The following is a 115,343-nucleotide window of genomic DNA, read 5'->3' as shown; positions in this document are numbered from 1 at the left end:
ACCCACAGGCTTGGGCGCTTGCTGTACCAGTCAACGGTGTCCTGGTAGCTGGCGAATTCATGGTCGGTTTGCACCAGGCCGAAGCCTTTGGGGTCGGTGTCGGCAAACGCGTTGAATTGCAGCTTGGCCGGGTTGTTCAGTGGGCGGCAGACCCACTCGCCGTTGCCGCGCCACATGGCCAGGCGGTCCGAGTCGTGGATTTGCGGGTGGATGGTGTCGCACATGCGCCGCTCATGGGTGCCGCAGCTGAACATGCTGGTCATTGGGGCGATGCCCAATTGTTCGATGGCGGTGCGTGCATTGATGTGGGCGTCGATTGCCATCACCACCTGGTTGGCCTGGCAGTCGATATCGAAGCGGTAGGCGCCGGTTGCGCTTGGCGAGTCGAGCAGGGCGTAGACCACAAACCGGGTGGCATTCTTGTCGGGAGTCTCGAACCAGAACTGCGTAAAGTCTGGGAACTCCTCGCGTTTTTTCGCGTAGGTATCAATCGCCAGGCCACGGGCCGACAGGCCATATTGGCCGGTGGAATCCACCGCGCGAAAGTAGCTGGCGCCGAGAAACGACAGCACGTCATGGCGGTCCAGCTCCGGCGCCTTGAACAGCTTGAAACCGGAAAAACCCAGGTCACCGGTCAGTTGCTGGGTGTCCACCGTGGTTTTTTCGTAGTTGAACAGCGAAGGGCGGAAGTGCACTTCGCGGGCCTCCCGGGTCTTGGGATCGACACTGTGCATGCGCACCGGCGTCTTGAAGCCCATGCCGACATGGAAGAACTGCACGTCCAGTTGGCCGTTCAGCTCCTTCCACAACGAATGGTTGGCGTCATAACCAATGGCATTGAAATTCTGCGGGGTCATGTTGGCCAGGGTGGGCGGCAGCACCTGCTTAGTGTCCTGATAGCCACGGGTGGCCAGTTGCTTGGCTTGCGCCTTGAGCGATTCGAAATCGAACGCCACGGCCTTGCCATCGGCGGCACGGTTCCCGGCCCAAGCCTGCGCGGCCAGCAGGCCACTGGCCGACAACCCTGTGTAAGCCGCAATGGCCATGGATGCTTTGAGCAAATTCCTGCGGTGCATAGAGACAACCTGTCGTGAGCAAATCCCGCGCCGTTCCTGGCACGTAACGGATCAGAAATAACGGTTCGGACATGCCTTCGGCCAAACGCAACGGACATTAAACAGACGCCGGATAGCTTAAGCGGTTCGATGAACAAGGCAAATTGATTGATGGCGGGATGATGGCTCTGCATGTGCAACAAGACATTTCCCGCTTGGCAGGTCAGCGTTACATCTGGAAGCACTCTAGATCACGGCTTTTTGGCACTTAGTCTTACGCTTGGGGCCTATTGGTCCTATGAACCCAAGTGTCTGGAGGCTACGAATGAATACCCGCGGATTGCTCGATCAGTTGCTCAAGTCTGGCCAGGATATGTTGCAAAACAAGGCAGGCGGCCAACGCAAATCCAACGACAAAAGCGCCCTTGGCGGTTTGCTCGGCGGCAGCGGGCTGGGCAGCATGCTCGGCGGTGCCGGCGGTGGTGCCCTGGCGGCAGGAGCCATGGGCTTGCTGCTGGGCAACAAAAAAGCGCGCAAATTCGGCGGCAAGGCCCTGACCTACGGCGGCCTGGCTGCATTAGGCGTGATTGCCTACAAAGCCTACGGCAACTGGCAAGCCCAGCAAGCCAGAGCCCCGCAAGCCGAGCCACAAACCATCGACCGCCTGCCACCGGCCCAGGTCGAACAACACAGCCAGGGCATCCTCAAGGCACTCGTTGCAGCGGCCAAGGCAGACGGCCATGTGGATGAGCGCGAGCGCGGGTTGATCGAAGGCGAATTCACCAAGCTGGACAACGACCAGGAGCTGCAACACTGGCTGCACGCCGAACTCAACAAACCCCTGGACCCCACCGATGTTGCCCGCGCCGCCAGCACTCCGGAAATGGCCGCCGAAATGTACATCGCCAGCGTAATGCTGGTGGATGAGGAAAACTTCATGGAAAAAGCCTACCTGGACGAACTGGCGCGCCAACTGAAACTTGAACCCGGTTTAAAGCTGGAGCTGGAAAAGCAAGTGCGGCTCAACGCATAAGTAAGGCTATCGACGCAGCTCTACCCGCTAACAACGATGCGAAGCGAGCCGCTCTTGCTCTTGCTCTTGATCTGCTTTTGATCTTGATCTCAGGCGCCCCGTTAAACCACGCTGGCCGGAATTCGACAGGGATTTGGGGGGTAAACCGGCAGGGACGCCGGTTTAGCCGCCCCGCGCCATGGATGGCGCGTGGCGGCGGCCCCCCAAATTCATGGCGAATTACGGGCACACCGAGCCCAGGCGAGGTGCCGAGTGGTGGGGCAAGAGCCCTTTTGGTTACTTTTGGGGCTCTTTTCCAAAAGTGACCCGCTGTAAAAGCGGAACCCATAGCAGCCGTTACCCAAATAACGGATATGTACTCGGTCTCATCGGGAGCAAGCCCCCTCCCACATCTGCTCCACGCCCCCTCAGTTAGATCCCTATAGCTGCAGATGCCCCCATCCCACTTATGCATTCTGTGGCCCCTCCCTCAAAAGCGTTGATAAACCCGAGCATCCGCTCAGCTATACTCCCCTCCATTTGAATGCCCCTGCGAGGAATTACTGTGAAGAACTGGACCCTGCGCCAAAGGATTTTGGCGAGCTTTGCGGTAATCATCGCCATCATGCTGCTGATGGTAGTGCTCTCTTATTCACGCCTGCTGAAGATCGAAGCCAGCGAAAACTCCGTGCGCGACGACGCTGTTCCCGGCGTGTTTTTCAGCTCGATGATCCGCAGCGCCTGGGTCGACAGCTACCTGCAAACCCAGGAACTGGTAGGGATCCACGAAAACCAGGGCATTTCCGACGAAGACAGGCAGGACTACAAGGCATTCGAAGCGCGGCTTGAGCAGCACATGGCCAGTTACGCGAGCACGATCAATATCACCCAGGATCGCACCGAGTTCGATGCCTTCGAAAAACTGCACCAGAACTACAACGCTATTCTTGCCCAAGTCCTGGCGGCTCATCAGAGTAACAACCCGACCGAGGCACTGAGGCTGTTCAACGAGCAACTGACCCCCGCCTGGACCGCAGGCCGCATGAAGCTCAACGACATCATCAATGAGAACAAACAGGTCGCCGACAACGCCACCGCAGCCATCGATGATGCTGTAGCGGCGGCGAAGGTCAGCATGGGTGTCTCGCTGCTGCTGGCGATTCTCGCCGCAGCGCTGTGCGGCCTATTGCTGATGCGCGCGATCATGGCGCCGATGCAACGTATCGTGCAGATCCTGGAAGTCATGCGCACCGGCGACCTGAGCAAGCGCCTGAACCTGGAGCGCAAGGACGAATTCAACGCGGTCGAAACCGGCTTCAATGACATGATGACCGAGCTGACTGCCCTGGTGTCCCAGGCGCAGCGTTCGTCGGTGCAGGTTACCACCTCGGTCACCGAGATTGCCGCGACCTCCAAGCAGCAGCAGGCCACCGCCACTGAAACAGCAGCTACCACCACCGAAATCGGCGCCACCTCCCGTGAAATTGCGGCCACGTCCAAAGACCTGGTGCGCACCATGACCGAAGTGTCCACCGCCGCCGATCAGGCTTCGGTGGCCGCCGGTTCCGGCCAGCAGGGCCTGGCACGCATGGAAGAGACCATGCACTCGGTGATGGGCGCCGCCGACCTGGTCAACGCCAAGCTGGCGATCCTCAATGAGAAGGCCGGCAACATCAATCAGGTGGTGGTCACCATCGTCAAGGTGGCCGACCAGACCAACCTGTTGTCGCTCAACGCCGCCATCGAAGCGGAGAAAGCCGGTGAATACGGACGCGGATTTGCCGTGGTGGCCACCGAAGTGCGCCGCCTGGCCGACCAGACTGCCGTGGCGACCTACGACATCGAGCAAATGGTGCGTGAGATTCAGTCAGCAGTGTCGGCGGGCGTAATGGGCATGGACAAGTTCTCCGAGGAAGTCCGCCGGGGCATGTCCGAAGTGCAGCAAGTGGGCGAGCAACTGTCGCAGATCATCCATCAGGTTCAGGCCTTGGCGCCGCGGGTGTTGATGGTCAACGAAGGGATGCAGGCTCAGGCCACCGGCGCTGAACAGATCAACCACGCGCTGGTGCAATTGGGCGATGCCAGCAGCCAGACCGTCGAATCCCTGCGCCAGGCCAGCTTTGCCATTGATGAACTGAGCCAGGTCGCAGTGGGTCTGCGCAGCGGCGTGTCGCGTTTCAAAGTCTGATGAGCGACCTCGCGGCTAAACGCGTCGCCGTCCCGGCAGCGAAAAAAGCATTGTTCCTGGTGTTCTGCATCGGTACCGAACGCTTTGCTCTCAAGGCCACCGAAGTGGCGGAGGTGTTGCCGCGTCTGCCGCTCAAACCCATCGCCCATGCGCCCCTGTGGGTGGCGGGGATCTTTGCCCATCGCGGCGCACTGGTGCCGGTAATCGATGTGAGTGCCCTGACGTTCGGCACCTCGGCCCAGGCCCGCACCAGCACGCGGCTGGTGTTGGTCAACTACCAGCCGCAGCCCTGGAGTGAAGCGCGTTGGCTGGGGCTGATCCTGGAGCAGGCCACCGACACCCTGCGTTGCGACCCCGCCGAGTTCCAGCCTTATGGCGTGGACAACCAGCAGGCCCCCTACCTGGGGCCGGTACGCGAGGATGCCCAGGGCTTGATGCAATGGATTGGCGTCGCCGAGTTGCTGACCGCTGAAGTACGTGCCTTGCTGTTTTCCGCCGAGTTGAGCCTATGAGCAGTGACCCGCGTTTTTCGGCGTTCTTGAAAGAACGCATCGGCCTGGACGTTGCCTCGGTGGGCGAGGCGATCATCGAGCGTGCGGTGCGCCAGCGCTGCCAGTCCTCCCAGGCGCAGTCGACGCAGGATTACTGGCAGCTGTTGCAACATTCCCACGACGAGCAGCAGGCGCTGATCGAAGCGGTGATCGTTCCCGAGACCTGGTTTTTTCGCTACCCCGAGTCCTTCGCAACCTTGGCCCGCCTGGCCCAACTGCGCCTGGCCGAGATCAAGCAGATGCGCGCGCTGCGCATTCTCAGCCTGCCGTGTTCGACGGGTGAAGAACCCTATTCGATTGCCATGGCCTTGTTGGATGCAGGCCTGGCGCCTCATCAGTTCAAGGTGCAGGGGATGGACGTCAGCCCGCTGTCGGTGGAACGTGCCCAGCGCGGCGTGTACGGCAAGAACTCGTTTCGCGGTGCCGATCTTGAGTTTCGCGACCGCCACTTCACTGAAGAAACCGGCGGTTACCGCATCGCCGACCGCGTGCGCGAGCAAGTGCGTCTGCAAGTGGGCAACTTGCTGGACCCGACACTGCTGGCCAACGAGCCAACCTACGATTTTGTGTTCTGCCGCAACCTGTTGATCTACTTTGACCAGCCAACCCAGAAGCAAGTTTTCGATGTACTCAAGGAGCTGACGCACGTAGACGGTGTGCTGTTTATCGGCCCGGCCGAGGGCAGCCTGCTGGGGCGTCATGGCATGCGTTCGATTGGCGTGCCGCAATCCTTTGCCTTCAGTCGGCACGTTGAGCAGGCGGCGCCGGTGTTCGTGCCGACGCCGGCGCCAATACCGCAGCGCAGCACGGCACCGATACCCCGCAAGCCGCGTCCGTTCAGCACGGTCAGTACGGTCAGCACTCAAGTGGCGCCGGTCAAGGTGCCCCACAGCGACGCGGCGGATTTGCTCGGTCAGATCGCCACCCTGGCCAATGAAGGCAAAAGTGCCGAAGCCCGGGCCGCCTGTGAGCGTTATTTAAGCAGCCACCCGCCGGTTGCCCAGGTGTTTTACTGGTTGGGTCTGCTCAGCGATGTGGCCGGCAGCGCCCTGGAGGCCCAGGGGTACTACCGAAAAGCCTTGTACCTGGAACCGCAGCATGCGCAGGCCTTGATGCACCTGGCCGCGTTACTCGAGTCTCAGGGCGACAGTGCGGGGGCGCGCCGGCTACAGGCTCGCGCCGCCCGTAGCGAGCGAGCACACAGTGAGTCCGAACGATGAACAGCCCTGACGCGCTCGACACCGCAGGCCTGGACCTGACGCTGACCGATACCCAAGCCATCGACGACTGTTGGAACCGTATCGGCATTCATGGCGACAGGTCCTGCCCATTGCTGGTCGAGCACATCCATTGCCGCAACTGCTCGGTGTATTCCGCCTCCGCTACGCGCCTGCTCGACCGCTATGCCCTGCAGCAGGATGATCAGCGCCCGCAGGCCGCCGCCGAAGCGGATAGCGAGGTGGTCACCCGTTCGCTGTTGATGTTCCGCCTCGGTGAAGAATGGCTTGGTATTGCCACCCGCTGCCTGGTGGAAGTGGCGCCATTGCAACCGATCCACTCCTTGCCGCACCAGCGTTCCCGTGCGCTTCTGGGGGTTGCCAACGTGCGGGGCGCGCTGGTGGCGTGCCTGTCGCTGGTGGAATTGCTGGGCCTGGACAGCACCAGCAGCGCGCCCTCAGGCGGGCGCATCATGCCGCGTATGTTGATCATCGCCGCCCAGGACGGCCCAGTGGTCGTGCCGGTGGATGAAGTGGATGGTATCCACGCCATCGATGAGCGCACCTTGAACGCGGCGTCGGCTTCCGGTACCCAGGCCAGCGCACGCTATACCCAAGGTGTGTTGCAGTTCAAAGGCCGCAGCCTGCGCTGGTTGGACGAAGCGCAATTGTTGTCCGCCGTGACCCGGAGCCTCGCATGACCCCCGACCAGATGCGTGATGCCTCGCTGTTGGAACTGTTCAGCCTGGAGGCCGATGCGCAAACCCAGGTATTGAGCACGGGCCTGCTGGCGCTGGAGCGTAACCCGACCCAGGCGGATCAACTCGAAGCCTGTATGCGTGCCGCACATTCGCTCAAGGGCGCGGCGCGGATTGTTGGGGTGGATGCCGGGGTCAGCGTGGCCCATGTCATGGAGGATTGCCTGGTCAGCGCCCAGGAAGGCCGCCTGTACCTGCAACCCGAACATATCGATGCGTTGCTGCAAGGCACTGACCTGCTGATGCGTATCGCCACGCCAGGCAACAGTGTGGGGCCGGTGGATATCCAGGCGTACGTGGCGTTGATGGAGCGTTTGCTCGACCCGGCGCAGGCTCCCGCCATACCCGCGCCCAAACTTGAGCCCGAGCCTGCCCCGGCGCCTTTCGTTGAGGAGTTGCCGCAAGAGCCAGAACTTGTACCGCCTGTCAGCAGTGAACCGCCGCGCCAGAACAAGCGCATGACCGAGGGGGGCTAGCGTGTGCTGCGGGTCACCGCCGAGCGCTTGAACAGCCTGTTGGACCTGTCGAGCAAATCCCTGGTGGAAACCCAGCGGCTCAAACCTCACCTGGCCAGTATGCAACGCCTCAAGCGCATTCAAAGTAACAGCCTGCGCGCCCTCGACGCTCTGGACGGTCACCTCAAGCACCTGGATTTGAATCTTGAGACTCAGGAAGCCCTGGCCGATACACGCCGCTTGTTGAGCGAAGCCCAGACGCTGCTGGCGGATAAAAACGCCGAACTGGACGAGTACGCCTGGCAGGCCGGCCAGCGCGCCCAGGTGCTCTACGACACCGCGCTGGCCTGCCGCATGCGACCGTTTGCCGACGTACTGGCGGGGCAGGTGCGCATGGTGCGTGACCTCGGTCGCAGCCTGGGCAAGCAAGTGCGCCTGGAAATCGAGGGCGAAAAAACCCAGGTCGATCGAGACGTATTGGAAAAGCTCGAAGCACCGCTCACGCATTTACTGCGCAATGCCGTCGACCACGGCATCGAAATGCCCGAGCAGCGTGTACTGGCAGGCAAACCGGCGGAAGGCCTGATCCGCCTGCGCGCATCCCATCAGGCCGGGTTGCTGGTGCTGGAGTTGAGCGACGACGGCAACGGTGTCGACCTGGAGCGCCTGCGCGGCACCATTGTCGATCGGAATTTGTCGCCGGTGGAAACGGCCCTGCGCCTGAGCGAAGAGGAGCTGCTGACCTTCCTGTTCCTGCCGGGGTTCAGTCTGCGCGACAAGGTCACCGAGGTGTCCGGCCGTGGTGTTGGCCTGGATGCGGTGCAGCATATGGTCCGCCAATTGCGTGGCGCGGTGGTGCTGGAGCAGACGGCGGGGCAGGGTAGTCGCTTCCATCTGGAAGTGCCGTTGACCTTGTCGGTGGTGCGCAGCCTGGTGGTGGCAGTCGGCGAAGAAGCCTATGCCTTTCCCTTGGCGCATATCGAACGCATGTGCGACCTGGCCCCCGACGACATCGTGCAGTTGGAAGGCCGCCAGCACTTCTGGCATGAGGGTCGGCATGTTGGCCTGGTTGCCGCCAGCCAGTTGCTGCAGCGCCCGCCGGGGCAGACCCCGTCAGATACCTTGAAAGTGGTGGTGATCCGCGAGCGCGATGCCGTGTACGGGATTGCCGTAGAGCGTTTTATCGGCGAGCGCACCCTGGTGGTGTTGCCGCTGGATGATCGCCTGGGCAAGGTCCAGGACATTTCTGCTGGGGCCTTGCTCGATGATGGCTCGGTGGTATTGATTGTCGATGTCGAAGACATGCTGCGTTCGGTGGACAAATTGCTCAACACCGGCCGCCTGGAACGTATCGCCCGGCGCAGCCAGCAGGCCACCGAAGCGCCGCGCAAGCGCGTGCTGGTGGTGGACGACTCGCTGACGGTACGCGAGCTGCAACGCAAACTATTACTCAATCGCGGTTATGAAGTCGCTGTTGCGGTCGATGGCATGGATGGCTGGAACGCATTGCGCTCCGAGGACTTCGACCTGCTTATCACTGATATTGATATGCCTCGCATGGACGGTATTGAATTGGTCACACTTTTGCGCCGTGACAGTCGCCTGCAATCGTTGCCGGTGATGGTGGTTTCCTACAAGGATCGTGAAGAAGACCGCCGCCGTGGCCTCGACGCCGGAGCCGACTATTATCTAGCCAAAGCCAGTTTCCATGACGACGCCTTGCTCGACGCCGTGGTTGAGCTGATTGGAGGCGCCCGGGCATGAGGATTGCGATCGTCAATGACATGCCCCTGGCGGTAGAAGCCTTGCGCCGCGCCGTGAGCTTTGAGCCCGCCCACGAGGTGGTTTGGGTGGCCAGCAATGGCCTGGAAGCGGTGCGGCGCTGTGCCGAACTGACTCCGGACCTGATCCTGATGGACCTGATCATGCCGGTGATGGACGGTGTGGAGGCCACCCGGCAGATCATGGCCGACACGCCTTGCCCGATTGTGATCGTCACTGTCGACCGCCAGGCCAACGTCAGCCGCGTATTTGAAGCCATGGGGCACGGAGCGCTGGATGTGGTGGATACCCCGGCGCTGGGCGTGGGCAACCCCAAGGATGCAGCGGCACCGCTGCTGCGCAAGATCCTCAATATCGGCTGGTTGATCGGCCAGCGCGGCACGCGGGTGCGTGCCGAAACCCCGCCGCAGCGGGTCACCGGCAAGCGTCAACGGCTGGTGGCCATTGGTTCTTCGGCTGGTGGGCCGGCGGCCCTGGAGGTTCTGCTCAAGGGCTTGCCACGGGATTTTCCCGCAGCCATCGTGCTGGTGCAGCATGTGGACCAGGTGTTCGCCGCCGGCATGGCCGAATGGCTGAGCAGCGCCTCAGGCTTGCCGGTGCGCCTGGCTTGTGAGGGCGAGCCGCCTCAGGCCGGGGTAGTATTGCTGGCTGGCACCAACCACCATATTCGCTTGTTGAAAAATGGCACGCTAGCCTATACCGCAGAGCCGGTGAACGAGATTTACCGACCCTCCATCGACGTGTTTTTCGAAAGCGTCGCCAGTTACTGGAACGGTGACGCCGTCGGCGTACTACTGACCGGCATGGGACGCGACGGGGCCCAGGGCCTCAAGTTAATGCGCGAACAAGGATATTTGACCATCGCCCAGGATCAGCAGAGCTCGGCGGTGTACGGCATGCCCAAAGCGGCGGCGGCGATTGATGCTGCTGTTGAAATTCGCCCACTGGATAGAATTGCGCCCCGATTGCTGGAGGTCTTTGCAAAATGATCAAAAATCTCCCGCCGTGCTGGCTTGCAGGTAGTAATTCAGGTGACTGCACATGAATGATTTACAGCTCGACGACTTCAAGACCGATGAGAACGCCGCTATGGTGCTGCTGGTCGACGATCAGGCCATGATCGGCGAAGCCGTGCGGCGCGGCTTGGCCCATGAAGAAAACATCGACTTCCACTTTTGCGCCGACCCGCACCAGGCGATTGCCCAGGCGATCCGCATCAAGCCGACGGTGATTCTGCAGGACCTGGTGATGCCCGGGCTTGATGGCCTGACCCTGGTGCGTGAATACCGCAATCACCCGGCGACCGCGAATATCCCGATCATCGTGCTGTCCACCAAGGAAGACCCGCTGATCAAGAGCGCGGCCTTTGCGGCCGGGGCCAACGATTACCTGGTCAAACTGCCGGACAACATCGAACTGGTGGCACGTATCCGCTATCACTCGCGCTCCTACATGACCCTGTTGCAGCGCGACGCGGCCTACCGTGCACTGCGCGTCAGCCAGCAACAGCTGCTCGATACCAACCTGGTGCTACAACGCCTGATGAACTCCGACGGCCTGACCGGGCTGTCCAACCGCCGCCACTTCGACGAATACCTGGAGCTGGAATGGCGCCGCGCCATGCGTGACCAGACCCAACTGTCGCTGTTGATGATCGATGTGGATTTCTTCAAGACCTACAACGACAGCTTCGGCCACGTCGAGGGCGACGAAGCCTTGCGCAAAGTCGCCGCCACCATTCGCGATGCCAGCAGTCGCCCTTCGGACTTGCCGGCGCGCTATGGTGGTGAAGAGTTTGCGCTGGTCCTGCCCAACACCTCGCCGGGCGGTGCGCGCCTGGTGGCAGAAAAACTGCGCATGGCGGTGGCGGCGTTGAAAATCCCGCACATAGCCCCGGCTGAAGGTGCCAGCCTGACCATCAGTATTGGGCTGTCGACATTGACGCCGGTCCAAGGTACGGACTGCCGGCAGTTGATCATGGCGGCGGACAAGGGCTTGTACACGGCCAAGCATAATGGGCGTAATCAGGTTGGTATCGAGTAATTAGAGGCCAATTCTAATGTGAGAGGGGGGCTTCCCCCTTGCACTCCTGAGTTTCGTACTCATCCAAATTGATTACATATGAAAGTTTTTGAGCTAAGAAATCTGCCATCGTTGTAGAGCCGATGGCAGGGGGCAGGGCGGCGTTATTCTATTCTGAATCCAGACTTGCCATTATTCGCCCGCCACTCTTTGACCTCTTTTACAATGCCTTCTGGGCTGTCCTCTCTGTCATCTCTTGGGTAGTAGATTAGATCTGCTCCGTCCGGGTGCTCCGTCAGGCGTTCAAACTCGAAAACCATTTCAATGTCTTCTTCTTCGGTGCGAACGCTGCTGTCACAAAGAGAGATTACAAAGCTTAAAAACTCGCTTTCTGTGTACTCGGAAATTGATATTTTCATCTTAATTACCTTTGCCGTGAATACGCTTGTTAAGTTTTGGAGCATCAGCCCCGGCTGAAGGTGCCAGCCTGACCATCAGTATTGGGCTGTCGACGTTGACGCTGGTCCAGGGTACGGACTGCCGGCAATTGATCATGGCGGCGGACGAGGGACTGTACACGGCCAAGCATAATGGGCGTAATCAGGTTGGTATCGAATGATCTGAGGGCTGTATACCAATTCAAATGTGGGAGGGTGGCCCCTCACATATTTAAACTTCAGAGTTTTTCATGGTTTAGTAAAAAACTTAGGCGCGTTGAGTAAAAACGCCGCTCTTAATATCAGTTTAATGGCCGTATTTATTATGGTTCAACCTTAAATCCAGGCTTGTTATTGGTGGCGCGCCAGGTTTCAATTTTTTCAGTTATAGCTTCAATTGTACTTTCTGCGTCAGATGCGGCGTAATAAATAAGATCTGTTCCTGCCGGGTGTTCAGTGATTAACTCGAAGTGTTGTAAAAGCTCATCTAGTCGCTCATCGGTTGGAGCGGTGTTTTCCTTGAGTATTTCTTGCATGAGTAGTAGGAACTCATCTTTTGTATACTCGGAAAAGCTTTGTTTGAGTTTCATTGTTCGGCTCCTTTATTGTGAAGTTCCATGTGACGTTTAGGGGTTAGTAGGTGTAGATTTTCAGCATTATGATTCTGACCGCCCATCGGCAGCCGTCTTCGAACTCATTCGAATCGGCAGGTCGATTGTGCTGTTGACTGCCGAGGTTACCGTTGACTTGTTGAGTGAAATAAGAAGTCTGCCATCGTTGTGGAAACGATGGCAGGTGATAGGACGGCGTTATTCAATTCTGAAACCAGGCTTGCCATTATTCGCGCGCCACTCTTTAACTTCTTTTACTACAAATTCAGGTCCATCTTTTTCAGGCTCCGGATAAAATATTAGATCTGAACCAGAAGGGTGTTCGGTTAACGCTTCAAATTTTAAAATTGCATCGGTGTGCTCTTTTTCTGTGGCGTAGTCGTCGTTATAGATTTTCACAACCAAGTTTAAAAACTCACGCTCCGTCATCTCGCTCATTAATGTGCCCATTTTTAGGAACCTCTGTGAATGTCGATATGCTTTTTTGGCGTTAGAATCACGATATTGTCGATGCCGTATACTTCACCGTCAGTAGACACATATTTTTTATGATGAAGCTCAAACCGTATCCGTTTACCCACTGCTTCACTTTTTTTAACAATCGGCGAACGTCCATTTTTCATGGTGGCTAACTCACTAGGTGCAAAATGCTGAGCCAACTCTGAATCTGTAGACACTGCTTTCCAGAAAGCCTCACGAAATGCCTTGAAATTTTTAAACTGCTGGCCTCTCAACTGATCAGCGATTTGCGATGGAATGGGGGCGCCGTCGTCTGTGGTCGCTGTTCCAAGCCAGTTGCCAAACACAGGTTGGCCCATCCCGGTAGCAACTCCCGGATCCTCCCGCCTATCCCTGAACATCACATAGATAGGAGGCAACCCGGAATCTATAGGGAATACGGTTATAAAGTCATCAAAACGTGACTCACGGACTCCTGGAAACGAATCAACTCTGCCAGCAACCGGCGTCACCGTAGCTCCAACGTAAACAGGCGGTTCAGGCTGGTCAACGGGCAGAGTTGTTGAGCTATCCCCGGGGGCAACGATAGGTGTCCAGACCAACGTCCTGGGTGGGACGTCACTTGTCGTGACGGTGTACACCTTCCGCGCTGAATCGTAGGTCGCGGCAACCACCTTGACCTTGGAAGGCACGCTTGTACCGTCGGCAATGACCACAAACACTTCGGAGCGTCCATCCTCCGCCGTCTTTGAACTCATTCGCACTGGCAGGTCGATTGTGCCATTGAGTGCGGTGGTGAGCGTTGACTCGTTGACGTCTGGCAAAAACGTTGAAACCGGGGTACCGAGTGCGTAACGCTCCGCCAGTTCTCCGTTTGCAAGCTTGGGTGAATAGACCAGAGCTGAAACACCGACAAGTAAGCCGCCTGCCGTGCTTGCGACCAACTCCGTCAATGCGGCCACTGCTGACCGAATGGCAGCTTGCAGCGTGATGGTAATCCCTTCTGCTGTAGCGATAGTCCCGACTGAGGTCATGACTATCGCTTGAGTCGCAGAAGCAGTGCCCGACAGTCGATAGGTATTGGCTACTCGTACCGCTTCAATACGCGCTTGGGCCGTTGCTACCTGCTGCGCACGTTCTGCGAGGTCGCTGATTGCATTGGAGGCGTTGGCAAGAAACCGCGCGGACTCTGACTTCAGCACATAATCATGGCGGCTGAGCCATCTCACCCCAAGAGCGGTGTTCTGCTGCAGATAAATAAGCTGTTTGAGTCCCTCAAGCTCGGGTTTGCTCAGTGGCGGTGTAACCTGTGGGTTGGCTGCGGGATAGTAAATCATCAACCCGTTCCGGTTTATGGCTAACGGTGGGTCAATAGGTTTGATCGCAGCCATCGTTTCTTCGATCATTTTGTCCAGCGTGTTTTTGTAAAGCATGAGGGTCTGGTCGGGTGTCAATCCAACGACCGAACCGGCAAGAGAGGCGAGTTCCACCTGCAGGTATTCCGGCAGCAACTGCACCTGAATTTCCAACTCATCGGCAATGGCCTTCAGATACTCATTGTGTAAATTTGCCCAGCCAGGATCATGTTCGGCTAAATTGGCCTCCAGTGTTTGCCGAGCCTTTGCCAACCCTGAAAGTTTTTTAGTCAGAATGTCTATGGAGAGCGAGAGAGCCTTGAGTTCTTGTGCGGCCCTCCAGACGTTGTCGTAAAGTGTGTAGGCATCGCCCAGATTGTTTATCGGGTCAGAAGAGGCAAGTGTTTCACGTAGCTTTGTATAAGTTAAGTTTTCCATCAGGTAAAAAGGGCTTTGATCATAGAGCCCATAGATGAGTGGTGCAGTACTGGCGTATTTGGATTTTTTCGCGTCGATGATTTCAAATGCGATTTTTTGATCGAGAATGGCTGAGGCTGTCTCTGTGAGTGCCTGTGAAGCTTTCGCGGCTTGCTGTTTCTCTGCGAGTTCGCCTTCAGTTTCAGTAGTGAGGGTTGCGAACCGTGCGCTGTACTCCGCGTCAATCAAGGATTGATTGTACTTTTGCTCTCCAATGAAATCGGCGGTGGTGCTAGGGAAATCAAACTGCTTGAAGCGGCTACGGTCTCCTTCACCTCGACGTGGCCCTTCTTGAAGGCCCCAGCCATCTCCACTTCCTACGTAGCCTCCGCCTTCACCACCCCAATAAGTGTTTCGTCTCCCGGCGGTAATTATCGTCGGTTTGAGTTCTAAAGGTTGTCCTGGCTGCCACCCTTGTTGTGCCATAGGGCCTCTCCATTTTTGTGAGAGTGATCGTTAGAAGTTTCTGCGTCCTGAAGAAAAAGCTCAGGCGCTTTGATCGAACTTATTTGAGAAGGAGGAAAGAAAAAACTGATGGCGTTTTGATTTGATTTTATGCGTGTAGGAGGCTTTGTAAGATGGTTCTGAAACTGATGTATTTATATTCTTGTATGTTTGTGACTTGAGTCTTGGGATGATTTGGCTAGCAACCTAATTGTTTGTTTTTATTGGAGTGGGTTGGTTTGTGGTCTTTTAGGCAGGCTCTGATTTGGATTTTCAAATTATTTGTATAAACAGATGAGCGGTCTGGTTTTAGCGAGTAGTAGGTCGGGTTTTCTAACGCGCGGCATCGTCAACCTATAGGAAATGCTGTGATGGTCGCGTGTCTGTCACTGAAGCAAGCGTGATGAGAGGGAAGCGCTGTCTTGGCAGAATCGACCAAGCGGGCTGCCGTTTCCAGCCGTTTGCCGTTATACTCGCCGGCTTTCAAAAGTTCGCCAACGAGTGCTGCCCGCCATGGAAATCAACCCGATCCTTAACACCATCAAGGACCTGTCCGAGCGCTCCGAAACTATTCGGGGGTATCTTTGACTACGATCAAAAGCATGAGCGTCTGACCGAGGTCAATCGCGAGCTTGAAGATCCGAGTGTCTGGAACAAACCTGAATACGCCCAGGAACTGGGGCGCGAGCGCGCGGCGCTGGCGCAGATCGTCGACACCCTCGACGAGCTGAACACCGGTCTGGCCGACTGCCGTGACTTGCTGGACATGGCTGTCGAAGAGAATGACGAAGGCGCAGTGGGCGATGTCGTCGCCGAGCTGGCCCGTCTTGAGGAAAACCTCGCCAAGCTTGAATTCCGCCGCATGTTCAGCCATGAAATGGACCCGAACAACGCCTACCTGGATATCCAGGCCGGTTCCGGCGGCACCGAGGCCCAGGACTGGGCCAACATCCTGTTGCGCATGTACCTGCGCTGGGCCGACAAACGCGGTTTCGATGCGACCATCATGGAACTGTCCGCCGGTGAAGTCGCCGGTATCAAGGGCGCGACCGTGCATATCAAGGGCGAATACGCCTTTGGCTGGCTGCGTACCGAGATCGGCGTGCACCGCTTGGTGCGCAAGAGCCCGTTCGACTCCGGCAACCGTCGTCACACCTCGTTCTCGGCCGTGTTCGTCTCGCCAGAGATCGACGACAAGGTGGAAATCGAGATCAACCCGGCTGACCTGCGCATCGACACCTACCGTTCCTCCGGTGCTGGTGGTCAGCACGTAAACACCACCGACTCGGCTGTACGTATCACCCACGTACCGACCAACACCGTGGTCAGCTGCCAGAACGAACGTTCCCAGCACGCCAACAAGGACACCGCCATGAAAATGCTGCGGGCCAAGTTGTACGAGCAGGAAATGCAGAAGCGCAACGCCGCTTCCCAGGCGCTGGAAGACACCAAGTCGGATATCGGCTGGGGTCATCAGATCCGTTCGTATGTACTGGATGCCTCGCGGATCAAGGATCTGCGCACCAACATCGAACGCAGCGACTGCGACAAGGTACTCGACGGTGATATCGACGAATACCTGGAAGCCAGCCTGAAGTCCGGCCTGTAACACCCCTGTAGGAGCGAGCTTGCTCGCGATCCCCAGCCGAAGGCTGGGGAAAACGTACCTGTGATGGAATTTCAAAAGACATGAGCGACCAACAACTCGACCCGCAAGCCCTGCAACAGGAAGAAAACTCCCTGATCGCCCTGCGCAAGGAAAAGCTTGCTGCCGAGCGCGCCAAGGGTAACGCCTTCCCCAACGACTTCCGCCGCGACAACTACTGCGATGCCTTGCAGAAACAGTACGCGGACAAGACCAAGGAAGAGCTGGCAGAAGCGGCGATCCCGGTCAAGGTGGCAGGTCGCATCATGCTCAACCGTGGCTCGTTCATGGTGATTCAGGACATGACCGGGCGTATCCAGGTCTACGTCAACCGTAAAACCCTCTCGGAAGAAACCCTGGCCTCGGTGAAGACCTGGGACATGGGCGACATCATCGCAGCCGAAGGCACCCTGGCTCGTTCCGGCAAGGGCGACCTGTACGTCGAGATGACCAACGTGCGCCTGCTGACCAAGTCCCTGCGCCCGCTGCCGGACAAGCACCACGGCCTGACCGACACCGAGCAGCGCTATCGTCAGCGTTACGTTGACCTGATCGTCAACGAAGACGTACGCCAGACCTTCCGTGTGCGTTCCCAAGTCATCGCCCACATCCGCAGCTTCCTGATGCAGCGTGACTTCCTGGAAGTGGAAACGCCGATGCTGCAAACCATCCCCGGTGGTGCCGCAGCCAAGCCGTTCGAAACCCACCACAACGCGCTGGACATGGAAATGTTCCTGCGTATCGCGCCGGAGCTGTACCTCAAGCGCCTGGTGGTCGGCGGGTTTGAAAAGGTGTTCGAGATCAACCGCAACTTCCGCAACGAAGGCGTCTCGACCCGTCACAACCCTGAATTCACCATGTTGGAGTTCTACCAGGCCTACGCCGACTACGAAGACAACATGGACCTGACTGAAGAACTGTTCCGTGAGCTGGCGCAGCTTGTTCTCGGCACTACCGACGTACCGTACGGCGACAAGGTGTTCCACTTCGGCGAGCCGTTCGTGCGTCTGTCGGTGTTCGACTCGATCCTCAAGTACAACCCTGAGCTGACCGCTGACGACCTGAATGACATCGACAAGGCTCGTGCCATCGCCAAGAAAGCCGGCGCCAAGGTGCTGGGCTTCGAAGGCCTGGGCAAATTGCAGGTGATGATTTTCGAAGAGCTGGTTGAGCACAAGCTGGAACAGCCGCACTTCATTACCCAGTACCCGTTCGAAGTGTCGCCGCTGGCGCGTCGCAACGACGACAACCCGAACGTCACTGACCGTTTCGAGCTGTTCATCGGCGGTCGCGAAATCGCCAACGCCTACTCCGAGCTTAACGACGCGGAAGATCAGGCCGAGCGGTTCATGGCCCAGGTGGCCGACAAGGACGCCGGTGATGACGAAGCCATGCACTACGACGCCGACTTCGTACGTGCCCTGGAATACGGCATGCCGCCGACCGCCGGTGAAGGCATCGGCATCGACCGCCTGGTGATGTTGTTGACCAACTCGCCGTCGATCCGCGATGTGATCCTGTTCCCGCACATGCGGCCACAAGCGTAACCGTTGCGAAATCCGAAGCCGCCTTTTATAAGGCGGCTTTTTTATGTGGCGTATTCCAGTGGCACCTTTAAAGGAAGAAGTGTGGTGAACCGCGTAATGGCTCAAGAAGGTGCCGCCGGCATTGCTGCTGCCGTGGCTGAAAGCGTTCAGTACCAGGGCCGCAAGGCCAGTCGACGGGGCAGCGAGCAACGCCGGCAAGACATTCTCGATGCGGCCATGCGTATTGTCGTGCGCGATGGCGTGCGGGCGGTCCGTCACCGTGCAGTGGCGGCAGAGGCGGGGGTGCCGCTATCAGCCACCACCTATTACTTCAAAGACATCGACGACCTGCTCACCGACACCTTCGCCCAGTACGTGGAACGAAGCGCCGCGTTCATGGGCAAGCTGTGGGTGCGCAACGAAGGCCTGTTGCGCGAGATGGTCGCCTATGGCGACGGCAGCCCGCAGTCGCGCTCGCAACTGGCCGATGACATCGCGCGGCTGACCGCCGATTACGTGCTGCGCCAACTGACCAATCGCCGCGAATACCTGATGGCCGAGCAGGCGTTTCGCCAGGAAGCCCTGCTCAACCCGCGCCTGGCCGAACTGGTACGCTCCCACCAACAGATCCTGTTGCAGGGCACCGGGCAGTTTTTCCAGGTATTGGGCTCCCGTGAGCCGCAGCAGGATGCCAAGGTGTTGACGGCTATCATCAGTCGGATGGAATATCAGGGCCTGTTGGGCGGCGCAGAGCCTCTGACCGGTGAAGAGATGCTTGAAATCCTCAAGCGCTACATGCACCTGGTACTGGCCTCGGTCTGACAGCGTTCGAGCAAAGCCTGAGAGGGTTCAACGTTTAAAGAGGGAAATACCGGGTGGACGATTACCAGCAGACGATACGCAGCTTGTCCGATCGCATTGTGCTGGCGCAGACACCGATCCGGGTTCTCGACGCAGTGAAGTGGGACGAGAACATCCGCCAGGGTTTTCTCAAGGCCAAGGGCAAGGCCATGCCTGCCGTGGACCGCGATTACTACCTGAACCGGCCCCTGTCTTTTGATTCCAGTGCCGTGAAGCTGGAGTTCCAGAACATCGAGCGCGACATCACCCGCCGCCTGGGGCAGTTCAGCCCGGTGGGGCAGATCATGCGGCGCATGTGCCGCGAATACCGCATGGTGGTGCGTATGCTTGAAGCGCGCGGCACCGAGGACTTTGGCCTTATCTCTCAGGAACTGTACGGCGCTGCCTCCGATGCGTTCCACGCCGGCGACCCGACCCTGGCAGACCTGGGGCTGATGCTCTCGGACTACCTGAACAATATCGATGGCCGGGGCGATCTCAAGGACGAAGCCAAGACCCTCACCGCCAAGGACGCCGTAAGCCTGCTGCAAACCCGTCTGAACAAGGTGTTTGGCGAAGCAGAAGAGACCATTCGCGTGTTCGAATCCGACGGTATCGTCGCCGATGCAGCCGCGGGCGCCGACTACATCAAGATCCGCGCCGATGCGATGTTCAATGACCGCGACGTGCGCGCCCTGGAAGTACACGAAGGGCTGGTGCATGTGGGCACCACGCTCAACGGCCAGAACCAGCCGATCTGTACGTTCCTGTCCAAGGGCCCGCCGTCGTCCACCGTGACTCAGGAGGGCCTGGCGATCCTGATGGAAATCATCACGTTTGCCTCCTATCCCAGCCGCTTGCGCAAACTGACCAACCGTACCCGCGCCATCCATATGGTGGAGGAGGGCGCCGACTTCCTGCAGGTGTTCGAGTTCTTCCGTGAGCAAGGCTTTGAAATGGCCGAGAGCTATGGCAACGCCAGCCGGGTGTTCCGTGGTTCGGTGCCGACCGGTCTGCCGTTTACCAAGGATCTGTCCTACCTCAAGGGCTTTATCATGGTCTACAACTACATCCAGCTCGCCGTGCGCAAAGGCAAGCTGGAACAAGTGCCGCTGCTGTTCTGTGGCAAGACCACCCTGGAAGACATGCGCACCCTGCGCCAACTGGTGGATGAGGGGCTGGTGGTACCGCCCAAGTACCTGCCGGAGCAGTTTCGCGATATGAACGCGCTGGCGGCGTGGATGTGTTTCTCCAACTTCCTCAACCATTTGAGCCTGGATCGGATCGAGGCGGATTACTCCAATATCCTGTAACTGACGAAACCGAATCAAAAAATGTGGGAGCTGGCTTGCCTGCGATAGCGCTGGGTCAGCCAGCACTCAGTCACTGATAGACCGCTATCGCAGGCAAGCCATCTCCCACATTTGATCTTTACTGGTCTTCAGAACTTTCGCGAGGTTTCAACGGATGAGAATCCTCGGCATTTTATGCCTGCTACTCACATTGAACGGCTGCAGCTCCTTGCTGTTCTACCCCGAGCCCGGCCTACCCTTCACCCCAGAAAAAGCCCACCTGCAATACCGCGACGTCACGCTCACCACCGCAGATGGCGTGAAACTGCACGCCTGGTGGCTGCCGGCCAAACCCGGCGTGCCTCTCAAGGGAACGGTGCTGCACCTGCATGGTAACGGCGGCAACCTCGCCTGGCACCTGGGGGGCAGTTGGTGGTTGCCGGAGCAGGGTTATCAAGTGCTGTTGCTGGACTATCGCGGCTATGGGCTGTCGGAAGGCAAGCCGTCGTTGCCGGCGATCTACCAGGATATCGACGCCGCATTCGGCTGGATCGACAAGGCGCCTGAAACCCAGGGTCAACCGCTGATTATTCTCGGCCAAAGCCTGGGCGGTGCACTGGCGGTGCATTACCTGGCAGCCCACCCGGAGCGTCAAGCCCAACTAAAAGCCTTGGTACTGGACGGCGTGCCCGCCAGTTATCGTGACGTAGGACAATTCGCCCTGAGCACTTCCTGGTTAACCTGGCCGTTGCAGGTGCCCCTGTCGTGGCTGGTGCCCGACGCCGACAGTGCAATCAATGCCATACCCCAGCTGACCGGCGTGCCAAAACTGCTGTTCCACAGCCTGGATGATCCCATCGTGCCGGTGGCCAATGGCATCCGCCTGTATCAAGCGGCCCCCCCGCCCAGGGTGCTGCAACTGACCCGTGGCGGTCATGTACAGACATTTGCCGACAAGACCTGGCAAACCGTCATGCTGCGTTACCTGGACGACCCGCAGCACTTCAATGGCCTGCGCCGTCTGGGCGAGATTCCGAATTATCCAGTTCCTAAAGTTGATTCATCAGAGAGCCCGCAATGAGCGAAGAACGCAACATGATCCCGCTGATCCTCACCGGCATCGGCACCATCATCGGTACAGTCGGTTGCCTGTGGTACTACGGCTACTTGCACTTTGCCAAACCCGAAGATGCGTTGTTGCTCAGCGACTTCACCATGCTCAAGACCGTGCCCGGTGAGGATTACAAAGTCTCCCTCACGCCCGCCGCACAAGTGGCGCAGTGTGTCGACGGTGTGCTGGTGATGTTTGATACCGATCAGAAAGGCTTGAGCGGCGTGCTGGTGAACAACAAGAAGCAGGCCGTGCGTTGCATGGGGGAGCAAACCCCGCAATTGCAGGAGTAGGCCTGAGGATCACAACGCTTGATCAGCGCCCCGACGAAAATACCGGGAACCGTTTTGTGTAAAAAAGCCACAGAGGGCCATGTAACTTACACAGAAGGGGGCGGGGAAGCAGTGATCGATATTAATGTGATACGCAACATGCTGGCCATGGCCAGGGCGCATCAGGCGTTGGAGCGGCACGATGCCCAAGAGCAGGCGCGTAACAAATTGACTGGCAACCCGCCAGGCAACCCCACAAGCGCGAAGATGATAACGCCGCCGGATGAAGATACCGATCGTCCAATCACATTTTCGTAGCCAAAAAAAACCCACCGCGAGGTGGGTTTTTTTATCACTCAACAATCAATCAGTTAGCAACGGAAGACCGTGGCTTGACCGGCTGGTTGTCGTTGGAGATGGTCACTTCAACGCGACGGTTCATGGCTCGGCCAGAAACGCTGCCGTTGTCGGCAACCGGATATTCCTTGCCGTAGCCCTGGGTCACGATGCGCGAGATATCCACACCTTGTTGAGCCAGTGCACGCTGTACGGAAGCTGCACGACGCTCCGACAGGCTCTGGTTGTACGAGTCCGAACCGGTGCTGTCGGTGTAGCCTTCAACGATGACTTTACGGTCCGGGTTGTCGCGCAGGAACTGCGCCAGCTTGGTGATGTTCACCAGGCCGCTGGATTTCAGGTCGGACTTGTTGGTGGCGAACAGTACGTCACCGAAAGTCACCAGGGTGCCACGGTCGGTTTGCTTGGCGTTCAAGCTGTTTTGCAACTGCTTGATTTGCGCGTCACGGGCGTCCAGCAGGGCGCGGGCACGTTCGTCGCCGGCGTTTTTCAGCTTGGCTTCGGATTCGCGCAGGACGATGGTGTCCTTGGCCACTTCAACGCGCTGGTTGGTCAGGTACGCGAGTTGGTCGACTTTCTTCTCGTCTTCGTTGTCGCGGTACGCCTTGTCAGCCTTGTCCAGCCATTCGCTGGCGTCTTTGGTTTCCAGGGCTGCCAGTTTGGTGGCTTGCGGGTTGGTTTGCAGGGCCGAGAAATTGGTCCGTGCATTTTCCAGGTTCGCGTTCGGCGGGGTGGAGCAGGCCGCCAAGGCAACGCTCATCGCCAGCAGGGCAGGGATCATCAATTGTTTACGCATAGTCGTGTCGTCCTTTCAATTCGATATCAGGTGCGATGCAGTCAAGGGGCAGTGCTTACTTCTGCATGATTGCAGCTGGGCGCATGCCTTCCTTACGCAGTTCTTCAACAGCCTTCTGAGAATCCTTCACAGCCTGTTGAGCCTTGGCAGCCTGGGCTTTACGCTCAGCGACGCGGGCATCCCACTCGGCTTGTTCAGCCAACTGACGAGCTTTCTCGTAGTTTTTGTCGTGCATCGCGATTTCAGCTTCTTTGAGCTTGTCCTGAGCCGACTTCATTTCAACGGCTGCAAACTCGGTACCGCCAGCGCTTACGGCGCTGTTAACGGCCGACTGGGTCACAGCGTACTGCTCGGTTGGAGGGTTGCCGGCGCAGCCTGCCAGAACGAAGCTGGTGCCGATTGCCAGTGCGGCCAATTTGAGCCCGCGCAGGTGGTTAAACGAGGATTTGGCGGTGCTGGTGTTCATCGTCTTCAACTCCATTGGATAACTCCTGAAAAACATCAAAATCCATCGTGGCGTATCGGTTGCGGGCCCGGCGCTAAAGCACATGACACCAGTTCAAACGACCGTTCCACAAGTGATGGCTACTGGCTGTGACCTGAGGCTTTTTTCAAAAGTTCAGCGGATATGGCGATTTGCCTAAAAAAATATCTGACTGAATGGTCAGTGTTCAGGATATGGAACTTTCCCAGCGCGCAGCGGTACTCCGAACCCGTAAAAGGCCCGGAATACCTGGGTTAAATTGACGTCAATAAACTGTTTTTCAGTGCTTCTGTTCGTCAGCGCTTGCGGACAAATCATGCAAGTAGCGGCGCGACAATGTCAGAAACCTGGGAGTGAGACCCACGTCTTCATACAACGGATCCCCCTCTTCATCGGTGGCAATCACCTGGTCGCCCTTGATATAGGGAAAGCTTTCTTCCAGCTCTTCAAGGGCGGCGCCGATCAACTCGCCGAGCAGTTCTTCGACGTGGCGCTTGGGGTACATCTCGGCAATGGCGGCCAGCCTTGCGGCAGATTCCACATCCAGATGAATCGCGTACCCAGTCTTGGTCAGGCGACCCTTGGCGGTTTCTTCCCAATGTTGGGCCAGTTCTCGAATTTTCATGGCTACCTCAATAAGCCCGCGCTGGCAGGCGGTGATGAGTGACCAGCCGCCCGCGTGAACAATGCGACGGCTCATCCTTGAGACTAGCTCCAAGGCGCAAGGTTTAAAGTGGTTTGCGTTCGGCCTTGTCAGAAACCGATGCCGACGGCACTCTGGAACACCTGCGCGTCCCGGATTTCTGGCTGGAGATTGGCTGATGAGTGATATCGATGCACGCTTGCGTGAGGATGTTCACCTGCTGGGTGAACTGTTGGGCAACACCATTCGAGAGCAGTACGGCGATAACTTTCTCGACAAGATCGAGCAAATCCGCAAAGGCGCCAAGGCTGACCGCCGCGGCGCTGTCTCGGACAAGGCGGCCGGTGACGAACTGAGTGCCAGCTTGAATCAGTTGCAGGAGGATGAGTTGCTGCCCGTAGCCCGGGCCTTCAACCAGTTCCTCAACCTGGCCAACATTGCCGAACAATATCAACTGATTCATCGACGCGATGAATCGCAACCGGCGCCTTTTGAATCCCGGGTCTTGCCGGAGTTGCTGGCACGCCTTAAAAGCGAAGGCCACAGCAATGAATCGCTGGCCCGACAGTTGGCGCGGTTGGAGATCGAGCTGGTGCTCACCGCCCACCCCACCGAAGTGGCTCGCCGTACGCTGATCCAGAAATACGATGCCATCGCCGCGCAACTGGCCCTGCAGGACCACCGTGACCTCACCAGCGCCGAACGCGAGCAGATCCGCGAACGCTTGCAACGGCTGATTGCCGAAGCCTGGCACACCGAAGAAATCCGCCGCATCCGGCCCACCCCGGTGGATGAAGCCAAATGGGGCTTTGCGGTGATCGAACATTCGCTGTGGCACGCCATCCCCAATTACCTGCGCAAGGCCGACCAGGCCCTGCACGCTGCCACCGGCTTGCGCCTGCCTCTGGAGGCTGCGCCGATTCGCTTTGCCTCGTGGATGGGCGGCGACCGAGACGGCAACCCGAATGTCACCGCGCCGGTCACCCGCGAAGTGCTGCTGCTGGCGCGTTGGATGGCGGCCGACTTGTACTTGCGCGACATCGATCATTTGGCCTCCGAGCTGTCGATGCAACAGGCCAGCCCGGCGTTGCAAGCCAAGGTCGGCGACAGCGTCGAACCCTATCGCGCCCTGCTCAAGCAACTGCGCGAACGCCTGCGTGCCACACGCCAGTGGGCTCATGCGTCGTTGACTGCCAGCACCCCGGCACCTGCCGATGTGTTGCAAAACAACCGCGACCTGCTGGACCCGCTGGAGTTGTGCTACCAGTCACTGCACGAATGCGGCATGGGCGTGATCGCCGACGGGCCGCTGCTCGATTGCCTTCGCCGTGCAGTGACCTTCGGTTTGTTCCTGGTGCGCCTGGATGTGCGTCAGGACTCCAGCCGTCATTCGGCGGCCATGACTGAAATCACTGACTACCTGGGCCTTGGGCGTTATGAGGATTGGGACGAAGGCGCGCGCATCCGCTTCCTGACCCAGGAACTGGCCAATCGTCGGCCGTTGTTGCCGGGGTATTTCAAAGCGTCGGCAGACACTGCCGAGGTGCTCAATACCTGCAAGGAAATCGCTGCCGCACCGGCTGCGTCGTTGGGCTCGTATGTCATCTCCATGGCGGGTGCCGCCTCGGATGTACTGGCGGTGCAGCTGCTGCTCAAAGAGTCGGGCGTACAACGGCCGATGCGTGTGGTGCCGTTGTTCGAGACCCTGGCCGACCTGGATAATGCCGGGCCGGTCATGGAACGGCTGTTGCAACTGCCGGGTTATCGCTCACGGTTGCAGGGCCCTCAGGAAGTCATGATCGGCTACTCCGACTCGGCCAAGGACGCCGGCACTACCGCCGCCGCCTGGGCGCAATACCGGGCGCAGGAGCGTCTGGTGGATATCTGCCGCGAACAGCAGGTGGAGCTGCTGTTGTTTCACGGTCGCGGTGGCACCGTCGGCCGTGGCGGCGGCCCGGCTCATGCGGCGATCCTGTCGCAGCCACCGGGCTCGGTGGCGGGGCGGTTCCGCACCACGGAACAAGGCGAGATGATCCGCTTCAAATTCGGCCTGCCGGATATCGCCGAGCAGAACCTCAACCTCTATCTGGCCGCCGTGCTGGAGGCAACACTGCTGCCACCGCCACCACCGGAGCCCGCGTGGCGTCACCTGATGGACGAATTGGCGGCAGACGGCGTCAGCGCTTACCGCGCCGTGGTGCGTGAGAATCCGCAGTTCGTCGAGTATTTCCGCCAGTCCACGCCGGAGCAGGAGTTGGGCCGCTTGCCCTTGGGCAGCCGCCCGGCCAAGCGTCGCGCAGGAGGGATTGAAAGCTTGCGCGCGATCCCGTGGATCTTCGGCTGGACCCAAACGCGCCTGATGCTGCCGGCCTGGCTCGGCTGGGAGGCGGCATTGAGCAAGGCGCTGGAGCGCGGTGAAGGTGAGTTGCTGGCGCAGATGCGTGAACAGTGGCCGTTTTTCCGCACGCGCATCGACATGCTGGAAATGGTGCTGGCCAAGGCCGATGCCGATATCGCCCGTCTTTATGATGAGCGCCTGGTGCAGCCAGACCTGCTGCCATTGGGGGCGCATTTACGCGACCTATTGTCGCAGGCCTGCGCTGTGGTGCTTGGCCTGACCGGCCAGTCGCAGCTACTGGCCCATAGTCCCGATACCCTGGAGTTCATCCGCCTGCGCAACACCTACCTCGACCCCTTGCACCTGTTGCAGGCCGAGTTGCTGGCACGTTCCCGCCAACAAGAGGCGGCGCAAGACAGCCCTCTGGAACAGGCGCTGCTGGTGTCCGTGGCCGGTATTGCCGCCGGTTTGCGCAACACCGGTTGAGGTTTCTCGCGTGTTCTCAATGGCTTGCGGATCAACCACAGCGACCGCCCTGAAAAGGGCGGTCGCTGTTTGAGCAGGCGGGTTGCGCTCAGGCACACCCCGTTGCTGACGCATGTCGGGTGCGGGTTTCTCCTACTTTTGGCGGCTTGTATGGTGAGGGCCCGCTGTGTATCTTGATCAGCCTTTGGCCGTTTGATCGGCCTGGAACCATATTTTTACGAGATTGGCCCCACGCGGCGAATCCGAGCGTCATCTCTATAAAAAATTGAGGAGCACATCGATGCGCGTCATTCTGCTGGGAGCTCCCGGGGCCGGTAAAGGTACTCAGGCAAAGTTCATCACTGAAAAATTCGGCATTCCACAAATCTCCACCGGCGACATGCTGCGTGCGGCCGTCAAGGCGGGCACCGAGCTGGGCCTGATCGCCAAGAGCGTGATGGACAGCGGCGGCCTGGTCTCCGATGACCTGATCATCAACCTGGTCAAGGAACGCATCAGCCAGGACGATTGCAAGAACGGTTTCCTGTTCGACGGTTTCCCTCGCACCATTCCCCAGGCTGAAGCCTTGGTGAAGGCCGGTGTTGAATTGGACGCCGTGGTTGAAATCGCCGTAGAAGACGAAGAAATCGTCCAGCGTATTGCCGGTCGTCGCGTTCACGAAGGCTCGGGCCGCGTTTACCACATCGTCTACAACCCGCCGAAAGTTGAAGGCAAGGACGATGTTACCGGTGAAGACCTGGTGCAGCGTAAAGACGACACCGAAGAAACCGTGCGTCATCGCCTGTCGGTCTACCACTCCCAGACCAAGCCGCTGGTGGACTTCTACCAGAAGCTGTCGGCAGCCCAGGGCAAGCCCAAATACAGCCACATCCCTGGCGTGGGCTCGGTTGAAGCCATTACCGCCAAGGTATTGCAAGCACTGAGCTGATCCCGCCATCCGCTTTGCGTACAACGGCCCGCTTGCGGGCCGTTGTTGTTTATACTGGCGCACTTTTTTCCCGATTTGGACACCCACACCGATGAGCACCCTGCTGGCCCTGGACACCGCGACTGAAGCTTGCTCCGTTGCCTTGCTGCACGATGGCAAGGTAACGAGCCACTACGAGGTGATCCCGCGCCTGCACGCGCAGAAGTTACTGCCGATGATCAAGCAGTTGCTCGAAGACGCCGGCACCACACTGGCTGCGGTGGATGCCATCGCCTTTGGCCGTGGCCCCGGTGCCTTTACCGGCGTGCGCATTGCCATTGGTGTGGTGCAGGGCCTGGCGTTTGCCTTGGAGCGTCCGGTATTGCCGGTGTCCAACCTGGCCGTGCTGGCCCAGCGCGCACTGCGTGAACACGGCGCCACGCAAGTGGCCGCGGCGATCGATGCGCGGATGGACGAAGTGTATTGGGGCTGCTATCGCGAAACTGCCGGCGAAATGCGTCTGGTGGGTGTGGAGGCCGTGCAGCCGCCGGAAGCGGCAGGGTTGCCGGCCGATGCCAGCGGTGAGTGGTTCGGTGCCGGCACTGGCTGGGGTTATGGCGAGCGTATCAACGTGCAATTGGCCGGGCAGGATGCTGCGATGTTGCCCCATGCCGAAGACCTGCTGACGTTGGCACGTTTTGCCTTCGAGCGCGGCGAAGCGATTCCGGCGGATCAAGCTGCGCCGGTTTACCTGCGCGATAAAGTGGCGCAGACCAAGGCCGAGCGCGGGATTATTTGACGTCAAAAATAGGCGAATTCGACGGCAAATTTCGCCAATCGTCAGAATTTGCCGCGGTTTTTAAACCTTTTACAAATTATGTGTTCTAGTTATCACCAGAGCATTTGCGCACTACGGAAAGTGCCGCTAAATTGCCATCATTGATACCGAGTCTGCATGTATGCGTATAGACGGCTTCACCTCACAGTCCTACCCTCTCAAGCGTAAGCCGCGCAAGGCAAACGTGACGGTAGATGAGTCCGTAGAAGATTCGCCCGACTTCATTGAAGTTCACGCTGATTCGCCTTCCAGCGCCAAGGGTTCCGGTAGCGCACGCATCAGCGGCGTTCCTGCCCGTCAGCAAGACATGGTCTTCCCCCGTTCCATGAGCAAAAGCGTCGCCACCGCCCTGGCCAGTTACCTGACCACCGCCGGCTTTGTCGAATGGGATATGGAAGTGCTGGGTCTCGACATTCATATCTGATGGGTTTGCCTTACTACATCGGTTGCCCGTCCTGGAGTGAAAACGCCTGGCGCGAGTACCTGTACCCGGTTGACGCGCGTTCCAGCGATTACCTCGGGCTCTATTCCCAAGTCTTCAATGCGGTTGAAGGCAATACCACCTTTTATGCTCGACCCTCGGCCGCCACCGTGCAGCGCTGGGCCGAGATCATGCCCGCTGACTTTCGCTTCACCGCCAAATTCCCGGGCGATATCAGCCACGCGGGTGACTTGCGCGAGCAATTGCCTGCGGCAGAAAGTTTTGTCGGCTTGATGAGCCCTTTGGGTGAGCGCGTTTCACCGCTGTGGCTGCAGCTCTCAAAGGCGTTTACCCCGCAACGCCTGGCTGAGCTGGCCGGATTCCTCGATGGCATTGATCGGCCGTTGGCGGTGGAAGTCCGGCATGAGCAGTTTTTCGCCAAGGGTGACGCCGAACGTATGCTCAACCGCCTGTTGCGCGACCGTGGCGTCGAGCGCATCTGCCTTGACCCTCGCGCCCTGTTCAGTTGCACGTCAACCTCGGCGGCAGTGCTGCACGCCCAATCCAAAAAGCCCAGGGTGCCACCGCGCCCGGCGGCGCTGACCCAGTTTCCGCAGGTGCGCTTCATCGGGCATCCGCAGCTGGAAGCCAATGACCCGTTTCTGATCCCGTGGGTAGAAAAGATCGCCAGCTGGATCGAAGAGGGGCGCACGCCCTACATGTTCCTGCACACCTCGGACAACCGCCTCGCGGCCCAATTGGCGTTGCGCTTTCATGCAAAGCTGATGGCGCGTCTGCCCGGCCTGCCGCCGCTGCCCACCCTGCATCGAGAGCCCGTTGCACAGCAACTGGGGTTACTCTAGGCGTTCGATTTTTCAAGGATTGAGCCGTGGGTTCGATAAAAGTGCTGGGCCTGCTGTTGCTGTTGGCGGGCGCCTTTGTGCTGGGTGTCTGGCGCGACTGGCTGCCGATGCGGGCTGAATGGAACCCCTGGGCACCCCTTGATGTGCGCGCCAGTCCCAACCTGCTCACGCGCTACAAGCTCAGCCGTTTGCAGGATGATCCGGCGCTGTGTGACCAGGTCTTGAAAACCTCTGGCCTGCGGGTGACTCGTCAGGCGGATAGCGCAGCCGATGCGGCGTGCCCGTTGCGCGATGTCCTGCGTGTGCAGGGCGCTGAGGTGGCCTTGAGTAGCAGCTTTCTGGCCAGTTGCCCCCTGGCTGTGGCGTTTGCGTTGTTCGAGCGCCACAGCCTGCAACCGGCCGCCCAGGCTGTGTTTGGCCAGGCGGTGAGTCGGGTCGAGCATTTGGGCAGCTTTGCCTGCCGCACTATCTACAACCGTGCGGACGGGCGCCTGAGTCAACATGCATCAGCCAATGCCCTGGATATCGCCGGTTTTCGCCTGGCCGATGGGCGCAGCATCAGCGTGTTGAAGGATTGGCCGGGGGAGGGCGACAGCGCGCGTTTCCTGCGCCTGGTGCGCGATGGCGCCTGTGACGACTTCAACGTGGTGCTGAGCCCGGACTACAACGTTGCCCACCGCAACCATTTTCACCTCGACATGGGGCGATGGTGGGTGTGTCGCTGAGGCTTAAGCGGCCAGGCGCAGGTTGTGGGTAACCAGCGGGCGCGCCCAGTAGTAGTCGAAGTCCAGCGCCTTCTGTTGCGCGATGATTTCTTCTTCAGGGTATGGCGTGGCCGCTGGTGGCAACAGGTCCAGTTCGAACTCGGCAATCGGCAAATGCAGTGGACGCGGCTGGGGCGCCGGGCCGGGTGCTGGTAGCGGTTGGCCGGCGTTCAGCACAATCGGGCGGACCCAACCGCTGTCGAAATCCTGCTGGCGCTGCTGGGCGACGATTTCTTCTTCCGGGAACGGCGTGGCCGCCGGTGGCAGCAACTCGGTTTCGAATTCGGCAATCGGCAGGAACAGCGGCTCAGGCGGGGCGATCTCGGTGTCTTTTACATCGCACTCACGCTGGGTGAGGATCTGCGAGAGCAGGTCGGCGCCTTCGCTGGGTTCCACCGTCGGGTCGGTCGTTGCAGGCGCCTTGGCCGCCAGTGCCTGCGACGTTTCACCAAGCTGTTCGGCCAGCGCACGGGCGAAGAAGTCCTGCCACACATGACTCACCCCGGCCAGCGCTTGAGTATTGCGCAGGCCGTAGTGGTTGTGGGTCGGCAGTACACCGATGGTTAGGGGAAGAATGTCTGACATTTTTCTCGGTCGACGCTCAGCTCTGGCAAAATACCTGACTGCTTTTTTTATCGGCCGCTGTTTGCCGATCCTTAATATTTTTGAGCGTAGCGATTGATGAACGAACAACCAGCGGCCAGCCGCATCCAGGTCCAGGCGTTGGCCGACAGTTTCCAGGCCCGCGCCGAGCAGTGGGCTTCGCAGCTGGGCTTGCCGCTACAGGTGGCGGATGCGGATTTTTCCCTGCAAGTGGGCGAGCAGGGGCTGCAATTGCAGCAGCTTGGGCCAGATGCGCCGGGACCGGTGCGGGTCGACTTTGTCGAAGGTGGCGCGGCGCACCGGCGTTTATATGGCGGTGGCAGCGGGCAAATGATCGCCAAGGCCGTGGGCATTGCTCAAGGCGTGCGGCCTAGGGTGCTGGACGCCACCGCCGGGTTGGGCAAGGACGCGTTCGTACTGGCCAGCCTTGGGTGCGAGATGAGCCTGATCGAACGCCAGCCGCTGATCGGCGCCTTGCTCGAAGACGGCCTGGCCCGCGCTGCTCAGGATTTTGAGGTAGCGCCGATTGTGGCGCGCATGCAGTTGCTCAAGGGCAATTCCATCGATGTGATGCTCAATTGGGAGGGTGAGCCGCCCCAGGTGATCTATCTGGACCCGATGTTTCCACACCGCGAGAAAACCGCCCTGGTGAAGAAGGAAATGCGCCTGTTTCGACCGCTGGTGGGCGATGATCCGGATGCGCCGGCCTTGCTCGCGGCCGCCCTGGCGTTGGCCAGCCACCGCGTGGTGGTCAAGCGCCCGCGCAAGGCGCCGTGCATTGACGGGCCCAAGCCGAGTCATGCGCTGGATGGCAAATCCAGCCGTTATGATATCTATCCCAAAAAAGCCCTGAAGCCTTGAAGTTGGGCCGTTCCCAGGGTGTCGGGGGCAAGCCGAAGCGTACATTGCCCTCTGTAGGAGCGAGCTTGCTCGCGAAAAACGTCAACGATAACGCGTGCTTGCTGAATCAACGCGGCGCCTGTGAGTTTTTCGCGAGCAAGCTCGCTCCTACAGGCATTAGGGCAAGCTCCCTCGCCACAGGTTCGGCGGCGCACCAAAGTGGTGTCGATACCTATGCTCGTGCGTGGGAACGGTAGTTCAGGTTCTAAACGCCCGCATAAACAACCTCACCACATCCTGCACATGCGCCTCGGCCTCTACCGCGCTCAGTTGCCCGCCGCAGCCGTACAACAAGCGAAAGTTCGCCGTGCCCTTGAGCAGGCAAAAGAAGTGTTCGGCCGCTTTGAAGGGGTTATCGATGCGCAGGGCGCCGCTCTGGTCGATCTTGCCGAGCAGGCGCTCCATGCCTTGCAACATGCGCATTGGGCCGGCGTCGAAGAAGATCTGAGAGAGTTTCACGTCCTGATTGCCGCTGGTCATCATCAGGCGATGCAGGTTGACCGACTCCTCGCTGTTGATCAGCCGATGAAAGCCGCGCGCGATGTTCAGCAAAACCGTCTCTACGGGCATGCCTGCGGGTAGCTCGAAGTACATCACCGGCAATTGCTCTTCACATTTGGCCACCACCGCCGCGGTGAACAACGTCTCTTTATCGGTGAAATGGCTGTAGACGGTGAGCTTCGAGACGCCCGCCGCAAGGGCGACGGCATCCATGCTGGTGTTCGCATAGCCATTGCCCAGGAACAGGGATTTCGCCGCTTCGAGGATTGCCTGGCGTTTTGCCATGTCCTTGGGGCGCCCGGGGCTTGCGGTGTTTACAGGATTGTCGGACATTTTCACCTTTAATACTGGACTGGTGAGTTTGGTATTAATAACATACCGGCCAGTATAATTATTCCAAGCTCCATTTGCGAAAGGTCCTTCAGCATGCGCAGCGCGTTCCTGCCCCTTGCTTTGCCTGTCAGCCTGGTCTTTTTATTGGCCGCCTGCGGCCATGAAGAAGCGACCCAGGCTACCGTCCGTCCAGCCATGGTGGTGCAACCGCAGCCCTCGGCACAGGCAATGGACAGCTACCCCGGCGAAGTACGTGCTCGTTATGAGCCAGACCTGGCCTTTCGCATCGGCGGCAAAGTCAGCAAGCGGCTGGTGGAAGAGGGCGAGCGGGTCAAGGCCAACCAGCCACTGGCTGAACTCGACCCCCAGGATGTGCGCCTGCAACTGGAAGCCAGCCGTGCCCAAGTGGCTGGCGCGCAGGCCAATCTAAGCCTGGTACGGGCTGAACGCGATCGCTACAAGACCCTGATGGATCGTCAGATGGTCAGCCGCTCGCAGTACGACAATTCCGAAAACCTCTACCGAGCAGGTGAAGCGCGCCTCAAGCAGATCAAGGCCGAGTTCGACGTATCGAGCAACCAGGCCGGGTATGCCGTACTGCGCGCGCCCCAGGACGGCGTGGTTGCCAAGCGTGCTGTCGAAGTGGGCCAAGTCGTGTCTGCGGGCCAGACCGTATTCACCCTGGCCACCGATGGTGAACGCGAAGTGCTGATCAGCCTGCCCGAGCAAGGCTTCGGCCGCTTCAAGGTCGGCCAGCCGGTGTCGGTAGAGTTGTGGAGCCAGCCCGAACAGCGCTTTGCCGGACGCATCCGTGAGTTGTCTCCCGCAGCCGACCCGAAATCCCGCACCTTCGCCGCCCGTGTTGCCTTCACCGGCGGTAAGGTGCCTGCCGAACTGGGCCAGAGCGCGCGCGTGTTCATACAAGCCGACGGGGTCATTCCTCTCTCGGTACCGCTGTCGGCCCTGAGCGCAGAGAACGGCGCGTCCTTCGTTTGGCGGGTACAGCCGGACAACACCCTTCAACGCACGCCGGTGCGCATTGGCGCGTTCGGCGAAAAAACCGTGCCGGTGCTCGAAGGCTTGGCGCCCACCGACTGGGTGGTTGCCGCAGGCGTGCATGTGCTGCATGAGGGCCAGCAAGTGCGCCCAGTGGATCGCTCCAACCGTGTTGTGAATCTGGCGGCCAAGGAGTAGTCCCGATGGGTTTCAATCTTTCCGAATGGGCGTTGCGTAATCGCCAGATCGTACTGTTTCTGATGATCCTGCTGGCTGTGGTCGGCACTTTGTCTTACACCAAGCTGGGGCAAAGCGAGGACCCGCCCTTTACCTTCAAGGCGATGGTGATCAAGACCAACTGGCCCGGCGCCACGGCCCAGGAGGTGTCGCGCCAGGTCACCGAGCGCATCGAGAAAAAGTTGATGGAGACCGGTGAGTACGAGCGCATCGTGTCCTTCTCGCGTCCCGGCGAATCCCAGGTCACTTTCATCGCCCGTGACTCGATGCGTTCGGCGCAGATTCCTGAGCTGTGGTACCAGGTGCGCAAGAAAATCAGCGACATCCGCCAAACCTTGCCACCGGATATCCAGGGGCCGTTTTTCAACGACGAGTTCGGCACCACCTTCGGCAATATCTACGCCCTGACCGGCGACGGTTTTGACTACGCCGTGCTCAAGGACTACGCCGACCGCATCCAGATTCAGCTGCAACGGGTGCCGGACGTGGGCAAGGTCGAGCTGCTTGGACTGCAAGACGAGAAGATCTGGATCGAACTGTCCAACCTCAAACTTGCGACCCTGGGTCTGCCGTTGGCCGCGGTACAGCAAGCGTTACAGGAACAAAATGCCGTATCGACGTCCGGCTTTTTTGAAACCCCGAGCGAGCGCGTACAGTTGCGCGTGTCGGGCAACTTCAAAACCGTGGAGCAGATTCGCGACTTCCCGATTCGAGTGGGCGATCGCACCTTCCGTATCGGCGATGTGGCTGAAATCCACCGAGGCTTTAACGACCCACCGGCACCGCGTATGCGTTATATGGGCGCGGACGCCATCGGCCTGGCCGTGGCCATGCGCGACGGTGGGGATATTCTGGTACTGGGCAAAGCCCTTGAGGGCGAATTCGCACGCCTGCAAAAGAACCTTCCTGCGGGCATGGAGCTGCGCAAGGTGTCGGACCAACCGGCAGCGGTGAAGACCAGCGTCGGCGAATTCGTCCAGGTGCTGGCCGAGGCACTGGCGATTGTATTGCTGGTGAGTTTTTTCTCCCTCGGTGTGCGCACTGGCATGGTGGTCGCCCTGGCGATCCCGCTGGTACTGGCGATGACCTTTGCCAGCATGTATTACCTGGGCATCGGCCTGCACAAGATTTCCCTTGGCGCTTTGGTGCTGGCCCTGGGCTTGCTGGTGGATGACGCGATTATCGCCGTGGAAATGATGGCGATCAAAATGGAGCAGGGCTACGACCGGCTCAAGGCCGCGAGTTTTGCCTGGACCAGTACTGCGTTCCCCATGCTCACCGGTACCTTGATCACGGCCGCAGGTTTTTTGCCGATCGCCACCGCGCAATCGAGCACCGGCGAATACACCCGCTCGATCTTCCAGGTGGTGACCATTGCCTTATTGGCCTCCTGGGTGGCTGCCGTGGTGTTTGTACCGTACCTCGGGGAAAAGCTGCTGCCGGACCTGGCGAAAATTCATGCCGCCAAGCACGGCACCGATGGCCCGGATCCGTACGGCACACCTTTCTACCAGCGCGTAAGACGTTGGGTGGAGTGGTGTGTACGTCGGCGCAAGACGGTCATCATTTTGACCCTGCTGTTGTTCATCGGCTCGGTCGCATTGTTCCGCTTTGTACCGCAGCAGTTCTTCCCGGCTTCCGGGCGCCTGGAACTGATGGTCGACCTGAAACTGGCCGAAGGCGCCTCGCTGAGCAACACCGCCGAGCAGGTCAAGCGCCTGGAGGCGCTGCTCAAGGCGCATGCGGGTATCGACAACTATGTGGCCTACGTGGGCACCGGCTCGCCGCGGTTCTACCTGCCGCTGGACCAGCAACTGCCGGCCGCCAGCTTTGCGCAGTTCGTGGTGTTGGCCCACACCATCGAGGAGCGTGAAAGCTTGCGCACCTGGCTGATTGAAACGCTCAACGAACAGTTCCCGGAGCTGCGCTCGCGGGTCACTCGCCTGGAGAATGGCCCGCCCGTGGGCTACCCGGTGCAGTTTCGCGTGACCGGCGAACACATCGAAGAGGTCCGCAACCTGGCCCGCAAAGTGGCGGCCAGGGTGCGCGAAAACGCCCATGTGGTTAACGTGCATCTGGACTGGGAAGAGCCGAGCAAGATCGTGTATCTGAATATCGACCAGGACCGTGCGCGCGCCCTCGGCGTGAGTACCGCCAACCTGTCGAAATTCCTGCAGAGCTCTCTGACCGGTTCCAGCGTCAGCCAGTACCGGGAGGACAATGAATTGATCGAGATTCTCCTGCGCGGCACCGCCCACGAACGCACTGAATTGTCACTGCTGCCCAGCCTTGCCGTGCCCACCGATAACGGTAAAAGCGTAGCGCTGTCGCAGATCGCCACCCTCGAATACGGTTTCGAAGAAGGCATCATCTGGCACCGCAACCGCCTGCCGACCGTGACCGTGCGCGCCGACATCTACGGCAAGGAGCAACCGGCGACCCTGGTGCAGCAGATCCTGCCCACGCTCACAGATGTGCGCGCCGAACTGCCGGACGGTTACCTGCTGGAAGTGGGCGGCACCGTTGAAGACTCCGCTCGCGGGCAAAACTCGGTGAAGGCCGGCGTGCCGCTGTTTATCGTGGTGGTGCTGACCTTGCTGATGCTGCAATTGCGCAGCTTCTCACGCACGGCGATGGTTTTTCTGACTGCTCCCCTGGGCCTGATAGGGGTGACCCTGTTCCTGCTGGTATTCCGCCAACCCTTCGGTTTTGTCGCCATGCTTGGCACCATCGCGCTGTCGGGCATGATCATGCGTAACTCGGTGATTCTGGTGGACCAGATCGAGCAGGACATCAAGGCTGGGCTGGCACCGTGGCAGGCGATTATCGAAGCGACCGTGCGCCGCTTCCGCCCGATTGTGCTGACGGCTCTGGCGGCGGTATTGGCGATGATCCCGCTGTCGCGCAGCGTGTTTTTCGGGCCGATGGCTGTGGCGATCATGGGCGGGTTGATCGTTGCGACCGCGTTGACGCTGCTGTTTTTGCCGGCGTTGTACGCGGCGTGGTTCAGAGTCAGGAAGGATGCACAGTAGTGAGGACTTTGCCGTTTCACGAGCATTTGGTTTTTCAGGGTTCTTTGCCAGGCCAGGCGGCCTTGGTATGCGCTTTCGTTAAACCCCTGACAGGCCTGGCCTGAAACAACTGCGCCAAGGCCCGTAACAAGCGGCCTTGGCGCAGTAGCGTAACAATGCGGGGTTACAGCGCTCCAAACACCTTCTTTGCCAGGCTGGTGGCAGCCGCCGCCGGATTCTTGCGAATCGTCTCTTCCTGCTGCGCAATCATCTTGAACAAACCATCCAGCGCTTGCTCGGTTACGTAGTTTTCGACGTTGGCGCTCTTGGCGTCCACGGCGCCGAAGGCCGCAGCCTTGCCAGCCAGGGCGTTGTACTGCTGAGCCACGCCAACCTTGTCGGTAGCGGCCTTGACGATAGGCAGGAACTTGGCGCGGATTTCCTCTCGGCTGCTTTTGTTCAGGTATTGGGTGGCAGAGTCCTGACCACCGCTGAGGATGCCCTTGGCGTCGGTCACACTCATGTTTTTCACGGCATTGACCAGAATCGGCTGGGCCTGGGTCACGGCGGTTTCAGCCGCTTTGTTCATGCTGGTTTCCAGCTGCGTGACCTGGTCACCCATGCCGAACATTTTCAGTTTGTCGGCGACTTTGCCGAGCTTGCCCGGCAGGCCGATTTTTACTTCCGGGTTGTCGCTGAAGCCACCGGGTTTGCCCAGTTGTTTGACGGCAATCTGCGCACCTTGGGTCAGGGCATCCTTGAGGCCGCCGTTGGCGTCGCCCTGAGACAGGCTGCCAAGGTCCAGGGCCATGGCGTTGGCACCGAACAGCAAGCCGGCACACAGGGCTGTGAGGCGAAGAGATTTGCGGAGCATGGGCGCTTCCTTATGAAGTGGGAATGATCAGTGTGCGGCCGCATCAACCCGCAGGCGCAGCGGTTGTGGGTCCTGGCCGTTGAGTTGCACGGTGTGCCGCTCGGTGGTGATGAACAGTAGTTTGCCGTCCAGCTCGATGCGAGCGCTGACCGAGTATGTGTGGCCTGGCTTAACCTGGGCCGGGTCATAGCTCAGGTGAAACGGCAGCGGCACCTGGCCTTTGACCGGGCCTTTCTGTTCGGCGAGGGTCACGGCTGGGGCGTCCATCAGGGACACATCTTGCAGGCTGACGCTCAAGGTGGCGGCCGGTGGCAAGGCGATGCGCTGCAGGTAGAACACTTCGCCGTCGAGGCTGGCTTTGGGCGTTGGGGTCATTGAGTGGCAGGCTCCGAGCAGGGCGGTCAGGCCCAGGAGGATGATCTTTTTCATGGTGCAGCTCCTTTTCAACGGCGCCGGAATCCGCCCGGCGCCTCAGTCACTCTAACGGCTTTGTTCAGGTGTGACAGTGTCTGCTTGCGCTGGCGCTTCGGCCGCGCCGTCCACGCGATGCAGGGCCACCTGCCGGATCGACAGGCGAATATCGGCTGGCAGCACGCGTTTGGCGGCGCCTTCGGCCAGTTCGCCGAGCAGGTCGTGGTAGCCCAGTTTGCCGGCTTCATCACGACGCAGCACATCTTGCTCCAGCAACGTCTGAATAAAATGTCGGAAAAGACTTTTGTCGAAGAATTCCGGCGCGTTGAGGCCGTGCAGGATCGACAGGCGCTGGGCCATGATTGTGCACAGGTCTTCCAGTTCTTCGGCGCTGATGCTGTTCTGGCCGCTGTTGAGCAACAGCGAGATCGCCATGTAGAACCGTTGCAGGGTCTGGGCGATGCTTTTGGACAACAGCGTCAGCAGAACAAACTGCCGCGAGCTTGGCGCTGGGCGCAGGTACACGGCGTTTTCGAAGCGCAGCAGACCTTGCTCGACAAACGCGTCCAGCCATTGGTCGACCACGGTGTCCAACTCTTCCAGCGACCATCGGATAAACAGCTCCGATTGCAGATACGGATAGAGCGCATGGGTATAACGCAGGATCTGTTCGCGGCTCATGCGCGAGCTGCTCTGGAAGAAGCTCGCCAGCAACGCCGGCAGGGCGAAGATGTGCAGCACGTTGTTGCGGTAATAAGTCATCAGGACGGCGTTCTGCTCGTCGAGGTACACAATCTTGCCCAGGGCGTCGCTTTGCTCCGACAGCAGTTTCATGTCCTTGACGTGCTTGATCAGCGCCAGGCCATCACCTTCCGGCAGGGTGGTGTGGGGCGAGTAGGGCACGCGGCGCAACAGCGCCAGGTACAGGTCCAACTGGCGCGCCATGGCTTGTTCATCCAGAGCCAGGCGCGTGGTCGACAGCAGGGCCAGGGCGACCAGGTTCACCGGGTTGATCGCCGCGGCTTCGTTCAAGTGTCGCGCGACCTTCTCGCCGAGGCGGTTGGTGGTTTCGTTGAGCCAGGCCGGTTTGTAGTTCGGGCCCAGTTCCTGCGCGCGCCAGTCCGGTTGCTCGGCGTCGAGAAACTCCGCCAGCTTGATTGGCTCACCGAAGTTGACGGCGACCTGGCCGAAGCGCTGCTTGAGGGCGCCGACCACTTTGAAAATGTCGAAGATCGATTCTTTCTTCTTGCTCGCGCCCCGCAGTTCGCCGAGGTAAGTGCGGCCTTCGAGTACACGCTCATAGCCGATATACACCGGCACGAACACAATCGGCATACGCGAGGAGCGCAGGAAGCTGCGCAGGGTGATCGCCAGCATTCCGGTTTTTGGTTGCAGCATACGCCCGGTGCGCGAGCGGCCGCCTTCGACGAAGTACTCCACGGGGAACCCTTTGGTGAACAGGGTGTGCAGGTATTCGTTGAACACCGAGGTGTACAGCGGGTTGCCCTTGAACGTGCGGCGCATGAAAAACGCACCGCCACGGCGCAGCAGGCTGCCGATGACCGGCATGTTGAGGTTGATGCCGGCGGCGATATGCGGCGGAGTCAGGCCGTTCTTGAACAACAGGTATGACAGCAGCAGATAGTCGATGTGGCTGCGGTGGCAAGGCACATAAATCACCTCGTAGCCTTGGGCCACCTTCTGCACGCCTTCGATGTTATTGACCTTGATACCGTCGTAGATCTTGTTCCAGAACCAGCTCAGTACCACTTCCAAAAAACGGATCGCGGTATAGGTGTAGTCCGAGGCAATCTCGTTGCCGTAGCGCAGGGCCAGGGCTTTGGCTTTTTCCGCAGAGATTTTTTCTCGTTCGGCTTCATCCGCAATGGCTTGGCGCACCAGCGGCATATTCACCAGGCCCTTCACCAGATTACGGCGGTGGGACAGATCGGGACCAATCACGGCCGTCTTCAGGTTACGAAAGTGCACACGCAAGATGCGCTGGGCCATGCGCACGGTGCGTTCGTGGCCTTTATTGTGCTCGATCAATTCACGCAGGTTGATTGGCGCGGAGAATTGCACGCGGGTCTTGCGCCCCAGGATCAGGATGCTCAACAACCGGCGCAGACGCCCGGTCACCGCCCAGCTGTCGGCAAACAGCAGTTTCCACGGGCTGGACTCGCTTGCAGGGGTCTGGCCCCAGAACACGCTGACGGGAATGATTTGTGCATTCTCCTCGGCGTGCTCGGTCAGGGTATTGACCAGGCGCGTGAGGGTAGGCGGCGCGCCGCGCTTGTCCTGGCGCCCGAGCCAATCCGGATCCGGCGTGAGGTAGAAGAACGCCGCGGGCTCCATCAATGGGCCTACCGAAACCGGCAGCACCGGGCGTGGCAGGCCGGCCTTGGTGCACTCGGCATCGACCACCGCCAGCTCGGTGAGGGAGGGGGATTGCAGGACGTAGAAAACCGGCCGGCTGCGGTCCAGGTTAAGGGTGAGGGACGACTGATTGATCGTCTCCGAGCGAACCCAGAGGTACAACAGTCGGCGCAAGGTGCCAAACACCAGACGGCGGAACGGGGAGCGGGTCATAGGCGAACTGCTTCAAGTGGAAAAAACCGAGCAGATGCTCGGGCAGGTAGTGTGCCGTATTCACCGAAAATCGGCAAAAAAGCAGCGATGTAAACTTGAGTTGATGGTTTTTGAGCCTGTCTTATACTCGGCAGTTCAATACGTGCGACTCAACAATAAAAACCAAGTGGGAGTGAACAGATGGCAACGCGCGAAACCGGCAATGTGAAGTGGTTCAACGATGCAAAGGGCTACGGCTTTATTCAGCGTGAAGACGGCAAGGACGTGTTTGTGCACTACCGCGCCATTCGCGGTGAAGGCCACCGCTCGTTGGCCGAGGGCCAGCAGGTGGAATACGCCGTGGTGACGGGCGAGAAGGGCTTGCAGGCAGAGGATGTGGTGGGCCTGTAACAACTTTGTTTTGCTAACCCATTCAACTGTGGGAGCTGGCTTGCCTGCGATAGCATCACTGTGGTCTGACGGATAGACCAAGGTGTCTGCATCGCAGGCAAGCCAGCTCCCACATTGATTGGATTAGCCCGCTGTCAGGCAGTTTTCCAGGTGATCTGCTCTTCACCATCTGCGCTGATGCGAATCCAGGTATCGGCGCTTTCCTCGCCTTCTTCCTCGACCCACGTCCCCGGTGCGCAGCGCACTTCGACATTCAGCGCGGCAAATGCGGCACGGGCACAGGCGATGTCGTCGTCCCACGGGGTCTGGTCGCTTTCCAGGTACAGGCTGTTCCATTTGCCTACAGCCTTGGGCAGCCAGGTAACCGGCACGCTGCCGGCCTTGCACTTGTAGGTCTGGCCTCTCTGGACCCAGTCGGAGCAAGGGCCCAGGGCGGCGCCCAGCCAGGCGGCGATGGCTTTGTGATCGACGTCGGCGTCTTTCAGGTAAATCTCAATATCGGGTTGGCGCATGGATGTTCCTCGTTGCGGGATTCGAAAATCCATATCGCGAAATTTGTAAAGTGAGCTATTGAAGCACGAAATAATCGTAGCGCATCGACACCGTGACCTGCAGCGGTTCGGCGGCCTCGATCACCTCGCTACGGCGTTCGGCACTGGCCCGCCAGCCATGAGGCGTCATGGCCAGCAGGTTGGCGCGGTCAGTAGGCTCGGCCAGGCTCAGGGTGAATTCAAGGGTTTCACTGTGCGCCAGGCTCATGCCCTCCGGCACCAGGGCCAGGTGTTTATCGTCGGTGTACTCGCGTACCTCGTCGTAAAGGCGCTCGCGCAGTTCCATCAAGTGGCCGCTGGTGGGGCCGACCTTCATCAAGCCGCCGCCGGGACTGAGCAGGCGCTTGGCCTCTTGCCAGTCCAGCGGGCTGAACACGCTGGCGAGGAACTGGCAGCTGGCATCGGCCAATGGCACACGGGCCATGCTGGCGATCAACCAGGTCAGCGCCGGGTTGCGTTTGCACGCGCGCTTGACCGCTTCCCTGGAGATATCCAGGGCATAGCCATCGGCGTCGGGCAGGGCCTGGGCAATTTGCGCGGTGTAATAACCCTCGCCACACCCAATGTCGACCCAGCGCTGCGGTGCACGCTCGGCGGCCAGTTCGGCCAGGCGCTTGGCCACCGGCGCGTAGTGCCCGGCGTTGAGAAAGTCACGGCGCGCCTCGACCATGGCCAGGTTATCGCCCGGGTCGCGGCTGTTCTTGTGCTGCACCGGCAACAGGTTCAGGTAGCCCTGGCGCGCGCGGTCGAAACGGTGCCCGACCGGGCAGGCCACGCCATTGTCCACCGCATTGAGCGGTGCGCTGCAAAGGGGGCAGGCAAGCATCAGGCGAGCAACTTGATCAGGGTTTGGTAATAGATTTCGGTCAGCACATCAAGGTCGCTGGCCAGGATGCGTTCGTTGACCTGGTGGATGGTCGCGTTGACCGGGCCCAACTCGACCACCTGGGTGCCCAGCGTGGCGATAAAGCGACCATCGGAAGTACCGCCGCTGGTGGACGCCTTGGTCTCACGCCCGGTGATCGCCTTGATACTGGCAGATACCGCATCCAGCAGTGCGCCCGGTTCGGTGAGGAACGGCAGGCCCGACAGCGCCCAGTCCACATGCCAGTCCAGGCCATGTTTATCCAGGATCGCCGCGACCCGCTGTTGCAGGCCCTCAACGGTGGACTCGGTCGAGAAGCGGAAGTTGAACACCGCCGTCAGGTCGCCGGGGATCACGTTAGTGGCGCCGGTACCGGAGTTGAGGTTGGAAATCTGGAAACTGGTGGGCGGGAAGAAGGCATTGCCGTCATCCCAATGCTCGGCAGCCAATTCGGCCAGGGCGGCGGCTGCCAGGTGGATCGGGTTCTTCGCCAGATGCGGGTAAGCCACGTGGCCCTGTACGCCGCGTACGGTCAAGGTGGCGCCGAGGGAGCCGCGGCGGCCGTTCTTGACCACATCGCCCACCAGGGTCGTGCTCGACGGTTCGCCGACGATGCACCAGTCCAGGCGTTCCTTGCGCGCGGCCAGACGTTCGATCACCGCCTTGGTGCCATGGTGCGCCGGGCCTTCTTCGTCGCTGGTGATCAGGAAGGCGACCGAACCCTTGTGGTCCGGGTAGTCGGTGACGAAACGTTCCGCTGCCACCAGCATCGCCGCCAGGCTGCCTTTCATGTCTGCCGCGCCACGGCCGCAGAGCATGCCGTTTTCATCGATCAGGGCGTCGAAGGGGTCGTTCTGCCAGGCCTGCACCGGGCCGGTCGGCACTACGTCGGTGTGACCGGCGAAGCACAGCACCGGGCCTTCATGCTTGCCGTGGGTGGCCCAGAAATTGTCTACGTCTTCGATACGCATCGGTTCAAGCGCAAAACCGGCGTCGCCCAGGCGCTGCATCATCAGCTTCTGGCAATCGGCATCGATCGGCGTGACCGAGGGGCGACGGATCAGGTCGATGGCCAGTTGAAGGGTCGGCGAAAGGTCGGCATGGGCCGTCATGGGAAAACTCCGGAAAGCGTGTGATGGGCGCAGGACGAATGTGGAAATATCGAGCCTGGAGCGACGCAATTCCAATGTGGTAGCTGGCTTGCCTGCGATAGCATCACTGCGGTGTGCCTGTCAGACCGCGGCGTCTGCATCGCAGGCAAGCCAGCTCCCACATAGAATTGGGCCAGGCCAAGTCTCACAAAAGGGCCGTTATCTTATAGCAAAACGGCGGCCAGAGGCCGCCGTTTAGTGCATTGCGCAAGTTTTTACACCGCAGTGACAGGCTCAGCCTTCGGTGCCGGTTTGGGCAGCGACGACAGGAACGCCATGATCAGTGCGGCCACGTAGGGCAGCGACTGCACCAGCAACATCACGACCCAGAAGCGAATGTCATTGCTTGGCAGGCCTTGCACCAGGTAGATCCCCAGCGCAGCACCCCACAGCAGCAGCATGATGAACATTTCTTCGCGGGCTTCGGAAATGGCCACCCAGAAGCCGTGGTTATCGGCGTTTTTCGGCGTGCGAAAGAACGGAATGCTGGTGGTGAAGAAACCATACAGCACCGCCTTGGCGATGGTATGGGACAACGCCAAACCGGCCAGGGCCGCGCAGAACGCATCTTTCAAGTTCACGCCTACCGCACGACGGTAGAGGAAGATGATCTTGCCGACCTTGAACACAAACAACGCCAACGGCGGGATTGCGAAAATCAGCAACGGCGGGTCGACCCGTGTCGGCACGATGATCATCGCCGCCGACCACAACAGCGCGCCGACGGTAAAGAAGATGTTCATGCCATCGGCCACCCACGGCAACCAGCCCGCGAGGAAGTGGTAACGCTGGCCGCGGGTCAACTCGGTGTCTTTGCCGCGTATCAGGCTGGCGGTGTGACGCTTGATAATCTGGATCGCCCCGTAGGCCCAGCGGAAACGCTGTTTCTTGAAGTCGATAAAGGTATCCGGCATCAGGCCCTTGCCGTAGCTGTCGTGGTAGTACGCTGCCGACAGGCCTTTTTCGAACACGCGCAGGCCCAGTTCGGCGTCTTCACAGATGCACCAATCGGCCCAGCCCAGTTCCTCAAGCACCGAGCGACGGGTCATGGTCATGGTGCCGTGCTGGATGATCGCGTCACGGTCGTTGCGGGTGACCATGCCGATATGGAAAAAGCCTTTGTATTCGGCGTAGCAGAGCTTCTTGAAGGTGCTTTCGTTCTGGTCGCGGTAATCCTGGGGCGACTGCACCACGGCGATTTTCGGATCGGCGAAGTGCGGCACCATGTGTTTGAGCCAGTTGGGTGACACGCAGTAGTCCGAGTCGATCACCGCGATCACTTCGGCATCCTTGGCGGTGTGCGGGATCAGATAATTCAACGCACCGCCCTTGAAACCGGCCAGGGGCGCGACGTGGAAAAACTTGAAGCGCGGGCCCAGGGTTTCGCAGTAGTCGCGCACCGGCTCCCATACCGCCGGGTCCTTGGTGTTGTTGTCGATGATCAGGACTTCGTAGTCCGGATAATCGAGAGCAGCCAGGGCGTCGAGGGTCTGTTTGACCATCTCCGGTGGCTCGTTGTAGCACGGCACATGGATCGACACTTTCGGGCGGTAGTCCGAATCGCCTTCGACCGGCAGGAATTCGCGCCGGCGCTTGTGGGTCCAAACCGCTTCCGCCAGTTCGTGGGCTTCGGTCAGCAACACGATAAACACGCCGAGGGCACCGAGGGCCAGCAACACGCCGACGATCAGGCTGAACCAGGTGCTGTATTGCTGGCTGTAGTCATAGCCGATCCATACCAGCACCGACCCGCACAGGAACGCAATAAAGGTCAGGAAAGTGCGGCCACGCTGGCGCAGCGCCGAACCGTCGATCATCAACAGGGTCAGCGACAGCAGTGCAAGCACCACCGAGCCGATGGCCAGCACCCGCCATTGCGGGATCGCCACGACCGGGCCTTCAAAATTGAATTTTTGCTGGCGCGCGGCGTTGAACACGCCCCAGTAAGCACCTGCCGAGCCTTCGTCGCTGACTTTCCACGGCTGGTCGAAGGCCTCGATCACAAAGTAGTTGTAGCCCTGGCGGTTGAGCTTGTTGACCAGCGTACGCAGGTAAATGGCCTGGTCTGCCGGCGACGATTCATTACCACCGCGCATACGACCGTTACTCGGCCAGCCAACTTCCGACAGCAGCAGCGGCTTTTTCGGGAAGGTTTTCTTCAGATCCTTGGCACGGTCGAGTACGTACTGACCGGCCTTGTCCATCGGGATGTACTCCCAGAACGGCAGGATGTGCGCGGCGATCAGGTCGACGTGCTTGGCCAGTTGGGGGTTCTTTTCCCAGATGTGCCATTGCTCGGAGGTGGTCACCGGCACTTTTACGGCAGCGCGCACACGGTCCAGCAACACAATCAGCGCTTCAGGGGTGATTTCGTCACGGAACAAGGCTTCGTTGCCGACCACCACACGCACGACACTGCGCGAGTTGTTGGCGATCTCGATGGCACGCTGGATTTCACGCTCGTTGCGTTCAAGGTCCGGGCTGATCCAGATCCCCAGGGTCACGCGCAGGCCGAACTCTTCGGCCAGCTTGGGGATTTCGCCCAGGGAGCCATCGACCGAGTAGGTACGGATGTTGTCCGTCAGCTTGCTCATGATCGCAAGGTCCTGACGCATCTGCTCTTCAGTCGGAAACTGATTCTTCTGCGGGTACTGGCCTTGCTGGAACGGCGAGTAGGAAAACCCGGAGATCTGTTCAGGCCAGTTGGGAGCGGTGACCGGGCGGTTGATCAGCGCCCAGAAACCGGTGAACAGCGCGGCGATGGCCAGCACGATCACCAGGTTGAGTCCAAATTTACGCGATGCCATGGTTATGTCGGGTTCCAAAAGGTGCGGAACGAAAAGAGGTGTCGGCCTACGCCGAACGGCGCGCATCCTACACCGGCCTTTCCCTGAGCGTACAGCAGACAGAGAAAAGCCGGACGTTAGTCTGCGAAAGTCCACCTAAGTTCTTTACTTGTAGCTGGAAGCTTCGAACTTGTCGCGCTGTAGTCCATAATGCGCGCCGGTTTTTGGGGTAATGATCATGAGTACAGAAGATCCGCGGTTCGCAGGCGTCGCCCGCTTGTACGGCATCGAGGGGCTGGAACGCTTGAAAGCGGCCCATGTGGCGATTGTCGGCGTCGGCGGCGTGGGCTCCTGGGCGGCGGAAGCGATCGCCCGTTGCGGGGTGGGCGAGATTTCGCTGTTTGACCTGGACGATGTCTGCGTCAGTAACAGCAACCGCCAGTTGCACGCTCTGGACAGCACCGTGGGCAAGCCCAAGGTCGAGGTGATGGCTGAGCGCCTGCGTGGGATCAACCCGGCGTGCACCGTGCATGCCGTAGCGGACTTCGTCACCCGCGACACCATGGCGGAGTACATCACGCCGGATATTGACTGCGTGATCGACTGCATCGATGCGGTCAACGCCAAGGCGGCGCTGATTGCCTGGTGCAAACGCCGCAAGATCCAGATCATCACCACCGGCGGCGCTGGCGGGCAGATTGACCCCACGCTGATCCAGGTGTGCGACCTGAACCGCACCTTCAATGACCCGCTGGCCTCGAAAGTGCGTTCTACCCTGCGCCGCGACTACGGCTTCTCACGCACCGTGACCCGTCATTACAGCGTGCCGTGTGTGTTTTCCACCGAGCAACTGCGCTATCCCAAGCCCGATGGCAGTATCTGTTTGCAGAAGAGTTTTGTCGGTGATGGCGTGAAGCTGGACTGCGCGGGAGGGTTTGGCGCGGTGATGATGGTCACAGCTACGTTCGGCATGGTCGCGGCGACCAAGGCGGTGGACAAGATTGTGGCGGGAGTGCGCCGTCCCTCAGAGCGCATCAAACCCACCTAGACCTCACCACCCGACAGAGATCTAAACTGTGGGAGCTGGCTTGCCTGCGATGAAGCCCTGCTAGCCGACGGCAATCTACCTGACACCCCGCGATCCCAATGTGGGGGCTTGCTCGCGAAGGCGGCCTGACAGCCGACCGGGATGTGGGATTAGATTGAGTACATATCCGTTATTTAGGTAACGGCCACTTAGGGTTCCGCCCTGACGGCGGCTCACTTTTGAAAAGCGCAAAAGTAAGCAAAACGCTCTTGCCCCACCACTCGGCACCTCGCCTAGGCTCGGTGTGCCCGTAATCCTCCAGTGATTTGGGGGGCCGCCGCCACGCGCCATCCATGGCGCGGGGCGGCTAAACCGGCATCCCTGCCGGTTTACCCCCCAAATCCCTGTCGAATTCCGGCCAGCGTGGTTTAACGGGGCGCCTGAGATCAAGATCACAAGCAGATCAAGAGCAAGATCAAGAGCGGCTCGCTTCGCATCGTGGTTACCGTCGGTTACCTGTGGCCATCGCAGGTAAGCCAGCTTCCACATTATTTCTATGTATGCGTCAGGTCTTGCATGCGTTGCAGTACGGCATTCAAACCATTGCTGCGCGACGGCGATAACTGGCGCGACAAGCCCAGTTGATTGAACCAGTCAGGCAGGTCAACCGCTTGCAGTTCATCAGCCGACAGCCCATTGACCCGCGCCAGCAGCAACGCCACCAACCCACGAATCATCCGCGCCTCGCTGCTCGCCGTAAACTGCCAATGGCCGTCCTGCAAGCGCCCCACCAGCCACACCAGGCTTTCGCAACCTTGCACCAGATTAGCGTCGACCTTTTCGTCATCAGCCAGGGCGGGCAAGCGTTCACCCCATTGCATCAGCATCCGGGCGCGCTGCTCCCAACTGCCAACGGCCTGGAAGGCTTGCAGCGCGGCGTGCGCCTCCAGCGGCAGGCTCATCGCAACATATCCAGCGCCTGGTCCAGCGCTTCAAAGAAGCGCTCCAGGTCATCGGAATCGTTGTACAGCGCAAGGGACACTCGAATGGCGCCGGACAAGTGCATGGCCTTGAGCAGCGGCATTGCACAATGATGCCCGGCGCGCACGGCGATGCCTTGCTCGGTCAGCAGGTGAGCCAGGTCGGCGTTATGCACACCTTCCACCACGAAGCTCACCAGCGCTGCTTGCGGTGATCCCAGTACACGCACGCCATTGCGAGCTTTCAGCCCGCGCAGCAAATAGTCGTGCAGTGCGGCTTCGTGGGCGACTACGGCGTGCTGATCCAGCGAACTCAGGTAATCGAGGGTAGCACCCAGGCCGATCACGCCGGCAATGGGCGGCGTGCCGGCTTCAAACCCCAGTGGGGCAGGGCGGAAGCTGGCGCCTTGATAATCTGCCTGCTGCACCATTTCGCCGCCAAACTGCCAGTGGCGCAGGTGATGCAGGGCTGCGTTGCGGCCGAACAGCACGCCGACGCCGTCCGGGCCGTAGAGTTTGTGGCTGGAGAATACGTAGAAATCGCAGCCCAGGGCCTGTACGTCGTGGCGCCCATGCACGATGCCCTGAGCGCCATCCACAACCGTCAGGGCGCCGTGTGCCTGGGCCAGCGTCAGTAGGGCTTCCAGCGGCTGCCAGGTGCCCAGCACGTTGGACAACTGGCTCAGCGCCAGCAGGCGCGTGCGCGGGCCGATCAAGGATGCGGCGGCTTGCAGGTCGATCACGCCGTCATCGTCCAGGGGCAATACCACCAGCGTCAGCGCACGTCGTTTGGCCAACTGCTGCCACGGCAACAGGTTGGCATGGTGTTCCAGGGCGCTGATGGCTATCTCATCGCCCGCATTGAATAGATGTTCAAGGCCATAGGCCAGGAGGTTCAGCGCAGAGGTTGCGCCGTGGGTGAATACGATCTGCCCGCTGTCGCCTGCATTCAACCACTGCGCGACCTTGCTGCGACTGTCCTCAAAGGCTTGGGTCGCATGGGCCCCCGGCAAATGCTGGGCACGGTGCACATTGGCTGCGCCATTGGCGTAGTAATGGCTGATGGCATCCAGCAGAGCTTGGGGTTTTTGGGTGGTGGCGGCACTGTCCAGATAGGTCTGGTCTTGCCGTTGCAGGGTAGCGATGGCCGGGAAATCGGCGCGCCAGGGGGAGGGCACAAGCATGGTGATCAAGACTCGTATAAGCGAGCCGCACCCGAAGGTGCGGCCGCTAGTGGCATCGAGTGGCTGCTTAGTTGTGAGCGTGCAGCGCTTCGTTCAGTTCGATGGCCGATTTGTGGGTTTTGCACTCCACGGCACCGGTCTCGGAGTTACGGCGGAACAGCAGGTCCGGTTGACCGGCCAGTTCGCGCGCCTTGACCACCTTGACCAGTTGGTTCTTCTCATCGAGCAACGCCACCTTGGTGCCGGCGGTGATGTACAGGCCCGACTCCACGGTGTTGCGGTCGCCCAACGGGATACCGGTACCGGCGTTGGCGCCGATCAGGCAGCCTTCGCCGACCTTGATCACGATATTGCCGCCGCCCGACAGGGTGCCCATGGTGGAGCAGCCGCCGCCCAGGTCCGAACCCTTGCCGACGAACACGCCTGCCGATACACGGCCTTCGATCATGCCCGGGCCTTCGGTGCCCGCGTTGAAGTTGACGAAACCTTCGTGCATCACGGTGGTGCCTTCGCCCACGTAGGCGCCCAGACGGATACGTGCAGCGTCAGCGATACGCACGCCGGCCGGTACGACGTAATCGGTCATTTTCGGGAACTTGTCCACCGAGAACACTTCCAGCAGGTCGCCACGCAGGCGCGCTTCCAGTTGGCGCTCGGCCAGTTCATTGATGTCGATGGCGCCCTGGCTGGTCCAGGCCACGTTCGGCAACTGTGGGAACACACCGGCCAGGCTCAGGCCGTGGGGCTTGACCAGGCGATGGGACAACAGGTGCAGCTTGAGGTAGGCCTCAGGCGTGGAGGTCAGCGCGGCATCTTCGGCCAACAGGGTGGCGACCAGCGGCGTGTGGCTTTCCGCCAGACGGCTCAGCAGGGCGGCCTGGGCGGTGTCGACGCCTTTAAGTGCGTCAGCCAGTTGCAGGGCCTGGCTCACGGTAAAGGTGATGGCCTGGTTGCCTTCGGTGTAACCGAGGATCGGTGCGATGGCGGCAACGATTTCAGCCGACGGGTTGAGCAAGGGTTGTGCGTAAAACACTTCCAGCCAAGCACCTTGGCGGTTCTGAGTGCCGACGCCGAAGCCCAGGCTGAACAGGGAATTGGACATGCTGTTACCTCTACAAAAATGGAAGGCTGGCCTACTTGAGGGCCGCCGAATAACTATCTGGCTTGAAGCCAATCAGGGTTCTGTCACCGAGATCGAGCACCGGGCGCTTGATCATCGAGGGTTGTGCGAGCATCAATTCAATGGCTTTCGACTGATCGAGATCGGCTTTGCGTTCGTCTTCGAGTTTGCGAAAGGTGGTGCCCGCACGGTTCAAAACCACCTGCCAACCGTGCTCGTTGCACCATTGGGTCAAGTGTTCGCGGTCGATACCGGCCGTTTTGTAGTCATGGAACTCATAGCTCACCGCGTGCTCATCGAGCCAAGTGCGCGCCTTTTTCATGGTGTCGCAGGCTTTGATGCCGAAAAGGTGCAAGGTTTTGCTTGAAGCGGTCAAGGAATTGCCCCCTTTGGACGAATGAAAAATGAAAGATCGCGGATTATGCCACGACCAGCCGGTTTCGGCGCCGCTCGTCAACAGCGTGCGACTTTTGTGCAAAAGCCGGTGCGCAGCCTAGGCGAGTAACATAGCGGGGTAATATGGCACTTCAACGGCCAGTTGTTGCCTGATGTGTCGTTGCAAGTCGATTGTCCGGGAAACCCGCGTTATGCAAACCGCCTACACCGTTCTTATCCTGCTGATGCTGGTCAGCCTTTCGCGCCTGGTCGGGCGCATCATCCCACTGCCGTTGCCCCTGGTGCAGATTGCCGCTGGCGCCTTGCTGGCCTGGCCCACGTTGGGGCTGCATGTGGCGCTGGACCCGGAGCTGTTCCTGTTTTTGTTCCTGCCGCCGCTGCTGTTTTCCGATGGTTGGCGCATGCCCAAGCGCGAATTGTGGCGCCTGCGTGGCCCGATTCTGACATTGGCGGTGGGGCTGGTGCTGTTTACTGTGGTCGGCGCCGGCTACTTCATTCATTGGTTGCTGCCCTCGATCCCCTTGCCGGTGGCTTTTGCCCTGGCGGCGGTTCTATCGCCGACGGACGCCGTGGCAGTGTCGGCCATTTCCCAGAATCGTTTGCCCAAGCCATTGATGCATATGCTTCAGGGCGAAGCCTTGATGAATGACGCGTCGGGCCTGGTGACCTTCAAATTTGCCCTGGCAGCGGCGCTGACCGGGGTTTTCTCCCTGGCGGATGCCAGCCTGACCTTTGTACTGGTGGCTGTGGGCGGGCTGGCGATCGGGGTGGCGTTGAGCTGGCTGGTCGGTCGCCTGCGCGCATGGATGATTGCCCGGGGCTGGGATGACCCCGCGACCCATGTGGTGTTCATGTTGCTGCTGCCCTTTGCGGCGTACGTATTGGCTGAACGCCTGGGCGCTTCGGGTATTTTGTCGGCGGTGGCCGCAGGCATGATGCAAAGCTGGCTTGATCTGCTGCCGCGCCAGACCAGTACCCGCTTGCTCAACCGCAGTGTCTGGTCGCTATTGGAGTTTGCCTTCAACGGCCTGATCTTCCTGCTACTGGGCCTGCAACTGCCGGACATCATCAAAGCCGTGGTCAGCCACGAAACCACCCTGTGGCCCATTTTGTTGTACCGCTGCCTGGATGTGGTGGCGATCTTTATGGTGCTGGTGGTATTGCGCTTTATCTGGGTGCAGAGCATCTGGCGACTGTCGGGGTTACTGCGCAGGCTGCGTGGCAAAAGCGCGCTGACCCTGGTGCCGACGGCCCGTTCCTGCTGGTTGCTGACCGTCGGCGGTGTCAGGGGGGCGGTGACCTTGGCGGGTGTCATGTCGGTGCCCTTGCTGCTGGCTCCAGGGCAGGACTTTCCGGAGCGTGACTTGCTGATTTTTATCGCGGCCGGTGTGATCCTGTTATCACTGGTCGCTGCCTGTATCGCGCTACCGCTACTGTTACGCGGCGTCGAGAATAGCCCGGATGAAAAACGCCACAAAGAAGTGCGCGAAGCCTGGAAAAAGACCGCCGTGGCCGCGATTCATGCGCTGGAGGCCGACGAGCCAGCCGAGGCCGAAACGCCGGACGCCGCCCAGGCGGCATTGGCTACCGAACTGAAGGCACGGCTGATGTCGGAATATCGCCATCAATTGGAAGTCTTCAACGATTCGGCTGAAGCCCAGGCGCTGGCGCAGCAAATGGACCTGCTTGAGCGCAAGCTGCGACTCAAGGCTCTGCGCGCGCAACGGCTGGAGTTGTACAGCTTGAGCCGTCACCACCAGATTGGTGATGACGTATTGAGGGAGGTGCTGGCGGAACTGGATATGAGCGAGGCGAATTTGGGTCACATGAAGTGACCCGCCAGCTTTCAGCGGCGGCGCTGGATAAACGCGCGAATCCGCTCTGCCGCTTCCACACATTCGGCCAACGGCGCAACCAACGCCAGGCGTACACGGCCAGCGCCCGGGTTGAAACCGTCCACTTCCCGTGACAGGTACGACCCCGGCACCACGGTTACATGTTCTTCCACGAACAAATCGCGGCAGAAGGCGGCGTCGTCGCCATTCACATTCGGCCACAAATAAAACCCACCGTCCGGGCTTTGTACATCCAGTACCGGCGTGAGAATGGCTAGCACCGCATCGAACTTCTCGCGGTACAGGTCACGGTTGGCCAGTACATGGGCCTCGTCCTGCCAGGCGGCGATGCTGGCCAACTGGGTTTGCACCGGCATCGCGCAGCCATGGTAGGTGCGGTACAGCAAAAACGCTTTGAGGATGTCGGCATCGCCAGCCACGAACCCCGAACGCAGGCCCGGCAGGTTGGAGCGCTTGGACAGGCTGTGGAATACCACGCAGCGCTTGAAATCCTGGCGACCCAGCTCGATGCAGGCGCTGAGCAGGCCCGGAGGCGGGGTTTGTTCGTCGAAGTAGAGTTCGCTGTAGCATTCGTCGGCGGCGATCACGAAGTCGTATTCGTCGGCCAGGGCGATAAGTTTTTTCAGGGTGTCGACCGGGATCAGCGCGCCGGTCGGGTTGCCCGGGGAGCACAGGAACAGGATCTGGCAGCGCTTCCAGACATCCGGCGATACGGCATCGAAGTCCGGGTTGAAGCCATTGGTATCCAGGCACGGCAGGTAATGCGGCTTGGCCCCGGCCAGGAACGCAGCACCTTCGTAGATTTGGTAAAACGGGTTCGGGCTCACCACCAGTGCGTCGTCGCCGCGGTTAACCACGGTCTGGGTGAAGGCGAACAGCGCTTCGCGGGTACCGTTGACCGGCAGGATGTTGCGCGCCGGGTCCAGCCAGCCCTTGGGCACGTTGAAGCGGCGTTCGCACCAGGCGCCGATGGCTTCGCGCAGCGCCGGGGTACCCAGTGTGGTGGGGTACACCGCCATTTGATCGAGGTTATTGCTCAGGGCCTCGGCAACGAAGGCCGGTGAAGTGTGCTTGGGCTCGCCGATGGACAGTGCAATCGGGCGTTTGTCCGGGTTCGGCGTCACGCTGCCGAGCAGGGCGCGCAGTTTCTCGAAGGGGTAGGGCTGCAACTGGTTAAGGGCGTTGTTCATATAAGCCTCTGTCACGGTGAGCGCGGACCCTGTGGGAGCTGGCTTGCCTGCGATGGCCTCACTGCGGTCGAGCTGACGCACCGAGGTATCTGCATGGCAGGCAAGCCAGCTCCCACATGACTCCTGTTCACAAAGTTAAGAATTCAAATAGTCAGGCGTGTCAGTTCGACGCCGGGTTCCTGGGTCACGCTCAATTGCTCCACGATCGCGGCCTGTAAACGCAGGCACAGCTCTGGGTCGGACAGCGGCTGATTGTCGGCATCGGTAATGAAGAACACGTCTTCTACTCGCTCGCCAAGCGTCGCGATCTTGGCGTTCTGCAATGACAGGTCGAACTCCAGGAAAATCCCGCCGATACGCGCCAGCAGCCCCGGGCGATCCGGTGCGCTGAGTTCAAGCACGGTCACGGGTCGCTGGGCGTCGTTGGAAATGGTCACCTGTGGCGCAAAGGCAAAGTGCTTGAGCTGGCGCGGTACCCGGCGCTGAATGATGGTGGGGTAGTCGTCAGGGTTGCGCAGGGCTTCGGTCAGGCCCTCGCGGATTTTTTTCACCCGCGCCGGGTTATCGCCGATCGAGTCGCCGTCGGTGTCGAGCACGATGTAGGTGTCGAGGGTGAACTGGCTGCTGGAAGTGATGACCCGGGCGTCATGGATGTTCAGGTTGAGCTGGTCCATGGCGGCCACGGTCACGGCGAAGAAGTCGTGCTGGTCCGGCGCGTAGATGAAGATCTGCGTGCCGCCTTCGAATTCACGCTGGGTGGTTTCCTTGATCAATACCAGTGGGCCACCATCGGCCGGTTGCTGCAGGATTGCATCGCTGTGCCAGGCCACGTCGCCGGCGGTGTGGCGCAGGAAATAATCGTCGCCCAGTTGCGACCAGAGCTGCTCGACGTCGTCCGGGTCGTTACCCCCGCGTACCAGAATATCCAGGGCCGCGCTTTGGGTGCGACGGATCTGTTCTTCGCGGTCCACCGGGTTCTCCAGGCCGCGGCGCAGGGCGCGCTTGGTCTCGGTGTACAGCTGGCGCAACAGGCTGGCGCGCCAGGAGTTCCACAGTGTGGGGTTGGTGGCATTGATATCGGAGACGGTCAGCACATATAGATAGTCCAGACGGGTCTCATCACCGACGATGCCGGCAAAGTCGTGGATCACCTGCGGGTCTGACAAGTCTTTGCGCTGCGCGGTGGTCGACATCACCAGATGGTTTTGCACCAGCCAGACGATCAGGCGGCTATCCCACAAGGGCAACTGGTGGCGCTGGCAGAAGGCTTCGGCGTCCACTGCACCGATTTCCGAGTGATCGCCATGGCGACCCTTGCCGATGTCGTGATACAGGCCCGCCAGGTAAATCAGCTCGGGCTTGGGCAGCTTGGCCATCAGCTTACTGGCCAGCGGGAATTTCTCTGACACCTGAGTGTATTGCAACTTACGCAAGTGCTTGATCAGGTTCAGGGTGTGGGCATCCACGGTGTAAATGTGGAACAAGTCATGCTGCATTTGCCCGACGATAAAGCCGAACTCCGGCAGGTAGCGTCCGAGAATGCCGTAGCGGTTCATGCGCCGCAGGTTGCGGTGGATGCCGATGCGGCACTTGAACAGTTCGATAAACAGGCTGGTATTGCGGATATCGTTGCGAAAGTCGTCGTCGATCAGGTGACGGTTTTCCCGCAGCAAGCGGATGGTATCGGCGCGCACGCCTTTGATGTCCGGCTGCTGGGCCATCAGCACGAAGATCTCCAGCATGGCGAACGGGGTACGGCGGAACACGTTGTCGTTGCGTGCTTCGATATAACCGTCATGCAGTTGGAAGCGCGCATTGATCGGCTGCGGCGGCGCTTCGTCTTCGGGGGCCAGGATCACCTCTTCGAAGTGCTGGATGATCAGGTCGCTGAGCTGGGCAATGCTCATGACCACCCGATAATACTGTTGCATGAAACTTTCGATGCTGGTCTTCGCGTCTTCGCCCTCAAAGCCCAGCAGGGTTGCGATGGAACGCTGGTGATCGAACAACAGGCGGTCTTCGGAGCGACCGGCGAGCATGTGCAGGGCGTAGCGCACCTTCCACAGGAACTCCTGGGACGACGCCAGCAGAGTGTTTTCGCTCTCCACCAGAAAGCCTTCGCCAGCCAGGGCGCGCAGGTTCAGCGTGCCGTATTGGCGGCGGGCCACCCACAAAATCGTCTGGATATCCCGCAGCCCCCCCGGGGAGCCTTTGACGTTGGGCTCCAGGTTGTATTCGGTATCGTTGTACTTGTGGTGCCGCGCCTTCTGTTCGGCGCGCTTGGCCAGGAAGAAATCCTTGCTCGGCCACATGTGTGCGGTGCTGGTGACTTCGAGCATGCGCTGGCGCAGGCGCTCGGGGCCGCAGATGGTGCGGCTTTCCATCAGGTTGGTGACCACCGTCAAGTCGGCACGGGCCTCTTCGGCGCATTCGTCTACCGAACGCACGCTCTGGCCGACTTCCAGGCCGATGTCCCACAGTAATGTCAGAAAACGCTCGATGGAATCGCGAAAGGTTTCGTGGTCGGCGCTGCCCAGCAGGATCAACAGGTCGATGTCGGAGTAGGGGTGCAGTTCGCCGCGACCGTAGCCGCCGACCGCCACCAGGGCGATATCGGCGTCTGCACTCCAGCTGAACTGTTCCCAGGCTTTTTGCAGGATGTTATCGACGAACCAGGCGCGGTCTTCGATCAGTCGCCTGATGTCCCGACCACTGCGAAAACGCGCGTCGAGCACCTCGCGTGCCTGGCGAATGGCTTTTTTGAAGGCGGCGATGGGGCTCGCCTTCAATGCCAGCTCGGCCTGGAACTGGCCACGGTCGAAGAGTTCGGGATCCACCTGGGGCATTGATCGGCTTTCCTATCTATCTATAGAGTCAGTCACACGGTTGAAGCTGGAAAACCGACGCAACCCTCACGCCGAAACGCGAGGGATCGTGTCGTCTGCGCGCAACGTGAAGATCTCGTAGCCGGTTTCGGTGACCAGCAGCGTGTGTTCCCACTGGGCCGAGAGCTTGCGGTCTTTGGTGATGGCGGTCCAGCCGTCGCCCAGCACTTTGGTATCGGCCTTGCCCTGGTTGATCATCGGCTCGATGGTAAAGGTCATGCCGGCCTTGAGTTCCATGCCGGTGCCGGCGCGGCCGTAGTGCAGGATCTGCGGTTCTTCGTGGAATACGGTGCCGATGCCGTGGCCGCAGAACTCGCGCACCACCGAGAAGCCGTTCTTTTCGGCGTGCTTTTGGATCACTTCACCGATGTCACCCAGGCGGCAGCCGGGTTTGACGATTTCGATGGCCTTGTACATGCACTCCTGGGTCACCTGGGACAGGCGTTCGGCCCAGACCGGCACGTTACCGACGTGGAACATGCGGCTGGTGTCGCCGAAGTAGCGGTCCTTGATCACGGTGACGTCGATGTTCAGAGTGTCGCCGTCCTTCAATGGCTTGTCCCCGGGAATGCCGTGGCACACCACGTGGTTGACCGAGGTGCAGATCGACTTGGGGAAGCCTTTGTAGTTCAGGGGCGCAGGGATAGCCTTTTGCACGTTGACGATATAGTCGTGGCAGATCTGGTTCAGGGTTTCGGTGGTGACGCCCGGCTTTACGTGCTCTGCAATCATTTCCAGCACGTCGGCGGCCAGTTTGCCGGCGATGCGCATGCCGGCGATGTCTTCGGCGGTTTTCAAACTAACGGTCATACAGGCTCTCTCTAGCGCGACGCGCTGAAATCAATACGGTTTACGGGCGTGCGACAAAAGGTTGCTGAGCTCGCACAAGCCACAAAAAACGCGATTCTACCAGACGCGGGCGGTAAATCATGAGCCTCTGACGATCGCTTCTCTCTATAGGGTGGGGGTAAATCCGCTCTATTCAACGGGTTGCGCGCAGGTCGCTGCGGTCAGGTGTGATTGCGGGTTTCGTTTTCGCCCTTGCTGTGGTATAAAATGCGCCGCTTTCCGGGGATACCCCGAAAAGCTTAAATCCACACACGTGTCGACACGATGACCTGGGTGCCGGAGGCCTTGATGCCGCTGGTTGGTCATTGGGATACGTGGAGGCCAAACCCGACTTATTAAGGAACTATCATGTCCCAAGTCAACATGCGCGATATGCTGAAGGCCGGTGTGCACTTCGGTCACCAGACCCGTTACTGGAACCCGAAAATGGGTAAATACATTTTCGGCGCGCGTAACAAGATTCACATTATCAACCTTGAAAAAACCCTGCCAATGTTCAACGAAGCTCTGACTTTCGTAGAGCGTCTGGCCCAGGGCAAAAACAAGATCCTGTTCGTCGGCACCAAGCGTTCCGCTGGCAAGATCGTTGCTGAAGAAGCAGCACGTTGCGGTTCGCCGTACGTCGATCACCGCTGGTTGGGCGGTATGCTGACCAACTTCAAAACCATCCGTGCTTCCATCAAGCGTCTGCGTGACCTTGAAGTGCAAGCCGAAGACGGTACTTTCGCCAAGCTGACCAAGAAAGAAGCGCTGATGCGCTCCCGTGACCTGGAAAAGCTCGATCGTTCCCTGGGTGGTATCAAGGACATGGGCGGTCTGCCTGACGCACTGTTCGTTATCGACGTTGATCACGAGCGCATCGCGATCACCGAAGCCAACAAGCTGGGCATCCCGGTTATCGGCGTAGTCGATACCAACAGCAGCCCGGAAGGCGTTGACTACATCATCCCAGGCAACGATGACGCAATCCGCGCTATCCAGCTGTACATGGGTTCGATGGCTGACGCTGTAATCCGTGGTCGCAACCACGTTGCTGGCGGTACCGAGCAGTTCGTTGAAGAAGCTCCGGTAGCTGCCGCTGAGTAACTGACGCCCTGGCGTTGACTCAGTAAGCAAAAAGGGGGCTTGGCCCCCTTTTTGCCACCTCGAAAACCATTTGTCGGCAGCGCAGCTACATCATTTGTAACGTGCAGCGGCCTACAACTGAAATTCGGGAAGAATTGATCGCCCGTTTGATCGGGTGGAATGGTTGAAAACCTATCCAAGAGGATTTTGAAATGGCAGAGATTACTGCAGCGTTGGTTAAAGAACTGCGTGAGCGTACCGGCGAAGGCATGATGGATTGCAAAAAGGCCTTGACCAAGGCTGGCGGCGACATCGAAAAAGCCATTGATGACATGCGTGCTTCCGGCGCCATCAAGGCTGCCAAGAAAGCAGGCAACGTTGCTGCTGAAGGCGCTATCGCTCTGAAAGAAGACGGCAAATCCGCCGTTCTGCTGGAAGTTAACTCCCAGACCGACTTCCTGGCTCTGCAGGATGACTTCAAGGCATTCGTTGCTGCCAGCGTCGAAAAAGCTTTCGCTGACAAGCTGACCACTGTTGAGCCTCTGATCGAAGCTCAAGAAGCAGCTCGCCTGGTACTGGTCGGCAAGGTTGGCGAAAACGTCAACATCCGTCGCCTGGTTCGCGTTGAAGGTGACGTGGTTGGTGGCTACCTGCACGGCAACAAAATCGGTGTAGCAGTTGTTCTGAAAGGCGGCGACGTTGAGCTGGCCAAAGACATCGCTATGCACGTTGCTGCAAGCAACCCTGAGTTCCTGCTGCCTTCGGAAGTTTCGGCCGAAGCGATCGAGCGTGAAAAAGCTGTGTTCCTGCAGCTGAACGAAGAAAAAATCAAAGGCAAGCCAGAAAACATTGTTGAGAACATGGTCAAAGGCCGTATCAGCAAGTTCCTGGCCGAAGCAAGCCTGGTTGAGCAGGCGTTCGTCAAGAACCCTGAAATCAAGGTTGGCGAACTGGCCAAGAAAGCCGGTGCCGAAATCGTTTCCTTCACTTACTTCAAAGTAGGCGAAGGCATCGAGAAGCCGGTCGACAACTTCGCTGAAGAAGTTGCTGCCCAGCTGGCTGCCGCCAAGCAATAAGACAGTCCCAAACTGTCGCCGAAAGAGGCTGCCCGCTCACGCGCGCAGCCTCTTTTCAAATGGGAAGGCCAATTTTATTTGGATTCCTCTCGGAACTGGCTTACAAAGCCGTGTTCCGATGGCGCTGTGACAGCGTCCAGCTAGAGTGAACGCAAGCCGTAAACGGCTCGCCAAGAATTTTTAAAAAATACGCCGCAGGAGAGATTCGCAATGGCTCAGCAGGGCAGTGGTTATCAGGCTCGCTATAAACGCATTCTACTCAAGCTCAGCGGCGAGGCCCTGATGGGCTCGGAAGAGTTCGGGATCGACCCCAAGGTGCTTGACCGCATGGCGCTGGAAGTCGGCCAATTGGTCGGTATCGGTGTGCAGGTCGGCCTGGTGATTGGCGGCGGCAACCTGTTCCGTGGCGCGGCACTGAGTGCGGCCGGTATGGATCGGGTCACTGGCGACCACATGGGCATGCTGGCCACTGTGATGAACGCCCTGGCCATGCGCGACGCTCTGGAGCGTGCCAATATCTCGGCCATCGTGATGTCGGCTATCTCCATGGTTGGCGTGACCGATCACTACGATCGCCGCAAAGCCATGCGCCACCTGAACTCCAAGGAAGTGGTGATCTTTGCCGCCGGCACAGGCAACCCGTTCTTCACCACCGATTCGGCTGCGTGCCTGCGCGCTATCGAAATCGATGCCGACGTGGTGCTCAAAGCCACCAAGGTAGATGGCGTATACACTGCAGACCCATTCAAAGACCCGCATGCAGAGAAGTTCGATCATCTGACCTACGATGAAGTGCTGGATCGCAAGCTGGGTGTGATGGACCTGACCGCTATCTGCCTGTGCCGCGACCACAAGATGCCGCTGCGCGTATTTAACATGAACAAGCCCGGCGCCCTGCTGAATATCGTACACGGCGGCGCGGAAGGGACTCTGATCGAGGAAGGCCAACAATGATCAATGAAATCAAGAAAGACGCCCAGGCGCGTATGCAGAAATCCCTGGAATCGCTGAGCCATGCATTTGGCCAGATCCGTACCGGCAAGGCGCACCCGAGCATCCTGGGTAGCGTGATGGTGCCTTACTACGGTTCCGACACCCCGCTCAGCGGCGTGGCCAACGTGACCGTAAAGGACTCGCGTACCCTGCAAGTCGTGGCGTTCGAGCGCAACATGCTCGCGGCAGTCGACAAGGCGATCCAGAGCGCTGGCCTGAACCTCAACCCGACCAACCTCGGCGAGTTGTTGTTGATTTCCATGCCTGCACTGACCGAAGAAACCCGCAAGGGCTTCACCAAGCAGGCGCGCAGTGCCGCTGAAGATGCGCGCGTTGCTGTGCGTAACATCCGTCGCGATGCGTTGGGTGACCTGAAGAAACTGGTCAAGGACAAGGAAATCAGCGAAGACGAAGAGCGTCGTGCCGTTGCTGATATCGACAAGTTGACCAAGGATGCCGAAGCCCAGATCACCAAGGCTACCGAAGAAAAAGAAAAGGACCTGATGGCCGTATAAGGGGTCAGGACGCCTTTATGGAAAAGACCAAGCAGACTGTGCCCTCCGTGGTGCCGCGCCATGTCGCGATCATCATGGATGGGAATAATCGCTGGGCGAAAAAACGCTTTATGCCGGGTGTTGCCGGGCATAAAGCGGGTGTTGACGCGGTAAGGGCGGTGATTGAGGTGTGTGCCGAGGCCAAGGTCGAGGTGCTGACCTTGTTCGCCTTTTCCAGTGAAAACTGGCAGCGGCCTGCCGACGAAGTCAGTGCCTTGATGGATCTGTTCTTCAAGGCCCTGCGTCGTGAGGCCAAGCGCCTCAATGACAACAACATCAGTCTGCGCATCATTGGTGATCGCTCGCGGTTCCATCCGGATCTGCAGGTCGCCATGCGCGAAGCCGAGGCCATCACCGCCGGCAGTAATCGTTTTGTGCTGCAGATTGCGGCCAATTACGGTGGCCAGTGGGATATCGCCCAGGCTGCGCAACGGCTTGCCCGCGAAGTGCAGGCCGGTCATCTGCGCCCCGAAGACATTACGCCCGAACTGTTGCAAACCTGCCTGGTAACTGGCGACCTGCCGTTGCCGGACTTGTGTATCCGTACCGGTGGCGAACATCGCATCAGCAATTTCCTGCTGTGGCAGCTAGCCTATACCGAGTTGTATTTCTCCGACCTGTTCTGGCCGGACTTCAAACACGATGCCATGCGCAATGCGCTGGCCGATTTCGCTTCCCGTCAGCGTCGTTTCGGTAAAACGAGCGAGCAGATCGAAGCTGGAGCCCGGGTTTAAATGCTTAAACAACGAATCATCACGGCACTGATTCTGCTGCCGATTGCCCTGTGCGGTTTTTTCCTGCTTGAAGGCTCCGGCTTTGCGCTGTTTATCGGCCTGGTCGTGACCCTGGGCGCCTGGGAGTGGGCGCGCCTGGCGGGTTTCAGCAACCAGTTGCCGCGTGTGGCATACGCCGCAGTCGTCGCGGTGCTGTTGTTCCTGATGTATATCCTGCCGGACATCGCGCCTTGGGTATTGGGGGCAGCGGTGCTGTGGTGGGCGTTGGCAACATTCCTGGTGCTGACCTATCCACGCACCAGTGGTCAATGGTCCAGCGTGGCCTGCAAGCTGGTGATCGGCTTGCTGATCCTGCTGCCGGCCTGGCAAGGGCTGGTGGAAATCAAGCGCTACCCTCTCGGTAATGAACTGATCCTGGCCGTGATGGTGCTGGTGTGGGGTGCCGATATCGGCGCCTACTTCTCGGGTCGCGCGTTCGGCAAGCGCAAGCTGGCTCCGGCCGTCAGCCCGGGCAAGAGCTGGGAAGGCGTGTACGGCGGCCTGGCCTTGACGCTGCTGATCACGCTCGTCGTGGGTGTGATGCGTGACTGGTCGGTGAAGGAGGTTCTCCTGGCCTTGCTGGGCACCGCTATCGTCGTGTTTATCTCGGTGGTGGGTGACCTCACCGAAAGCATGTTCAAGCGCCAGGCCGGGATCAAGGACAGCAGTAACCTGCTGCCGGGTCATGGTGGTGTGCTGGACCGCATCGACAGCCTGACTGCTGCGCTGCCAATCTTTGCCGTGCTGTTGTGGATGATCGCCTCGTGAGCGGCCTGCAACAGGTTACCGTGCTGGGTGCGACCGGCTCGGTTGGGCTGAGCACTCTGGATGTCATCGCTCGTCACCCGGATCGTTACCAGGTTTTTGCGTTGACCGGCTTCACGCGTTTGCGCGAGTTGCTGGCCTTGTGCGTGCGCCACTCACCGCGCTTCGCCGTTGTGCCCGAGGCGGCGCAGGCTCGCGGGCTGCAGGAAGATCTGCGGGCCGCGGGGCTGACCACCCAGGTGTTGGTCGGGGAGGCAGGGTTGTGCCAGGTGGCGGCCGACGCTGATGTGGATACCGTGGTGGCGGCGATTGTCGGTGCGGCGGGTTTGCGTCCGACATTAGCGGCAGTCGATGCCGGCAAGAAAATTCTGCTGGCCAATAAAGAAGCGCTGGTGATGTCCGGTGCGCTCTTTATGCAGGCCGTGCGCAAGAGTGGGGCGGTGCTGCTGCCGCTGGACAGCGAGCACAACGCAATCTTCCAGTGCATGCCCGGGGATTTTGCCCGCGGCTTGAGCCAGGTCGGCGTGCGCCGGATTCTGCTGACGGCATCCGGTGGCCCCTTCCGGCAGACTCCCCTGACTGAGCTTGAACATGTGTCTCCCGACCAGGCGTGCGCGCATCCGAACTGGTCCATGGGGCGCAAGATTTCCGTGGACTCGGCCAGCATGATGAACAAAGGCCTGGAGTTGATCGAGGCGTGCTGGTTGTTCGATGCTCGGCCTGATCAGGTCGAGGTGGTGATTCACCCGCAAAGCGTGATTCATTCCCTGGTCGATTACGTGGATGGTTCGGTGTTGGCGCAGTTGGGCAACCCGGACATGCGCACGCCGATCGCCAACGCCCTGGCCTGGCCGGAGCGGATCGATTCCGGCGTTGCACCCCTGGACCTGTTTGCAATTGCGCGCCTGGACTTCGAAGCTCCGGACGAGCAGCGTTTTCCGTGCCTGCGTCTGGCGCGGCAAGCGGCCGAGGCGGGTAACAGTGCGCCGGCGATGCTCAATGCGGCCAACGAAGTGGCCGTTGCGGCGTTTCTCGAACGGCGCATCCGCTTTCCACAGATCGCGAGTATCATCGAGGACGTCCTGAATCTTGAGCCGGTCGTGGCTGTAAATGACCTGGGAGCGGTATTTGAGGCCGATACCAAGGCCCGAGCCTTGGCCCGGCAATGGCTGGATCGCGACGCGCGTTAGCGGGTAGGCGGGTTTGAGCCATCAGGCATTGGATTGAAATGCGGAGAAATTAGATGAGTGCGCTCTACATGATTGTCGGCACCCTGGTTGCTCTGGGTGTGCTGGTTACCTTCCACGAATTCGGCCACTTCTGGGTGGCGCGTCGTTGCGGCGTCAAGGTATTGCGCTTTTCCGTTGGTTTCGGCATGCCATTGTTGCGCTGGCATGATCGTCGTGGCACCGAGTTCGTGATCGCCGCTATCCCGTTGGGTGGCTACGTCAAGATGCTCGATGAGCGCGAAGGTGAAGTGCCGGCTGATCAATTGGACCAGTCTTTCAATCGCAAGACCGTTCGTCAGCGTATCGCAATTGTCGCAGCGGGCCCGATCGCCAATTTCCTGTTGGCGATGGTGTTCTTCTGGGTTTTGGCCATGATGGGCAGTCAGCAGGTGCGTCCGGTCATCGGTGCAGTCGAGGCGGACAGTATCGCGGCCAGGGCCGGCTTGGTGGCTGGACAGGAAATTGTTTCCATTGATGGCGAACCGACCACCGGTTGGGGCGCGGTCAATTTGCAGTTGGTGCGTCGTCTGGGTGAAAGCGGCACCGTCGATCTGGTGGTGCGTGACCAGGATTCCAGCGCCGAAACCCCGCGTGCGTTGGCTCTGGACCATTGGCTCAAAGGCGCCGATGAGCCTGATCCGATCAAATCCCTGGGGATTCGTCCTTGGCGTCCGGCCTTGCCGCCGGTATTGGCGGAGCTGGATCCAAAAGGTCCGGCCCAGGCCGCTGGCCTGAAAACCGGTGATCGCCTGCTGGCCCTCGATGGCCAGGCGCTGGGTGACTGGCAGCAGGTGGTCGACCTGGTACGTGTGCGGCCTGATACCAAAATTGTGCTGAAAGTTGAGCGCGAGGGTGCTCAAATCGATGTTCCCGTGACCCTGTCGGTTCGTGGGGAGGCCAAGGCGGCCGGGGGTTACCTGGGTGCCGGGGTCAAAGGTGTCGAGTGGCCGCCATCGATGGTTCGAGAGGTCAGCTTCGGGCCTTTGGCCGCGATTGGCGAGGGCGCGAAACGCACTTGGACCATGAGCGTGCTGACCCTCGAATCCCTCAAGAAAATGTTGTTCGGTGAGCTGTCGGTAAAAAACTTGAGTGGACCGATAACCATTGCTAAAGTGGCGGGCGCTTCTGCCCAGTCGGGTGTCGCGGATTTCCTGAATTTCCTGGCTTATCTGAGTATTAGCCTTGGGGTTCTGAATTTGCTGCCCATTCCAGTATTGGATGGGGGGCATCTGCTGTTTTATCTGGTCGAGTGGGTGCGTGGTCGCCCCTTGTCGGATCGGGTGCAGGGTTGGGGGATACAGATCGGTATCAGTTTGGTGGTCGGGGTGATGTTGTTAGCTCTGGTCAACGATCTGGGACGACTGTAACGCTTCGCTGAATTGCGAATCTGCCGCATTTTGCGGCAGTTTGTTTATTGCCAGTTGGAATAAGAAAGGACTTCATGAAACGTCTGCTGCTAACTGCGGTTCTCACCGTATTGATGATCGCCGAAGTTCACGCCGAGTCCTTCACCATCTCCGATATTCGCGTCAACGGCCTCCAGCGGGTTTCCGCGGGTAGCGTCTTTGGTGCCTTGCCGTTGAACGTCGGGGAACAGGCGGATGATCGTCGCCTGGTGGAATCCACTCGTGCGCTGTTCAAAACCGGGTTCTTTCAAGATATCCAACTGGGTCGCGAAGGCAACGTCCTGGTCATCACGGTCGTCGAACGACCTTCCGTCGCGAGTATCGCGATCGAAGGTAACAAGGCCATCTCCACTGAAGACCTGATGAAGGGCCTGAAGCAATCCGGCCTGGCCGAAGGCGAGATCTTCCAGCGCGCCACCCTTGAAGGTGTGCGTAACGAGCTGCAACGCCAGTACGTTGCCCAGGGCCGCTACTCTGCGACCGTGGAAACCGAAGTGATCCCGCAGCCTCGTAACCGTGTGGGCCTGAAGGTCAACATCAACGAAGGTACCGTCGCAGCCATTCAGCACATCAACGTGGTGGGCAACACCAAGTTCGCTGATGACGACCTGATCGACCTGTTCGAACTCAAGACTACCAACTGGTTGTCGTTCTTCAAGAACGATGACAAGTACGCCCGCGAAAAACTTTCCGGTGACCTGGAACGCCTGCGCTCCTACTACCTGGACCGTGGCTACATCAACATGGACATCGCTTCGACCCAGGTGTCCATCACCCCGGACAAGAAGCACGTCTACATCACCGTCAACGTCAACGAAGGCGAGAAGTACAAGGTTCGTGACGTCAAGCTCAGTGGTGACTTGAAAGTCCCTGAAGACCAGGTCAAGTCCCTGCTGCTGGTGCAGAAGGACCAGGTGTTTTCGCGCAAGCTGATGACTACCACGTCCGAACTCATCACCCGTCGTCTGGGTAACGAAGGCTATACCTTCGCCAACGTCAACGGCGTGCCGACCCCGAATGATGAAGACCACACCGTGGACATCACCTTTGTCGTCGACCCCGGCAAGCGTGCTTATGTAAACCGCATCAACTTCCGTGGCAACACCAAGTCAGCAGACGAAGTGCTGCGTCGTGAAATGCGCCAGATGGAAGGTGGCTGGGCTTCGACCTACCTGATCGACCAGTCCAAGACCCGTCTTGAACGTCTGGGCTTCTTCAAGGAAGTCAACGTCGAAACCCCGGCCGTACCGGGTGTGGATGACCAGGTTGACGTGAACTACGCCGTTGAAGAGCAAGCCTCGGGCTCGATCACCGCCAGCGTCGGCTTCGCACAGAGTGCCGGCCTGATCCTGGGTGGCTCGATCACCCAGAACAACTTCCTGGGTACCGGTAACCGTGTGTCCATCGGCCTGACTCGCAGCGAATACCAGAGCCGATACAACTTCGGCTATACCGACCCCTACTGGACTGCGGACGGTGTGAGCCTGGGCTACAACGCCTTCTACCGCACCACCGACTACAAAGACCTCGACGTCGACGTTGCAAGCTATGCGATCGACAGCCTGGGTGTGGGCGCCAACATCGGCTACCCGATCAGCGAAACCTCACGCCTGACCTTCGGCATCACTGCGCAGCAGGACGAGATCAAGACCGGTGTGTACACCGTGGATGAGATCTTCGACTTCACTCGCCGTGAAGGTGACAAGTTCCTGAACTTCAAGGCGTCTGCCGGCTGGTCCGAGTCGACCCTGAACAAAGGGGTACTGGCAACCCGTGGCCATTCCCAAAGCCTGACTGCGGAAGTCACCACGCCGGGCAGCGACCTGTCGTTCTTCAAGCTCGACTACCGCGGCCAGTTGTTCCAGCCGTTGAGCGATAACTACACCATGCGCCTGCACACTGAGCTGGGCTATGGCGATGGTTATGGTTCGACCGATGGTTTGCCGTTCTACGAGAACTACTACGCTGGTGGTTTCAACTCGGTGCGTGGCTTCAAGGACAGCACCCTGGGGCCTCGTGGCACGCCAAGTCGCGGTGTTGAACAAACCGGTAACGTCGGTACTCGCCGCGATGATGACGATGATCCACTGCCGTTCGGTGGTAACGTGTTGATCCAGGGTGGTGCCGAGATCCTGTTCCCGCTGCCGTTCGTCAAGGACCAGCGTTCTCTGCGGACTTCGGTCTTCTGGGACGTGGGTAACGTGTTCGACTCCAAGTGCGAGCAGATCAAGAACCCAAGCGGGCTGAAGTCCAACACCCAGTGCAACGACGTGAGCCTCAGCAACCTGGCGAGCTCCGTGGGTGTGGGTGTGACCTGGGTGACTGCGCTGGGCCCGTTGAGCTTTGCTCTGGCCATGCCGATCAAGAAACCGGATAACGCTGAAACCCAGATTTTCCAATTCTCCCTCGGCCAGACGTTCTAAGCGTCTGACCCAAGATAACGACAACGGATTCTGTAGGAGTACATCGTGCGTAAGTTGACTCAATTGGTCCTGCTGGCCACTGTGCTGGTAACCACCCCGGCCTTCGCCGAAATGAAAATCGCCGTCCTGAACTATCAGATGGCCCTGCTGGAATCCGATGCGGCCAAGCGATACGCCGTGGATGCCGAGAAGAAATTCGGTCCGCAACTGACCAAGCTCAAGACGCTGGAAAGCAGCGCCAAGGGTATCCAGGACCGTCTGGTAGCCGGTGGCGACAAGATGCAGCAAGGCGAGCGCGAGCGTCTGGAGCTTGAATTCAAGCAAAAGGCCCGTGACTACCAGTTCCAATCCAAGGAACTGAACGAAGCCAAGGCTGTGGCCGACCGCGAAATGCTCAAGCAGCTCAAGCCTAAATTGGACAGCGCTGTGGAAGAAGTCATCAAGAAGGGTGCCTTTGACCTGGTGTTCGAGCGTGGCGCCGTGATCGACGTCAAGCCTCAATACGACATCACCCGTCAGGTGATCGAGCGCATGAACCAGCTGAAGTAAACCATGACAGCGACTATCAAACTCGGCGAGTTGGCCGAGTTCCTTGGAGCCACCTTGCGTGGCTCCAAGGAGAAAGAAATCACTGGGCTAGCCACCTTGCAGGAGGCTGGCCCAGCTCAGTTGAGCTTCCTCGCAAATCCCCAATACCGTAAATACCTCGTCGATTGCCAGGCCGCAGCCGTATTGCTGAAGGCCGCTGACGCCGAAGGGTTTATCGGGGATGCGCTGGTGGTGGCCGACCCGTACCTGTCGTACGCCAAGGCCTCGCACCTGTTCGATCCCAAGCCGAAAGCGGCCGGTGGTATTCACCCGTCTGCCGTGATCGCCGAAGATGCCCAGGTTGATCCTGCGGCCAATATCGGTGCGTTTGCCGTGATCGAGAGCGGGGCGCGTATTGGTGCCGGTGTCACCGTGGGTGCCCACAGTTTCATCGGCGCTCGCTGCGAAATCGGTGCCGATGGCTGGCTGGCTCCACGTGTCACCCTCTACCACGATGTGCGTATTGGTCAGCGTGTGGTCATTCAATCCGGCGCCGTTATCGGTGGCGAAGGCTTTGGCTTTGCCAACTCCAAAGGTGTCTGGCACAAGATTGCCCAGGTCGGCGGCGTATTGATCGGCGACGACGTGGAGATCGGTGTAAACACTGCGGTGGATCGCGGGGCCTTGGCCGATACGGTGATCGGTAACGGCGTGAAGCTCGACAACCAGATCCAGATCGCCCACAACGTTCAGATTGGCGATCACACCGCCATGGCGGCCTGCGTGGGCATCTCCGGCAGCACCAGGATCGGCAAGCATTGCATGCTCGCCGGCGGCGTTGGGCTGGTGGGGCATATCGATATTTGCGACAACGTCTTCATCACCGGTATGACCATGGTGACTCACTCGATTACCGAGCCGGGGGCCTATTCTTCCGGTACCGCCATGCAACCTGCGGCAGAATGGCGCAAGAGCGCGGCGCGTTTGAGGAAGATCGACGACATGGCACGACGTATCAAACAGCTGGAAAAGCGTGTTGGGGACGTGACCCCTGGCGGTAATGCTTCATCTGAAGGCTGATACCATTTCCATATCAAGTGTGCACAGCCGCTGGACTGCCCCCTTGATTTGCTAGCGGGGCGTGCGCTTAGTTCGCCCGCCCCCAATCTTTATTACAGGCTTCCCCCCGAAATGATGGACATCAACGAGATTCGCGAATACCTGCCTCACCGTTACCCGTTCCTGCTGGTGGACCGCGTAGTGGACCTCAACGTCGAGGAAAAGCGCATTCGTGCCTACAAGAATGTCAGCATCAACGAACCATTCTTCAACGGTCACTTCCCTGCGCATCCAATCATGCCGGGCGTGTTGATCATCGAAGCGATGGCCCAGGCTGCCGGTATCCTTGGTTTCAAAATGCTCGACCTCAAGCCTGCCGACGGCACGCTTTACTATTTCGTGGGCTCCGACAAGCTGCGTTTTCGCAACCCGGTCACCCCGGGTGACCAGTTGATCCTGGAAGCCAGGTTCATCAGCTGCAAGCGCCAGATCTGGAAGTTCGAATGCCAGGCCTCGGTAGATGGCAAGCCGGTGTGCTCTGCCGAGATCATCTGTGCGGAACGCAAACTATGAGTTTGATTGACCCTCGCGCAATCATCGATCCGTCGGCCGTACTGGCCGCCGACGTTGAGGTCGGCCCTTGGTCGATCGTCGGCGCAGGTGTGGAAATCGGCGAGGGGACTGTCATCGGGCCACACGTGATCCTTAAAGGTCCGACCCGTATTGGCAAACACAATCGTATCTACCAGTTTTCCTCGGTAGGCGAAGACACCCCGGACATGAAGTACAAGGGTGAAGAAACGCGCCTGGTAATCGGTGACCACAACATCATCCGTGAAGGCGTCACCATCCACCGTGGCACCGTGCAGGATCGCGCCGAAACCACGTTGGGGGATCACAACCTGGTTATGGCCTATGCCCACATCGGCCATGACAGCGTGATCGGCAACCATTGCATCCTGGTCAACAACACCGCGTTGGCAGGCCATGTGCACGTTGACGACTGGGCGATCCTGTCCGGTTTCACCCTGGTGCATCAGTATTGCCACATCGGCGCCCACAGCTTTTCCGGCATGGGTACCGCCATTGGCAAGGATGTCCCTGCATTCGTGACGGTGTTCGGCAACCCTGCCGAGGCTCGCAGCATGAATTTCGAGGGCATGCGCCGTCGCGGTTTCAGCGAAGAGGCGATCCACGCTCTGCGCCGTGCCTACAAGACGGTTTACCGCCAGGGGTTGACGGTTGAGCAGGCGCTGACCGAACTGACCGAGCCGGCAACCCTGTTTCCGGAAGTCGCGGTGTTCCGTGACTCGATCCAGGCGTCGACCCGCGGCATCACCCGCTGATCATGGCCAATCTGCGTATTGCGCTTGTGGCGGGTGAAGCTTCCGGCGATATTCTGGGTGCCGGCTTGATGCGAGCCCTCAAGGCCCAGCATCCTGCGGTGGAGTTTATCGGCGTGGGTGGGCCGCTGATGCAGGCCGAAGGGCTTGCTTCCTACTTCCCTATGGAGCGGTTGTCGGTCATGGGGTTGGTGGAAGTGTTGGGGCGCCTGCGTGAGCTGCTCGCTCGCCGCAAGCTGCTGATCAAGACGCTGATCGATGAAAAGCCCGACGTCTTTATCGGCATTGATGCGCCGGATTTCACACTCAATATCGAGCTCAAATTGCGTCAGGCCGGAATCAAGACCGTGCACTATGTCAGCCCATCCGTATGGGCGTGGCGGCAGAAGCGTGTGTTGAAGATCCGCGAAGGCTGCGACCTGATGTTGACCCTGTTGCCGTTCGAAGCCAGGTTCTACGAAGAGAAGGGCGTACCGGTGCGGTTTGTCGGTCATACCCTGGCCGATGCCATTCCATTGCAAGCCGATCGTGCTGCCGCGCGTGCCGAACTGGGCTTGCCCGATGGCCCGTTGGTGGCGTTGATGCCGGGCAGTCGTGGTGGTGAGGTAGGGCGCCTGGGCGCGCTGTTTTTTGATGCCGCCGAACGCCTGCAGGCACAAAAGCCAGGGGTGCGCTTTGTGCTGCCGTGTGCCAGCCCGCAGCGCCGCGCACAGATCGAGACGCTGCTGGAAGGTCGCAACCTGCCGCTGACTCTGCTCGACGGCCAGTCCCACCTGGCCCTGGCAGCCTGCGATGCGGTGTTGATTGCGTCGGGCACGGCCACCCTCGAGGCCTTGCTGTACAAGCGGCCAATGGTTGTAGCCTATCGCCTGGCGCCGCTGACCTTCTGGATTCTCAAACGCATGGTCAAGAGCCCTTACATCTCACTGCCCAATTTGCTGGCCCAGCGCCTGCTGGTGCCGGAGTTGCTGCAGGACGATGCAACGCCCGAAGCGCTTGCGCAAACCCTACTACCCTTGATTGACGGCGGCGAAGAGCAGACCCGTGGTTTCGATGATATTCACCGCACCCTGCGCCGTGATGCCTCGAACCAGGCGGCCGACGCCGTGTTGACCTTGATCGGCCATAAACAGGAAGCCTTATGACCACGCAAATGGGTCTGGATTTCAGCCTGGTTGCCCAAGCCCACGAGCTGGTGGCCGGTGTTGACGAAGTAGGGCGCGGCCCACTGTGTGGCGCAGTGGTGACGGCGGCGGTGATCCTGGACCCGAACCGTCCGATCCTGGGCCTCAATGATTCGAAAAAGCTCACCGAGGCCCGTCGCGAAAAGCTTTATGACGAGATCTGTGAAAAGGCTCTGAGCTGGCATATCGCCCGGGCTGAAGTCGAAGAAATCGACGAGCTCAATATCCTCCATGCGACGATGTTAGCCATGCAGCGTGCCGTTGAAGGGCTGCATATCACCCCGAAAATGGCGATGATCGACGGCAACCGTTGCCCGAAGCTGGCGATGCCGTCGGAAGCGGTGGTCAAGGGCGATAGCAAGGTTCCAGCCATAGCCGCCGCCTCGATCCTGGCCAAGGTCAGCCGTGATCGTGAAATGGCTGCGTTCGAGTTGATCTATCCCGGCTACGGTATTGGCGGCCATAAAGGCTATCCGACGCCCGTTCATCTGGAAGCCCTGGCTCGGCTCGGCCCCACCCCGATCCATCGCCGCTCGTTTGCCCCGGTGCGCCAGGCTTATGAGGCCCGTGAAAGTCTGATCGAGGTTTAGCAGCAAGGCTGATGTTTTTACCCAGGCCCGGTACAATCCGGGCCTTGTTGTTTTCATGTATCAAGACAGGATCACTATGCCGGCTTCATTCGTTCACCTGCGCCTGCACACTGAATATTCCCTGGTCGACGGCCTGGTACGGATCAAACCGCTGGTCAAAACCCTGGTGGGCATGAACATGCCTGCGGTGGCGGTAACCGATCAGAACAACATGTGTTCCCTGGTCAAGTTCTACAAGAACGCCATGGGCGCCGGCATCAAGCCGATCTGCGGCGCCGATCTGTGGCTGTCCAACAAAGACCCGGATAACCCCCTGAGCCGCATCAGCCTGCTGGCGATGAACGGCGTGGGTTATCGCAACCTCACCGAGCTGATTTCCCGTGGCTTTATCGACGGCCAGCGCAACGGCTCGATCATCATCGAGCGCGAGTGGGTGGCCGAAGCCAGCGAGGGCCTGATCATGCTCTCGGCGGCCAAGGAGGGTGAAGTCGGTATCGCGTTGCTGGGGGGCAATCCCCAGGAAGCCGAGGTGCTGGCGCGCGAGTGGATGCAGGTTTTCCCGGATCGCTTCTATCTGGAAGTCCAGCGCACCAATCGCCCCAACGATGAAGAACACTTGCACGCCGCCGTGGCCCTGGCCGACAAGCTGGGCGCGCCGCTGGTGGCGACCAACGATGTGCGCTTTATCAAGAAAGAAGACTTCGAAGCCCACGAAACCCGCGTGTGCATCGGCGAAGGCCGGGCCCTGGATGACCCGCGCCGCTCGAAGAACTACAGCGAAGAGCAGTACCTCAAAAGCGCCGAGGAAATGGCGGAGCTGTTCAGCGACTTGCCCGAGGCCCTGGAAAACTCCGTCGAGATCGCCAAGCGCTGCAACATCGAAGTGAAACTGGGCAAACACTTTTTGCCCAACTTCCCGATTCCCGATGGCATGACCATCGATGAGTATTTCCGCAAAGTGTCGTTCGATGGTCTGGAAGAGCGCCTCAGCGTCCTCTTGCCCAAGGACACCACCGAAGATTACGAAGCCAAGCGCCAGGTCTACGTCGACCGGCTGAATTTCGAGCTGGATATCATCATTCAGATGGGGTTCCCCGGTTACTTCCTGATCGTAATGGACTTTATCCAGTGGGCCAAAAACAACGGCGTGCCGGTAGGTCCGGGCCGGGGGTCAGGTGCTGGTTCGCTGGTGGCCTACGTACAGAAGATTACCGACCTCGACCCGCTGGAATATGACCTTCTGTTCGAACGTTTTCTGAACCCGGAACGGGTATCCATGCCCGACTTCGACGTCGACTTCTGCATGGATGGTCGTGACCGCGTCATTGAGTACGTGGCCGAGAAATACGGTCGCAACGCGGTAAGTCAGATCATCACCTTCGGTTCCATGGCGGCGAAAGCGGTAATCCGCGACGTGGCGCGGGTGCAGGGCAAGTCCTATGGCCTGGCCGACCGCCTGTCGAAGATGATTCCTTTCGAAGTCGGCATGACCCTGGAAAAAGCCTACGAGCAGGAAGAAATCCTGCGCGACTTCATCAAGGTCGATGAAGAAGCCGCCGAAATCTGGGACATGGCGCGCAAGCTCGAAGGCGTGGTGCGTAACGTCGGTAAACACGCCGGTGGTGTGGTTATTGCCCCGACCAAGCTGACCGATTTTTCGCCGATCTATTGCGATGAAGAAGGCGACGGCCTGGTCACGCAGTTCGACAAGGATGACGTGGAGGCGGCCGGCCTGGTGAAGTTCGACTTCCTCGGCCTGCGTACCCTGACGATCATCGATTGGGCGCTGAAAACCATCAACCGCGACCGCGCCAAGGTTGGCGAAGAACCGCTGGATATCGCATTTATCCCGCTGGACGACAAACCGACCTACAGCCTGCTGCAAAAAGCCGAAACCACGGCGGTGTTCCAGCTTGAATCCCGGGGCATGAAAGAGCTGATCAAAAAGCTCAAGCCCGACTGCCTGGAAGACTTGATCGCACTGGTGGCGTTGTTCCGTCCGGGTCCGCTGCAATCGGGCATGGTGGACGACTTCATCAACCGCAAGCACGGCCGCGCCGAGCTGGCCTACCCGCACTCGGATTACCAATACGAGGGCCTCAAGCCTGTATTGGCGCCGACCTACGGCATCATCCTGTATCAGGAACAGGTGATGCAGATCGCCCAGGTCATGGCCGGCTACACCCTCGGCGGTGCGGACATGCTGCGTCGCGCCATGGGTAAAAAGAAACCCGAGGAAATGGCCAAGCAGCGTGGCGGTTTCATTGAAGGTTGCGCCACCAACAACATCGACGCCGACCTGGCCGGTAACATCTTCGACCTGGTAGAAAAGTTTGCCGGTTATGGTTTCAACAAATCCCACTCCGCCGCCTATGGCCTGGTGTCGTACCAGACCGCCTGGCTGAAAGCCCACTACCCGGCGCCGTTCATGGCGGCGGTACTCTCGGCGGATATGCACAACACCGACAAGGTCGTGACCTTGATCGAGGAAGTGCGCACCATGAAGCTGCGCCTCGATGCGCCGGACGTGAACGCCTCTGAGTTCAAGTTCACGGTGAACGATGAGGGCCGCATCATCTATGGTCTCGGCGCGATCAAGGGCGTGGGCGAGGGCCCGGTGGAGGCCATCACCGAAGCGCGTCAGGATGGGCCGTTCAAGGACCTGTTCGACTTCTGCGCACGGGTTGACCTCAAGCGCATCAACAAGCGTACCCTCGATGGCTTGATCCGCAGCGGCGCGCTCGACCGTCTCGGCCCGTATTTCCATGATGAGCCGAAGGCTTACCAGGCCAATATCGACCGTAACCGCGCGGTGCTGCTCACCGCCATGGAAGAGGCGATCAAGGCCGCCGAACAGACTGCCCGCACCCATGACAGCGGCCACGCCGACCTGTTTGGTGGGCTGTTTGTCGAAGAAGACGCGGATGTCTACGCCAACCATCGCAAGGCCAAGGAACTGACCCTCAAGGAGCGCCTCAAGGGTGAGAAAGACACCTTGGGCCTGTACCTCACCGGTCACCCGATTGACGAGTACGAAGGCGAAATTCGCCGTTTTGCACGCCAGCGCATCATCGACCTCAAACCGGCGCGGGATACCCAGACCGTCGCCGGCATGATCATCGCCCTGCGGGTGATGAAAAATAAAAAAGGCGACAAAATGGGCTTCATCACCCTGGATGACCGCTCGGGCCGGATCGAAGCATCGTTGTTTGCCGACGCGTTCCACTCCGCCCAGTCACTTTTGCAGACTGACGCCATGGTGGTGGTAGAAGGGGAGGTCAGCAATGATGACTTCTCCGGCGGCTTGCGCCTGCGTATCAAGCGGGTGATGAGCATGGAAGATGCCCGTACCAACCTGGCTGAAAGCCTGCGCTTGAAGGTCAAGACCGAAGCGCTCAAGGGCGATCAGCTACGCTGGTTGGGTGACTTGCTCAAACGCCACCGTGGCGCGTGCCCGGTGACCATGGAGTACACCGGCAGCGATGCCAAAGCGATGTTGCAGTTTGGTGAGACGTGGCGGATTGATCCGGCTGATGGCTTGATTCAAGCTTTGCGTGACCAGTTCGGGCGAGACAACGTCTTCCTCCAATACCGTTGACGGTCAGCACCCCTGACCTCGGCTGAACATTTAATCTCGACCTAAACGCGCCTCTCCCTTAAGGTAGGGCGCGAATAGACAACCGGCTGGCCAGGCACTCCCTGGCCGTCGACCCAAGACGGACGCTTATGAACCCGAATTTTCTTGATTTCGAACAGCCGATCGCTGACCTGCAAGCCAAGATCGAAGAGCTGCGCCTGGTCGGCAATGACAATTCGCTGAATATCGGCGACGAAATCGCTCGCCTGCAAGACAAAAGCAGCACGCTCACCGAAGACATTTTCGGCAAGCTGACCAGTTGGCAGATCGCGCGCCTGGCTCGCCACCCGCGCCGTCCGTACACTCTGGACTACATCGAACATATCTTCACCGAGTTCGATGAGCTGCACGGCGACCGCCACTTCTCCGACGACGCGGCCATTGTGGGCGGTATCGCTCGCCTGGACGACCAGCCGGTAATGGTGATCGGCCATCAGAAAGGCCGTGAAGTGCGCGAGAAAGTCCGTCGCAACTTCGGTATGCCGCGTCCGGAAGGCTACCGCAAGGCGTGCCGCCTGATGGAAATGGCCGAGCGCTTCAAGATGCCGATCCTGACCTTCATCGACACGCCGGGCGCATACCCGGGTATCGACGCCGAAGAGCGCAACCAGAGTGAAGCGATTGCCTGGAACCTGCGCGTCATGGCTCGCCTGAAAACCCCGATCATCGCCACCGTAATCGGTGAAGGTGGTTCCGGCGGTGCATTGGCCATTGGTGTCTGCGACCAACTGAATATGTTGCAGTACTCGACCTACGCGGTGATCTCGCCGGAAGGTTGTGCCTCGATCCTGTGGAAAACCGCCGAAAAGGCGCCGGACGCTGCCGAAGCCATGGGCATCACCGCCGATCGCCTCAAAGGCCTGGGTATCGTGGACAAGGTCATCGCCGAGCCACTGGGCGGCGCACACCGTGATCCAGCTGCCGCTGCTGCGACCATCCGTGCCGAGTTGGGCTCGCAACTGGCGATGCTCAAGAAGCTGGATAACGAAGCGCTGCTGGCTCGTCGTTACGAGCGCCTGATGAGCTACGGCCTCTAAGTCGACGCTGTACCCAATGTGGTAGCCGGCTTGTGTGGGAGCTGGCTTGCCTGCGATAGCATCACCTTGGTATCACTGATACACCGAGGTGCCTGCATCGCGGGCAAGCCCGGCTCCCACATTTGCTTTGTGTATGCTGACGAACGTATTCCAGCTTTGCGGCGGTGACGTGTGATGAAACCAACCCTGCCGGCCACACTCCTGCACACCCTGGCCCCCTGGCGCAACGCGCCGGCCTGGCATATCGCGTTCTCCGGCGGTCTCGACTCCACCGTCCTGCTGCACCTCCTGGCCTCACTGGCCAAAATCGAAAATCTGCCTCCTGTCAGCGCCGTCCATGTCCACCATGGTCTGCAAGCTGCTGCCGATGCGTGGCCTGCTTATTGCCAATCGGTCTGCGACAGCCTGGGCGTACCTTTGCGCGTCATGCGTGTGCAGGTGAGGCCCGGCGCGAGCCTTGAACGTGCGGCGCGCGATGCGCGCTACCAAGCGTTCATGCAAATCATGGGGGCAGGGGAGGTGCTTTTCACTGGCCAGCATCGCGACGATCAAGCCGAAACCCTGCTGTTTCGCCTGCTGCGTGGCGCCGGTGTGCGAGGGTTGGCGGCTATGCCTGAGCATCGCCCCTTGGCCCAAGGCCGCTTGGTGCGGCCGTTGCTGGCGTTCTCCCGTAGCGAGCTGGAAGCCTACGCCCATCAGCATCAGTTGCAGTGGATCGAAGACCCCTCCAACGTTGATTCCCGGTTTTCCCGCAATTATCTGCGTCACCGTGTACTCCCTACCGTGACGGAGCGCTGGCCCCAGGCGATCACCCACCTGGCTCGCACGGCTGAACACATGGCTGAGGCTCAAGGGCTGCTCGACGAATTGGCGCTGATGGATCTGCAGCGTGCCGATCAGCCTTCAGCGTTTCCCTGGTTGCCTTTGCCTTCCCTGGCGCTTGCGCCGTTGCGCGAACGGTCCGATGCCCGTCAACGTAATGCCCTGCGGCATTGGCTGACACCGCTGACCCGTTTGCCCGACAGTGACCACTGGGCCGGTTGGTATGCCCTGCGCGATGCAAAGAATGATGCGCAGCCGGTGTGGCGTCTGGCCGACGGCCAACTGCATCGCAGCGGTGAGCGCATCTGGTGGTTGCCTTCATCATGGTCCGAATTTTCCCACGCACCGGTGAGCTGGCCCGATGCGCAAAACCCACTAGAGTTACCCGGCAACGGTCAACTCAGGTTCGCTGGCATGGCACCATCAGGTGTTTTGGTGATCCGTTATCGGCAGGGCGGCGAAGTCATCGAAGTGCCGGGGCGAGGTCATCGCGACCTCAAGCGCCTGCTCAACGAAAGCGGCTTGCCCGGCTTTGTCCGTGGCAGATTGCCGCTGGTCTACCGGGGTGAACAATTGCTGGCTGTCCCAACCCTTGCGGGGTCGTGGGCCAGCTCGACGGATCACGGGCAATTACATTGGTTGCCACAGACTTGCGATCAAGGTTTGAGCTGATAGCGCCTTTCCGGTAGACTACGCTCCCTTCTTGATACAACTTCTGTGGATTCGACTGAATCGCAGCAGTTGCCGATTACCAAGCAGTCTTTGCTGGGCGATTCCAAAAAATGTGTAGCGATCAACGTACCGGTGTTTCCTTGCTGGTCTGTCACAACGCGGCGGTTTTTTTGAAAGGTGCACTGTGATTAATGCAGGTGATCGGGGGCTTCGGCCTTCCTTCGCTTTCCCCGGCGGCTCGGACCGCTTTAACGCAGACTTCTAGGGTTTTTCATGACGCGCTACATATTCGTCACGGGCGGTGTTGTTTCTTCATTGGGGAAAGGCATTGCCTCCGCTTCATTGGCGGCCATCCTGGAGGCGCGGGGGCTTAAAGTCACCATGCTCAAGCTGGACCCGTACATCAACGTCGACCCGGGCACCATGAGCCCGTTCCAGCACGGTGAAGTGTTCGTCACGCATGACGGCGCAGAGACCGACCTGGACCTGGGCCACTACGAGCGGTTCATCCGCACGACCATGACCCAGAACAACAACTTCACCACAGGCCGTGTCTACGAGCACGTGCTGCGCAAAGAGCGCCGTGGTGACTACCTGGGTGCAACCATCCAGGTGATCCCGCACATCACCGACGAAATCAAGCGCCGCATCATCAAGGGTGCAGGCGATGCCGACGTGGCCATGGTCGAGATCGGCGGCACCGTGGGTGACATCGAGTCCCAACCGTTCCTCGAAGCCATCCGCCAGTTGCGTTTCGAAGTCGGCGCCAAGCGCGCGATGCTGATGCACCTGACATTGGTGCCGTACATCGCCACTGCCGGCGAAACCAAAACCAAGCCTACCCAGCACTCGGTCAAGGAGCTGCGCTCCATCGGCCTGCAGCCGGACGTGCTGGTATGCCGCTCCGATCACCCGATCGACATTTCCTCGCGCCGCAAGATCGCGCAATTCACCAACGTTGAAGAACGTGCGGTGATTGCCCTGGAAGACGCCGACACCATTTACAAGATCCCGGGCATCCTGCATTCGCAAGGGCTGGATGATTTTGTAGTCGAGCGTTTCGGCCTGCAATGCAATGGCGCGGACCTGTCCGAATGGGACGCCGTGGTCGACGCCAAGCTCAACCCTGAGCATGAAGTCACCATCGCCATGGTCGGCAAGTACATGGAACTGCTGGATGCGTACAAGTCGCTGATCGAAGCGATGAGCCACGCCGGCATCAGCAACCGTACCAAGGTCAACCTGCGCTACATCGATTCCGAAGACATCGAGAACCAGGGCACTGCGCTGCTCGAAGGTGTTGACGCGATCCTCGTTCCGGGCGGTTTCGGCCTGCGCGGCGTGGAAGGCAAGATCACCGCAGTGCAATACGCTCGCGAGAACAAGGTGCCGTACCTGGGTATCTGCCTGGGCATGCAAGTGGCCGTTATCGAGTTCGCCCGGAACGTGCTGGGCTGGAAAGACGCCAACTCCACCGAGTTCGATCACAGCAGCGGCCATCCGGTCGTGGGTTTGATCACTGAGTGGGAAGACGCTACCGGCGCCGTTGAAACCCGTACCGAAACCTCCGACCTGGGTGGCACCATGCGCCTTGGTGCGCAGGACTGCCTGCTGGAAGCCGGCTCGCTGGTACACGACTGCTACGGCAAGGACGTGATTGTCGAGCGCCATCGTCACCGCTATGAAGTGAACAACAACCTGCTGCCGCAGATCAAAGAGGCTGGCCTGAAGATTTCCGGTCGCTCCGGTGACGGCAAGCTGGTTGAAGTGGTCGAGGCTCCGGATCATCCTTGGTTCGTGGCCTGCCAGTTCCACCCGGAGTTCACCTCGACGCCGCGCGACGGTCACCCGTTGTTCAGCGGTTTCGTCAAAGCAGCACTGACGCAACATCAGAAGAAGGCGTAACCCTGATGGCCCAGAAGATCATTCGCGTAGGCGATATCGAGATTGCCAACGACAAGCCCATGGTGCTGTTCGGTGGTATGAACGTGCTGGAAAGCCGCGACATGGCGATGCAGGTCTGTGAAGAATACGTGCGCGTTACCCAGAAGCTGGGCATCCCGTACGTGTTCAAGGCCAGTTTCGACAAGGCCAACCGTTCGTCCGTGACCTCCTATCGCGGCCCGGGCCTTGAAGAAGGCATGCGGATCTTCCAGGACATCAAGCAAGCCTTCGGCGTGCCGATCATCACCGACGTCCACGAGCCTGAGCAGGCTGCCGTGGTCGCCGAGGTGTGCGACATTATCCAGTTGCCGGCCTTTCTGTCGCGCCAGACCGACCTCGTGGTCGCCATGGCCAAGACCGGCGCTGTGATCAATATCAAGAAAGCCCAGTTCCTCGCGCCCCAGGAAATGAAACATATCCTGAGCAAATGCGTGGAAGCGGGTAACGACCAGTTGATCCTGTGCGAGCGTGGTTCGAGCTTCGGCTACAACAACCTCGTGGTGGACATGCTCGGTTTCGGCATCATGAAACAGTTCGAATACCCCGTGTTCTTCGACGTGACCCACGCGCTGCAAATGCCCGGTGGTCGTTCGGACTCCGCCGGCGGGCGGCGTGCCCAGGTGACCGACCTGGCCAAGGCAGGCATGAGCCAGTCCCTGGCAGGCCTGTTCCTTGAAGCCCACCCAGACCCGGACAACGCCAAATGTGATGGCCCATGCGCCCTGCGCCTGGACAAGCTGGAGCCATTCCTGGCCCAACTCAAGCAGTTGGACGAGCTGGTCAAGAGTTTTCCGACGGTAGAGACCGCGTAACTGCCATTTCTCCGGTAGAATTTCCCACGCTTTACGCTCAGGCCCTCGGGCCTGAGCCTTGTCGTCTGCAAGCCTGCCCCGTTGTTCCACCCTTGCGGTCGGTCAAAAGATTTCCTTCAGCTGCGTCGTTTTCGTCAACTTTGGAGTGTTTACAACAATGGCAAAAATCGTCGACATCAAAGGTCGTGAAGTTCTCGACTCCCGTGGCAACCCCACCGTCGAAGCCGACGTGCTTCTCGATAACGGCATCATCGGCAGCGCCTGTGCGCCGTCCGGTGCTTCCACCGGTTCGCGCGAAGCGCTGGAACTGCGTGATGGCGACAAGAGCCGTTACCTGGGCAAGGGTGTACTCAAGGCTGTAGCCAACATCAACGGTCCGATTCGTGACCTGTTGCTGGGCAAGGACCCGCTGGACCAGAAAGCTCTGGACCACGCGATGATCAAGCTCGACGGCACTGAAAACAAAGGCAGCCTCGGCGCCAATGCGATCCTCGCTGTGTCCCTGGCCGCCGCCAAGGCAGCAGCCCAGGACCAGGACCTGCCGTTGTACGCGCACATCGCCAACCTGAACGGCACCCCGGGCGTCTACTCGATGCCGGTGCCGATGATGAACATCATCAACGGTGGCGAGCACGCGGATAACAACGTCGACATCCAGGAATTCATGGTGCAGCCGGTAGGTGCCAAGTCCTTCTCCGAAGGCCTGCGCATGGGCACCGAGATTTTCCATCACCTCAAGGCTGTACTGAAGGCCCGTGGCCTGAGCACCGCCGTGGGTGACGAAGGTGGTTTCGCACCAAACCTGGCCTCCAACGAAGATGCACTGAAAGTCATCTCCGAAGCTGTGGCCAATGCCGGCTACAAACTGGGCACCGATGTGACCCTGGCTCTGGACTGCGCGGCCAGCGAATTATACGAAGATGGCAAGTACAACCTGTCCGGCGAAGGCCAGGTGTTCAACTCCGAAGGTTTCGCTGAATACCTGAAGGGCTTGACCCAGCGCTACCCGATCATCTCGATCGAAGACGGCCTGGACGAGTCCGATTGGGATGGCTGGAAAATCCTTACCGACAAGATCGGCGAGAAAATCCAGCTGGTGGGCGACGACCTGTTCGTTACCAACACCAAGATCCTGAAAGAGGGCATCGACAAGAAGATCGCCAACTCGATCCTGATCAAGTTCAACCAGATCGGTACCTTGACCGAAACCCTGGAAGCTATCCAGATGGCCAAGGCTGCGGGCTACACCGCTGTGATCTCCCACCGCTCCGGCGAAACCGAAGATTCCACCATTGCCGACCTGGCCGTGGGTACTTCGGCTGGCCAGATCAAGACCGGTTCCCTGTGCCGTTCCGATCGCGTTTCCAAGTACAACCAATTGCTGCGCATCGAAGAGCAATTGGCAGGTAAAGCCAAGTACAACGGTCGCGGCGAGTTTCGCGGCTAAGCAGTAAATGGTAAAAAGTCGGCAGATGGCGTCAGAAATCTCACGAAAATGTGAATTTCGGCGCTAATCTGCTGACTGACAAGCGCAAGCCTGGTTTTTCCAGGCTTTGTGCTATCAGTTGCTGCAAAAGGTTTGCATGACTGTCTTTTTTCACTGGATACCCGGATTTCGATGCGCAGTCCCAATTGGTTGTTCCTCGTCTTGCTCTTGTTGCTGGCTGGCCTGCAGTACCGCCTATGGGTCGGTAATGGCAGCTTTGCGCAGGTGGAAGAACTGACCCAGCAAATTGCCGACCAGCGTGCTGAAAACGAACGCCTGCTGGAGCGCAACCGTGTCCTGGACGCCGAAGTGCTTGAATTGAAAAAAGGCACGGAGACCGTTGAAGAGCGGGCACGTCATGAGCTGGGCATGGTCAAGGAGGGCGAAACCCTCTATCAGTTGGCCCAATGAACCACGATCTACCGGCCTTCTGGGCCGTGATTCCTGCCGCGGGCGTCGGTGCCCGTATGGCCGCGGACCGTCCCAAGCAATACCTGCAACTGGGCGGGCGCACTATTCTCGAACATAGCCTTGGCTGTTTTCTCGACCACCCCTCGCTCAAGGGCCTGGTGGTCAGTCTTGCTGTTGATGATCCCTATTGGCCCACCCTGACGTGCGCCACTGACCCGCGTATCCAGCGTGCGGACGGTGGCTCGGAGCGCTCGGGTTCGGTGCTCAACGCGCTGCTGCACCTCAATGCCTTGGGCGCTGGTGACGATGACTGGGTGCTGGTGCACGATGCTGCGCGACCTAACCTGAGCCGTGATGATCTGGACAAACTCCTGGCCGAACTGGCGGATGACCCGGTGGGTGGCCTACTGGCAGTGCCCGCTCGCGACACGCTCAAGCGCGTCGACAAGCACGGCCGCGTGGTAGAAACGGTTGATCGCAGCCTGATCTGGCAGGCTTACACGCCGCAGATGTTTCGTCTGGGCGCGTTGCACCGTGCCCTGGCTGACAGCCTGGTAGCCGATGCGGTGATCACCGACGAAGCTTCGGCCATGGAATGGTCTGGCCAGGCGCCGCGGCTGGTGGAGGGGCGTGCGGACAACATCAAGGTCACCCGCCCTGAAGACCTTGAGTGGCTGCGTCAGCGGCGTGCTTATCAAACGTCTTGATCCTCAGTTGCTGACCTGCTCCAACCCGGGCTGAGCGTCCAGCTCGCTTACCAGTGCCTCGATGTTGTCGAATGGCTTTTGATCGATAGACCAGCCGGACGCATTGATAAAGAATCGGCCCTCCTGACTGTTGATTCTGAAACTGCGCAGTTCCCCGCGTCGCGAACGATAGTCAATGTGGCTGGCCCCGGTGAGCATGAATTGGCCCGGGAGTGCCAGCAGTGCCTGGGCCGACTTCACTACTCGACTGTGCGAAGGGCCGGGCTGTGGTTCCATTGAGTGCTGCAACGCGGCAGGATCAACACGCAAGACCAGGTTGGCCTTGACCGTGCCTTCCCCTTTGTTCAGGCCCAGGCTGGCAGTGCGCCCCGGATCGACTTCGATGCCCAAGGGGCGGGCACCCACTCTATCTTCTATCCGCAGGCCGATGCTGCCAGTGAGTTCGGCAATCCCGGGGATATCCTTGAAAGTGTTGGTATGGGTATCGCCCACCAAGGCTACCCATTTTCCTGGTTGGCGCTTGGTGGTCTGCACCCACTCAATCACCTCGGTGGCGTAATAGTTCATCATCCGCTGGCGAAGGGTACCCGCGCTGTCGCGCATATCGCGAAGCACGTAGCTTGCGGTGCAGTCGATCGGCTGGATCTTGATCCCGGCGTCTCTGGCTTTGGTAACGACGTTTCTGAATGAGTAATAGTGATTGCGGGGCAGTGGGTAGATTCCATTCAGAAAATTCGTCAGCTCCTGGGGCATGGGCGCGTTCTTTGACCGATAAAACGCTTTCAACGGCGGAATATGTACATCGGTCAGCAGATGTTCGAAGTAGATGCGTTTCACGCCTTTGCTGGCGAGTAGCTGCATATTGTCGATCAGAAAGGCTTTGCTCGTTTCTGCGCTGTGGCTTTCGCCGATCACGAGGCCGTCACTGGCGCGCAGCAGTTTCTCAATAATGCTTTGCTGTGACTCATTCAGACTCAAGCGGGGGATTACCGGCTGCAGGGGCGAATAAGGTAGGTAGTTAAAGAAGAGCGCCGAATCCTGATCTAATAGGTTTCTTTTCTCAAAGAACAGTTTTCGCGTGTTTTTGATCGATTGTTCACCCGTACCGAAGGGCTCGAAGTCTTCCGAAAATGAGCTGCTGTCAGTGAGCATGTCCGCCAGGGTGTCTCTAGCGTGCGAAGGCATCTCATAGGTACTGAAGAAACTTCGGTTTTCGGTGTCGCTGAATAATCTGTACACCCGTTGCCAGGCATTGCGAAATGCCCCACCTCCGGCCAGACCGGCACGGCGCCATTGCAGGTCGCTGCTCTGAATAGCGTAGAGACCCGTGGATTGAATTGTCTCGGGCGCTTCTGGATTGTTCACGAAGAGCTCAAAAAAGCCCCAGTCATTCGGTTTTTTGTAGGTCAGGAAGGTCTCGCCCTGAATCTTTACGGACTGCAAGCCGCTGGGGGGTGTTGCCGCGACCAGAGGGCGAGTTTCTGTCTGGATGGGCGCAGGGGGCAGAGTGGTGACTCTGACACTGATCAGGCCCTCCTCTGTTCGCGTGGCTTGGCCAAGCGCAGGGCGCAACGCCTCAAGACTGCTCGCTCCTGTGCTGATGCCGTGGATAACCACCGGTAGTGCGTTCAGAGCGCCGAACACCATGCGCTCTATGGCGTGGGGTTTGTCTTTGAATACATCATCAGCACCGATGGCCATTCCAGCCAAACCTGATGTTACGAAGCAAAACTCCGCGAGTAGCGCCGTGCCCATGGTCAGCGCCACGGGGATTGCCAGCAGGCAGGCTTTTTCCAGGGCGTCGAGGGTGTCGGCCTTGAACGTGTCCAGGGGCGAGACAATGGTTTTCGCTGCCAGTTTTGCAATGCGAGTGCGGATCTGCCGCGCGATAAATGCAAATGGGTCACTTCTGAGCGCCGGATACGTGGGGTTATTAATGTATTGCTCGGGGTCCCAGTAGCCATTGCGCAATAAACTGTTGAAAAGACCGGGTGGGCTGGAGGGTTCCGGGTACATCGCCATACCGATCAATGCTTCCTCGACACCACTGTAGAGCAGGCCGGAGTCAATCGAGTCGGGCTCAAAGTGGGTGGTCAGGGCTTTGCGCTGGGTCGGGTCCCTTGCAGCTTTCACCAGCGCATTGCGCATGTCCGTAGGGGTGTTGAAACCATGGATGGGGGAGGAGTTTCCCGGGATGTACAGCAGGGTGATCTGGCTCTGATTGTCGGTAATCGTAAGGATGTCGGTGGCTTCGTACTGATGAATGCGCAGCACGCGCAGAGACAGGTTTGCATCCGATGAATAGGGTGCTTGAAAGTCCTCCAGGGTCAGGTTGCTGGCGTCCTTGTCGATGCCGATCCCTGCGGCCCGGGCGGCCAACTGCCTTTCTGCCTGGGTGAGGGTGAATTCCTCGTATTGATTGAGGTAGGCCTTGGTGAATGCAATGCGCATCAGGGTTGTGTAGTTGTCCCGGTGTTCGCTCCAGAACCGAGTGATGGCATTGTCGTAAACGTCTTCGAAGTCGCTGGAGTGAACAATCTTTCTGAAAATAGCAGGCGCGAGTTCCAGTTGTGTGGTCGGGCCGTAGACCTGAGGTTCACTTTGCCGGTAGAGCGCCTCATACCGCCTGGGGGGAATCCAGCTGGAAGTAATGAACTCTTCGTTGAACATTTGCGGGATGCGGTTATCCATCAGGCGCGGCAGTTCACTCACGATATGGAAGTACGGCGCGGTGGTAGAAAAGCCCGTGGTGTTGATCATGCCGCCAGGAGCATGGGGGGCATCACAGATCATGGCCTCGATCAGGCTCATGGATTGGACGATCACTGCGGTGTAGGGCGCATTGGGATTGTCGAGGTTGTATTCCAAAGTGGTCAGAAACGTAGTGTCCGGGTCCAGTTGTTCCTGGGTGAAGGGTTGCAGATGCTCGTCAAGCAATTGGGCGGCGATAGCGCTGGGCACCGGAAAGTCGGCGAGGACCTTACGGACAAAATGATTGATATGCTGCAGTTGCTGGGCGTTGGACGTCATGGACTTGCCTGGTTTTTCAATGAGAGCGGCTATTAACCGGTATCCAGGCAATAAATAGACGGTAGCTGTTTATGCTCGATAGACCGGATTGTCACCCAAGCCTTCTTTGAGAAAGTCCACCAGCTTCCTGACCTTGGGCGACAAATGCCGCTGCTGTGGGTACAGCGCCCACACCGCCGTATTCGGTGGTTGATGCGCCTCCAGCAACGACACCAGTGCCCCGCTGTGCAAATGCTCCAGCACGTAATAGTCCGGCAACTGGCACAAACCCACACCTTGCAGTGCCGCATCCAACACCGCCTGCCCACTGTTACAGCGCCAGTTCCCCTGAACCCTTTGAGAAAATTCCCGCCCGTCCTGGGCCAGTTGCCAGATATCCGAACTGCCGATCAGGCAGTTATGCCGACTCAATTCCGACAAGCTGTGTGGCCGGCCATACCTTTCCAGGTAGGAAGGGGAGGCGCACAGGTACATGCGCCGAGGTGCCAGGCGGCTGGCGACCATGCGCGAGTCTTGCAGGCGACCCAGGCGGATTGCCAAATCCAGACCCTCATGCACCAGATCCAGTTGGCGGTTGCTCAGTTCGATATCGACCCGCAATTGCGGATAGAGCCCCATGAACCGGGTCACCAGTGGCACGATGAAGCGCTCGCCGTAGGCCACTGCGCAGGTCATGCGCAACATGCCCTTGGGTTCGCTGGTGAGGTCGCCTACAGCCCGCAGGGCTTCTTCGCGACCGTCCTGCAAACGCTGGCAATGCTGCAAAAACGTCTGACCTGCTTCGGTCAGCGTCACCTTGCGCGTACTGCGATACAACAGGCGCGTTTGCAACCGCTCTTCCAGGCGTGCCACCTGCCGGCTTATATGCGACGACGACACGCCCAGGCGCTCGGCCGCCGCAGTGAATTGGCTGCATTCGGCCACAGCAACGAATTCGTCGATGCCTTCCCAGCGGTTTTCCAGCATGGTCATTATCCCTGTACAGCAATAAAGTTTTGCTTTTGCCTGGATTATTAATCAGGCAGCCATGTTTTACACTCCTGCCATCAATTTTGAACCCCCTGGAGAAACCCGGATGATCAAGTCTCGCGCCGCCGTAGCCTTCGAAGCCAAGAAGCCCCTTGAGATTGTTGAAGTGGACGTCGCCATGCCCAAGGCCGGCGAGGTGCTGTTGCGGGTGGTTGCTTCCGGCGTGTGCCACACCGACGCCTATACGTTGTCGGGTGCGGACCCGGAAGGCATTTTCCCCTCGATCCTGGGGCACGAAGGCGGCGCAGTGGTTGAAGCCATCGGCGAGGGCGTAACCTCGGTCGCTGTGGGCGATCATGTGATCCCGCTGTACACCCCGGAATGCGGCAAGTGCAAATTCTGCCTGTCGGGCAAGACCAACCTGTGCCAGGCCATCCGCTCTACCCAGGGCAAAGGCTTGATGCCGGATGGCACCACGCGTTTTTCCTACAAGGGTCAGCCGATTTTCCACTACATGGGCACGTCGACGTTCTCCGAGTACACCGTGTTGCCGGAAATCTCCGTGGCCAAGATTGCTAAAGACGCGCCGCTGGAAAAGGTCTGCCTGCTCGGTTGCGGCGTCACCACAGGCATCGGCGCAGTGCTCAACACCGCCAAGGTCAAGCCGGGCGACACCGTGGCTATCTTCGGCCTCGGCGGTATTGGCCTGTCGGCGGTGATCGGCGCGGTCAAGGCCAAGGCCGGTCGTATCATCGCCATCGACATCAACCCTGCCAAGTTCGAAATTGCCAAGCAACTGGGGGCTACCGACTGCATCAACCCGAAAGACTACGACCGCCCAATCCAGGACGTGATTGTCGATTTGACCGATGGCGGCGTGGACTTTTCCTTTGAGTGCATCGGCAATGTGCAACTGATGCGTGCGGCCCTTGAGTGCTGCCATAAAGGCTGGGGCGAATCGGTAATCATCGGCGTGGCCGGTGCAGGCCAGGAGATCGCTACGCGTCCGTTCCAGCTGGTCACCGGGCGTGTCTGGCGCGGTTCGGCATTCGGTGGCGTGCGTGGCCGTACGGAATTGCCAAGCTACGTGGAAATGGCCCAGACCGGTGAGATCCCACTGGACACCTTCATCACCCACACCATGGGCCTGGAAGACATCAACAAAGCGTTTGATCTGATGCATGAAGGCAAGAGCATTCGTACCGTCATTCACTTCTGAGGTCGGCCATGAGTCTGGAAAACCTGTCATGCCAGAAGAGCTTCGGCGGCTGGCATAAACGCTACAAGCATCATTCCGATGTGCTCGGTTGCGACATGACCTTCGCCGTCTATCTGCCGCCGCAAGCAGAGCAGGGCGGTAAGTTGCCGGTGCTGTACTGGCTGTCCGGCTTGACCTGCACCGATGAGAACTTCATGCAGAAAGCCGGCGCCCAGCGTGTGGCCGCCGAGCTGGGCCTGATTATCGTTGCACCGGACACCAGCCCCCGCGGCCCCGGTGTGCCGGACGATCCGGACAACGCCTGGGATTTTGGCCTCGGCGCCGGTTTCTATCTGAACGCCACTCAGGAGCCCTGGGCCAAGCACTATCGGATGCATGACTACGTGGTGCAGGAGTTACCGGCCCTGGTGGAGGCGCATTTCCCGGCGTCGGATAAACGCGGCATCAGCGGTCACTCCATGGGTGGACATGGTGCGCTGGTATGCGCGCTGCGCAACCCGGGCCGCTACCAATCGGTGTCGGCGTTTTCGCCGATCAACAATCCGATGGACTGCCCCTGGGGCCAAAAAGCCTTTTCCCGTTACTTGGGTGAAGAGCGCTCCAAGTGGCGTGAATGGGATGCCTGCGTGCTGATCAGTGAGGCCTCGCAAAAGTTGCCGTTGCTGGTGGACCAGGGCGATCGCGATGATTTCCTGGCGGTTCAGCTTAAACCTGAAGCCCTGCTGCAAGCGGCCAAGGCGGCCAACCATCCGTTGGAACTGCGCCTGCAACCTGGCTACGACCACAGCTACTTTTTCATCGCCAGCTTCATCGAAGACCATTTGCGCCATCATGGGCGTGCTTTGCTCGGTTAATGTGAGGCAAAAGTAGGTAGAATCACGCCCTGAATTAAATCGGGGCGTTTTTTTATGCGTATTGGCCACGGCTACGATGTGCACCGTTTCGCTGAGGGCGATTTCATTACCTTGGGCGGCGTGCGCATTGCACACCATCATGGGTTACTGGCTCATTCCGACGGCGATGTTGTCTTGCATGCCTTGAGCGATGCTTTGCTCGGCGCGGCAGCATTGGGTGATATCGGCAAGCACTTCCCCGACACCGATCCGACCTTCAAGGGCGCGGACAGCCGTGTGTTGCTGCGCCATGTGGTCGGTTTGATCCATGCCAAGGGCTGGAAGGTCGGCAACGTCGACAACACCATTGTGGCCCAGACGCCCAAAATGGCGCCCCATATCGAAGCGATGCGCGCGCTGATTGCCGCAGACCTGCAAATTGAACTGGATCAAGTCAACGTGAAAGCCACCACCACCGAAAAGCTCGGTTTTACCGGTCGTGAAGAGGGCATCGCCGTGCACTCCGTTGCCTTGTTGCTGCGCGCATGAACGACTTGCAACTGCTGGGCCCACGGGCCTACGGCGAGGCCCTGGGCAGCGCGGTGCTGAAGGCGACGGCAGAAGACTTCCAGGTTGATGAGGTGCTGGATATTCCGCTGACCGGTGACGGTGAGCACCTGTGGCTGTGGGTGGAAAAGCGCGGCTTGAATACGGAAGAGGCCGCACGGCGTATCGCCAGGGCGGCCGGCGTACCGCTGCGCACCGTCAGCTATGCCGGGCTCAAGGATCGTCAGGCCCTGACGCGCCAGTGGTTCAGCGTGCAGTTGCCCGGCAAGGCCGACCCGGACATGAGCGGCGCCGAAAACGACACCCTCAAGATTCTGAAAACCACCCGGCACAAGCGCAAGTTGCAACGTGGTGCCCATTCGGCCAACGGCTTTACCTTGCGCCTGACCCAGCTGACCGGCGACACCGCCGCCATTGACGCGCGCCTGCAGTTGATTGCCCGGCATGGCATTCCCAATTATTTCGGCGCCCAGCGCTTCGGCCACAACGGCGGTAACGTCGTGGATGCCCGTGAATGGGCTGCTCGCAAGGCGCTGCCGGAGCAGCGCAATGTGCGTTCGCGGTTGTTGTCCACCGCCCGTAGCTACTTGTTCAACAAAGTGCTGGCAGCGCGTGTCGCCGACGGTTCCTGGCAGCGCGCCCAGGTGGGCGACCTGCTGGCCTTTACCGACAGTCGCAGTTTTTTCCCGGCCGGTGAGGCTGAGTGCAGCGACCCGCGCCTGGCGATCCTGGACCTGCACCCGACAGGCCCACAGTGGGGCGAAGGTGACTCGCCGGCGAAAGGTCTTACACATGAGTTGGAACAATCTGTCGCTGCCAGCGAAGCCGACCTACGTGATTGGCTGGTGAATGCGGGAATGAGCCAGGAACGTCGCATTCTGCGACTGCCCATTGGCGGGTTGACGTGGCATTATCCCGGGCCTGACATTCTGCAATTGGAATTCGTCCTGCCGGCCGGATGCTTCGCCACTGTCTTGGTGCGCGAGCTTGTTGATCTGGTGCCGGTGGGGCAGACGGACAGCCCATGCGTATTCTGATATCAAACGATGACGGTGCCACCGCACCCGGTCTTGCCGCGCTCTATGCTGCGCTGCAGGATTACGCCGAGTGCGTGGTGGTTGCCCCCGACCAGGACAAGAGCGGCGCCAGCAGTTCGCTGACGCTCGACCGTCCGTTGCACCCGCAGGTTCTGGCCAATGGCTTTATCAGCGTAAACGGCACCCCCACCGACTGCGTGCATTTGGCAATCAACAGTTTGCTGGAGCATGAGCCGGACCTGGTAGTCTCGGGGATCAACCTGGGCGCCAACCTGGGCGATGACGTGCTGTATTCCGGCACCGTGGCGGCGGCCCTTGAAGGGCGCTTCCTGGGACGCACCGCGTTCGCCTTTTCCTTTGCCTCGCGGCAACTGGATAACCTGGCGACTGCCGCGTATTACGCGCGCAAGCTGGTGGAGGCCCACGGGTCTCTGGACCTGCCGCCGCGTACGGTACTCAACGTCAATATTCCCAACCTGCCCCTCGATCATATCCGCGGCATCCAGCTGACGCGCCTGGGCCATCGCGCCCGAGCGGCGGCGCCTCTGAAGGTGGTCGACCCGCGCGGCAAGGAAGGCTATTGGATCGCCGCGGCCGGTGATGCCGAGGATGGCGGGGAGGGCACGGATTTTCATGCGGTGATGCAAGGCTATGTGTCAATTACCCCGTTGCAATTGGATCGCACCTTCAGTGATGCCTTCAGTGGCCTCGATGGCTGGCTGGAGGGACTGCGTTGATGGCTCGTGAACAAGACGACTTGTTGCGCCGTGGTATCGGCATGACTTCCCAGCGCACCCGGGAGCGGCTGATCCAGCGTCTGTACGAAGAAGGCTTGTCCAACGCCCAGGTGCTGGAAGTAATCCGGCGCACGCCGCGACACCTGTTTGTCGATGAGGCCCTGGCGCATCGCGCCTATGAAGACACGGCGTTGCCCATCGGCCACAACCAGACCATCTCCCAGCCCTACATGGTTGCGCGCATGAGCGAGCTGTTGTTGGCGGCCGGGCCCCTGGACAAGGTGCTGGAGATCGGCACCGGCTCCGGCTACCAGACAGCCGTGCTGTCGCAGTTGGTAGAGCGGGTGTTTTCGGTGGAGCGCATCAAGGTGCTGCAGGACCGTGCCAAGGAGCGTCTGGTCGAACTGAACCTGCGCAACGTGGTGTTTCGTTGGGGCGATGGGTGGGAAGGCTGGCCGGCGCTGGCGCCGTACAACGGCATTATCGTCACCGCCGTGGCCACCGACGTACCTCAAGCCCTGTTGGACCAATTGGCGCCTGGCGGGCGGCTGGTCATCCCGGTGGGCTCCGGCGAAGTGCAACAGTTGATGCTTATTATCCGCGAGGAAGAAGGCTTTTCCCGGCATGTACTGGGCGCAGTGCGCTTTGTGCCGCTGCTGAATGGCCCCCTGGCCTGAGCATTTATTTCCGGGCAGTGAATTCTGCTGGCGAGGATGTGTCTTACGCCGGGGTCTATTGAATCAACAGGCTGGGCACTCGGAATTAAACATGATGAATTTTTCGTTTCAGTCGTGTGCCAGTAAAAAGCCAATGCCCAGTTATACTTGCGTCATATTTCAAGCCTGATACAGGCGTTAACGTTCAGCCACCACAAAGGGAGCGGCGGGTGAGTCTCACAGGTCCTGCGCAGCGAATGAGTAAAACAAGCTTTCAGCGACTGGTGCTTGGCCTTGTCTTGAGTTCCTTATTGGCCGCCTGTTCGAGCACGCCATCGGGCGGCGCGCGTGTCGTTGACCGCACTAAAGCGGCACCGCAGCGGCCCACGGTGACCACCGGCCAGTATGTGGTGCGCAAGGGCGACACACTGTTCTCCATTGCCTTCCGTTATGGCTGGGACTACAAGGCGCTGGCCGCCCGTAACAACATTCCCGTGCCCTATACGATTCATCCAGGGCAGACCATTCGTTTCGATGGCCGTCCAGGTTCGGCGCCTACGGCAGTTGTGACAAAGTCGGGATCTTCGTCATCGTCTTCGAGCAAAACCACCATCATCACCCGGCCTGCGGGCAGTGCTGCGCCTAGCGTTACAAGCAAGCCCGCACCCGCGCCGTTGCCACCTGCAGGGCCGGCGCCGACCGGCTGGGGATGGCCTTCAAACGGAGTGCTGATTGGAAAATTCTCTTCAAACGGTAGTTTGAATAAAGGCATTGATATCGCCGGGGATTTGGGACAGCCTGTTTTGGCTGCGTCTGATGGGACAGTGGTGTACGCCGGGAGTGGTCTACGGGGCTACGGCGAGCTGGTCATCATCAAACACAGCGATACCTACGTCAGTGCCTACGGTCATAACCGCAGGCTGTTGGTTCGGGAGGGGCAGCAGGTCAAGGTCGGACAGACAATTGCCGAAATGGGTTCAACGGGTACAGACCGGGTGAAACTGCACTTTGAGATTCGCCGCCAAGGGAAACCTGTAGATCCGCTGCAATTCCTGCCCCGTCGTTGATGTGTTGCACAGCCTGTTCCCTCACGTAGAAGGAACAGGCTCCAGCGTTGCCAAGGATAAAGGCGTCGCTTGAGCTTGAGGTCGAACTCACCAAAGGACTATAACAATGGCTCTCAGTAAAGAAGCGCCGGAGTTTGACATCGACGATGAGGTTCTCCTTATGGAGGCCGGTATCGATACGGATCCGATGTCAGATAATGAAGGAGCGGCACCACCTTCAGTTCGTACCAAATCCAGGAACGCCTCCGCGTTAAAGCAACACAAGTACATTGACTACACCCGGGCGCTCGATGCGACTCAGTTGTACCTCAATGAAATCGGCTTTTCCCCTCTGCTCACCCCCGAAGAAGAAGTCCATTTTGCGCGCTTGTCGCAAAAGGGTGATCCGGCTGGGCGCAAACGCATGATTGAAAGCAACCTGCGCCTGGTGGTGAAAATCGCCCGACGCTACGTCAATCGTGGGCTGTCGCTGCTGGACTTGATCGAGGAAGGCAACCTGGGCTTGATCCGGGCGGTGGAGAAGTTCGACCCCGAGCGGGGCTTCCGTTTCTCCACGTATGCCACCTGGTGGATTCGCCAGACCATCGAACGGGCGATCATGAATCAGACCCGTACGATTCGGTTGCCGATCCATGTGGTCAAGGAGCTCAACGTCTACCTGCGGGCGGCACGTGAGCTGACGCAAAAACTCGATCATGAACCTTCGCCTGAAGAGATCGCCAACCTGCTGGAAAAACCGGTAGGGGAGGTCAAGCGCATGCTGGGCCTTAACGAGCGTGTATCGTCGGTCGATGTCTCGCTGGGGCCGGATTCGGATAAAACCCTGCTGGACACCCTGACGGATGATCGCCCGACCGATCCCTGCGAGCTGTTGCAGGACGATGATCTTTCCCAAAGTATTGACCAGTGGCTGTCAGAGCTTACGGACAAGCAGCGTGAGGTGGTGATTCGCCGCTTCGGCCTGCGGGGTCACGAGAGCAGCACTCTGGAAGACGTAGGCCTGGAGATTGGCCTGACCCGTGAGCGGGTGCGGCAGATCCAGGTGGAGGGCCTCAAGCGCTTGCGTGAGATCCTTGAAAAGAATGGCTTGTCGAGTGAGTCGTTGTTCCAGTAAGCAACACGGTTTGAATGCTTGAATGTGGGAGGGGGCTTGCTCCCGATAGCGGTGAATCAGTCGATACGTCTGTCGACTGTTACATGGCTATCGGGAGCAAGCCCCCTCCCACATTTTTTGTGCCCGGCTTTTGTTCAGGTTTTTCCCAAAATCCAGGCATAAAAAAACCCCGCTTTTAAGGGCGGGGTTTTTTCGACTGATTCAGTACAAGTTAGATAACTTGAACTTCTTCAGCTTGCATGCCTTTCTGACCGCGGGTAGCGATGAAAGAAACCTGTTGGCCTTCTTTCAGGCTTTTGAAGCCGTCGGATTGGATAGCTTTGAAGTGAACGAACAGGTCGTCACCGGATTGTGGAGTGATGAAGCCGAAGCCTTTTTCATCGTTGAACCACTTAACGGTACCAGTTTGGCGATTAGACATGGTGTAACTCCTTGGACAAAGTTAACTGCGACTCAGGAAAAGCCCTGGCCGAGACTGAGTGCAAAGAGCAGGAAAAATTCTTGGAGATGGTTGGATCGAAATTCAACATATCGTGTAGAGATTCTCAGTGACACAAGCAACACAGTGACGCCACCTTAACCCTTTTTCCGGAACGTGCCAATGGTATTTCCGAAGGTTTCTCTATTTTCGTGACTGGCGGTGGTATTTACAGCCATGCCTGACGGCAACCCCGGCCCCGGCCACGTTGGCTGGAGCTTATAGCGGACAGGGCTTTGATCAAGAAAACCCTTGTGGCCTTTGAACCCCAAGGCTGGCCCCGGTAAGATGGCCCACAGATTTTTTCCACCTCGCTATTCAGGACACCGCCATGAGCATCAAATCGGACAAGTGGATTCGCCGCATGGCGCAGGAACACGGCATGATCGAGCCGTTCGTCGAGCGCCAGATTCGTGGCGAAGGCGACGAGCGGGTGATTTCGTACGGGGTTTCCAGCTATGGCTACGACGTGCGTTGCGCCGATGAATTCAAGGTGTTCACCAACATCAATTCGGCGATTGTCGACCCGAAGAACTTCGACGAAAAGAGCTTCGTCGACGTCAAGAGCGACGTGTGCATCATCCCGCCTAACTCCTTCGCCCTGGCGCGTACCGTGGAATTCTTTCGTATTCCCCGCGATGTATTGACCATCTGCCTGGGTAAAAGCACTTACGCTCGTTGCGGCATTATCGTTAACGTCACGCCGCTTGAGCCGGAGTGGGAAGGCCACGTGACCCTGGAGTTCTCCAACACCACCACCTTGCCGGCAAAGATCTATGCCAATGAGGGCGTGGCACAGATGCTGTTCCTGCAGTCCGACGAGGCTTGTGAAGTGTCCTACAAGGACCGCGCCGGCAAGTACCAGGGCCAGCGCGGCGTCACTCTTCCACGCGCTTGATCGAAAGCTCCTACGAGGAAAGGGAATTAGTCTGCGTAAATTGACTCTATTCAGGTGTACTGCCTCGACGCGTGTAAAACGCGTCGGGCCACGCTTGAGGAGTACCTTATGAAGATCGACCCGCGAATCAGCGCAGAACTCGCCCGGCTTGAACCCAACCAGATTGGTGTTCTGGCCTGGTCCCTGATGGCCAACCCTGCCCATGCAGGCGGCATTCCAGGCCAACCCGAACCTGATTACCCCCAGCCTACCGAGCCCGGTGAGCCAACCCTGCCAGACGAGCCACCACCCGCGCCTGTCGCCTGATACCTGGACGGCCAATCAGTCGCTGGCTGACTGAATTGGCCACACCTGGTGTTCGCCGATCACAAAGATTCGGTGCTCATCGTCCTCCTGCACGGCATAGCCCCCGGTAAAGGCGCCAAACGCCGGCAGCAGGCTGACCCGTTCGCCGATCCGGAAGCACGGCAAGCGCAAGCGCTGGCGGCCCCTGCCGCGCAACTGATACACCGGATGCACATGCCCCGCCAGTACGTGGTGGCTGGCATGAGCGTCAGGTTCATGTTGCAGTGCGAAAGGGCCCATCAGCAGTGGCTCGGGTACTACCTCAATTCTCAGGTCCGCAGGCGGGTCGCCCGCCCGTTTATCGTGATTGCCGCGAATCAGGGTCATCGCCAGTTCACTGTTGCGCTCACGCCAGGCCCGGATCGCGCCGAGGGTGCCGCTGGCGTGGGAGCCTGGTCCGTGAAGGAAGTCACCGAGAAAGACCACCTGCCTACAAGGCAAGGCCAACAACAGTTTGTCCAGCCGTTGCAGGTTGGCCGTTGTGGTGCCCTGAGGCACAGGTTGCCCGAGGCTGCGATAGGCTGACGCTTTGCCAAAATGCGCATCGGCAATCAGCAGGCACTGACGAGCGGGCCAGTACATGGCCTTGTCGGCCAATAACCACAGTTCTTCGCCTGCCAGCGTCAGTGCGCAATGCATCAAGCTTTTCCTTTGTCTGCGACTTTTTCCAGGTCCTTGACCATTCGCGCGATACGCTCCGACAGTTTTTCCGAACTCATGCTCTCGCGCATCCGTTCCACCAGCAACGGGAAGGCCAGGGGTGTGGGGCGCTCGATCTTGTGCAGATCCAGCTTCAGGGTCGAGAGATGACGTAAGGTCTGCTCCAGTCGGCGAATGTCCAACTCGTCGCGCAAGACTTCCTCCCCGGCTTGCGCCAGCAGCAGGTTCTGCGGGTCATACTGCTTGAATACCTCAAAGAACAAGCCGCTGGAGGCTTGCACCTGCCGCGTGCTTTTTGGTGCCCCGGGATGCCCGGCAAACACTAACCCGGCGATCCGCGCAATTTCGCGGAAGCGGCGCAGGGCCAGTTCTCCTGCGTTGAGGCTGGCGGCCACGTCCTCCAGCAAGCCCTGTGGGCTCAGCAACGCCGCATCCAGCAGCTGCGGCCAGTGCACGGGCGTGGCGCTCAACAGTTCCAGGCCGTAATCATTCACCGCGATGGAGAATGTCACCGGCTGCTGCCGACTGACCCGCCACGCCAACAAACTGGCCAGACCCAGATGCACCTGGCGTCCGGCGAAGGGGTACAAAAACAGGTGCCAGCCTTCTCGCGATTGCAGGGTTTCGGCGAGCAGATTGTGGCGCGTCGGCAGGCCGGACCAGCGCAGCTGGGTTTGCAGCAGCGGCTGTACCGCGTGCATTTCGGGGCCGTCGAAACGCCCCTGCGCCGCCGCGTCAAATCGTTCGACCACCGCCTGGGCCAGCTCGTTGGAAAGCGGCATACGCCCGCCATTCCAGCGGGGTACCGCGGCTTTTTTCGCGCTGCTGCGGCGCACGTAGGCGGTCATATTCTCCACGCGCACCAACTCCAGCAAACGCCCGGCAAACAGAAAGCCATCTCCTGGCTTGAGCCGCGCAATAAAGCCCTCTTCGACACTGCCCAGGTTTTTGCCGCCGCCGCCCTTGCTCCAGAATTTCAACTGGATACTGGCATCGCTGACGATGGTGCCCACGCTCATGCGGTGACGGCGTGCCAGGCGGGCGTCCGGGACGCGCCATATACCGTGCTCATCAGGCTCCACACGGCGGTAATCCGGATAGGCGGTCAGCGACAGGCCGCCATGGCGCACAAACCCCAGGGCCCAGGCCCAATCCGCTTCGGTAAGATCGCGGTAGGCCCAGGCGCCGCGTACTTCCGTCAGCAGTGCATCCGGGGTAAAACCACCGCCTAAAGCCATGCTGACCAAGTGTTGTACGAGGACATCCAGCGGCTTGTGCGGCGACTCCCGCGCTTCGATGCGCCGTTGTGCGATTGCATCCTGGGCGGCGGCGGCTTCCACCAGCTCCAGGCTGTGGGTCGGTACCAGCGTTACCCGTGACGGTCGACCCGGTGCATGGCCGGAGCGCCCGGCGCGTTGCATCAGCCGCGCCACACCTTTCGCCGAGCCGATCTGCAGTACTCGCTCCACCGGCAGGAAATCCACACCCAGGTCGAGGCTGGAGGTGCACACCACCGCCTTGAGCTGCCCGTCTTTCAACGCTCGCTCCACCCAGTCCCGGGTCTCCCGCGATAGCGAGCCGTGGTGCAGGGCAATCAATCCGGCCCAGTCCGGTCGGGCGTCGAGAATCGCCTGATACCAGATTTCCGATTGCGCCCGGGTGTTGGTAAACACCAGGCAACTGCTGCTGGCCTCTACCTCGGCGACTACTTGCGGCAACATCTTTAAACCCATATGCCCGGCCCAGGGAAAGCGCTCTGCGACGGGCGGCAGCAAGGTGTCGACTTTGAGTGCCTTGGCCGTCTGCCCCTGTACATTGATCCCACCGCCCTGTGGGACCAGAACCTCCAAAGCGTGGGCCTGATTACCCAGCGTCGCGGAAATGCCCCACACCATCAACTCAGGATGCCAGCGCCGCAAGCGTGCCAGCGCCAGTTGCAACTGCACGCCACGCTTGTTGCCGATCAGCTCATGCCATTCATCCACGATCACCATGCGCAGGTGCGCCAGGCTCGTTTCACTGTCGGCCCGTGCGAGCATCAAGGTCAGGCTTTCCGGGGTGGTGACCAGGGCGGTGGGCTGGCGGCGTGTCTGGCGTGCGCGCTCACTGCTGCTGGTGTCGCCGGTGCGCAGGCCCACGCTCCAGGGAATGTGCAGGGCCTCCAAAGGTGCTTGCAGGGCACGTGCGGAGTCCGCCGCCAGGGCACGCATCGGTGTGATCCACAACACCGTCAGCGGTTCGGCAGGCGGTTTGCGCTTGCCGGTGGCGGGTGGGCGGGTGATGGCGAAACGATTGAGGGCGGCAAACCACAAGGCATAGGTTTTACCTGCCCCTGTACTGGTATGCAGTAACCCCGACTGGCCTGCCTTGACCGCTGCCCAAACGTCTTTCTGAAAGGCGAACGGTTTCCAGCCTTTGGCGGCGAACCATTGTTTGGCGAAGTCGTGGGTTTTTGCCATTCGGCAGCGCACGCTCTGGAGGGTCTATTGCACAGACCTCTCAGGCACTGCTGACGTTCCAACTGTAGGAGCGGGCTTGCCCGCGAAAAAGGCCCAGGCACCGCGTTTATCCAGGATGCCCGCGTTATCGTTGACGATTTTCGCGAGCAAGCTCGCTCCTACTTCAAATTGCCACTCAGAAACTGCTGCAGGCGTTCGCTTTTCGGGTTGCCCAGCACAGCCTCAGGCGTACCTTGCTCCTCCACCAGGCCCTTGTGCAGGAACAGCACCTGGCTTGAAACCTTGCGCGCAAAGCTCATTTCGTGGGTCACCATGATCATGGTGCGGCCTTCTTCGGCCAAGCCTTGGATTACCTTCAACACTTCGCCCACCAACTCCGGGTCCAGGGCCGAAGTGGGTTCATCGAACAGCATCACCTCAGGCTCCATGGCCAGGGCACGTGCGATCGCCACCCGTTGCTGCTGGCCGCCGGACAGGAACGCCGGGTATTGGTCGGCCACGCGCGCCGGCAGCCCGACCTTGTCCAGGTAGCGGCGGGCACGGTCTTCGGCGTCCTTCTTGCTGCAACCCAACACACGGCGCGGGGCCATGGTGATGTTTTCCAGCACGCTCATGTGGCTCCACAGGTTGAAGTGCTGGAACACCATCGCCAGCCGTGTACGCAAGCGTTGCAGCTCGGCGTCGTCAGCCACGCGCATACCATGGTGGTCGCTGACCATGCGGATCGCCTGGCCGTCCAGGGTCATGGCGCCATCGTTGGGGGTTTCCAGGAAGTTGATACAGCGCAGGAAGGTGCTCTTGCCGGAGCCGCTGGCGCCGATCAGGCTGATCACGTCACCGGTCCTGGCCTTGAGCGAAACACCTTTGAGCACTTGATTGTCGCCATAGCTTTTATGCAGGCCTTCAACGGTCAGTTTGTACATGGGGCGTGCATCCTCAAGGCGAAAGTAGATAGCCGCTGCGGTAGGCCTGCGTGCCGGCGATATGGCTGATGACCATCCCGGCAGTGGCCATGCGGCGTAGCGAGCGGGCGTACAGCAAGCCGGCGTGCTCGCAGCGCACCGGTGTGACACGGTCGGTAATGGGGTCGATGATTTCGGCGATCAGTTGCCCGGCCTCCAAGTATTGGCCCGGCAACGCACTGAACACCAGCAAACCGCCGACCGGGGTGGTGACCGGTTCAACACCCGCCAATGGCGTAGCCGGGTATGCCAGGGCGGGCAGGGGCGCCACGTCGCCAGTGATGGCGCCGAAGTGAATCAGATAATCGATGATGGCCTGGCAGTCCAGCGCGGCCAGGCCATGGTTTACATCGCCCTGGCCGCGCAGTTCGACGGTCACCGAAAAACTGCCCATGGGAATCGGGAAGTGCTCGCCGAAACGTTGCTGCAACTGCCACCACACCAGGGTGAAACACTCATCAAAGGACTGCCCACCGGAATCGGTGGCCAGCAGGTTGGCCTCGGAGCCCAGGTACCGCGCCAACGGCTCTACCTGCGGCCAGGCTTCGGGCGTGGTGTACAGGTGCGCCACGGCTTCGAAGTCGCAATGCAGGTCGAGCACCATGTCGGCATCACAGGCCAGGCGTTGCAATACCAGGCGTTGGGATTGCAGTTGGGTCTGGGCGGTTTGTGCGGCCAGGGCGCTGGACAATGCCGTGCGGATCAAGCGGGCATTGTGCTGGGGATCATCGCCCAGCAGGTCTTCGACCTGGTTGCCGACCTCTTCGCCAAGGTCGACGAACAAGCGATTGAAGTTCTGCCCGCTTTCCAGTTCATAGCGGCCCAATGGGATGTCCATTAACACTTGTTCGAGGCCCACCGGGTTGGCGACCGGCACCAGCACGATTTCGCTGCGCACGTGCCCGGCCGCCGCCAACTCGGCCAAGCGAACTTTCAAATGCCAGGCCACCAACATGCCCGGCAGTTCATCGGCGTGCAGCGATGATTGGATGTAGACCTTGCCTGCGGCCTGTTGCGGGCCGAAGTGAAAACTATGGATCTGCCGCGCCGTGCCGGGCACCGGCGCGATCAGGTCATGTAGCTCATGGCGCATGAAGGCTCCTTAATGGCTCGGCCCTAGAAAGGCCAGCCAGCGGCGCTCCGCCAGACGAAACAGGCCAACCAGGGCGAAGGTCACCGCCAGGTAGATCAGCGCGGCGATGCCAAACGATTGAAAGGTCATGAAGGTGGCTGAGTTGGCGTCCCGTGCCACTTTCAGGATGTCGGGGATCGTTGCGGTAAACGCCACCGTGGTGGAGTGCAGCATCAGGATCACTTCGTTGCTGTAGTAGGGCAACGCGCGACGCAGCGCTGACGGCATGATCACGTAGGCGTACAACTTCCAGCCGCTGAGGCCGTAAGCCTTGGCCGCCTCGACTTCGCCATGGGCCATGCTGCGGATCGCCCCGGCGAAAATCTCCGTGGTGTAGGCGCATGTGTTCAGCGCGAAGGCCAGGATGGTGCAATTCATCGCGTCGCGAAAGAACGCATCCAGCAGCGGTTGTTCGCGTACCGCGGCAATGCTGTAGATGCCGGTGTAGCAGATCAGCAGTTGGATATAGAGCGGCGTTCCGCGAAACAGGTAGGTGTAAAACTGCACCGGCCAACGGATCAGGCGCTTGCGCGAGACGCGGGCGATGGACAGCGGGATCGACACCAGAAAGCCGATGACCAGTGCAGCCGTCAGCAACCACATGGTCATGGCAAGGCCAGTGATGTGCTGACCGTCGCTATAAAGGAAGGGGCGCCAGTATTCCTGCAAAAGCTCGATCATCGCACTGCCTCCCGTGCGCCGGCGGAGTAGCGACGTTCCAAACGGCGCAAGACAAAGTTGGAGGCGCTGGTGATCAACAGGTAGATCAGCGCCGCGAGTACCAGGAAGTAGAACAGTTGATAGGTGCTTTTGCCCGCATCCTGAGCGGCTTTCACCAGGTCTGCCAGGCCGATGATCGATACCAGCGCGGTGGCCTTGAGCATCACCATCCAGTTATTGCCGATGCCCGGCAGGGCAAAGCGCATCATCTGCGGGAAGGTCACGTAGCGAAACCGCTGCCCGCGCTTGAGCCCGTAAGCAGTGGCGGCTTCCAGTTGGCCGCGGGGCACGGCGAGGATCGCGCCGCGAAACGTTTCGGTGAAATAGGCCCCATAGATAAACCCCAGGGTGATCACCCCGGCGCTGAACGGGTCGATCTCGATATATTCCCATTCCATGAAGTCGGTAAAGCTGCTGAGCCAGGTTTGCAGGCTGTAGAAAATCAACAGCATCAGCACCAGGTCGGGTACTCCGCGAATCAGCGTGGTGTAGAGCTGGGCGGGGATGCGCAGGAACGGCAGGCTGGACAGTTTGGCGCTGGCGCCGAGCAGGCCCAGCAATACGCTGACGGCCAGGGACAGCACCGACAACTTGATGGTCATCCAGGTGCCTTGCAGCAACAGCGGGCCGAAACCCTTCAAGCTGAGCGCGCTCAACCCGAGGGTTTGCAACAGTTCTTCGAACATAAATCAGGACCTATGGCGATAGAAAAGCGCCCCTGCCGGGAGGGGCGCTCCAGGCATTATTTGCCGCTGTACAGGTTCAAATCGCCAAAGTGTTTCTTCTGGATGGTGGCGTAGGTGCCATCATCGTGTAACGCTTTGATACCTTTATCCAAAAGCGCCTTCAGTTCAGTGTTACCTTTTTTGATACCGACAGCGGTTTTCGATGGCAGCAACGGGTCGTCAATGGCTGCGCTGACTTCATAACCGGCACCGGCCGGCGACTTGAGAAAGCCCAGTTCGGCTTGGAGCATGTCCTGCACCGAAGCGTCGAGACGGCCGGAGGTCAGGTCGGCATACACCTGGTCCTGGTTGGCGTAGGCCTTGGTGGTTACCCCGGCTTTGTCCAGTACGGCCTTGGCGTAGGCTTCCTGGATGGTGCCTTGCTCATAGCCCACGGACTTGCCCTTGAGGGACTCAGGTGTCGAGTAGCCGGCGCCTTTCTTGAATACCAGCGACGTGGGGCCGGAGAACAGCTCGGTGGAGAAGTCGATCGCCTTTTCGCGCACCGGCGTTACGGTCATCGACGAAATCACGCCATCGAACTTGTTGGCTTTGAGGCCCGGGATCATGCCGTCGAAGTCACTTTCAACCCACTTGCACTTGACCTTCAGCTCCGCGCAGATCGCATTGCCCAGGTCGATATCAAAGCCCACCAGGCTGCCGTCGGCGGCTTTGGATTCGAACGGTGCGTAGGAAGGGTCGACACCAAAACGCAATTCCTTGTATTCCTTGGCGGTAGCAACACCAGCGGCCATGCACAGAGCCAGTGCAGAAAGGGTCAGCAATGCTTTTTTCATTATGTATTCCCTGGAAACCAAGATAAGCGCTTGTGGCGCGTTGAGGACTGTTACTGAACGGTGTCAGACGCAGCACAAGTAGCAATTTCTGCACCATAGTCCCGGATGAGCTTTTTAAAAGGTGGGATGAGGCCGTTTCAAGTGTAGGCGGTGCCCGAAAGTGGGCATGGAATTTCCAGTGCACCATTCTGGATCGGTTGCTGATCAAAAGGTGGGAGCTGGCTTGCCTGCGATAGCGGTGGGTCAGTTGTTACATGGGGTGCTGACTCACCGTCATCGCAGGCAAGCCAGCTCCCACAAGGGCTATATCAGGTCAGCAGGTCTTGTAGCGTGGCCAGGTTGTCCGCTTCTTCCACCGCCTTGTCCTGGCGCCAGCGCAGCATTCGCGGAAACCGCACCGCAATCCCGCTCTTGTGCCGCTTGGACAGGGCGATACCCTCAAACCCCAACTCAAACACCATGCTTGGCGTCACGCTGCTGACCGGGCCGAATTTCTCCACCGTGGTTTTGCGCACAATCGCATCGACCTTGCGCATCTCCTCGTCGGTCAGCCCGGAATAAGCCTTGGCGAACGGCACCAACGTGCGCTCGCTGCCCGGCGGGCCGTCCCATACCGCGAAGGTGTAGTCGCTGTACAGGCTGGCGCGCCGGCCATGACCGCGCTGGGCGTAGATCAACACGGCATCGACGCTGAAGGGATCGACCTTCCACTTCCACCACAGGCCCATGTCCTTGGTGCGGCCTACACCGTACAGCCCCTTGCGATCCTTGAGCATCATGCCTTCAACACCCAGGCTGCGAGAGGCTTCGCGCTGGGTCGCCAGCGCTGCCCAGGTTGGCGCCTCGATCAGCGGCGAAGGCAACATCACCGGTTGGTCGCACGCAGCAATCACCTGTTCCAATTGCGTACGGCGTTCGGCCTGGATGTGGTTGCGCCAGTCGTCGCCCTGATATTCCAGCAAGTCGTAGGCGAGCACGGCGACAGGCGCATCCTCAAGCACTTTTTTACTCAGGGTTTTGCGACCGATCCGCTGTTGCAGCAGCGCAAAAGGTTGCACCGCGTCTTTCCACACCACGATTTCGCCATCGATCACCGTGCCATCGGGCAAGCCACTGACCAGGCTGTGAAGCTCGGGGAAACGCTCGGTTACCAACTCTTCGCCTCGGGACCAGATCCACAGGCGCCCCTCGCGTTTGACCAACTGCGCGCGGATGCCATCAAACTTCCATTCCACCTGCCAGTCGGCGGGGGAGCCGAGCAAGGTGTCGAATTGCTCCACGGATTGCGCCAGCCCGTGGGCGAGAAAAAACGGATACGGCTGCCCGCCACGTTGCGCATGTTCGTCGGATGATTGGGCAGCGATCAGCTTGAGATAACCCTCGGCGGTGGGGCGATTGGACAGATCCGTGTAGCCCACCAACCGCTGCGCCACGCGCTTGCTATCCAGATTGGCCATGGCGGCAAGGGCGCGGGTAACCAGCAGTTTGGAGACGCCGACGCGAAAACTGCCGGTGATCAACTTGATGCACACCATCAGGCTCGGTTGATCCAGTTGCGCCCATAGCGCCGGCAGGCGCTCGGCAAGGTCCAGGGGCGACAGGCCGCGCAGGGGCAGCAGCTTTTCTTCCAGCCACACGGCAAGCCCGTCTTCAGAGGTGTAAGTCGATTCAGGGAGCAGCAGGGAGATGGTTTCGGCCAGGTCGCCTACCGATTGATAGCTCTCTTCGAACAGCCACGGCTCAATGCTCGCCGCTTCAGTCGCCATCTCCCTGAGCAAGCGTGTGGGCACCAGTTGCCGCGGCCGCCCGCCGGAGAGAAAGTACACGGCCCATGCCGCATCTTCCGGCGGCGCTTGCAGGAAGTAGGCTTGCAGGGCTGCGAGCTTGGCATTGCTGGAAGTGGTGGCGTCGAGGTTGGCGTACAGCTCGGCGAAGGCTTTCATGCCGTGGCCTCTTCTTCGTCATCACCGTATTCGGTGCTGAAACCCTGGGCATCCAGGCCCTTTTCCCGCAGGTGGCGTACCAGTACGCCGACCGAGCCGTGGGTAACCATCACCCGTTCGGCGCCGGTTTGTTCGATGGCCCACAACAGCCCGGGCCAATCGGCGTGGTCCGACAGCACAAAGCCGCGATCCACCCCGCGCCGACGCCTTGTACCGCGCAAGCGCATCCAGCCGCTGGCGAAGGCGTCGCTGTAGTCGCCGAAACGGCGCATCCAGGTGCTGCCGCCGGCGGAGGGCGGGGCGATGATCAGGGCTTGGCGCAGCAACGGGTCGGTCTTCTTGAAATCCCCGGCATACAGGGTTTCGGGAATGTAGATGCCAGCTTCGCGGTACACCCGGTTCAACGGCTCGACGGCGCCGTGGCTGAGGATCGGGCCGATGCTGGCGTCGAGGCCATGGAGAATGCGCTGGGCCTTGCCGAAGGAATAACAGAACAGCACGCTGGCCTTGCCAGTGGCGATATTGGCCTGCCACCAGTCGTTGATCCCGGCAAAGATCTGCGCCTGGGGCTGCCATCGGTAGATCGGCAGGCCAAACGTGGATTCAGTGATAAAGGTGTGGCAACGCACCGGTTCGAAAGGCGCGCAGGTGCCATCGGGTTCGACCTTGTAGTCGCCGGACGCGACCCAGACTTCCCCCTGATATTCCAGGCGCACCTGCGCTGACCCGAGCACGTGCCCGGCCGGATGGAAGCTCAAGGTCACGCCGTGATGCACCAACTGCTCGCCATAGGCCAGGGTTTGCAGGTTGATATCCTGGCCCAGCCGCCAGCGCAAAATGCCTTCGCCGGGGGCAGCGGCCAGGTAATGTTGGTTGCCGGTGCGGGCATGGTCACCGTGGGCGTGGGTGATGACCGCGCGTTCCACCGGGCGCCAGGGGTCGATGTAAAAATCACCGGCAGGGCAATAGAGGCCTTCGGGGCGTGCGATGACGAGGTCCATGGTTTTGCCGGGGCGGTGGGCTTGTTACTTTTGAGGCGGGGCTGGGTGTAGAAGTTCTATCTGAATGCTTGGGATCCAAATGTGGGAAAGGGCAAGCCTTATTTCTGTAGGAGCGAGCTTGCTCGCGAAAAACTCATAGGCGCCGCGTTCATTCAGGAAGCACGCGTTATCGTTGACGTTTTTCGCGAGCAAGCTCGCTCCTACGGGATTTACCTGATGTTTTCAGCGAGACCGGGTCATTTACCGGGCGTCAGGGTCAACCTGGCCTTGCCATACACCTTTTCAAAGTTCTGCGGCTGCATCGGGAAGCTCAGGTATTGCGCCTTGAGCGACGGGTCGATGCCATTGGCATAGTTCGGGCTGGCCGGGTTGCCGGACTGGCCGATGCCGCCCTGACCCAGCATCGGCTCGGCCAGGCCGAAGTCGATGATCATGCGCAGCGCCGGTACTTGGGTGGTGTTGAAATCCTCGCCCCAGTTGTACGGAGCCGGGTTCAGGGTGTTGTGGTCGCCACCGCTGGCGAAGGGGCCGCGGATAACCTGGCCACTGGTGTTCTTCCAAGTGGTGCTGTGCAGCTTGCCCCATTGCCAGGCTTTGTGATCGGCGCCCGGTTGGCTGTCACCGGCACTGATAGCGGCGGCAAGCGTGCGGGCCAGGATCGCAGGCTTGTCTTCTTTTTGCGCGGTGCGCGTGTCATCCCAGAACGGGCTGTCTTCGCGGCCCAGCAGGTGGTCGGCGATGGCTGAATAGGACAGGCTGGCGTTGCTGATAAAGGCTTTCCAAGTGGCGCTGTTTTCAGGGCCGAGTGTGTCGAGGAAGATCTGTTTGGCGCTTTCCTGCAGGAACAACTCATAGACCGCCGCGTCAGCCGAGGTGGGCGCAAGGCGGCCATCAAAGGCCATCAGGCGTTCCAGTGCTTCACGGGCCTTGGCGCGCTCCGCTGGCGGCAGGGCGTCGATCGCCTGCTTGAGCGGCTGGGCCATGCCCGGGGCCTGGAACATGCTCTTGAGCTTGGCGGCGAAGGTCGTGGTCTGGTCGTATTGCATGGCGATCAGGCTGCGGCTGTCATGCTTGCCCGCGCCGGCCAGTTGCGCCAGGCGTTCACTGCGCTCCGGTGCATCCCAGGAGTTGGACAACTGCATCCCGTAGCCACGGGGTGCGGTGCGCTGGTTGGCCGTGCCGATCCAGCCCTGGGCCGGGTCCTGATCGTAGGGATGCAGCATCGCATCGGCATAACCGTCCCAGTCAAAGCGCGTGTCCCAGCCCGGCGATGGCAACAGGCCTTCGCCTTCGCGGCGGTTCGGGAAGCGGCCGGTGACCTGCCAGCCGATATTGCTGGCGTCGGCAAAGATCATGTTCAACGCGATGGCGCGAATCTCGCGAGTGGCGTCCGAGGCCTTGCCGGCGTTTTGCGCACGGGACAGGTCGAAGAACGCATCCAGGCTCTTGTCGTCCTTGAAGTCGGCAGTTTGCAAGGCCAGGCCCAGACCGCTGGTGAGGGCCTGGCTGCTATTGAGCAGCGCGCCGTGACGGGTTTCGTACACCGTTTCGCGAATCGAGCGCTGGCCCTTGATAAAGAAGGTTTCGTTGCGCACGGCAGCGGGCAGCCATTTGCCGTTGTTCTCGTAGTACAACGCGCTGCCCTGGCGCTTGACCTTCTCCAGGAACAGGTCCTGGGTATCGCCCTTGACCGCGCTCATGCTCCACGCCACCTTGCCGTTGAAACCCGACAGCAGGGTCGGCAGGCCGGCAATCGAAGCGCCGACGGCCTGGTATTTAGGCGCGCGAATCTGCACGTAGCTCCATGGCGACGGAGCCTGTGGCGTGGCGGCGATATCGCTGGCCAGCAGGCTTTTGCCGCTGCGGCTGCGTTGCGGGGCGATGGCCCAGTTGCTTGAGGTGGTGACCCCGAGCGCGTTGAGGCTGCTCAATTGCTGGCTGACCGTGCCCAGGGCGGCGAGGCCGCTGATCTGCCCCAGGTTCACACCTTTGAGCTTGTCGGCCTCGGCCAGCGGTACGGCTTCATCCGGCGCGCTTGGGATGAGCCAGGCGAGTTTGTCGACGCCGACCTTTTGCGCCAGTACCAGGGACGAAATCTCTTCCTGCAGGTTGCTCGACTCGCTGAAATTGAGCAGGCAGAACAGCAGTGCCGAGTCTTCCGGTTTCCAGTATTCGGGTTTGAAACCGCTTTGAGCCAGATCCGCCGGCAGCTTGTCGCGATAGCGGAACAGGTAAGCGTTGACGCCCCGGGCATACACTTCAAAGAAGCGCTTGAGGCGTGGCGATGAGGCGTTGTACAGCTCACCGGCGCTTTTCTTGAGGTTTACGGCGCGCATGAAGCGGTCTACGTCCAGCACTTGCGGCCCGGACATTTCCGCCAGACGGCCCTGGGCCAGCAGGCGCAAGGTGACCATCTGCGTGATGCGGTCGCTGGCGTGCACATAACCAAGGCTGAACAGCGCGTCGTGGAAGGTGTTGCTTTCGATCAGCGGCATGCCTTGGGCATTGCGGCGTACCGATACATTCTGTGCCAGGCCCTTGATTGGCTGTACGCCAGCCACGGGTGGCAGGGTGTCCTGGGTGTTCTGGAGCTGGCAACCGGCCAGGCCCAAGGCACTGGCCACTGCCGCGGCAACGCCGAACCGGGGAAGAAAATGTGAGAGGGCTGGCGAGGCCATGGCAAAGCTCCTGCGGGGGGTAGCGTCAGTAAAGGCGCTACGTTAGTGAGCGCGGCGAAACGACGCAAGCGGGAGTTGTGTAATGCCTTGTAGAAGCGAGCTTGCTCGCTCCTACAGGTATCAGGGTTTGTCCTGGCGTGGCTTACGCACCGTGGCACTTCTTGAATTTCTTCTCGCTGCCGCACGGGCAAGGATCGTTGCGGCCAACGTCCTTCAAGGCGTTGCGCACCGGTTCCTGGTGAGCGTGGCCGCAGTTCGGTCCGTGGACATGGCCGTGGTCGTGATCATGGTGATCGTGATCGTGGTTGCAGTCAGGACCATGGACATGGGGTTGCTGAGTCATCGATGTTGCTCCGGAATAAAATCGCCGGGGATTATCTCGCCATTGTGAGCCACCTGCACGTCATTACCGATGAATAATCCGGTTTTCAGCTCGCCCTCCAGGCGATAGGGCACGGGGCGCTCGGGATTTTTCAGCATCTGCACCACATCGCGTACGCGCGGCCAGAGGTTGGTGCGTACCGAGATCCGAAAGACTTTATGACCGCGCGGCGGCACCGTCAGCCATTCATTGGATTCGCCTTCGGTCAGTACCAGGTCGCCAAGGGTGACCTTGTAGATCAGACCGCGCACGGTCAGGTCGGCATCGCCGCGGTTGTCTACGCGAAAATAGAGTTTGAATTTCTGCTCCAGCAGCTTGGCGCGCACGACTTCGACCTTCACCAGCGATACATGAGGCGGCGGCGAGTCATCTTCGAACCACGAGGCGCAGCCTGTCAGGCCCAGGGTTAACGCCAGCATCAAGCTGTAAATCCGAAGCATGGCGTTATCCCTGTCAGTCAATTAAAGGTAGCTGGAACAGCACTTCTTGAATTTTTGCCCACTGCCGCACAGGCACGCATCATTACGCCCGGCCTTCACTTCCACCGTCGGGTCGATGAAGTACCAACGCCCCTCATTCTGTACGAAAGAAGACTGTTCGCGGTGGCTATGTTCGCCGGTGCTGTCATGCCAGCGTGCGGTAAAGGTGACGAACGCGTGTTCCGGCTGGCCGCCGAAGACCTCGGAGCTTTCAACCTCAAGGCCCAGCCAGGTGCTTTGGGCACTCCAGGCGGCGATGGCGTCGCGGTCCAGGCCGGCCTGTTGCGCGGGCAGGGTGGTGGCCACCAGGTAATCGACCAGGCCCAGCACATAGGCGCTGTAACGCGAGCGCATCAAGGCACTGGCACAGGGCGCCGGGTGGCCGGCGTGATAATGGCCGCAGCAGGCATCCAGCAGATTGCCGCTGCCGCACGGGCAAATGGATGTACTCATTGGGTTACCACCAATACTTTCCAAAATTCTCCGGGTTGGCCCAGAAGCGTGCGTTGAGCCAGTCGGGTACTTGTTTATAGTCAAGCAGATCATAGGTAAACAGCGTCAGAACTTGCTCTTCGCGCTGGAAGCGCTCCCCGGCTTGCAGGGCCAGGGAAAAGAAGTCGGTGTCCTTCCAGTCGCAGGCGCGCAGGTCGACCAGCACCGCGATTCGGCTGGCATTGAGGTTTCGAACGCCGCCCAACAGCGTCAGACCTTGAGGCTTGGGCAAGTGTTCAAGGCAATCGACTACCAGCGCCAAATCAAAACGCTGCGCTGCCAGTTCGGCAGGCAGCGGCCCAGGTGCGGCAACACTGACGTGCACATCAGGGTGCGCGGTTTTAAACGCCTCCAGCGCCGGAAACTGGCTGGCGCCCAATAACAGCAGGCGTTTGGGCTGGTGCAATTCAAGCAGGGCAGCCAGGGCTTGCTGGGGTGTACGGGAAGAAATACCAGCGGTCATTGCAGATCCTCACATCAGGACCGTAGAGACTAGCGCGGCTGGGCGTGTGAGCCTAGGACATTGCGGCCAAGGCCACGGCGGCTTGTACCGTACCTGCGGATTTTTTTGATCCTTCACTGGCAAATCGCCGGTATAAGTCGTTACTGTGCGCTCAAAGAAAAATTTGAAAACACTCAGGAGCCCCATGATGCGTAAGGTTTTTCTGTTGGCCCTGTTGGTCAGCCCCGTTGCCCTGGCCCAGAGCGTCAGTGTTGAAACCAACTCGTTGATGCGCCTGCCCAGCAGCACCAGCGTGTTGCAGCTTGAGCGCCTGGACGTGGCGGACTACGGCACCTTGCTGATTCCGGCCACTATCAGCCAGGTCACGGTGGATGAGCTGCACCTGGGCCGCGACGCACGCATCACCATTGTTCCCGGTGCCAGCGCGCTGCAAATGCAAGTGCGCCAGGCGCAACTGGAGCAGGGTAGCCAGATCACGTCTCGCGGCGCCCCCGGCACCCATGAAAAACCTGCCAAGGCTGGCCGTGACCTGACCTTGCGGATCAATTCCCTCAGCGCTGAAACGTTGTCGGTAGACGCCCGCGGCGGTGCCGGTGCCCAAGGGTATGCGGGCCTGGATGGTGCCAACGGCGTAGACCCGGGCTGCACCTGGGGTTCAGCCGGGCGCGGTTTTAACGGTGACAACGGCGGCGATGGCCTGCCGGGCGCAGCGGGCGCACAGGTACGCCTGGAGTTGCCGCAGGACTTCCCGATTGAGCAAATCAAGGTCTTGGTGGACGGCGGTGCCGGTGGCTTGCCTGGCGTGGCGGGCAAACCCGGCAAGGGCGGCCAGTCCAAAGGCTGCCTGGTGTACCGCGCCGATGGCGGCGACAAGGGCCGGCCAGGGCTGGAAGGGCAACCGGGGCCGGCTGGGCCTGCGGGGGCTGTGACTATTCAGCGGCTGTAGGAGCGAGCTTGCTCGCGAAAAACGTCAACGATAACGCGTGCTTCCTGAATAAACGCGGCGTCTGTGAGTTTTTCGCGAGCAAGCTCGCTCCTACACGCGTTAGGGCAAGCCAACAGCTCAGAACATCGGCCGAGCCGAAGCCACCGCCACCACCACCAACCCCACGATCAAATTAATCCCCACCAACTTGCGAATCTGCCCCAACGCAGCGGCGCCCGCCGGCCAATCCTCAGCGGCCACCGCGGCCTTCAGTTCGGGAAACTTCAACGCCTGAATGCGGATAAACAACGCAGTCATCACCAGATACAACCCCATCATCACCTGCACATAACGCGGCGCGGTTTCAAACCCGCTGAAGCGCAGTTGCAGTAAACCAACGCCGCTGATCGGCAAAATCACCACCGCGACCCACACCCACACAAAAAAGCGTTGAAACACATTTGCCCACAACTTGAGCCGGGCAGGGCCCTCAAGGGCCGCCATGGCGGCGGGACGCAGGATCATCCAGGCGAAAAACATACCGCCGACCCAGATCAGGGCGGCCAGTACATGCAGGGTGTAAGCGAGGCTAAACGCGGTCATTGTGGTACTCCGTTCTGCGCGGGATTAATTAGCGGGGTATGATAGCGGCCGATCCGAACCACTGAAAATTTATCCAGCGTTTTTTGCGCCCGACTATCCATGATCAGCACTGAACTCAAAACCACGATCCAGGGCGCCTATTCGCGTTTTCTCGAAGCCAAGAGCTTGAAACCGCGTTATGGCCAACGCCTGATGATCGCCGAAGTGGCGAAAGTCCTCGGGGATATCGACACCGACGACGAAGGTCGCCGCGAGGGCGAACCCGCGGTCGTGGCCGTCGAGGCCGGCACCGGTACCGGCAAGACCGTGGCTTACAGCCTCGCCGCGATCCCCACCGCCAAGGCCGCCGGCAAGCGCCTGGTGATCGCCACCGCCACTGTCGCCCTGCAAGAGCAGATTGTTTACAAAGACTTGCCCGACCTGATGCGCAACAGCGGCTTGAGTTTTACCTTCGCCCTGGCCAAGGGCCGTGGGCGCTACATGTGCCTGTCCAAGCTCGACGTATTGCTGCAGGAAGGCCATGCGCAAACCGCCACCGCCTCCTTGTTCGAAGAAGAAGGCTTCAAGATCGAGGTGGATGAGGCCAGCCAGAAGCTGTTTACCAGCATGATCGAGAAGCTGGCCGGCAACAAATGGGACGGCGACCGCGACAGCTGGCCCACCGCCCTGGAAGATTCCGACTGGGCGCGCCTGACCACCGACCATAGCCAGTGCACCAACCGCCATTGCCCCAATTTCGGTCAGTGCGCCTTCTACAAGGCTCGCGAAGGCATGGGCAAGGTGGATGTCATCGTCACCAACCACGACATGGTGCTGGCCGACCTGGCTCTGGGCGGCGGCGCGGTGCTGCCCGACCCACGCGACACACTTTATGTGTTCGACGAAGGTCACCACCTGCCGGACAAGGCCATCGGGCACTTCGCCCATTACACGCGCCTGCGCTCCACTGCCGACTGGCTGGAAACCACTGCCAAAAACCTCACCAAGCTGCTGGCCCAGCACCCATTGCCCGGCGACCTGGGCAAGCTGATCGAGCAGGTGCCGGAGCTGGCGCGGGAGATCAAGACCCAGCAGCAATTCATGTTCAGCGCCTGCGAACAGGTGGCCGACTTCAAGCCCGGCGAAGATGTTGAGGGTCGTGAGCGCCCGCGCCACCGGTTTGTCGGCGGCATGATCCCCGAGCACATGCGCGAAATGGGCATCGAGCTGAAGAAGGGCTTTTCACGCCTGACCGATCTGTTCACACGTCTTACCGATTTGCTCAAGGAAGGCATGGACGGCGAGGTCAACATCGGCATCGCCAGCAACCAGGCCGAGGAATGGTACCCGCTGTTCGGCAGCCTGTTGTCGCGTTCCCAGGGCAAC

General features: G+C 59.7%; 103 protein-coding genes and 2 pseudogenes (2 of these 105 cut by a window edge). 63 read left to right on the top strand and 42 right to left on the bottom strand.

Features of this window, described 5'->3' with window-relative positions:
* Positions 1-1,076, bottom strand: the 5' portion of a protein-coding gene (locus JFT63_RS06625) for a glucan biosynthesis protein D (RefSeq protein WP_198843632.1). 550 nt of this gene lie to the left of the window's left edge; only the first 1,076 of its 1,626 coding nucleotides appear in the window; its start codon is at positions 1,074-1,076; its stop codon lies beyond the left edge, outside the window.
* Positions 1,077-1,380: 304 nt separating this feature from the next.
* Here JFT63_RS06625 and JFT63_RS06620 point away from each other — a divergent pair, with 304 nt between their 5' ends.
* From JFT63_RS06620 to JFT63_RS06585, 8 genes and pseudogenes are all read left to right on the top strand, one after another.
* The gene (locus JFT63_RS06620) at positions 1,381-2,088 is read left to right on the top strand and encodes a tellurite resistance TerB family protein (RefSeq protein ID WP_198843631.1); all 708 of its coding nucleotides are present in this window, start codon (positions 1,381-1,383) and stop codon (positions 2,086-2,088) included.
* A 544-nt stretch (positions 2,089-2,632) separates the two neighbouring features.
* Positions 2,633-4,255 (top strand): methyl-accepting chemotaxis protein, encoded by a 1,623-nt coding sequence (locus tag JFT63_RS06615; protein WP_198843630.1) that lies wholly within the window; start codon positions 2,633-2,635, stop codon positions 4,253-4,255.
* Positions 4,255-4,767, top strand: coding sequence for a chemotaxis protein CheW (locus tag JFT63_RS06610; RefSeq protein WP_198843629.1), 513 nt, complete (start codon positions 4,255-4,257; stop codon positions 4,765-4,767). The genes JFT63_RS06615 and JFT63_RS06610 overlap by 1 nt, the downstream gene beginning before the upstream one ends.
* Positions 4,764-6,026, top strand: coding sequence for a CheR family methyltransferase (locus JFT63_RS06605; RefSeq protein WP_198843628.1), 1,263 nt, complete (start codon positions 4,764-4,766; stop codon positions 6,024-6,026). The genes JFT63_RS06610 and JFT63_RS06605 overlap by 4 nt, the downstream gene beginning before the upstream one ends.
* Positions 6,023-6,724, top strand: coding sequence for a chemotaxis protein CheW (locus JFT63_RS06600; RefSeq protein ID WP_057701348.1), 702 nt, complete (start codon positions 6,023-6,025; stop codon positions 6,722-6,724). The genes JFT63_RS06605 and JFT63_RS06600 overlap by 4 nt, the downstream gene beginning before the upstream one ends.
* Positions 6,721-9,000: pseudogene (locus tag JFT63_RS06595) on the top strand (hybrid sensor histidine kinase/response regulator). Before JFT63_RS06600 ends, JFT63_RS06595 begins: the two are co-directional and overlap by 4 nt.
* Complete coding sequence (locus JFT63_RS06590; RefSeq protein WP_198706793.1) at positions 8,997-10,007, top strand: chemotaxis response regulator protein-glutamate methylesterase; 1,011 nt, start codon at positions 8,997-8,999, stop codon at positions 10,005-10,007. The pseudogene JFT63_RS06595 and the gene JFT63_RS06590 overlap by 4 nt, the downstream one beginning before the upstream one ends.
* Positions 10,008-10,059: 52 nt before the next feature.
* The gene (locus JFT63_RS06585; protein ID WP_057701345.1) at positions 10,060-11,061 is read left to right on the top strand and encodes a response regulator; all 1,002 of its coding nucleotides are present in this window, start codon (positions 10,060-10,062) and stop codon (positions 11,059-11,061) included.
* Between the two features lie 143 nt (positions 11,062-11,204).
* Here JFT63_RS06585 and JFT63_RS06580 read toward each other — a convergent pair whose 3' ends face one another.
* Positions 11,205-11,459: a bacteriocin immunity protein gene (locus tag JFT63_RS06580; protein ID WP_057701749.1), complete on the bottom strand. Its 255-nt coding sequence runs from the start codon at positions 11,457-11,459 to the stop codon at positions 11,205-11,207.
* A 50-nt stretch (positions 11,460-11,509) separates the two neighbouring features.
* Between JFT63_RS06580 and JFT63_RS06575 the strand changes: the two are divergent.
* A pseudogene (locus JFT63_RS06575) lies at positions 11,510-11,659 on the top strand (diguanylate cyclase domain-containing protein); the annotation flags it as partial.
* Between the two features lie 141 nt (positions 11,660-11,800).
* On the opposite strand, the gene JFT63_RS06570 reads toward JFT63_RS06575, so the two are convergent.
* The 3 genes from JFT63_RS06570 to JFT63_RS06560 form a co-directional block, all read right to left on the bottom strand.
* Entirely contained in the window at positions 11,801-12,067 is a 267-nt protein-coding gene (locus JFT63_RS06570; RefSeq protein ID WP_057701344.1) for a bacteriocin immunity protein, read from the bottom strand.
* A 219-nt stretch (positions 12,068-12,286) separates the two neighbouring features.
* Positions 12,287-12,538 carry a bacteriocin immunity protein gene (locus JFT63_RS06565; protein WP_057701343.1) on the bottom strand — a complete coding sequence of 84 codons (252 nt, stop codon included), beginning with the start codon at positions 12,536-12,538 and terminating at the stop codon, positions 12,287-12,289.
* 2 nt (positions 12,539-12,540) lie between these two features.
* A complete protein-coding gene (locus tag JFT63_RS06560; protein WP_198843627.1) occupies positions 12,541-14,805 on the bottom strand; it encodes an S-type pyocin domain-containing protein in 2,265 nt (754 codons plus the stop codon).
* A gap of 531 nt (positions 14,806-15,336) precedes the next feature.
* Between JFT63_RS06560 and prfB the strand changes: the two genes are divergently transcribed.
* From prfB to JFT63_RS06525, 7 genes are all read left to right on the top strand, one after another.
* Positions 15,337-16,432, top strand: a protein-coding gene (gene prfB, locus JFT63_RS06555; RefSeq protein ID WP_098465888.1) for a peptide chain release factor 2 whose coding sequence is annotated in 2 segments (ribosomal slippage) — positions 15,337-15,408 and positions 15,410-16,432 — 1,095 coding nt in all. Because the reading frame shifts where the segments join, the coding sequence is not laid out codon by codon here.
* An 80-nt stretch (positions 16,433-16,512) separates the two neighbouring features.
* The gene (lysS, locus tag JFT63_RS06550) at positions 16,513-18,015 is read left to right on the top strand and encodes a lysine--tRNA ligase (protein WP_057701341.1); all 1,503 of its coding nucleotides are present in this window, start codon (positions 16,513-16,515) and stop codon (positions 18,013-18,015) included.
* Positions 18,016-18,099: 84 nt separating this feature from the next.
* The gene (locus tag JFT63_RS06545; RefSeq protein ID WP_082629591.1) at positions 18,100-18,816 is read left to right on the top strand and encodes a TetR/AcrR family transcriptional regulator; all 717 of its coding nucleotides are present in this window, start codon (positions 18,100-18,102) and stop codon (positions 18,814-18,816) included.
* A 53-nt stretch (positions 18,817-18,869) separates the two neighbouring features.
* Positions 18,870-20,147 carry a flavohemoglobin expression-modulating QEGLA motif protein gene (locus JFT63_RS06540; protein WP_005785511.1) on the top strand — a complete coding sequence of 426 codons (1,278 nt, stop codon included), beginning with the start codon at positions 18,870-18,872 and terminating at the stop codon, positions 20,145-20,147.
* A 154-nt stretch (positions 20,148-20,301) separates the two neighbouring features.
* Positions 20,302-21,207: an alpha/beta hydrolase gene (locus JFT63_RS06535; protein ID WP_057701339.1), complete on the top strand. Its 906-nt coding sequence runs from the start codon at positions 20,302-20,304 to the stop codon at positions 21,205-21,207.
* A complete protein-coding gene (locus JFT63_RS06530) occupies positions 21,204-21,530 on the top strand; it encodes a hypothetical protein (protein ID WP_057701338.1) in 327 nt (108 codons plus the stop codon). The genes JFT63_RS06535 and JFT63_RS06530 overlap by 4 nt, the downstream gene beginning before the upstream one ends.
* A gap of 18 nt (positions 21,531-21,548) precedes the next feature.
* Positions 21,549-21,827: a hypothetical protein gene (locus JFT63_RS06525; protein WP_198843626.1), complete on the top strand. Its 279-nt coding sequence runs from the start codon at positions 21,549-21,551 to the stop codon at positions 21,825-21,827.
* A gap of 49 nt (positions 21,828-21,876) precedes the next feature.
* Here the strand turns inward: JFT63_RS06525 and JFT63_RS06520 are convergent, their stop codons facing one another.
* From JFT63_RS06520 to JFT63_RS06510, 3 genes are all read right to left on the bottom strand, one after another.
* A complete protein-coding gene (locus tag JFT63_RS06520) occupies positions 21,877-22,662 on the bottom strand; it encodes an OmpA family protein (RefSeq protein ID WP_005785517.1) in 786 nt (261 codons plus the stop codon).
* 55 nt (positions 22,663-22,717) lie between these two features.
* Positions 22,718-23,143 (bottom strand): DUF4398 domain-containing protein, encoded by a 426-nt coding sequence (locus tag JFT63_RS06515; RefSeq protein WP_005785519.1) that lies wholly within the window; start codon positions 23,141-23,143, stop codon positions 22,718-22,720.
* A 283-nt stretch (positions 23,144-23,426) separates the two neighbouring features.
* Positions 23,427-23,771, bottom strand: a complete 345-nt coding sequence (locus tag JFT63_RS06510; protein ID WP_198843625.1) for a pilin assembly protein — start codon at positions 23,769-23,771, stop codon at positions 23,427-23,429.
* Positions 23,772-23,967: 196 nt separating this feature from the next.
* Between JFT63_RS06510 and ppc the strand changes: the two genes are divergently transcribed.
* From ppc to JFT63_RS06480, 6 genes are all read left to right on the top strand, one after another.
* Positions 23,968-26,613: a phosphoenolpyruvate carboxylase gene (gene ppc, locus JFT63_RS06505; protein ID WP_198843624.1), complete on the top strand. Its 2,646-nt coding sequence runs from the start codon at positions 23,968-23,970 to the stop codon at positions 26,611-26,613.
* Between the two features lie 280 nt (positions 26,614-26,893).
* Positions 26,894-27,541, top strand: a complete 648-nt coding sequence (adk, locus tag JFT63_RS06500; protein ID WP_032893225.1) for an adenylate kinase — start codon at positions 26,894-26,896, stop codon at positions 27,539-27,541.
* Positions 27,542-27,632: 91 nt separating this feature from the next.
* Complete coding sequence (gene tsaB / locus JFT63_RS06495) at positions 27,633-28,319, top strand: tRNA (adenosine(37)-N6)-threonylcarbamoyltransferase complex dimerization subunit type 1 TsaB (RefSeq protein WP_057701335.1); 687 nt, start codon at positions 27,633-27,635, stop codon at positions 28,317-28,319.
* A gap of 160 nt (positions 28,320-28,479) precedes the next feature.
* A complete protein-coding gene (locus tag JFT63_RS06490; protein WP_198843623.1) occupies positions 28,480-28,782 on the top strand; it encodes a hypothetical protein in 303 nt (100 codons plus the stop codon).
* Positions 28,782-29,642, top strand: a complete 861-nt coding sequence (locus JFT63_RS06485; RefSeq protein ID WP_186559754.1) for a DUF72 domain-containing protein — start codon at positions 28,782-28,784, stop codon at positions 29,640-29,642. Before JFT63_RS06490 ends, JFT63_RS06485 begins: the two co-directional genes overlap by 1 nt.
* A 26-nt stretch (positions 29,643-29,668) precedes the next feature.
* Complete coding sequence (locus tag JFT63_RS06480; RefSeq protein ID WP_198843622.1) at positions 29,669-30,367, top strand: extensin-like domain-containing protein; 699 nt, start codon at positions 29,669-29,671, stop codon at positions 30,365-30,367.
* Between the two features lie 3 nt (positions 30,368-30,370).
* Here JFT63_RS06480 and JFT63_RS06475 read toward each other — a convergent pair whose 3' ends face one another.
* On the bottom strand, positions 30,371-30,991 hold the full coding sequence (locus JFT63_RS06475) for a hypothetical protein (protein ID WP_057701331.1): 621 nt from the start codon (positions 30,989-30,991) through the stop codon (positions 30,371-30,373).
* A 96-nt stretch (positions 30,992-31,087) separates the two neighbouring features.
* Between JFT63_RS06475 and JFT63_RS06470 the strand changes: the two genes are divergently transcribed.
* A complete protein-coding gene (locus tag JFT63_RS06470) occupies positions 31,088-31,870 on the top strand; it encodes a class I SAM-dependent methyltransferase (RefSeq protein ID WP_198843621.1) in 783 nt (260 codons plus the stop codon).
* Positions 31,871-32,107: 237 nt separating this feature from the next.
* Here JFT63_RS06470 and JFT63_RS06465 read toward each other — a convergent pair whose 3' ends face one another.
* Positions 32,108-32,743 (bottom strand): TetR/AcrR family transcriptional regulator, encoded by a 636-nt coding sequence (locus JFT63_RS06465; protein ID WP_198843620.1) that lies wholly within the window; start codon positions 32,741-32,743, stop codon positions 32,108-32,110.
* Between the two features lie 93 nt (positions 32,744-32,836).
* On the opposite strand from JFT63_RS06465, the gene JFT63_RS06460 reads away from it, so the two are divergent.
* Positions 32,837-33,937 (top strand): efflux RND transporter periplasmic adaptor subunit, encoded by a 1,101-nt coding sequence (locus JFT63_RS06460; RefSeq protein WP_198843619.1) that lies wholly within the window; start codon positions 32,837-32,839, stop codon positions 33,935-33,937.
* Between the two features lie 5 nt (positions 33,938-33,942).
* Positions 33,943-37,008 (top strand): efflux RND transporter permease subunit, encoded by a 3,066-nt coding sequence (locus tag JFT63_RS06455; protein WP_198843618.1) that lies wholly within the window; start codon positions 33,943-33,945, stop codon positions 37,006-37,008.
* 163 nt (positions 37,009-37,171) lie between these two features.
* Here JFT63_RS06455 and JFT63_RS06450 read toward each other — a convergent pair whose 3' ends face one another.
* From JFT63_RS06450 to plsB, 3 genes are read right to left on the bottom strand one after another with little or no spacing between them, the layout of a single operon-like run.
* Positions 37,172-37,861: a DUF4197 domain-containing protein gene (locus JFT63_RS06450; RefSeq protein WP_186559748.1), complete on the bottom strand. Its 690-nt coding sequence runs from the start codon at positions 37,859-37,861 to the stop codon at positions 37,172-37,174.
* A gap of 27 nt (positions 37,862-37,888) precedes the next feature.
* Positions 37,889-38,290, bottom strand: a complete 402-nt coding sequence (locus JFT63_RS06445) for a YbaY family lipoprotein (RefSeq protein ID WP_057701325.1) — start codon at positions 38,288-38,290, stop codon at positions 37,889-37,891.
* Positions 38,291-38,341: 51 nt separating this feature from the next.
* Positions 38,342-40,861, bottom strand: coding sequence for a glycerol-3-phosphate 1-O-acyltransferase PlsB (gene plsB / locus JFT63_RS06440; RefSeq protein WP_198843617.1), 2,520 nt, complete (start codon positions 40,859-40,861; stop codon positions 38,342-38,344).
* A gap of 180 nt (positions 40,862-41,041) precedes the next feature.
* Between plsB and JFT63_RS06435 the strand changes: the two genes are divergently transcribed.
* Positions 41,042-41,251, top strand: a complete 210-nt coding sequence (locus tag JFT63_RS06435; protein ID WP_003219353.1) for a cold-shock protein — start codon at positions 41,042-41,044, stop codon at positions 41,249-41,251.
* A 134-nt stretch (positions 41,252-41,385) separates the two neighbouring features.
* Here the strand turns inward: JFT63_RS06435 and JFT63_RS06430 are convergent, their stop codons facing one another.
* The 4 genes from JFT63_RS06430 to JFT63_RS06415 form a co-directional block, all read right to left on the bottom strand.
* The gene (locus tag JFT63_RS06430; RefSeq protein WP_005785549.1) at positions 41,386-41,763 is read right to left on the bottom strand and encodes a hypothetical protein; all 378 of its coding nucleotides are present in this window, start codon (positions 41,761-41,763) and stop codon (positions 41,386-41,388) included.
* A 55-nt stretch (positions 41,764-41,818) separates the two neighbouring features.
* A complete protein-coding gene (locus JFT63_RS06425) occupies positions 41,819-42,628 on the bottom strand; it encodes a putative RNA methyltransferase (protein ID WP_057701323.1) in 810 nt (269 codons plus the stop codon).
* Positions 42,628-43,779: a succinyl-diaminopimelate desuccinylase gene (dapE, locus tag JFT63_RS06420; protein ID WP_005785553.1), complete on the bottom strand. Its 1,152-nt coding sequence runs from the start codon at positions 43,777-43,779 to the stop codon at positions 42,628-42,630. Before dapE ends, JFT63_RS06425 begins: the two co-directional genes overlap by 1 nt.
* 254 nt (positions 43,780-44,033) lie before the next feature.
* The gene (locus JFT63_RS06415; RefSeq protein WP_198843616.1) at positions 44,034-46,625 is read right to left on the bottom strand and encodes a glycosyltransferase; all 2,592 of its coding nucleotides are present in this window, start codon (positions 46,623-46,625) and stop codon (positions 44,034-44,036) included.
* 217 nt (positions 46,626-46,842) lie between these two features.
* Between JFT63_RS06415 and tcdA the strand changes: the two genes are divergently transcribed.
* Positions 46,843-47,652, top strand: coding sequence for a tRNA cyclic N6-threonylcarbamoyladenosine(37) synthase TcdA (tcdA, locus tag JFT63_RS06410; RefSeq protein ID WP_198843615.1), 810 nt, complete (start codon positions 46,843-46,845; stop codon positions 47,650-47,652).
* Between the two features lie 533 nt (positions 47,653-48,185).
* Here tcdA and JFT63_RS06405 read toward each other — a convergent pair.
* The 4 genes from JFT63_RS06405 to JFT63_RS06390 form a co-directional block, all read right to left on the bottom strand.
* Entirely contained in the window at positions 48,186-48,593 is a 408-nt protein-coding gene (locus JFT63_RS06405; protein WP_198843614.1) for a SufE family protein, read from the bottom strand.
* The gene (locus tag JFT63_RS06400; RefSeq protein WP_057701319.1) at positions 48,590-49,795 is read right to left on the bottom strand and encodes an aminotransferase class V-fold PLP-dependent enzyme; all 1,206 of its coding nucleotides are present in this window, start codon (positions 49,793-49,795) and stop codon (positions 48,590-48,592) included. The genes JFT63_RS06405 and JFT63_RS06400 overlap by 4 nt, the downstream gene beginning before the upstream one ends.
* Positions 49,796-49,862: 67 nt before the next feature.
* Positions 49,863-50,897, bottom strand: coding sequence for a 2,3,4,5-tetrahydropyridine-2,6-dicarboxylate N-succinyltransferase (gene dapD, locus JFT63_RS06395; RefSeq protein ID WP_186559730.1), 1,035 nt, complete (start codon positions 50,895-50,897; stop codon positions 49,863-49,865).
* Between the two features lie 31 nt (positions 50,898-50,928).
* The gene (locus tag JFT63_RS06390; protein WP_231982825.1) at positions 50,929-51,237 is read right to left on the bottom strand and encodes an arsenate reductase; all 309 of its coding nucleotides are present in this window, start codon (positions 51,235-51,237) and stop codon (positions 50,929-50,931) included.
* A gap of 265 nt (positions 51,238-51,502) precedes the next feature.
* On the opposite strand from JFT63_RS06390, the gene JFT63_RS06385 reads away from it, so the two are divergent.
* On the top strand, positions 51,503-53,146 hold the full coding sequence (locus JFT63_RS06385) for a Na+/H+ antiporter (RefSeq protein ID WP_198843613.1): 1,644 nt from the start codon (positions 51,503-51,505) through the stop codon (positions 53,144-53,146).
* Positions 53,147-53,157: 11 nt separating this feature from the next.
* Here JFT63_RS06385 and dapC read toward each other — a convergent pair whose 3' ends face one another.
* The 3 genes from dapC to map form a co-directional block, all read right to left on the bottom strand.
* The gene (gene dapC / locus JFT63_RS06380; RefSeq protein ID WP_198843612.1) at positions 53,158-54,357 is read right to left on the bottom strand and encodes a succinyldiaminopimelate transaminase; all 1,200 of its coding nucleotides are present in this window, start codon (positions 54,355-54,357) and stop codon (positions 53,158-53,160) included.
* A 143-nt stretch (positions 54,358-54,500) separates the two neighbouring features.
* Positions 54,501-57,203 (bottom strand): [protein-PII] uridylyltransferase, encoded by a 2,703-nt coding sequence (locus JFT63_RS06375; RefSeq protein ID WP_057701315.1) that lies wholly within the window; start codon positions 57,201-57,203, stop codon positions 54,501-54,503.
* Between the two features lie 66 nt (positions 57,204-57,269).
* Positions 57,270-58,052 carry a type I methionyl aminopeptidase gene (map, locus tag JFT63_RS06370; RefSeq protein ID WP_032877377.1) on the bottom strand — a complete coding sequence of 261 codons (783 nt, stop codon included), beginning with the start codon at positions 58,050-58,052 and terminating at the stop codon, positions 57,270-57,272.
* Between the two features lie 387 nt (positions 58,053-58,439).
* Between map and rpsB the strand changes: the two genes are divergently transcribed.
* The 23 genes from rpsB (at position 58,440) to ispD (ending at position 84,607) form a co-directional block, all read left to right on the top strand.
* Positions 58,440-59,177, top strand: coding sequence for a 30S ribosomal protein S2 (gene rpsB, locus JFT63_RS06365; protein WP_003189158.1), 738 nt, complete (start codon positions 58,440-58,442; stop codon positions 59,175-59,177).
* 191 nt (positions 59,178-59,368) lie between these two features.
* Positions 59,369-60,232: a translation elongation factor Ts gene (tsf, locus tag JFT63_RS06360; protein WP_005785711.1), complete on the top strand. Its 864-nt coding sequence runs from the start codon at positions 59,369-59,371 to the stop codon at positions 60,230-60,232.
* Positions 60,233-60,442: 210 nt separating this feature from the next.
* Positions 60,443-61,186, top strand: a complete 744-nt coding sequence (gene pyrH, locus JFT63_RS06355; protein WP_003189161.1) for a UMP kinase — start codon at positions 60,443-60,445, stop codon at positions 61,184-61,186.
* Positions 61,183-61,740, top strand: a complete 558-nt coding sequence (gene frr / locus JFT63_RS06350; RefSeq protein WP_003189163.1) for a ribosome recycling factor — start codon at positions 61,183-61,185, stop codon at positions 61,738-61,740. The genes pyrH and frr overlap by 4 nt, the downstream gene beginning before the upstream one ends.
* A 17-nt stretch (positions 61,741-61,757) precedes the next feature.
* A complete protein-coding gene (gene uppS / locus JFT63_RS06345; RefSeq protein WP_057701314.1) occupies positions 61,758-62,513 on the top strand; it encodes a polyprenyl diphosphate synthase in 756 nt (251 codons plus the stop codon).
* Positions 62,514-63,320 carry a phosphatidate cytidylyltransferase gene (locus JFT63_RS06340; protein ID WP_057701313.1) on the top strand — a complete coding sequence of 269 codons (807 nt, stop codon included), beginning with the start codon at positions 62,514-62,516 and terminating at the stop codon, positions 63,318-63,320. It begins immediately after the preceding gene.
* Positions 63,317-64,507: a 1-deoxy-D-xylulose-5-phosphate reductoisomerase gene (gene ispC / locus JFT63_RS06335; protein ID WP_186559728.1), complete on the top strand. Its 1,191-nt coding sequence runs from the start codon at positions 63,317-63,319 to the stop codon at positions 64,505-64,507. Before JFT63_RS06340 ends, ispC begins: the two co-directional genes overlap by 4 nt.
* Before the next feature lie 53 nt (positions 64,508-64,560).
* Positions 64,561-65,913, top strand: a complete 1,353-nt coding sequence (gene rseP / locus JFT63_RS06330) for a sigma E protease regulator RseP (RefSeq protein WP_057701311.1) — start codon at positions 64,561-64,563, stop codon at positions 65,911-65,913.
* A 74-nt stretch (positions 65,914-65,987) separates the two neighbouring features.
* Positions 65,988-68,375, top strand: a complete 2,388-nt coding sequence (bamA, locus tag JFT63_RS06325; protein ID WP_057701310.1) for an outer membrane protein assembly factor BamA — start codon at positions 65,988-65,990, stop codon at positions 68,373-68,375.
* 45 nt (positions 68,376-68,420) lie between these two features.
* Complete coding sequence (locus JFT63_RS06320) at positions 68,421-68,924, top strand: OmpH family outer membrane protein (RefSeq protein ID WP_003189173.1); 504 nt, start codon at positions 68,421-68,423, stop codon at positions 68,922-68,924.
* 3 nt (positions 68,925-68,927) lie between these two features.
* Positions 68,928-69,983 carry a UDP-3-O-(3-hydroxymyristoyl)glucosamine N-acyltransferase gene (gene lpxD / locus JFT63_RS06315; protein WP_198843611.1) on the top strand — a complete coding sequence of 352 codons (1,056 nt, stop codon included), beginning with the start codon at positions 68,928-68,930 and terminating at the stop codon, positions 69,981-69,983.
* A 111-nt stretch (positions 69,984-70,094) separates the two neighbouring features.
* On the top strand, positions 70,095-70,535 hold the full coding sequence (fabZ, locus tag JFT63_RS06310) for a 3-hydroxyacyl-ACP dehydratase FabZ (RefSeq protein ID WP_005785726.1): 441 nt from the start codon (positions 70,095-70,097) through the stop codon (positions 70,533-70,535).
* Entirely contained in the window at positions 70,532-71,308 is a 777-nt protein-coding gene (gene lpxA, locus JFT63_RS06305) for an acyl-ACP--UDP-N-acetylglucosamine O-acyltransferase (RefSeq protein WP_005785728.1), read from the top strand. The genes fabZ and lpxA overlap by 4 nt, the downstream gene beginning before the upstream one ends.
* A 2-nt stretch (positions 71,309-71,310) precedes the next feature.
* Positions 71,311-72,450 carry a lipid-A-disaccharide synthase gene (gene lpxB, locus JFT63_RS06300; protein ID WP_032877371.1) on the top strand — a complete coding sequence of 380 codons (1,140 nt, stop codon included), beginning with the start codon at positions 71,311-71,313 and terminating at the stop codon, positions 72,448-72,450.
* Positions 72,447-73,079, top strand: a complete 633-nt coding sequence (gene rnhB / locus JFT63_RS06295) for a ribonuclease HII (RefSeq protein WP_198843610.1) — start codon at positions 72,447-72,449, stop codon at positions 73,077-73,079. Before lpxB ends, rnhB begins: the two co-directional genes overlap by 4 nt.
* Before the next feature lie 76 nt (positions 73,080-73,155).
* Complete coding sequence (dnaE, locus tag JFT63_RS06290; RefSeq protein WP_057701307.1) at positions 73,156-76,677, top strand: DNA polymerase III subunit alpha; 3,522 nt, start codon at positions 73,156-73,158, stop codon at positions 76,675-76,677.
* Positions 76,678-76,805: 128 nt separating this feature from the next.
* Positions 76,806-77,753, top strand: coding sequence for an acetyl-CoA carboxylase carboxyltransferase subunit alpha (locus JFT63_RS06285; RefSeq protein WP_003189182.1), 948 nt, complete (start codon positions 76,806-76,808; stop codon positions 77,751-77,753).
* 174 nt (positions 77,754-77,927) lie between these two features.
* A complete protein-coding gene (gene tilS / locus JFT63_RS06280; RefSeq protein WP_198843609.1) occupies positions 77,928-79,247 on the top strand; it encodes a tRNA lysidine(34) synthetase TilS in 1,320 nt (439 codons plus the stop codon).
* 273 nt (positions 79,248-79,520) lie between these two features.
* Entirely contained in the window at positions 79,521-81,152 is a 1,632-nt protein-coding gene (locus JFT63_RS06275; protein WP_057701305.1) for a CTP synthase, read from the top strand.
* Positions 81,153-81,157: 5 nt separating this feature from the next.
* Complete coding sequence (gene kdsA / locus JFT63_RS06270; protein ID WP_003189190.1) at positions 81,158-82,003, top strand: 3-deoxy-8-phosphooctulonate synthase; 846 nt, start codon at positions 81,158-81,160, stop codon at positions 82,001-82,003.
* A gap of 157 nt (positions 82,004-82,160) precedes the next feature.
* On the top strand, positions 82,161-83,450 hold the full coding sequence (gene eno / locus JFT63_RS06265) for a phosphopyruvate hydratase (RefSeq protein WP_198843608.1): 1,290 nt from the start codon (positions 82,161-82,163) through the stop codon (positions 83,448-83,450).
* A 171-nt stretch (positions 83,451-83,621) separates the two neighbouring features.
* Complete coding sequence (gene ftsB / locus JFT63_RS06260; RefSeq protein WP_003189195.1) at positions 83,622-83,900, top strand: cell division protein FtsB; 279 nt, start codon at positions 83,622-83,624, stop codon at positions 83,898-83,900.
* On the top strand, positions 83,897-84,607 hold the full coding sequence (gene ispD / locus JFT63_RS06255) for a 2-C-methyl-D-erythritol 4-phosphate cytidylyltransferase (RefSeq protein ID WP_057701303.1): 711 nt from the start codon (positions 83,897-83,899) through the stop codon (positions 84,605-84,607). The genes ftsB and ispD overlap by 4 nt, the downstream gene beginning before the upstream one ends.
* 3 nt (positions 84,608-84,610) lie before the next feature.
* On the opposite strand, the gene JFT63_RS06250 is transcribed toward ispD, so the two are convergent.
* Both JFT63_RS06250 and JFT63_RS06245 read right to left on the bottom strand, forming a co-directional pair.
* Entirely contained in the window at positions 84,611-87,637 is a 3,027-nt protein-coding gene (locus JFT63_RS06250; protein ID WP_198843607.1) for a membrane-targeted effector domain-containing toxin, read from the bottom strand.
* Between the two features lie 69 nt (positions 87,638-87,706).
* The gene (locus tag JFT63_RS06245; RefSeq protein WP_057701301.1) at positions 87,707-88,603 is read right to left on the bottom strand and encodes a LysR substrate-binding domain-containing protein; all 897 of its coding nucleotides are present in this window, start codon (positions 88,601-88,603) and stop codon (positions 87,707-87,709) included.
* 109 nt (positions 88,604-88,712) lie between these two features.
* Here JFT63_RS06245 and JFT63_RS06240 point away from each other — a divergent pair, with 109 nt between their 5' ends.
* The 8 genes from JFT63_RS06240 to rpoS all read left to right on the top strand — a co-directional run bounded on the left by JFT63_RS06240 (position 88,713) and on the right by rpoS (position 95,836).
* A complete protein-coding gene (locus JFT63_RS06240; protein ID WP_057701300.1) occupies positions 88,713-89,825 on the top strand; it encodes an S-(hydroxymethyl)glutathione dehydrogenase/class III alcohol dehydrogenase in 1,113 nt (370 codons plus the stop codon).
* A gap of 8 nt (positions 89,826-89,833) precedes the next feature.
* Entirely contained in the window at positions 89,834-90,679 is an 846-nt protein-coding gene (gene fghA / locus JFT63_RS06235; protein ID WP_057701299.1) for an S-formylglutathione hydrolase, read from the top strand.
* 54 nt (positions 90,680-90,733) lie between these two features.
* Positions 90,734-91,207 (top strand): 2-C-methyl-D-erythritol 2,4-cyclodiphosphate synthase, encoded by a 474-nt coding sequence (gene ispF / locus JFT63_RS06230; RefSeq protein WP_198843606.1) that lies wholly within the window; start codon positions 90,734-90,736, stop codon positions 91,205-91,207.
* Positions 91,204-92,262, top strand: a complete 1,059-nt coding sequence (truD, locus tag JFT63_RS06225; protein WP_198843605.1) for a tRNA pseudouridine(13) synthase TruD — start codon at positions 91,204-91,206, stop codon at positions 92,260-92,262. Before ispF ends, truD begins: the two co-directional genes overlap by 4 nt.
* Complete coding sequence (gene surE, locus JFT63_RS06220) at positions 92,250-92,999, top strand: 5'/3'-nucleotidase SurE (protein ID WP_057701296.1); 750 nt, start codon at positions 92,250-92,252, stop codon at positions 92,997-92,999. The genes truD and surE overlap by 13 nt, the downstream gene beginning before the upstream one ends.
* Before the next feature lie 41 nt (positions 93,000-93,040).
* Positions 93,041-93,676, top strand: a complete 636-nt coding sequence (locus JFT63_RS06215; RefSeq protein WP_010176736.1) for a protein-L-isoaspartate(D-aspartate) O-methyltransferase — start codon at positions 93,041-93,043, stop codon at positions 93,674-93,676.
* A 209-nt stretch (positions 93,677-93,885) separates the two neighbouring features.
* Positions 93,886-94,722: a peptidoglycan DD-metalloendopeptidase family protein gene (locus tag JFT63_RS06210; RefSeq protein ID WP_198843604.1), complete on the top strand. Its 837-nt coding sequence runs from the start codon at positions 93,886-93,888 to the stop codon at positions 94,720-94,722.
* A gap of 106 nt (positions 94,723-94,828) precedes the next feature.
* Positions 94,829-95,836 (top strand): RNA polymerase sigma factor RpoS, encoded by a 1,008-nt coding sequence (rpoS, locus tag JFT63_RS06205; RefSeq protein WP_032877359.1) that lies wholly within the window; start codon positions 94,829-94,831, stop codon positions 95,834-95,836.
* A gap of 211 nt (positions 95,837-96,047) precedes the next feature.
* Here the strand turns inward: rpoS and JFT63_RS06200 are convergent, their stop codons facing one another.
* Complete coding sequence (locus JFT63_RS06200; RefSeq protein WP_002554837.1) at positions 96,048-96,257, bottom strand: cold-shock protein; 210 nt, start codon at positions 96,255-96,257, stop codon at positions 96,048-96,050.
* Positions 96,258-96,645: 388 nt separating this feature from the next.
* On the opposite strand from JFT63_RS06200, the gene dcd reads away from it, so the two are divergent.
* Together dcd and JFT63_RS06190 are read left to right on the top strand one after the other, a co-directional pair.
* On the top strand, positions 96,646-97,212 hold the full coding sequence (gene dcd, locus JFT63_RS06195; protein WP_003189215.1) for a dCTP deaminase: 567 nt from the start codon (positions 96,646-96,648) through the stop codon (positions 97,210-97,212).
* Positions 97,213-97,320: 108 nt separating this feature from the next.
* Positions 97,321-97,518: a hypothetical protein gene (locus JFT63_RS06190; RefSeq protein WP_005785769.1), complete on the top strand. Its 198-nt coding sequence runs from the start codon at positions 97,321-97,323 to the stop codon at positions 97,516-97,518.
* Between the two features lie 15 nt (positions 97,519-97,533).
* On the opposite strand, the gene pdeM is transcribed toward JFT63_RS06190, so the two are convergent.
* From pdeM to JFT63_RS06120, 14 genes are all read right to left on the bottom strand, one after another.
* Complete coding sequence (gene pdeM, locus JFT63_RS06185; protein ID WP_198843603.1) at positions 97,534-98,196, bottom strand: ligase-associated DNA damage response endonuclease PdeM; 663 nt, start codon at positions 98,194-98,196, stop codon at positions 97,534-97,536.
* Entirely contained in the window at positions 98,196-100,676 is a 2,481-nt protein-coding gene (locus JFT63_RS06180) for a ligase-associated DNA damage response DEXH box helicase (protein WP_198843602.1), read from the bottom strand. The genes pdeM and JFT63_RS06180 overlap by 1 nt, the downstream gene beginning before the upstream one ends.
* 158 nt (positions 100,677-100,834) lie before the next feature.
* Positions 100,835-101,599, bottom strand: coding sequence for an ABC transporter ATP-binding protein (locus JFT63_RS06175; RefSeq protein WP_198843601.1), 765 nt, complete (start codon positions 101,597-101,599; stop codon positions 100,835-100,837).
* 13 nt (positions 101,600-101,612) lie between these two features.
* Positions 101,613-102,731: a succinylglutamate desuccinylase/aspartoacylase family protein gene (locus JFT63_RS06170; protein WP_198843600.1), complete on the bottom strand. Its 1,119-nt coding sequence runs from the start codon at positions 102,729-102,731 to the stop codon at positions 101,613-101,615.
* Between the two features lie 9 nt (positions 102,732-102,740).
* Complete coding sequence (locus JFT63_RS06165; RefSeq protein ID WP_057701289.1) at positions 102,741-103,451, bottom strand: ABC transporter permease; 711 nt, start codon at positions 103,449-103,451, stop codon at positions 102,741-102,743.
* Complete coding sequence (locus JFT63_RS06160) at positions 103,448-104,176, bottom strand: ABC transporter permease (RefSeq protein ID WP_005785781.1); 729 nt, start codon at positions 104,174-104,176, stop codon at positions 103,448-103,450. Before JFT63_RS06160 ends, JFT63_RS06165 begins: the two co-directional genes overlap by 4 nt.
* A 56-nt stretch (positions 104,177-104,232) precedes the next feature.
* On the bottom strand, positions 104,233-105,012 hold the full coding sequence (locus JFT63_RS06155) for a transporter substrate-binding domain-containing protein (protein ID WP_005785784.1): 780 nt from the start codon (positions 105,010-105,012) through the stop codon (positions 104,233-104,235).
* Positions 105,013-105,320: 308 nt separating this feature from the next.
* A complete protein-coding gene (locus JFT63_RS06150) occupies positions 105,321-106,955 on the bottom strand; it encodes an ATP-dependent DNA ligase (protein WP_198843599.1) in 1,635 nt (544 codons plus the stop codon).
* Positions 106,952-107,956 carry a ligase-associated DNA damage response exonuclease gene (locus tag JFT63_RS06145; RefSeq protein ID WP_032877352.1) on the bottom strand — a complete coding sequence of 335 codons (1,005 nt, stop codon included), beginning with the start codon at positions 107,954-107,956 and terminating at the stop codon, positions 106,952-106,954. The genes JFT63_RS06150 and JFT63_RS06145 overlap by 4 nt, the downstream gene beginning before the upstream one ends.
* Positions 107,957-108,192: 236 nt before the next feature.
* Positions 108,193-110,634: a penicillin acylase family protein gene (locus JFT63_RS06140; RefSeq protein ID WP_198843598.1), complete on the bottom strand. Its 2,442-nt coding sequence runs from the start codon at positions 110,632-110,634 to the stop codon at positions 108,193-108,195.
* A 142-nt stretch (positions 110,635-110,776) separates the two neighbouring features.
* Positions 110,777-110,977, bottom strand: a complete 201-nt coding sequence (locus JFT63_RS06135; RefSeq protein WP_003189235.1) for an SEC-C metal-binding domain-containing protein — start codon at positions 110,975-110,977, stop codon at positions 110,777-110,779.
* Entirely contained in the window at positions 110,974-111,456 is a 483-nt protein-coding gene (locus JFT63_RS06130; RefSeq protein WP_198843597.1) for an LEA type 2 family protein, read from the bottom strand. Before JFT63_RS06130 ends, JFT63_RS06135 begins: the two co-directional genes overlap by 4 nt.
* A gap of 21 nt (positions 111,457-111,477) precedes the next feature.
* Positions 111,478-111,948 carry a YchJ family protein gene (locus tag JFT63_RS06125; RefSeq protein WP_057701286.1) on the bottom strand — a complete coding sequence of 157 codons (471 nt, stop codon included), beginning with the start codon at positions 111,946-111,948 and terminating at the stop codon, positions 111,478-111,480.
* A gap of 4 nt (positions 111,949-111,952) precedes the next feature.
* Positions 111,953-112,450, bottom strand: coding sequence for a DUF6231 family protein (locus JFT63_RS06120; protein WP_186562793.1), 498 nt, complete (start codon positions 112,448-112,450; stop codon positions 111,953-111,955).
* A 187-nt stretch (positions 112,451-112,637) separates the two neighbouring features.
* Between JFT63_RS06120 and JFT63_RS06115 the strand changes: the two genes are divergently transcribed.
* The gene (locus JFT63_RS06115; RefSeq protein WP_057701284.1) at positions 112,638-113,396 is read left to right on the top strand and encodes a collagen-like triple helix repeat-containing protein; all 759 of its coding nucleotides are present in this window, start codon (positions 112,638-112,640) and stop codon (positions 113,394-113,396) included.
* A gap of 117 nt (positions 113,397-113,513) precedes the next feature.
* Here the strand turns inward: JFT63_RS06115 and JFT63_RS06110 are convergent, their stop codons facing one another.
* Complete coding sequence (locus JFT63_RS06110; RefSeq protein ID WP_198706992.1) at positions 113,514-113,978, bottom strand: CopD family protein; 465 nt, start codon at positions 113,976-113,978, stop codon at positions 113,514-113,516.
* A gap of 99 nt (positions 113,979-114,077) precedes the next feature.
* Between JFT63_RS06110 and dinG the strand changes: the two genes are divergently transcribed.
* A protein-coding gene (dinG, locus tag JFT63_RS06105; protein WP_005785803.1) for an ATP-dependent DNA helicase DinG crosses the window boundary here: on the top strand, positions 114,078-115,343 show its 5' portion. 879 nt of this gene lie beyond the right edge of the window; the window shows 1,266 of its 2,145 coding nt (coding positions 1-1,266); its start codon is at positions 114,078-114,080; its stop codon lies off the right edge, out of view.

This window comes from Pseudomonas sp. MF7453, assembly GCF_016405455.1.
GTDB lineage: Bacteria > Pseudomonadota > Gammaproteobacteria > Pseudomonadales > Pseudomonadaceae > Aquipseudomonas > Aquipseudomonas paralactis.
The sequence above is the reverse complement of the archived record's forward strand: the minus strand, read 5'-3'. Positions and strand labels throughout refer to the sequence as shown.

Coding starts and splice junctions, on each gene's coding strand:
- frr (WP_003189163.1), top strand. CDS start 61,183: ATGATCAATGAAATCAAGAAAGACGCCCAGGCGCGTATGCAGAAATCC.
- JFT63_RS06250 (WP_198843607.1), bottom strand. CDS start 87,637: ATGACGTCCAACGCCCAGCAACTGCAGCATATCAATCATTTTGTCCGT.
- surE (WP_057701296.1), top strand. CDS start 92,250: ATGCGTATTCTGATATCAAACGATGACGGTGCCACCGCACCCGGTCTT.
- JFT63_RS06175 (WP_198843601.1), bottom strand. CDS start 101,599: ATGTACAAACTGACCGTTGAAGGCCTGCATAAAAGCTATGGCGACAAT.
- JFT63_RS06520 (WP_005785517.1), bottom strand. CDS start 22,662: ATGCGTAAACAATTGATGATCCCTGCCCTGCTGGCGATGAGCGTTGCC.
- rnhB (WP_198843610.1), top strand. CDS start 72,447: ATGACCACGCAAATGGGTCTGGATTTCAGCCTGGTTGCCCAAGCCCAC.
- JFT63_RS06285 (WP_003189182.1), top strand. CDS start 76,806: ATGAACCCGAATTTTCTTGATTTCGAACAGCCGATCGCTGACCTGCAA.
- JFT63_RS06455 (WP_198843618.1), top strand. CDS start 33,943: ATGGGTTTCAATCTTTCCGAATGGGCGTTGCGTAATCGCCAGATCGTA.
- JFT63_RS06165 (WP_057701289.1), bottom strand. CDS start 103,451: ATGATCGAGCTTTTGCAGGAATACTGGCGCCCCTTCCTTTATAGCGAC.
- JFT63_RS06415 (WP_198843616.1), bottom strand. CDS start 46,625: ATGGCATCGCGTAAATTTGGACTCAACCTGGTGATCGTGCTGGCCATC.
- JFT63_RS06435 (WP_003219353.1), top strand. CDS start 41,042: ATGGCAACGCGCGAAACCGGCAATGTGAAGTGGTTCAACGATGCAAAG.
- JFT63_RS06125 (WP_057701286.1), bottom strand. CDS start 111,948: ATGAGTACATCCATTTGCCCGTGCGGCAGCGGCAATCTGCTGGATGCC.
- JFT63_RS06430 (WP_005785549.1), bottom strand. CDS start 41,763: ATGCGCCAACCCGATATTGAGATTTACCTGAAAGACGCCGACGTCGAT.
- JFT63_RS06465 (WP_198843620.1), bottom strand. CDS start 32,743: ATGTCCGACAATCCTGTAAACACCGCAAGCCCCGGGCGCCCCAAGGAC.
- JFT63_RS06140 (WP_198843598.1), bottom strand. CDS start 110,634: ATGGCCTCGCCAGCCCTCTCACATTTTCTTCCCCGGTTCGGCGTTGCC.
- kdsA (WP_003189190.1), top strand. CDS start 81,158: ATGGCCCAGAAGATCATTCGCGTAGGCGATATCGAGATTGCCAACGAC.
- JFT63_RS06400 (WP_057701319.1), bottom strand. CDS start 49,795: ATGCTTGTGCCCTCCCCCTGGCGCGCCGATTTCCCGGCCATCGCTACC.
- bamA (WP_057701310.1), top strand. CDS start 65,988: ATGAAACGTCTGCTGCTAACTGCGGTTCTCACCGTATTGATGATCGCC.
- pdeM (WP_198843603.1), bottom strand. CDS start 98,196: ATGCATTGCGCACTGACGCTGGCAGGCGAAGAACTGTGGTTATTGGCC.
- JFT63_RS06590 (WP_198706793.1), top strand. CDS start 8,997: ATGAGGATTGCGATCGTCAATGACATGCCCCTGGCGGTAGAAGCCTTG.
- lysS (WP_057701341.1), top strand. CDS start 16,513: ATGAGCGACCAACAACTCGACCCGCAAGCCCTGCAACAGGAAGAAAAC.
- JFT63_RS06490 (WP_198843623.1), top strand. CDS start 28,480: ATGCGTATAGACGGCTTCACCTCACAGTCCTACCCTCTCAAGCGTAAG.
- JFT63_RS06460 (WP_198843619.1), top strand. CDS start 32,837: ATGCGCAGCGCGTTCCTGCCCCTTGCTTTGCCTGTCAGCCTGGTCTTT.
- JFT63_RS06170 (WP_198843600.1), bottom strand. CDS start 102,731: ATGCGCCATGAGCTACATGACCTGATCGCGCCGGTGCCCGGCACGGCG.
- ftsB (WP_003189195.1), top strand. CDS start 83,622: ATGCGCAGTCCCAATTGGTTGTTCCTCGTCTTGCTCTTGTTGCTGGCT.
- JFT63_RS06585 (WP_057701345.1), top strand. CDS start 10,060: ATGAATGATTTACAGCTCGACGACTTCAAGACCGATGAGAACGCCGCT.
- JFT63_RS06565 (WP_057701343.1), bottom strand. CDS start 12,538: ATGGGCACATTAATGAGCGAGATGACGGAGCGTGAGTTTTTAAACTTG.
- JFT63_RS06145 (WP_032877352.1), bottom strand. CDS start 107,956: ATGGACCTCGTCATCGCACGCCCCGAAGGCCTCTATTGCCCTGCCGGT.
- fabZ (WP_005785726.1), top strand. CDS start 70,095: ATGATGGACATCAACGAGATTCGCGAATACCTGCCTCACCGTTACCCG.
- plsB (WP_198843617.1), bottom strand. CDS start 40,861: ATGACCCGCTCCCCGTTCCGCCGTCTGGTGTTTGGCACCTTGCGCCGA.
- JFT63_RS06620 (WP_198843631.1), top strand. CDS start 1,381: ATGAATACCCGCGGATTGCTCGATCAGTTGCTCAAGTCTGGCCAGGAT.
- JFT63_RS06385 (WP_198843613.1), top strand. CDS start 51,503: ATGCAAACCGCCTACACCGTTCTTATCCTGCTGATGCTGGTCAGCCTT.
- dnaE (WP_057701307.1), top strand. CDS start 73,156: ATGCCGGCTTCATTCGTTCACCTGCGCCTGCACACTGAATATTCCCTG.
- JFT63_RS06200 (WP_002554837.1), bottom strand. CDS start 96,257: ATGTCTAATCGCCAAACTGGTACCGTTAAGTGGTTCAACGATGAAAAA.
- JFT63_RS06120 (WP_186562793.1), bottom strand. CDS start 112,450: ATGACCGCTGGTATTTCTTCCCGTACACCCCAGCAAGCCCTGGCTGCC.
- JFT63_RS06515 (WP_005785519.1), bottom strand. CDS start 23,143: ATGGAGTTGAAGACGATGAACACCAGCACCGCCAAATCCTCGTTTAAC.
- JFT63_RS06445 (WP_057701325.1), bottom strand. CDS start 38,290: ATGAAAAAGATCATCCTCCTGGGCCTGACCGCCCTGCTCGGAGCCTGC.
- JFT63_RS06115 (WP_057701284.1), top strand. CDS start 112,638: ATGCGTAAGGTTTTTCTGTTGGCCCTGTTGGTCAGCCCCGTTGCCCTG.
- JFT63_RS06110 (WP_198706992.1), bottom strand. CDS start 113,978: ATGACCGCGTTTAGCCTCGCTTACACCCTGCATGTACTGGCCGCCCTG.
- JFT63_RS06215 (WP_010176736.1), top strand. CDS start 93,041: ATGACTTCCCAGCGCACCCGGGAGCGGCTGATCCAGCGTCTGTACGAA.
- JFT63_RS06340 (WP_057701313.1), top strand. CDS start 62,514: ATGCTTAAACAACGAATCATCACGGCACTGATTCTGCTGCCGATTGCC.
- tilS (WP_198843609.1), top strand. CDS start 77,928: ATGAAACCAACCCTGCCGGCCACACTCCTGCACACCCTGGCCCCCTGG.
- eno (WP_198843608.1), top strand. CDS start 82,161: ATGGCAAAAATCGTCGACATCAAAGGTCGTGAAGTTCTCGACTCCCGT.
- JFT63_RS06530 (WP_057701338.1), top strand. CDS start 21,204: ATGAGCGAAGAACGCAACATGATCCCGCTGATCCTCACCGGCATCGGC.
- JFT63_RS06375 (WP_057701315.1), bottom strand. CDS start 57,203: ATGCCCCAGGTGGATCCCGAACTCTTCGACCGTGGCCAGTTCCAGGCC.
- adk (WP_032893225.1), top strand. CDS start 26,894: ATGCGCGTCATTCTGCTGGGAGCTCCCGGGGCCGGTAAAGGTACTCAG.
- JFT63_RS06450 (WP_186559748.1), bottom strand. CDS start 37,861: ATGCTCCGCAAATCTCTTCGCCTCACAGCCCTGTGTGCCGGCTTGCTG.
- JFT63_RS06130 (WP_198843597.1), bottom strand. CDS start 111,456: ATGCTTCGGATTTACAGCTTGATGCTGGCGTTAACCCTGGGCCTGACA.
- fghA (WP_057701299.1), top strand. CDS start 89,834: ATGAGTCTGGAAAACCTGTCATGCCAGAAGAGCTTCGGCGGCTGGCAT.
- tsf (WP_005785711.1), top strand. CDS start 59,369: ATGGCAGAGATTACTGCAGCGTTGGTTAAAGAACTGCGTGAGCGTACC.
- JFT63_RS06190 (WP_005785769.1), top strand. CDS start 97,321: ATGAAGATCGACCCGCGAATCAGCGCAGAACTCGCCCGGCTTGAACCC.
- JFT63_RS06535 (WP_057701339.1), top strand. CDS start 20,302: ATGAGAATCCTCGGCATTTTATGCCTGCTACTCACATTGAACGGCTGC.
- JFT63_RS06150 (WP_198843599.1), bottom strand. CDS start 106,955: ATGAAAGCCTTCGCCGAGCTGTACGCCAACCTCGACGCCACCACTTCC.
- ispF (WP_198843606.1), top strand. CDS start 90,734: ATGCGTATTGGCCACGGCTACGATGTGCACCGTTTCGCTGAGGGCGAT.
- truD (WP_198843605.1), top strand. CDS start 91,204: ATGAACGACTTGCAACTGCTGGGCCCACGGGCCTACGGCGAGGCCCTG.
- JFT63_RS06245 (WP_057701301.1), bottom strand. CDS start 88,603: ATGCTGGAAAACCGCTGGGAAGGCATCGACGAATTCGTTGCTGTGGCC.
- JFT63_RS06155 (WP_005785784.1), bottom strand. CDS start 105,012: ATGAAAAAAGCATTGCTGACCCTTTCTGCACTGGCTCTGTGCATGGCC.
- JFT63_RS06275 (WP_057701305.1), top strand. CDS start 79,521: ATGACGCGCTACATATTCGTCACGGGCGGTGTTGTTTCTTCATTGGGG.
- dapC (WP_198843612.1), bottom strand. CDS start 54,357: ATGAACAACGCCCTTAACCAGTTGCAGCCCTACCCCTTCGAGAAACTG.
- JFT63_RS06405 (WP_198843614.1), bottom strand. CDS start 48,593: ATGAGCCTGCCGCTGGAGGCGCACGCCGCGCTGCAAGCCTTCCAGGCC.
- ppc (WP_198843624.1), top strand. CDS start 23,968: ATGAGTGATATCGATGCACGCTTGCGTGAGGATGTTCACCTGCTGGGT.
- JFT63_RS06610 (WP_198843629.1), top strand. CDS start 4,255: ATGAGCGACCTCGCGGCTAAACGCGTCGCCGTCCCGGCAGCGAAAAAA.
- JFT63_RS06425 (WP_057701323.1), bottom strand. CDS start 42,628: ATGCTTGCCTGCCCCCTTTGCAGCGCACCGCTCAATGCGGTGGACAAT.
- pyrH (WP_003189161.1), top strand. CDS start 60,443: ATGGCTCAGCAGGGCAGTGGTTATCAGGCTCGCTATAAACGCATTCTA.
- dapD (WP_186559730.1), bottom strand. CDS start 50,897: ATGTCCAATTCCCTGTTCAGCCTGGGCTTCGGCGTCGGCACTCAGAAC.
- tsaB (WP_057701335.1), top strand. CDS start 27,633: ATGAGCACCCTGCTGGCCCTGGACACCGCGACTGAAGCTTGCTCCGTT.
- rpoS (WP_032877359.1), top strand. CDS start 94,829: ATGGCTCTCAGTAAAGAAGCGCCGGAGTTTGACATCGACGATGAGGTT.
- JFT63_RS06570 (WP_057701344.1), bottom strand. CDS start 12,067: ATGAAACTCAAACAAAGCTTTTCCGAGTATACAAAAGATGAGTTCCTA.
- JFT63_RS06580 (WP_057701749.1), bottom strand. CDS start 11,459: ATGAAAATATCAATTTCCGAGTACACAGAAAGCGAGTTTTTAAGCTTT.
- rseP (WP_057701311.1), top strand. CDS start 64,561: ATGAGTGCGCTCTACATGATTGTCGGCACCCTGGTTGCTCTGGGTGTG.
- JFT63_RS06240 (WP_057701300.1), top strand. CDS start 88,713: ATGATCAAGTCTCGCGCCGCCGTAGCCTTCGAAGCCAAGAAGCCCCTT.
- lpxD (WP_198843611.1), top strand. CDS start 68,928: ATGACAGCGACTATCAAACTCGGCGAGTTGGCCGAGTTCCTTGGAGCC.
- uppS (WP_057701314.1), top strand. CDS start 61,758: ATGGAAAAGACCAAGCAGACTGTGCCCTCCGTGGTGCCGCGCCATGTC.
- lpxA (WP_005785728.1), top strand. CDS start 70,532: ATGAGTTTGATTGACCCTCGCGCAATCATCGATCCGTCGGCCGTACTG.
- dcd (WP_003189215.1), top strand. CDS start 96,646: ATGAGCATCAAATCGGACAAGTGGATTCGCCGCATGGCGCAGGAACAC.
- JFT63_RS06390 (WP_231982825.1), bottom strand. CDS start 51,237: ATGAAAAAGGCGCGCACTTGGCTCGATGAGCACGCGGTGAGCTATGAG.
- JFT63_RS06605 (WP_198843628.1), top strand. CDS start 4,764: ATGAGCAGTGACCCGCGTTTTTCGGCGTTCTTGAAAGAACGCATCGGC.
- JFT63_RS06560 (WP_198843627.1), bottom strand. CDS start 14,805: ATGGCACAACAAGGGTGGCAGCCAGGACAACCTTTAGAACTCAAACCG.
- JFT63_RS06600 (WP_057701348.1), top strand. CDS start 6,023: ATGAACAGCCCTGACGCGCTCGACACCGCAGGCCTGGACCTGACGCTG.
- JFT63_RS06475 (WP_057701331.1), bottom strand. CDS start 30,991: ATGTCAGACATTCTTCCCCTAACCATCGGTGTACTGCCGACCCACAAC.
- lpxB (WP_032877371.1), top strand. CDS start 71,311: ATGGCCAATCTGCGTATTGCGCTTGTGGCGGGTGAAGCTTCCGGCGAT.
- JFT63_RS06180 (WP_198843602.1), bottom strand. CDS start 100,676: ATGGCAAAAACCCACGACTTCGCCAAACAATGGTTCGCCGCCAAAGGC.
- rpsB (WP_003189158.1), top strand. CDS start 58,440: ATGTCCCAAGTCAACATGCGCGATATGCTGAAGGCCGGTGTGCACTTC.
- tcdA (WP_198843615.1), top strand. CDS start 46,843: ATGAGTACAGAAGATCCGCGGTTCGCAGGCGTCGCCCGCTTGTACGGC.
- JFT63_RS06160 (WP_005785781.1), bottom strand. CDS start 104,176: ATGTTCGAAGAACTGTTGCAAACCCTCGGGTTGAGCGCGCTCAGCTTG.
- JFT63_RS06135 (WP_003189235.1), bottom strand. CDS start 110,977: ATGACTCAGCAACCCCATGTCCATGGTCCTGACTGCAACCACGATCAC.
- JFT63_RS06485 (WP_186559754.1), top strand. CDS start 28,782: ATGGGTTTGCCTTACTACATCGGTTGCCCGTCCTGGAGTGAAAACGCC.
- JFT63_RS06470 (WP_198843621.1), top strand. CDS start 31,088: ATGAACGAACAACCAGCGGCCAGCCGCATCCAGGTCCAGGCGTTGGCC.
- dapE (WP_005785553.1), bottom strand. CDS start 43,779: ATGACGGCCCATGCCGACCTTTCGCCGACCCTTCAACTGGCCATCGAC.
- map (WP_032877377.1), bottom strand. CDS start 58,052: ATGACCGTTAGTTTGAAAACCGCCGAAGACATCGCCGGCATGCGCATC.
- ispD (WP_057701303.1), top strand. CDS start 83,897: ATGAACCACGATCTACCGGCCTTCTGGGCCGTGATTCCTGCCGCGGGC.
- JFT63_RS06510 (WP_198843625.1), bottom strand. CDS start 23,771: ATGAAAATTCGAGAACTGGCCCAACATTGGGAAGAAACCGCCAAGGGT.